Here is a 110,994-nt window from a genome sequence, read left to right on the forward strand (position 1 = left end):
CCGCCAGCGGGCAGGGTCGTTGCGGATCGTAGCTCGGGCCTGAGCCTCGGTCGTGCCGACGAACGGGTTCGGGCCTAACGGCGGGGCGGCCTCGACCGGGGCCCCGTGCAGCTCGCGCAGCAGTCGCTCGTATGCAGCCTCATGGTCGCTGCGAAAGTCGATCCAGGTTCTGCCCACGAGGTATGTGGGCACAACGGGATCGTCTGCGACCGTGCCGGAGTCTGGGACAACCGGTATGACGCGGTTGCCACCCAGATCGCGGTAGACGGTCGGAGAGACGATGGTCGTCTCGGTCCCGACACCGGAAGACTGCTCGGCGCGGCGGTCGGCCTTGGGGCCATAGTCGTCGGAGAGCACGATCATGACACGGGCCGACGGATCGGCGTACCGCTCCATGAACAGGTTCAGGTCGTGGCCGAGGCGCACGTCCCATCGGTCTAGATGGACGTCGACACCGTTCGCGCGCAATCGACGAGCCAGGTTGGCGACCCACGCGACATGCTGGTCGCCGGCCCAGGAGTATGAAACGAAGGCTACGGGCGGCTCGGGCTGCTCGGGAGGCGGTGAGGTCTGCACGCACATACCTTGCCCGACTCGACGCGTCGGCGTGCGCTCTCCATGGCTCGGCGACGTCCGGATCTGTCGCATCTAGTTCGCTTCGAACCCGCGTCCTACCGCCGCGTGTACATCGTCGAGTTGGTCACGCGGCGCCCAGGCGCTGGCCTTGTCGATCTCGATCTACCGCTGGCTTCGCGTGCGCGCGTCCGTCCTCGCGCCACCCCTACGACAAGAGTTGGTCAGGAAGACGCGTTCATAAGTACCCCGCCCCGGGCGCCTCCGGCGAGCGGCTGACAACAATCGCAAGTGCCAGGGCCATGACTCCGGTCGGCTCGAACTCCACACTGAGGGCAAGTTGCTCCCACAAGTCTTCGTCGCCGCTCAGAAGCGCTTCAGCCAGGCCGGCGGCGGCCGCGTTCACTTGCTCGTTGCGGAGTTCCCTGGAGTACCCCGTGTGGGACGGACACCCATCGCCATGTCGCCACATGCGACCAGCCCCAGGACGCGGACTGTCACCACCACCATGCATGACCTCCCCGCAGAGCGAGCACCTCGTTCGACCCGGCACGAACTTGCGAACCCCTTGATTCGGTCGCGAGATGATCGATGGGTTCCCCTTGAGTTGCCTCGCCATTTGCTCCCCTAAGAGTCTCGAGACTCTCCCTAGAGAAGCCGCGCCCGTCAGACCGGTGAATTGGGACGATCGCCGCATGTGCCGCGACGCGTGACCGAACCGTTCCCCGACGACGACCACCTCTTTCCGCCGCGCTCGAGGGCTGCCGGCACGCGAGAGGTGGAACGCCTCATCCGTACGCCAGCGCAAGCGCGCTCCCGGTGCCACCATGACGTCATGAACACTTGTCCTCAGTGCGCGGCGCCGATCCCGACGGACCTCGACCGATCAGCAGCTGCAATTGAGTACTGCCCGAGATGCGACGCTGCCTTGTCACGCGAAGATCGCACCGGTGCATCTGACCAATGGCTTCCCTGAGGGCCTTGGCGCTTGGCCGGTGAGCTAGCCCCTAATGCGTCAAACCGCCGCCTGTCGGGGCCGGTGCGAACGACCGGATCTGCCGATGATCGAGTGCGTAGGTCAGCGGCGTCCCCGCCGGGCAAGGTAGGTGTCGACGGCATCGCGCATGGCACCGGGCGGTAACGCGAACTCTTGGACGCGGACGTGTACAGAAGCGAGCAAGCCCAGAACCGAGTCAACCTGATTGAAGAGGCTGCCGTTGCGACGGGCGACAAGCGCGGAGCCCGCGGATGTCAGAGCGAAGGTCATGTCCGGTGTCACGACCAGAAGTCCACTGCCGAGCAGTCTGCGAACGGCGCCGTCCACCTCATCGTCGAGAAGGATCGCGTGGTTGAGCCCGTCCGCGGCCGCGACCACTTCGGTCAGCGTGCAGGGTGCCTGCGAGACGGCGATGGACGTCAGCACCCAGGCATCGGCGAACTCCCAGTCGCCTTCATCTTTCACGGACGGATCCTTGCACCGAACGGCCGGACATGCCGCGACCCGTGCAGTCGGCTCATGCGAACGAGCGACTGGCGGTTCCGACAATCGCTACCGCATGCGCACGACGACGGCGCGGCACCCGAACCCATCCTGACCCGGTGCTTCCCACTCCAGGTCAACCACGTCGCCCTGGGTCAGCGCCTTGTACTCAAAGACCTCCCCTCTGTGGCGGCTCTCCACGCGACGAGTCTCAATCACCGAGTAGTGGGTCCAACAGCCGCCCGGTGTCTCGGGACTGTTCAGGACACCCCAGCCGAGGTCCTCATGCCACTCACGTACCTCGGCCCGCACCATGACGCGAGGCTACGCCGATCGAACGTCCGGATCTGCCGCTGATGGTGCGCGGATCTGCCGATGTGCGCGTCAGTCAGATCCAGCCGCCGCGCGAGCCGGACCGGACCTGCGAGCCCGGGCCGCGGTCAAAAGGCGCCTTGATGGCGTCCAGGGTGAGGCCCGCGAGAAGCACCACGACCAAGCCGCCGACCAGGACCGCAAGCACGAGGGGCGAGCTGTGCGTCGTGAGGGCGACGACGGCACAAGAAGCGAAGAGGGCAACGGCGGCACTCGCACCGAAGACCTTCCACGACACGTGTCGGGCGGCCGTCCGGATGTCACCGCTGAGGCTCATGACCTGAGTGTGGCGCACGCCGGCCGCAGATGCACGGGTACCGGTGCAGCCACTGCTGACGGCGTCGGGGTCGCCATCTTGGTCAAGATTCACTGTCCGGATCTGCCGCGATCAGCGCGAAGGCCGTCGACGGATCCGTCGGCACTAGCCTGAGTGGGTGTCTGAGAAGGAAGCGCGTCGACAAGCACGCCAGCAAGTGGCCGCCTATCACGAGGCGCAGCTCGCCGAACTCGTTGCACACGTCGCTGGCGAGATCGATCGGTTCCGCATCGGTGATCTCGACCCGTTCGATATGGATCGTGTGCTGTTCCAATACTCCCGAGCGGCGAAAGAGCTCTGGAAGTACTGCACCCTAGGCAACGTCGAGGTAACCGCACGCTTCGTACGCGAGGAACCGGCGATCGACTGGTGGGAGCGCGGAGCGTTCACGGAGCGGTGACGCGCATGCGTCTTTCCTCCGCCTTGGAGGCCCGGATCTGCCGGCGGGCGCTGGCCCTCCGAGGTGGACCGAGCATGCACGTCAGGATGCGGTGACTCGCGACTGAGCCGAAGCGGCCACAACGATGCCTGTTCCGTTGGGAACGCAAAGGCCGGTGCTGTCGGCGAGGACCAGCGGGACATCGACCGACCTGACCCGCTGTGCGCTCGACGTCCAGAATGCCGTGACACAGGGAGGAGTCTGGGTACAACCCGTGACCCGGTACGGCGTGGCCGCGCCAACCGCGGGCTGCCCGGAGAGCCGGACACGGGCAAGCGGGATGGTTGGCTGCGCCTGGCCGGCGTGGGTGCACAGGACAATCGCGCCCTGGGTCAGGACCTCACCCATCAGGTCACCTCCAGGGCGCCATCGTTCACCGACACCGTGGGGCCGGAGAGCTTGACCGATGCGCCCATACCGTTGCTGAATTCGATCCCTCCCGGCTGCATCAACACCGTGCCCCGCTCCAGCCAGCAACCGGACCAGATCGGGTAGTCAGTGTCGCCTCCCTCGAACTCCACCCAGACACCCGAGCCGACGGGTGGCACCCCGAGGTAGCCAAACGGAACGCATGGCATGGCCCAGACAGTTGCCTGATCGAGCACTGCCGGAACCGTCACCTGGATGCGCATGAGTCCCATCGGGTCGACGACGTTCTCGACCCTTCCGCGGTACTTGCCGTAGTTCGCCATGACACCCACTCTGGCAGCGGAGCGCGCTGCGTGAGACGCGGTCGTCACGTTCGGGCTCACGAAGCCGCACACCCCGGGCGCTGCCAGTACAACGCTCGTTCCCCCGCCGGCCGGCCGCGAGCCCGTCGTCATCGACCGACGACGACGGGCCGCGGGGCGATCAATCTGCGAGGGCCTTCCAGAACACGACCTTGTGGTCGCCCGGTCCGTAGAACTCTCGGATCTGCGCCTCTCGGTCAAAGCCACGGGCCTCGTAGAACCGACGAGTGGCTTCGTACTGGCCGGTGCTCGAGGTCTCAACGATGAGAACCCGTGCCGCAGCCTCACCTCTGTCGCGCAGCAGCTCCTCCAGGTGTGCAAGGAGGGCTGTACCGATCCCTGCTCCGTGCCGGGACGGGTGGACGGCGATGAAGTAAATGTTCCACAGCCGGTCTGCGAATGGCTCAGGAGCCAGGTAGGCCGCTGCGATGACCTCATCATCCTGAGCCGTCACCACGAACCACTGATGGCTGTCGAGCTCTCCGTTGACCGCGCTGATGAACGCGTCAGTGAGCCCGTCGAGCTCATTGACCGCGAACATGTTGTTGATGACAGCCAGGTCGGCGACTGCCGCCTGATCGCGGCTCCCGGCGCGTCGAACTCGTGTCGGGTTCTGCAAGGTACCTCTCCAAGTCGTCGTGGCCGCCTCCAAGGGCGCGTCGATGAGCCGCAGGGCGGCAGATTGACTTGCCTGACGGGGCCGGTCGGCACAGCCAGGCTTACGACCCGAGGGCCGTGACTCACGAGGTACGCACAAAGCTCCTGACGATGAGGTCCTGCGAGGACCATACGGCCGAGTCCGGCTGCCCGATACTGGTTATCGCCTCGCTGTGCTCCGACGCTGGCGCGCCATGGCCTCACACGCCGCTGTCGTAGTCGAGAAGCAGCTCAGGGAGAGGCACTCCGGGGAGCGAAACTCCGTGCACGGCATGGACGAGGTCGCGGAACCACTGGTCGAACGGTGCCGGCGAACCGCCGAGGACGCCGAACGCCGCGTCGAGGTCGTCGGCCTCGAGGTGGACCACGGCGAGGTCGCCCGTCGCGGTGGCCTGGATCCATACGGCCTCGCGAGTGATGCCGGCACGCCGGCGCGCGTCCTCGTACGCCGCGCGCCGGTCACCGCGCCAGCAGGACGCCAGTGCGTCGCGGTCGAGGCCGGTCCGGCCCGGTAGCACCGGGAGCGCGAATCCCACCTGGGGCATGCGCGGATCCTTCCTGAGGGTCGTGCGGGCCGGAGGTCACGACATGCGCGCCACGATCGCCGGTGTCACACGGGCTGGACGAGGGTGGCCTTGAAGGGCGCGGCCAGCAGCTCGAACACCGGTGCCATCGCCTCAGCGGTCGAGGGGTCGTTGATGACGGCCTCCCGGGCGGCTGCCGTCTCCCACTCCGCGATCTCGACCAGGGCGTCGGGGTCGTCGATGACCTCGTAGAAGTCGCTGCCCAGGCAGCCCATCTCGCTGAGGGCCGGCCCCATGCCGGCCAGCATCTCGTGGAGCACCACTGCGAGCTCGTCGCGCCGACCGGGCGCGGCCTTCAGCTCGACGATCACCTTGATGGACATGCGGTTCCTCCTCCGACGGGGTGGACTACTGCTCGACGTAGACGGTGAGTGGTGGCACCACGCCGTGGGACTCCATCTGGGCCAGCACCTCCGGGGGAGGCGCGTCGATCAGTGCCTGCAGGGCAGCCCTGTCGTGGATGGTCGCGCTCACGGCGATGCGACTGCTGCCGTCGGCTGCGACGAAGTCGGTGACGTCGCTGCCGACCGCGCCCAGCGCTGCGGCGCGCTCGTCCTTGCCCTTGAGCCAGCGCTCGATCTCGACGACGTCGTGGGTGATGACCATGCGTGGCATTGCGTGCTCCTTGCGGCAGAGGTGGGTGGGACCGTCCGGGCCGCGAGTGGTGGGCGACGGACGACTGGTGCGACCTCGATGGTGATCCCGGCCGTCGGGGGAGACATCACTCGGTCGCGCGATGTCAGGTCCTCCCACACCTGGGGCACGTGGGTGCGTGGCTCTGGACCGCGACGTCGGCGGGGAGGAGACTCGGTGGGTGGCGGAGTCGGTCGTGGTGCCGTCTGCGGACGGGCTGATCGGGCGCGCGGCCGAGCTCGACCTCGCCCTGGGCGAGCTGGACCGGCTCGGCCAGGGTCCTTCCTCGGTCCTCGTGGTCGAGGGCGAGGCCGGCATCGGGAAGACCCGACTGGTGCAGAGCCTGGTCGGCGAGGCGCGCTCCCGCGACCTGCGGGTGCTCTCGGGTGGCGGCCACCCGTTCGAGCGCACGCGTCCCTTCGGCTTGGCTGCATCCGCGCTGGGCCTGAGCGCCCGGTCGACCGACCCGCGTGCCGCGGCGATCGGCCGACTGCTCGCGGGGCGTGGAGGGGAGGCGTCCGCGACCCCCGGCGACATCCAGTGGCGCGTCGTCGAGGAGATCGTCGACCTGGTGGAGACGCTGTGCGCGGAGCGGCCGGTGCTGCTCGTCACCGAGGACGTGCACTGGGCGGACCCCGCCAGCCTCCTGGCCGTCCTGTCGCTCACGCGACAGCTCTCCCTCGCCCCGCTGCTGACCGTCGTGACCACGCGGTCCTCGCCGCTCCCCGGCAGCGTGGTCCGGCTGCTGGACGACCTCGCAGCCGTCGGGGGACGCAGCCTGTGCCTGGCCCCACTCACCGCAGACGAGGTCACGGCGCTCGCGACCCACGAGCTCGGCGCCCGGCCCGGGCCGCGCCTGACCGCCCTGCTGGCCAAGGCCGGGGGCAACCCGCTGTGGGCCACCGCCATGCTGCGCTCGCTGGCCGCCGACAGCGGGCTCAGCTGGTCCGCCACCGAGGTCGAAGCGACCGTCTCCGAGCTCCCCGCCTCACTGGGCGACCTGGTGGACCGGCGGCTCCGTGACCTCCCCAGCCCGACGCTGGAGCTGCTCCGGATCGCGGCCGTGCTCGGCGACGCGGTGTCGCTGCGCGACGTGGCCGCCGTCGCCCGCCGTTCTGCGGCGGAGGCCGCGGGGCAGCTGGGCGAGGCGTACGACGCCCAGCTTCTCGACCGGGTCGACGAGCGGGTCGTCTTTCGCCACCAGCTCGTGCACGACGCGATCTACCAGCAGGTGCCGGCCCCGGCCCGGCGCGTCCTGCACCGCGAGGCCGCGGTCACGCTGATGGCCGCAGGCGCAGACCCGTTGGCCGTGGCCGACCACCTCGTACGCGGCTCCGAGCGCGGTGACGAGGAGGCGGCCACCTGGCTACGACGCGCCGCCCGCGGAGCGGCGGGGCAGGCGCCGCCGGTCACCCTGGAGCTGGTCAGGCGCGCCGAGGCGTTGCTGCCCGGCGGTCACCGCGACGCCGACGCCGTGTCGGCCGAGGTGGTGCAGGCGCTCCTGCGTGCCGGGGACGTGACCGAGGCGTCGGCCAGGGCCGAGGCGGTCCTGGGGCGGCCGCACGCCGCCGAGGTCGACACCCCCTCCGGGTCGCCCTCGTCTCAGCGCTGGCCCTGCAGAACCGTGCCGACGAGCTCGTCGCCGTGGTGGAGGACAGCCTCGCCTCTCCCGAGCGGGTGGGGCCGGTCGAGCAGGTGGTGATGCTGGCCCAGCAGAGCTGGGCACTCACCTACAGCGGCGCCCCAGCCAAGGGCGAGGCCGTCGCGGCTCGCGCCCTCGCGGTCGCCGACGCGACCGAGGACCCGGCGTCGTCGGTGTGGGCGCTGACGGCTCTGCAGGTGGCGGAGGGACGGCAGGGCCGCTTCGACGCCGCGCTGTCCCACGCCCGGCGGGCAGCGGCCCTCGCTGAGGGGTCGGCCGGGCCACGGGCGTTGCCCTTGCAGCCGCAGCTGATGCTCGGCATGGCGCTGTTCGACTGCGACCTCGTCGGGGAGGCGAGGACGGCGTTCCGGGCGGCGCTGGACGACGAGTTCGGTTCCGCGTGGTGGCTCTCGGCCACACTGATGGCCGACGCCCAGGCGTCGTACGCCCTCGGCGACTGGGACGACGCCGTCCCCGGCCTCGTGGCGGGGGAGCAGGCCGCCCGGGAGAAGGCCAACCCGCTCCTGGAGTGGCAGTCGCTCGCCTATCGCACCGTCATCGCGACAGGCAGGGGCGAGCTCGGGGTCGCTCGTGAGCTGGCCGACCGGTTCTCCGGGACGGTGCAGGGAGAGGAGCTGCCCTACAACGCGGGCATCCTGGCCTTCGCGGCCGCTGCGCTGGAGGCGGCCGAGGGCAACCGGCACGGGGCCTTCGACCTCCTGCTGCGCTGCTGGTGCGTCGACGCCGCTCGGGAGAGCCGCTTCTACCACCGCAGCCTGGCCCCCGATCTCGTGCGACTGGCCGTGGCGCTGGGCCGGCGGGAGGTGGCGGGCGAGGTGGCCGACGCGGTGGAGGCTGGAGCGGATCTGGCACCCGAGGTGCCGACAGTGCGGAGCCTGGCGCTGCGCTGCCGCGGGTTGGTCGACGATGACGCAGCATCGTTGGTGGCTGCGGCCGCGCTCGCCCGCCGCTCGCCGCTCCTGGTGGAACACGCCGGGGCCTGCGAGGACGCGGCGAGCGCGCTCGCGAAGGATGGTCGGCGGGAGGAGGCGGCGACGCTGCTCCGCGAGGCGCTCGCCCGCTACGAGGCCGCCGGCGCCAACGCCTGGGCCGGGCGCGTCCGGGCGGGGTTGAGGTTGGTCGGCGCGCCTCCCGGCGTCAAGGGGAGCCGGCAGCGGCCAGCGACGGGCTGGGAGAGCCTCACCTCCACGGAGCGGACGGTGTCCGTGCTGGTGGCCGAGGGCCTGACGAACGGCGCCGTGGCCCGGCGGATGTACGTCTCGCCGCACACGGTCAACACCCACCTCCGGCACGTCTACGCCAAGCTCGGCGTCTCCAACCGGGTGGGGCTAGCAGCCGTCGTGCATCGCTCGATCGAGTGATGTCGTCCTCCACCGGCTTCGCCAGAGTCGGGTGGTGCGGCCACGAGGACCGCCACAACCAGAGAGGAGATCGCCATGGACCATGGCGCGACGATGCGCAGGACCTATGAGCTGATCAGCGCCGGCGACATCGCAGGGTTCGGCGACCTCGTCGCGGACGGCTTCGTCGAGCACGAGGACACACCGGGCTTCGCGCCCGACAAGGAGGGGACGCTCGACTGGTTCCGAGCCTTGCTGCAGGCCTTCCCGGACCTCAGCATGACCGTCGAGGACCTGATCGCCGAGGGCGACAAGGTCGTGGCCCGGGTCCGGGTCACCGGGACCCACCGAGGCGATTTCCTGGGGATCCCGCCGACCGGAGCCACCGGTGACGTCCAGCTCATCGACATCATGCGGTTCGACTCGGACGGCCGGGTGTGCGAGCACTGGGGTGTCGCGGACATGTTGTCGCTGTTGGAGCAGCTCGGCGTCGTTCCCACGGGGGCGCCGGCCTGACGGCCGGACCCAGCAAGAGACGTGCCGCGTCCTTGCGCCGCGAGCGGGTGCATGTCTGCCGCCAGGAGCTAAGTGCCGTGGCTTCCCCATGGCAGTTCGCTGTCCGTGTCTACGGACGTGAAGGGTTCGGCCAGCCGCCGTACGGAACGGTGAGGATCTCCAGGATGTGACCGTTGGGGTCCAGCCAGTACAGCCCGCGGCCGCCGTCGTTGGTGTTGATCTGCTGCGGTCGCCTCAGCCCGGGATCTGCCCAGTACCTGATGCCGCCGGCGAGGATCCGGCCGTGGATTTGGTCGAAGTCGTCCTCGTCGACCAGGAAGGCGTAGTGCTGCGGGTGCACCGTGCCCTCCTCGAGGAAGTCCAGCGAGACGTCGTTCGCCACCTGGACAACCGAGAACGGTCCGAAGCCCGTCGGGGCGGGCAGCCCCAGGATCTCGGACACGAACAATGCCGAGGCCTGCTTGTCACGGCAATACACAATCGTGTGGTTCAGCCTCACCGGCATCCGAAGCTCCTCACTCGCCGCTGGTTGGCCCTAGCCATTCTTCGGGTGCGAACTCGCTGCCGAAGTCAGCGCATGCCTCGTTCTCGCAGCGCCCCTGTGTCTCGAAGGTGATGCCGGCGTTGCCCGAGGCCACCACCAGGGCGGCGTTGCCAGGTTGAAGGTGATCGCCGTGCCGGAGGGGCTGGCCGCAGGTCGGACAGTGCGGGTCACTCAACTCGGCCGGGTCGGTCATTCAGTAACGCTAGAACTGACCCCGCACCCTCGTCCACGTCCACGTCCACGCGACCAGCGTCGCGGACCGTGCCGCCACCCTGGCCGAGCGAGTGATCCTCGAGGGCGCCGATCACATCGACCCCGTGATGTTCGGGTCCCGAGTGGCCGCGGCGGTCAGCCGGCTGGCACGCGGCTCCACCTAGAGCTCGGCCCACCACCGTGGCAGGTCGGACACCGAGTCGAGGACCGCGTCGGGGCTCACGCCGTCGGTGAGGTCGGACGGTGAGTACTTGCCGGTGCGCACGAGCACGCCGGCCAGGCCCGCCCGCTGGGCACCCTCGATGTCGGTGTGGATGTCGTCCCCGATCATGACGACCCGGTCGGCCGGCACCTGCAGGGCATCGATCGCGGCGCCGTAGAACGCCGGATCGGGCTTCCCGACGACGATCGCAGTCCGGCCCGCGGCGTACTCCAACGCGCGCACGAAGGCGCCCGCGTCGAGGCGAAGGCCGTCCTCGGCGCGCCAGTACCGGGTCATCCCCAGGGCGACCAGAGGTACGGCGGCGTCGCTCATGAGCAGACGAAGGGCGCGGTTGAGGATCGGGAAGGTCCAGCCCTCGCCCAGATCGCCGATGACCACCGCCACAGCGCCGCGCTCGACGCCGTCCGGGACGGGATCCAGCTCGGCAAACTCCGCGGCCGTGGCCTCAGGGACGAACACCGCCGGTCGGTGATGCCGTGTTGCCGGCTCAGCGTGGCTTCGTCGACGGAGGCGCCTCCACGACCCCCACGACAGGCTCGCCATACGTACCGCGGACGCGCGACACTGGTGACCAGACGTGTGGCATCGGAGGGTCGATGGAACCGAACCCGTCCGCACCAGACCAGGCCTTCCTGGAGGAGCTGCGGCAGCGCCGTGCGGAGCTGCGCGAGTCGGTGAGCGCGCTGGAGGGCGCCTTGGCCGCGCCGGCCACCACCGACCTGACGCGTTGGGCCGAACGCGTCCACGTGGCGCTGGTGGAGCTGTCTGGTGACTTTCGTCAGCACATCGAGATCACGGAGGGTCCTGATGGGCTCTATCGCGACCTCCTCGAGACCTCGCCCCGGTTGTCCGAAGCCGTGGCGGGCCTCACTCGCGAACACGTGCTGATCTCTGCCCAGATCGACAGGCTGCTGGCCCGAGTGTCACCACCGGACGTCATCGACGAGGTGGACGGGGCCCGCGACCTGGGCACGGCGCTCCTGGGCCGGCTCGTCCGGCACCGGCAGCGAGGCTCCGACCTGGTGTTCGAGGCCTATGAGTTCGACATCGGCGGCGAGACCTGAGCACTCACCGACGGCGTCACTCCGCTGCCTGTCGGCGCAACCGGAACGCCGGGACAAGGCGGCCACCCGGCGCCTGTGGCTCTGCTCAGGGGCGATGAGGCGTCGCGGGCGTCAAGCATCTCTTTCGACTGCTCCGGCTGCGTCGGGGTCGTAGGTCCCCAGTCCGGCCGTGCATCCGGTGGTGATCGAGCTACCCGCAGTCCGGTTCGACGGCATGGTCCAACCGACATCCCACGCGGTAGCGCCGAGTCAGTGACTGTGAGGGGCCACCACCCGTCCCTCGCTCGCCTGGACGACGACGAACCCCTGACCACTGAACCCGAGCTGGAATGCCTCTCCCGAGCCACGACCGATGAGTGCTCCGGCCCCGGCGGTCCGTCGTACGGCTGTGGTGAGCGACGACGACCACGCGATCGCGGCCTGGATGTCGGCGTACGTGGGCGCGTCGACGTTCAGGACGACGGGACTGCCGTGCGAGGTGATGGCGACGGTGCCCGTGCCGGTGAAGGTGGTGTTGAAGACCCCGCCCGCCATCATCGACGCCCCCTCGACCCGCTTGATGTCCCACGCGAGGGTCGAGTCGAAGGCGAGCACGTTGCTGCCGTTGACCGTCAGGGCGTCGTCCTCGAGGTTGACGAGGTGGACTTCCATGGCGTCGTCAGCGAGGAAGACGTCACCGCGTCCCGAGACCTTCATCAGCGGCATGCCCTCGCCGGTGAACGTCTTCTTCAGGAACTTCCCCATCCCGCCCGCGCCTTGGTAGGCGAAGTCGACCTGGCCCTGGTAGGCGACCATCGAACCCTGGCGCGCCATCACCTCCCCGTCGAGCGCGACCCGGAGCATGCGCGGGTTCTGCAGCGCGAACCGATCGGTGCCGGCGGACTCGAGGCTCGTCCCGAACAGTTCGCTGCGCATGGGTCTCCTTGAGGTGTGATGGGCGTCGGTGTGCCGAAGGCTAGGCACCTGCCTCGACGGTGGCAACGGGCCTCGCGTTCCGGACGGGTCAGCCCTTGACGTACGAGAGCTTCTCGCAGACCAGCCCATCCCGGAATCGGATGACGTCGACTCCTCGGACGTGGCCCGAGTCCGGGCCGTCCCAGGCGTAGCGCCAGCGGACGACCGCGCGGTCGCCCGACACGAAGGACTCCTCCTCGGTGAAGCTCATCCCGGGCGTGCGCATGACCTGGGTCCAGGCCGCCCGGACGGCGTCACGTCCCTGGATGCGCTGCCCGTCGGGCGCCGGTGACGTGGATTCGAAGACGATGTCATCGGTGACCAGGGCGAGCGCGGCGTCGACGTCCCCGTCGCCGAAAGCCGCGTTGAACAGCGCGAGGGTCCGGTGGTGGGGACCCCATCCAGGGTCGCGACCGAAGCGGGCCAGCAGGTCGTGCTGAGCGGCGCCAGCGAGAGGCCGCGGCGCGGCGACGGCACCCGCATGTCGGTAGGCATCCTCGTTGGCGTCGAACCACTGGGCGACCGCGTGCACCAGGTGGGGATCCATGCGTGTGTCGCCCTGGGTGGCCGCGGCCAGGTCCCAGCCGTGGATCAGGTGGTCGGCGGCCAGCTGCATGGCGTACTCCTGCTTCGGCGTCTGTCCGAACGAGAGGTGCACGGTGCCACCGAGGGGGAGCTGGGTCGCCACCGAGGAGATCGCTTTCCGGGCAGCCGCCAAGGCAGCGCCGATCTTGTCCTCGCCGAGCACGTCACCGTCGAACCGGTCTCCGACCTCCTCGATCGTCGCGCCCTCCATGAGCGGCACGGTCCAGAGGTTCTCGTAGGTGACGTGGTTGACGAGGTCACGCACCGTCCACTCGGTGCACGGCGTGGGATCTCCCCACTGGTCGTCCCTCACACCGTTGACCCGGTCGGCGAAGAACTCGACGGTCCGGTGGTAGAGCGTGTTCGTGTCCATCCTCTTGTCCTCTCACATGAGGCCGGTCGCGAGGGCCAGCTCGGCCTGGCGCAGCCACCACGGCAGTCCCGCGTCGTACGCCGGGCCCGCGACCTCACGACCGTCGCCGCTGAGCGGTGAGCGGTCGAGAATGCCCTGCAGAACCTCACGGTCCATGGCCCCATGGTCCTCGCCCGCTCCACGTTCGCCCAGCCCTCAATCTGAGGACCAAGCATCGAGAGCGACGCGCCCGGCCCGGCCGCCCCTCACCAGGGGGAGGGTCGGTAGTCCTTCACGAAGCAGCCGTAGAGGTCCTCGCCGGCCTCGCCGAGCACGACGGGGTCGTAGACCCGCGCGGCGCCGTCGACGAGATCGAGCGGCGCGTGCCAGCCCTCGGCGGCGATGCGGAGCTTGTCGGCGTGCGGGCGCTCGTCGGTGATCCAGCCGGTGTCCACGGCGGTCATCAGGATGCGGTCGGTCTCGAACATCTCGCCCGCCGACGTGCGGGTCAGCATGTTGAGCGCTGCCTTGGCCATGTTGGTGTGCGGGTGTCCGGCGCCCTTGTAGCGGCGGGAGAACTGCCCCTCCATCGCCGAGACGTTGACGACGTACGCCCGACCGGACCGGGCCGCGGAGGCCGCGGCCGCCAGGGCGGGGCGTAGCCGCGAGACCAGCAGGAACGGCGCGATCGAGTTGCACAGCTGCACCTCGAGGAGCTCCAGCGGGTCGACCTCGCCGACGGTCTGGGTCCAGGAGTTGTTGAGCTGGACGTCGGGCAGCAGGCCGCCCGCGTCGACGGCCGTGCCGGCCAGGTGCGCGTCGAGCGAGGCGTGCCCCGCCGAGAGCGCCAGGGCCGTCATGGTCGCGGCGTTGTGAGCGGCCAGTGCCGAGGCGGCCGACTCGCCCTCGTGGTGGGCGACCGCGGTGTCGGTGAGCGCGCCGGCGATCATCGCCGGGTGCGCCTCGCTGATCCGGTCGAAGGTCACCATCTCGGGCAGCACGCGGTCGTCGGGGAGCGGCGCGGACTCGGCGTCGACGAGCGGCGCGTAGGCCCCCGGCGTACGACGCACGGTCTGGCACGCGTTGTTGATCAGGATGTCGAGGGGTCCCGCCGCCGCCACGTCGTCGGCCAGCGAGACGACCTGGGTGGGGTCGCGCAGGTCGATGCCGACGACCTTGAGCCGGTGGATCCACTCGTCGCTGTCGGGCAGGGAGGAGAAGCGGCGGACGGCGTCCTTGGGGAAGCGGGTGGTGATCGTGGTGTGCGCGCCGTCGCGGAGCAGCCGCAGGGCGATGTACATGCCGATCTTGGCGCGGCCGCCGGTGAGCAGCGCGCGCCGGCCGGTGAGGTCGGTGCGCTGGTCGCGCTTGGCGTGGCTCTGGGCGGCGCAGGCGGGGCACAGCCAGTGGTAGAACGCGTCGACGAGCGTGTAGTCCTGCTTGCAGATGTAGCAGCCGCGCGGGTTGAGGAGCTCGCCGGCGAACGCGCCGGGTGCCGTCGAGACGAGCGGGATGCCCGCGGTCTCGTCGTCGATGCGCACCGGCGACCCGGTGGCGGTCAGCTCGGTGACCGCGCGGTCGTGGGCCAGCTCCTCGGCCCGCTTGCGGAGCTTGCGCTCGGCCTTGATCGCCTTGTACATGTGCGAGGCCGCCCGCTTGACCTGCACGTGGTCCGGGTGGTCGCCGGGCAGGTGGTGCAGCTGCTGCAGCACGCGGAGCGTGGTGGCCAGGTCGTCCGGATCGATCCCGCCCTCGGGACCCGGGGTCCCGGGCTCGACGGAGACGGGGTCGGCCTGCTCGATCACCGGGAGATGGTACGGCGGTGCCGACGGCGCCGGCGATTCGCGGACGTCAGGCGGTGCGCTCGGTCTCGTTGTCCTGCGCGGGCGAGCCGGCGACCCGCACGCGGTCGGCCCGCAGGCCGTGCGCCACGCCCCACAGGACCGCCTTGGAGCGGCTGTCGACGTCGATCTTGCGATAGCAGGACCGGATGTAGGACTTGATGGAGTTGACCGACAGCGAGGTGCGGTCGGCGATCTCGAGGTTGCTCAGACCCATGGTGATGAGCGAAAGGACCTCCGCCTCGCGGGCGGTGAGGCCCTCCTCGCGGCCCGGCCAGTCGCCGCCGATCAGCCGGTTGCCCTTGGGGGCCGGCGAGACGATGACCCGGCCGGTGGCGACGGCCTGGAGCGCCTCGACGAGCTGGGAGGCGGTGAGGCTCTTGGAGAGGTAGCCGGAGACGCCCTTCTCCATCGTCTCGCGGGCCAGCCACGGCTGGAAGTTCCAGGTGTAGACGACGACCTTGCCGATGCGCGGGTTGTTGAGCAGCCGTGCGACGCCGGGTCCGTTGCCCTGCCCCATGCCGAAGGTGTCGTAGAGGGCGATGTCGACGTCGGTGACGATGTTGCGCCCGGCGGCCAGCTCGACGACCTCGACCCGGTCGCCGTAGTTGCGCAGCATCGCGTCGAGACCGCGGACGACCACCTCGTCGTCGTTCACGAGGGCAACGCTGATGACCATGGCTGCACTGTACGTCCGCCCCCGGGGGGTATGTTCCAATCCGTCCAAGATCGACCGGGGTCGCTTCCCCGCAGACTCAGCCGCCGACGCAGGGGGAGACCAGGTGCAGGAGCACGCGCTCGCGACGCCGCCGATGGGCGTCGCGTCGCCGCCGGCCGGCGGGCTCGGCGTCCGCTGCGAGGGGGTCGTCCACCTCTACCGCACCTTCGGCGGGCACGACGTGGTCGCACTTCGCGGCGTGGACCTGACCATCGCCCCCGGCGAGCGCGTCGCCTTCCTCGGCCCCAGCGGCTCCGGCAAGTCGACGCTGCTGACCCTGCTCGGCGGCATCCAGAAGCCCAGCGCCGGGCGGATCTTCCTCGGCGACGAGGAGATCTCCCGGATGGGGGAGCGCTACCTCGCGCGCATCCGCTCGCGCAGCGTCAGCACCATGCTCCAGGGGGCCGCCCGCAACCTGCTTCCCTACGCCACCGCCCGCCAGAACATCGCCTTCGCCCGCCTCTCGCTCAGCGGGTCCGAGCGCCGCGACGCCATGATGGACACCGAGCTGCTCGGCCGGGTGGGCCTCGAGCAGCAGGCCGACCAGGTGGTCAACACCATGTCCGGCGGCCAGCGGCAGCGGCTCGCGCTCGCCTGCTCGGTGGCCACCTCGCCGCGGCTGCTGCTCGCCGACGAGCCGACCAGCCAGCTCAGCCACGAGGACCGCGACCACGTCCTGCACCTCATCCACTCCCTCGGCGACGACTTCGGCACCACGATCGTTGTGGTGACCCACCAGCCCGAGGTCGCCGCGACCTTCCCGCGCACGGTCACGATGAAGGGCGGCCGGGTCGGCGCCGAAGGTCGCGAGGGCTCGGAGTACGCCGTCGTCGGCGAGGACGGGGTCCTCCACCTCCCGGCCCACGTGGCCGCCGAGTGGCCCCCCGGCACCCTGGTCCGCTTCGAGGAGGACGAGCAGGGCCGCCTGGTCGTCACCCGCTCCAGCGGCGAAGGAGCAGGCGCGTGACCGACCTCGTCCTCGACGGCGTGACCTTTGTGGCCGGGCGCACCCTGCTCGACGACGTCTCGCTCACCTTCCCCGCCGGCCGCGTCACCGCGCTGTCGGGTCCCAGCGGCTCCGGCAAGACCACGCTGCTCTCCATCGCCGGCGGGCTGCTCGCGCCCACGTCGGGGACGGCGTCGTACGACGGCTCGGCGACGTGGACGGGCACCGGCGACCCGCGTCCCGAGGTCGCCTTCGTCCTGCAGGTCTACGGCCTGGTCCCGATCCTCTCGGCCCGGGAGAACGTCTCGATCGCTCTGCGCGCCCGCGGCGTCGCGCCTGCCGACGCCGACGAGCACGCCGAGGCCGCGCTGGCCCGCTTCGGCATCGCCGACCTCGGCGAGCGCCAGGTCGAGGAGCTCTCGGGCGGCCAGATGCAGCGCGTCGCCTGCGCCCGCGGCTTCGTCGTGGGCGCCGGGATCCTGCTCGCCGACGAGCCGACCTCCGAGCTCGACGAGGGCAACCGGGGCGTCGTCCTGGCCGAGCTGCGCGAGGAGGCCGCCCGCGGCGCCGTCGTCGTGGTCGCCACGCACGACCCCGCCGTCGTCGAGGCCTGTGACCTGCACGTCGCCCTCGACGAGGGTCGCCTGGTGCAGACGGACCTGGTGTGAGCGTTCTGCAGGTGGAGGCGTGACGCGCGCGCTCCGGGGTGCCTGGAGCCGGCGCGGCGCGCTGGCGACCCTCGTGCTGATGACGGCCGTGGTCGTCGGCGGGGCGGTGGGCGTGCTCGGCTTCGCGGCCGCCGCCGGTACGTCGCGCCTGCTCGCGGCGCCGCTGCTGCTCCTCGGGGCCGTCGCGGTGCCCAGCATCGGGGCGGAGCTCGCGGCGGGCCGGCGCGAGGAGATCGGCCTCGCCCGGCTGCGCGGCATCCACGGGATCCGGCTGTGGCGCTTCGTGCTCGTGGAGCCGCTGGGCGCGATCGTCCTCGGCACGGTGGTCGGGCTGGTGTTCGGCGCGGTGACGACCGTGGCCTCGACCTCGGCGTGGCTCGGCGAGGCCGCCGCCCCCCTCGGCCGGGCGGCGGTGCTGACCGCGCTCGGCACGGCGCTGGGCGGCCTGGTGATCGTGGTCGTCTCCTCGCTCGCCGCCCTCCGGGAGCCGTTGGCCGTCCAGGTCGCCTCCCGACGCAGGCCGCGACGCGCCACGACCCTGGTGGTCTTCCTCAGCGTCCTGGTCATCGTCGGCGCTGCCGTGGCGGCGTACCGCTCCCGCACCGCGACCACCGACGCCCCGGACGCCCTCGTCCTCCTCGGTCCCGCCCTCGTCGGGCTGGCGCTGGGGCAGGTCGCCATCTGGCTGCTCCGCCTCGGGGCCCGGGCGGCGACCGGGACGACGAGCGGCGGCGGCATCGCGTCCTTCCTCGCCACCCGCCGCCTGGCCCGCGCCGACGACCTGGTCACTCCCGTCCGGCTCGTGGTGGCGGCGGCGGTCGTCGCGACGCTCGCCGGGACGGGCGCCCTGGCCGTCGGCGACTGGACCGACACCGAGTCGCGCATCGTCGCCGCCGGCCCCACGGTCGTGCCCGTCGAGGGCGGCGCGCGGGCCGCGCTGGCGCTGACCCGCGAGCTCGACCCCGAGGGCGAGCACCTGATGGCCACCGCCGTGGTGCCCAACCTGGACCGGCTCGCCGAGCGGCGCGCCTACGTCGACGCGTCCCGCTTCGAGGCGGTGGTGGGCGACTTCTACGACGGCACCACGGTCGAGGACGCGGCGGACGCCGTCCCCGGGCTGGTCGGCGACCTGCCCGACCTGACCCTGCGCGGCGACCGGCTCACCGTGGCGGCCCGGGTGCTGGAGAAGGGCGCCGGAGCCAGCCGCGGCGTGAGCCTCGAGGTCGTCTACGTCGGCAACGACGACTCGCGGCAGTCCGCGATCCTCGACCTGCCGCTGACCAGCGCGGGTGCCGAGGCGACGCGCACCGTCCGGCTCCGCGGCTGCGCCGACGGGTGCCAGCTCGCGGGGATGTCCCTGCGCAGGCTCTACGGCGAGGGCACCAACGTCTTCAACTTCGGTCCCGAGGACTTCGTGGTGCTCCTCGAGCGGGTCGTCGTCGGGGACCGCGACCTCACCGACCTCACGTGGAAGCCCGACGAGGGATCCATCAGCGCCAACGAGAACAACCGCTTCTTCGACGACCTCGTCGACCCGCTGCGACGGGTCACCGCCAACCGACCCGACGGCCTCGAGGTGTCGCCGCTGCCGGAGGGGCCGACGGGCCTGGTGCTCACCGCGTCAGAGGTCCCGGTGCGCCTGCTGTCGGCGGACGTGGCGGACCCGGTGCCGCTCGACCTGGGCAGCGCGGGGCGCGCAGCCGACCCGCTGGGGGAGCACGCCGCCCTGCCGCTGGTCGGCGGGGTGGGCGTGCTGACCGACATCACGGCGGCGTCGGTCGCCTCGGGCCCCACCGTCCCAAGCGCCGAGGTGCAGGTCGTGGCCGCCGCCGACACCCCCGCCGAGATGCTCGACCGGCTCGAGGACGCCACGGGGTCGACCGCCGTGTCCCTCGACGACCTGCGGGCGGAGATCGGCACCGCCGCGGGGGCCGACCAGGCCCGCGCCCACGCCCTGATGGCGGTCGCCTGCGTGCTCGTCGCACTGCTCGCCCTCGCGGCCGGGGTCGCCCGCCACCTGCGCGGCTACCGGCGCGACGTCGCCGCCCTGCGCGTGATGGGCGTCGGCGTCGACACCGCCCGCCGCGCCGGCCGCACCGAGCTGGCCTCGCTGGCCGCCCTCGTCGTGCTCACCGCGGGGGTCGGTGGGTGGCTGGCCGTCCGCCTCCTGCTCGGCGGGCTCCCGCTGGTCACCCCCAGCGCGGCCGCCCAGGCGCTCGACACCGGTCCGCGGCTGCTGGCGACCCTGGTCCCGGCCCTGCTGGCCGCGGGCGCCGTGCTGGTCGTCGGCGGCCGAGCGCGCGTCGTACGCGAGAGCGCGACGCGACCGGCCCTGCTGCGTGAGGAGGAACGGCGATGATCCAGCTCGTCGGCACCGTCCTGCGCGGGCTCCGCGCCCGCGCGCTGCTCAGCGTCGGCTCGATCGTGCTCACCGCGCTGGCGGTGGGCTCGGCCGTCCTCGGCCCGATCTTCGCCGAGGCCGTCACCAGCTCCTACGTCGTGACGCGACTGCGGGAGGCGCCCGCCGCGGCCACCGGGCTCACCCGCGTGCTGGAGCTCCAGGCGCAGCTCGCCCCCCAGGCCGCCCGCGACCTCGCGGTCGAGGAGTCCCGCAGGCTCGACGCGGGGCCGTGGGGCGAGCCGACGACCACGCTCGTGTCCGAGCGATACAGCGCCCTGCGCGGCGTCGTGACCTTCTGGGCCCGCGAGGACGTGTGCGCGGGCCTCGAGGTGACGGGCCGCTGCCCCAGCGCCCCTGGCGAGGTGCTGCTGCTCAACACCGACGCCGAGAAGACCGGCGCCGTGGTCGGCGAGCCGCTCGAGCTGTCGATCTTCGAGCCCGCCGAGATCGAGGGGCAGTACCCCCGGGCTCCCATCGACGAGGTGGAGGTGGTGGGCACCTACACCACCCCGCAGTCCGACGACGTCTGGCAGCGGCCCACGCTGCTGACCAGCACCAACGAGCAGTCGAGCCTCTCGGGCGGCTACCAGCCCTACCAGGCGGCACCGCTCATCACCACGTCCGACACCGTGTCCGCGCTCGGTGCCGGCGCCTGGTCCGTGCGCGTCGACACGCCCCTGGACGTGCCCGCCGACCTCACCCGCGCCGACCTCGACGAGGCGGCCGCGACGGCCGCGCGACTCGAGGGCAGCACCGAGGTCGAGGGCGGCACCCTGGTCGGGGTGCCGGACGTCAACGACCTCGGCGCCGTGCGCGACGAGGTCCGCGAGCAGCAGGCCACCGCCCGTGCGTCGATCGCGCCGGCCGTCCTCTCGCTGGTGCTGGTGGCCCTCGCCCTCCTCATGCGCCTGCTCATGGCCGCCAGCGAGATCCGGGTGCCCGAGCTGGCCCTCGCCTCGCTGCGCGGCGTCTCCTCGCGCCGGCTGTGGGTGCTGGGGCTCTCCGAGCCACTCGTGGTGCTCGCCCTCTCCGCGCCCGTCGGGGTCGCGCTCGGGCTCGGCATGGGCTGGGGCCTCACCCGCGCGTGGCTGGTCGACGGTCTCCCGATGCCCGTGCCGTGGCTGAGCTGGGCCGCGGCCGCGCTCGTGCTGCTCGCCGCGACCGCCGTCGCGTGCGTGGCGGTGGGACTCGTCGTCCGCGACACGCTCGCCTCCCAGCTCTCCGGCGTACGCCGCCCGCAGGCCTCGCGCCGCTGGGCCGTCGTCGCCCAGCTCGCGCTGGTGGCCCTCGCGCTCGCCGTGCTCGTCTCCAAGCTCGCCTCGGGCACCCAGGGCGACCCGGACGCAACCGACCTGGTGCTGCCGGTGCTGCTCGCGATCGTGGCCGGCCTCGCCGCCACCCGGGCCACGGCGTGGCTGGCGACCTGGTGGACCCGGCGCCGCCAGCACACCCGCTCGCTCGGCAGCTTCGTCTCCGCGCGGGCGATCTCGCGCCGGCAGGAGGGGACGCTGGTGATCCTGCCGGTGACCGCGGCAATCGCGGTCGCGGTCTTCGGGGCCGGCGTCTACGACTCGGCGGCGACGTGGCGGGCCAGTGTGGCCGCGACCGTCTCGCCGGCCGACGTCACCTGGACCTCCCCGCTCTCCCTCCGCGACACCCGCGACCTCACCCGTCGCGTCGATCCCGACGGCGAGTGGGTGATGACCGCGGCCGAGGTGCAGAACCCCGGCGCCAACTTCGCCATCGTCGACGCCGACCGGCTCGCCTCCATCGCCGTCTGGCCGCCCACCTGGACCCCCGACGCCACGGTCGAGGACGTCGCCGCCGACATCGCCACGGCGGGCCGGGTGCCGTCGCTGGTCGGCCGCCGGCTCTCGGTCACCATCGACAACCGGGCCCGTACGTCGCGCCCGCTGGCCGTGGAGGCCCGCTTCGGCTCCGTGGGCGGGACGCCGGAGCGCGTCTACCTCGGACCCTTCCCCCGCGGTGAGCACACGCTCTCGGCGCGGCTGCCCCGGACCTGCGAGACGGCCTGCCCGCTCGAGGGCCTCACCCTCGGCGGCGGCGCCGGCACCACGATGGAGATGGACGGCCGCGCCCGGGTCCTGGAGATCGCCGTCGACGGCCAGCGGGTCGACGAGGCCGTCGAGGGCGCCGGCTGGGTGCCGGCCCCCGACTCGCAGGCTCCGAGCGCCATCGCCGACATCCGCACCGACGACGGCACCATCGACCTCACCCTCGACTCGGGCGGGGGATCGGCGATGGCCCGCCTCACCTCGGGCGACATCGCCCTCGACCGGCCCGCGATCCGCGGGGTCGACGTGTCCGACGAGGCGATCGAGTCGCTCGACGGCTCCGGGGTGATCGGCGTGGAGCCGCAGGGCACGGCCGAGGGCCTGCCCTTCGTCGGCCCGCGCGGGCTGCTGGTCGACTTCGCGTCCTTCATCACCGACCGGCCGGTCTACGACAACCTCTTCGAGACCCGGGTGCTGATGCGCGGCGGGGCGCCGGCGGAGGTCCGCGACGCCCTCGAGCAGGCCGGGCTCACGGTCGAGACCACCCTGGCCACCGAGCAGCGGGTGCTGGACCAGAGCGCCTACGCCCTCGCGCTGCGGCTCTACGCGGTGGTCGCGGTGCTCGTGCTGCTCATGGCGCTGGCCGGCCTGTTCGTCTCCACGGCGGTCCAGCTCCCGGCCCGGCGCCGCGACGCGGCGGCGCTGCGCGTGGTCGGCGTACCGCGGGGCTCGGTCATGTCGGCCGTGGCGCGGGAGTTCCTCGTCGTCCTCGGCGGGGCGGCGGTCGCCGGCATCCTGGCGGGCTCGCTGGCGCAGTACGTCGTGCTGCGGACGATCACGCTCGGCTACGTCGAGGACCTCTCCACGCCCCAGCTCGTCGCCGAGGTCTCGCCGCTGCGGCTCGTCGCGCTGGCGGCCGTCGCCGCGGTGGTGCTGGGTGCGGCGGCCTTCGCGAGCGCCTCCCTCACCGTGCGCGGGGCGCGCGGCTCGACGCTGCGCGAGACCGCCCGCTGACCTGCCGACCGGGCGGTTTCGTGCCGCTGGATCGCGCCGACCGGGCGGTTTCGTGCCGCTGGATCGTGCCGACCGGGCGGTTTCGTGCCGCTGGATCGCGCCGACCGGGCACTTCCTGGCCGCTGGATCGTGCCGACCGGGCGCTTCCGTGCGCAGGGAGGTGCCGACCGGGCAGTTCCTGGCTGGGGGTGCCGACCGGGCACTTACGTTGCGCTGGCGAGCTGATGCCCTGGTCTAGACGCTTGGGTGTGGCTTTGGTGCCACCAGGTGACACCAAAGCCACACCCAACGTGTCGGACCGCCGGGTCAGGCGGTCCCGGCGACCTCCGCCGTCGGAGGCGACCTCGGTCCGCGCCTCGTGGGGCTCGCGATGACCCAGATGGCGGCCGAGCCGGTTCACCGGATGGATCACCGAGACCGCCATCGTGTCCGTGCGTCCGGTCTGGCAGCCCACCGTCGCCCAGCGGCCAAGATGCAGGTCACCGGGTCCCAGCGCGACGGAAGTGCCCGGTCACCGGGTCCGAGCGGCACCGAAGTGCCCGGTCAGCACCACCCAGCGGTCAGGAAGTGCCCGGTCACCGGGTCCCAGCGCGACGGAAGTGCCCGGTCACCGCTGCGTCAGGCGGCGTCGAAGCGGAACCCGACGCCCCGCACGGTGCGGATCCAGCGGGCCTCGCCGTGCATGCGCAGCTTGCGGCGCACGTTGGCGACGTGCACGTCGACGAGGTGGGTGTCGATGGCGTCCTCGGTCTCCCAGACCTCGCGCAGCAGGTCCTGGCGGCGTACGACGACACCCGGCCGGGTCGCGAGTGCCGTGAGCAGGTCGAACTCGGTGCGGGTGAGCTCGACGGGCGTGCCGTTGACCTCCACGTCGCGGGCGTGACGGTCCAGGACGAGGCCACCGCCGCCCTCGATGCGACCCTCGCGGCTGACGTCCGCCGGCCTGGGCGCGCTCGACGAGGAGCGCGGACGCCGGAAGAGCGCGGCCACGCGGGCCTGCAGCTCGCGCGGGGAGAACGGCTTGCCGAGGAAGTCGTCGGCTCCCGCCTCGAGGCCGAGCAGCAGGTCGATCTCGTCCTGCCGCTCGCTGACGAAGACGACGTAGCAGTCGCTCGAGCTGCGGATGCGCCGGCAGACCTCGAGGCCGTCGATGTCGGGGAGGGAGAGGTCGAGGACGACGAGGTCGGGCTGGATCTCGTCGAGGTGCGAGAGCGCCGTGTGTCCGCGCGAGGCGGTCCTGACCTCGAACCCGACCCGGCCGAGGACGCCGCTGACGGTGGCCTTGCTGTCCTCGTCGCCGTCGATGACGAGCGCAGAGCGGTGTTGCATGCTGACTTCCCCCCGGAAGGTGTTCCCGCACCGTGGTCGTGCTGACTGCACCAAGGGTCGGGCGGGTCCGGCTCCCTCACAGGTGAATGACGAACTGGTGGCGGCGTTGTTACGGCGCGGAGCCAGATATGGAGAAACTGTCACCATGGTGACGATTCGTTGACATAGTTCCCCGGATCAGTCAGACGACCAGGTGGGAGCAGCCCATGTCGGCACCTGTCAGCGACGTCCGACCCGCGGGGACCCGGCGTACGCGCGCGGGGAGAACGGGCGTTCCGCGGCGCGCGAGCACGCGGGTGCTGCTCGCCGTGTCGGTGGCGCTCGTCCTGCTCCCCACGCTCTTCACGTGGACCGCGGCCGACGCGGCGCGGGCGCGCGAGCCGCTGCACCGACAGGTGCGCTTCGGAGCCTGGGTGGAGGGGATGACCCTCGACCCGGGCCGGCTCGACGCGCTGGGCCGCAGGTTGCGCACCGACGTCGCGGTCGCGTCGTACTACTGGGGGTACGGCGACGTGTTCCCCGCGGGCCCGGAGCTGGCGCACAGCCGGGGAGGCACCCGCGACGTGCTCCTCTCCTGGGACATGGGCGAGACCCGCTTCGAGGAGTGGGCCCGCGGCGACCACGACGCCTACCTCGACCAGATCGCCGACGCCGCCCTTTCCTACCCGTACGACGTCCACGTCCGCCCGTGGCCGGAGATGAACGGCGACTGGCAGTCCTTCCAGCCGACCCGCGACGGCGGCAAGGCGCACGGCGGCACCCCGGCGGAGTTCGTGAGCGCCTGGCGGCACGTGGTCGACCACCTGCGGGCGGCCGGCGTCGACAACGTCAAGTGGGTGTTCAACCCCACCGTCGACACCTATGCCCAGACCACGCCGGTGGCCGACATCTGGCCGGGCGCCGACTACGTCGACGTGCTCGGGCTGGACGGCTTCAACTGGGGCAATGACGCGTCGTGGGGCAGGTGGCAGCCCTTCACGTCGGTCTTCAAGAAGCAGTACCAGCGCCTCACGCGGTTGCACCCGACCGCCCCGGTGTGGATCTGCGAGGTGGGGTCCAAGGAGCCGCGTCGTCACGACGGCGCGCCCCGGGACCGCGGTCGCAGCAAGGCCCGGTGGATCACCGCGATGATGAAGGCGCGGGCGTTCCCGCGCGTCGACACCGTCGTGTGGTTCAACGAGGCCAAGGAGCGCGATTGGCGTCTCGAGTCGTCCCCCGCGTCGCTGCGGGCGATGCGCCGGGCGCTGCGCTAGCCGCCTGCCCGCGGCCGACCGCGACCGTCGAGCGGCCGTCGACCACGACGTCCTCGAGCTCGGCGACGGCCACGAGCCGCTTGGACGAGCCGTAGCGGGGCCAGCAGGTCGTGAGGGTGAGCTTGCGACCCGGCAGCGGGTCGAGCACGTGGTGGGCGTCTGCGGCGACGATCCACGGCTCCTCGACCACGGTGTAGACCCAGGTCGTGTCGTCCTGGGTGATCTCGACGGCGTCGCCCTCCTGCAACCTGTCGAAGTCGATGAAGGGGTCGCCGTGGCCGGCCCGGTGGGCCGCGATGGCCGCGTTGCCCCGCTCGCCCGGCATGGGGGTCCCCGGGTAGTGCCCCGGCCCGAGGTCGAGGGCGGCCTCGTCGGTGCCCTCCACCACGGCCCACTCCCAGTCGTCGCCGAAGCGCGGGATGCGCATCTCGGCGAAGGGCTCGCCGTACGACGACCGGCTCGCCACCGGCGGTGCGTCCCGGTCGACGACCGGACGTGGTGCCGTGCCCAGGGAGAGCTCCTCGCGGAGCACCGCCTGGGCACGGGCGGTCTGCCACTCGTCGTGGCCGAGGCGCACGGCGACCGTCCCCGCCACCAGGGCGACGAGGACGACCACCGCCAGCAGGGCGCGTCTCATCAGCCGTGGCGCCGGGGCACGATCCGTCCCACGGCCATGGTGGCTGCGATGAGGGCAAAGCCCGCCAGGAACATCCACAGCGCGTCGAACCAGATGGACGCGCCCATCCCCGTCACGGCGAGGGACCCGCCGCCGGCAGCTCCGTTGTTGTACATCTCGATCACCACTTTCTCTCGGTGCCCAGGAGAGCCTGGGCGAATGCGCGGGCCTGGACGGCCTGCAGGAACATGTCGAAGACGAACTCGACGAGGACGGGAGCGGCCAGCGCCATCTGGCGCCAGCCCCGGGACCGCACCGTGACGACCCGTTCGACCGCGAAGACGCCGGTGACGGCGATCCAGAGCGGGTGGAGCGTGAACCCGACGCCCAGCGCGACCGCCAGGCTGGCGAGGTAGAGCAGCGTGGCGAGCACGCCGAGGAGGCTGAGCGCCTGGCGACCCCAGTAGCGCAGGGTGACCCGGGTCCAGCCGTAGTCGACGAGGTTCTCGATGGCGCCGCGCTTCCAGCGCAGGCGTTGCTCGGCGAGGTCGCGCCAGGTCGGCATCACCTCGGTCTCGAGGGTGCAGGCCGCCGGCGCGAGGATGCCGTAGCCGAGGTGGAGCAGCGCGAGCGACAGCTCGTTGTCCTCGGTCAGGACGCGCAGGTCGTAGACAGACCCGGCGCCCGAGCGGTCGGGCAGGCGGCCGTCGCGCCGGGCGGCGACGACGTCACGCAGCACGCTCACCGGGAAGACCGACGCCGTGCCGGTGAGCACGAGCGCCCTGCCCCGGAGCCGTCGTACGTCGCGCTCGTAGCGCGCGTACTCGTTGCGCTGGAAGGTGCCGACGAGCCCACCTCCCGGGCCGCCCCGGAAGGTCCCGCCGACGCCGCCGAGGGCTCCTTCGCGCAGGTTGGCGCGGGCGACGGCCAGGAACTCGGGGTCCAGGGTGCAGTCGGCGTCCATCACCAGGACCTGGGCGTGGTCGCCCAGCGTGGGCAGGAGCAGGTCGAGGACCTGGTTGAGCGCCCCGGCCTTCTTGTGGGCGTTGCCGACGGTCTCGTGGACCTCGACGCCCCGCTCGCGGGCGATCGCCACGGTGCGGTCCGTGCAGTTGTCGGCGACCACGACGATGCGGTCCGGTGGTCGGGTCTGCGCTCGCAGCGAGTCGAGCGCCGCGCCCAGCGTGGCCTCCTCGTCGTGGGCCGGCAGCAGCGCCACCAGTGGGCCCACGGGCCGCACGGTGCGTCGGCAGTCGTGGCTGCTGACGTCGCCGCGGCGCGCGGGCATGCTCGACGTCGTTCCCCCGGTCTTCACATAGGTAGATCGATCCAGAGCGCCTCGATGAAGGCGTTTTGGCCCAATCCGATTGAAGAATTGATCTTGTTGCTGTGGGCTTGAGGGAACGTTGAGGCTGGGGGCCCTGACGGACCTCCGTAGGGGTGGGGGCGGGGACTCAGCCCAGCCGCACCGCCCGGTTGACCCACGTCGCCGTGGGCCGCATCCCGACCTTCTCGTAGAGCCCGAGCGCCCCGGTGCGCGAGTCGGTGCTGAGCTCGGAGACGCCTGCCCCGTGCTCGCGGGCGAGGCGGAAGCTGTCCACGAGCAGCACCTGGGCCAGGCCGCGGCCCCGCTGGTCGCGGCGTACGGCGAGGCGCGCGACGTAGGCGACCCCGGTGTCCGTCAGGTGCACCAGCGCGACGCCGACCACCGCGCCGGTGTGGTCGGTGACGACGCGCAGGTTCCAGGGCTCGAAGCCGGGCCGTCCCTCGAGCGAGGCGCGGAAGTCGTCGAACGGCTCGCGGTCGCGCACCGACCACTCCAGGAACGCGTCCTCGAGGACGTCGTGCGCGGCCCGCAGGTCGGCCTCGGTGGCCGTGCGCACGGCGTACCCCTCCGGCAGCTCGCGCGGGGCGATCTCGGCGCCGGGCGGCAGCTGGAGCACCCAGCTGGTCCAGCGCACCTCGTAGCCGAGCGCGGCCAGCAGCCGGTCGCCCGGGCTGCCCTCGGGCACCGGCATGCCGACGACCGGGGAGCCGAGACGGCGGCCGAGGTCGCGCAACCACCACGCCAGCCAGGTGCCGATGCCCCGGTCGCGATGGGACGGAAGGACGGCCGCGTCGGCGCGGTCGACTCCCGAGAGCTCGGCGTACCCGACCAGGACGTCGCCGTCGAGAACCGCGACCGAGCGGGCCCCCAGGTCGTGGCTGGGCTTGGCCCAGTCGCCCACCAGGTCGGCCTCCTCGATCTCGACCGAGCCGATGTCCGCCTGCTCCTGCGCCGCGATCAGCTCGAAGACGATGCGGGAGTCGCCGCGCTCGAGCGGGCGGGTGGTGAGGCCGGCCGGGAGGGCGGGGGCGGGGTCCAGGGTGGTGTCGGTCGTGCTCGTCATGCGGCTCATCATGGATCGGCCACCCGCCCCGCGTCGCGCCAATATCACGTCGGACGGGCGACGTGACGGACGTCGCCGCGACGACGAATCCCGCGCCCGTTGCGCGAGCCACTACCGTTGACGGGTGGTTGACGACACTTCCCCCGCCCCTGCCGACGTCGAGCAGCAGTCCTTCGCCGACCTCGGCCTCGCGCCCGCGGTGCTCAAGGCGCTGTCGGACGTGGGGTACGAGACGCCGTCGGCCATCCAGGCCCAGACCATCCCGCCGCTCCTCCAGGGCCGCCACGTGGTCGGCCTCGCCCAGACCGGCACCGGCAAGACCGCCGCCTTCGCGCTGCCGATCCTCTCCCAGCTCGAGATGTCCCAGAAGACGCCGCAGGCGCTGGTCCTCGCGCCGACCCGCGAGCTCGCGCTCCAGGTCTCCGAGGCGTTCGAGAAGTACGCCGCCCACATGAAGGGCGTCCACGTGCTGCCGATCTACGGCGGCCAGGGGTACGGCGTGCAGCTCTCGGCCCTGCGGCGCGGCGTGCACGTCGTCGTCGGCACGCCCGGCCGGATCATGGACCACCTCGAGAAGGGCACCCTCGACCTCTCCGAGCTGCGGTTCCTCGTCCTCGACGAGGCCGACGAGATGCTCAAGATGGGCTTCGCCGAGGACGTCGAGACGATCCTGGCCGACACCCCCGAGGACAAGCACGTCGCGCTGTTCTCGGCCACGATGCCGGCCCAGATCCGCCGGATCTCCAAGAAGTACCTCGAGGACCCCGTCGAGATCACGGTCAAGAACAAGACCACGACCTCGGCCAACATCACCCAGCGCTACCTCATCTGCTCCTACCCGCAGAAGGTCGACGCGCTCACCCGCATCCTCGAGGTCGAGAACTTCGAGGGGATGATCGTCTTCGTCCGCACCAAGAACGAGACCGAGCTGCTCGCCGAGAAGCTGCGGGCCCGCGGCTTCTCCGCGATGGCCATCAACGGCGACGTGCCGCAGGTGCAGCGCGAGCGCACGGTCAACCAGCTCAAGGCGGGCAAGCTCGACATCCTGGTCGCCACCGACGTCGCCGCCCGCGGCCTCGACGTCGAGCGGATCAGCCACGTCGTCAACTACGACATCCCCACCGACACCGAGTCCTACGTCCACCGCATCGGCCGCACCGGCCGGGCCGGGCGCAAGGGCGACTCCATCGCCTTCGTGACGCCCCGCGAGCGGCACCTGCTCCGCGCCATCGAGAAGGCCACCCGCCAGCCGCTGACGCAGATGCAGATCCCCACGATCGAGGACATCAACTCGACCCGGCTCTCGCGCTTCGACGACTCGATCACCGAGGCGCTCGGCAGCGACCGGCTCGACTTCTTCCGCGACGTGGTGGCGCACTACGTCAACGAGCACGACGTGCCCGAGGCCGACGTCGCCGCCGCCCTGGCCGCGGTGATGCACAGCGACCAGCCGCTCGTGCTCGACGCCGAGCCGGAGCCGGTGCAGCGCTCCTTCAACTCCCGCGACCAGCGCCCCGAGCGTGGCGGCGGGCGCAAGCCGGAGCGACGGCCGCGCGGGCGCACCGACGTCGACATGGCGTCGTACCGGATCGCGGTGGGCAAGCGGCACAAGGTGGAGCCCCGCCAGATCGTCGGCGCGCTGGCCAACGAGGGCGGCCTCTCCCGTGGGGACTTCGGGCACATCGACATCCGCCCGGACTTCTCGCTGGTCGAGCTGCCGCGCGAGCTGCCCGCCGGCACGCTCGACAAGCTCGCCGGCACCCGGATCTCCGGCAAGCTGATCGAGATCCGGCCCGACTCCGGTCCGCCCTCGCGCCGCGCCGACGCCCGCGGCCCGCGCTCCGCCGACGCCCCCGAGCGCGCGAAGAAGCCCCGCCACAAGAAGTAGCGGGGCGTCCCCGTCGGAGTCACCGCTTCAGCGGTGAATCTGGCGCATGCTGGCCGTTGCATCGGCCAGCAAGCGCAAGGATCGGCCAGCAAGTCAGGCGTCGTACGCCGGGTGGCCGGCGCGCTCGCAATTGACGTCGAGCCGGCGCGTCCGCACGAGGGGGAGGTGCGGATGCGCCGGCTCGAGGAGTCGTGCCGTGTGCCGGGGGTCAGGCGGACTTGATCGCCGAGATGTCGAACTCGAGCTTGATCTTCTCCGAGACGAGGACGCCGCCGGTCTCCAGCGCAGCGTTCCAGGTGAGGCCCCAGTCCTTGCGGTTGATGGTGGTCGCACCCTCGAAGCCCACGCGCACGTTGCCGAAGGGGTCCTGGGCGGAGCCGGTCTGCTCGAAGTCGATGGTGACCGGCTTGGTGACGTCCTTGATGGTCAGGTCGCCGGTGATGGTCCAGTCGTCGCCGTCGCGCTTCACGTCGGTGGAGACGAAGCGGATGGTCGGGTAGGTCTCGGCGTCGAAGAAGTCGCCGGACTTGAGGTGGCCGTCGCGGTCGGCGCTGCGGGTGTCGACGGTGGTGACGTCGATGGTCAGGTCGACCTTCGAGGCGGCCGGGTCGGCGGCGTCGACGTGGGCGGTGCCCTCGAAGCCGGTGAACTGCCCGCGGACCTTGGTCACCATCGCGTGCCGGGCCACGAAGCCGAGGCTGCTGTGCGAGGGGTCGATGGTGTAGTCGCCGGTGATGTCGTCGAGGGCGGTGGTCGAGGCGTCGAACGTGCTGGTCATGGGGGGATCTCCCTGGTCGGTGGTAGTTGATAGATCTTTCAACTACCTAAAGCGTACCGCAGTCCGGTTCATTCCCCAGCGGCCGAAAAATCTCGGGACCTCCCGAAATGACGAGGAGCCACCCACCCCTGGACGGGGTGAGTGGCTCCGCTGCGTCGTTGCGGGGTCAGGCGGCGTGGGTCGCGTGGGTCGCGACCTGGGGGGCGCTCCAGCGCGCCTCCATGTGCCTGCGGCCGGTCTCGTCGGTGACCGCCACCCAGTGGCAGACGAGCCCCGGCTGCGCGCCGGTGGCCTGTGTGGAGACCCCCGTGGTCATCGCGTTGTCCCTCATGTGACACCTCCCGTTCACCTTCTGTTCACCAAGAGTAGACGATCCCCACGGGGACGCCAACGGAACGGCGAAATCGTTCGGTCCGCTCCACCGGGTCGGCGCGTCGACGGGTCGGGGGCCGGTTCGCCCTCCACCGGGCCCGGACGCAGGCGAGCCCCTTGCTGCATGGGGTCAGCAAGGGGCTCGCGGGGAGACTTTCCCACCCCGCGGGGCGGGCTGTCCCGGAGATCGGCGACAAGGGCCGACTGGTCAGGACCGGTGGGACGAGGAAGGGCCTCCCGAGGCGCGGCTGCCCTGTCGGCGCTGTCTGGCACGATGATTTCATGAGCGATCAGCCGGAGTTGTTGTTCATCGACGGGGAGTGGCGAGAGGCCAACGACGGGCGCCGGTTCGAGGTGGAGGACCCGGCCGACGGGTCGGTCCTGGCGCGGGTGGCCGACGCGTCCGAGGTGGACGCCGCCGACGCGCTCGACGCCGCCGTGGCGGCCCAGGCGGGGTGGGCCCGGACGGCACCGCGCGAGCGCGGCGAGCTGCTGCGGGCGGCGTACGAGCTGATCGTGGAGCGCACCGACGACCTGGCGATGACCATGAGCCTCGAGATGGGCAAGCCGCTGGCCGAGGCGGCCGGTGAGGTGGCCTACGGCGCGGAGTTCTTCCGCTGGTTCGCCGAGGAGGCCGTGCGGATCCACGGCCGCTTCATGAGCGCCCCCGACGGGAAGAGCCGGCTGCTCACCGCCAAGCGGCCGGTGGGTCCGTGCCTGTTCGTGACGCCGTGGAACTTCCCGCTGGCGATGGGCAGCCGCAAGATCGGGCCGGCCATCGCCGCCGGCTGCACGATGGTCGTCAAGCCCGCCGAGCAGACCCCGCTGACCATGCTCAAGCTCGCGGCCCTGCTCGACGAGGTGGGGGTCCCCCAGGGCGTGGTCAACGTGGTGCCGACCAGCGACGCGTCGGGGGTGGTGGGCTCCCTGATGGCCGACGACCGGCTGCGCAAGGTGAGCTTCACCGGGTCGACCGAGGTCGGCAAGATCTTGGTCCGGCAGTCCGCCGACCACCTCCAGCGCGTCTCGATGGAGCTGGGCGGCAACGCGCCGTTCGTCGTCTTCGAGGACGCCGACGTCGACGCCGCGGTCGAGGGCGCGATGGTCGCCAAGATGCGCAACATGGGCGAGGCCTGCACGGCTGCCAACCGGTTCCTGGTGCACGCCGACGTCGCCGACCGGTTCGCGGGGGCGCTCGCCGAGCGGATGGGTGCGATGACGGTGGGCCGCGGCCAGGACGACGGCGTGCAGGTGGGCCCGCTCATCGACGCCGACGCCGTCGAGTCGGTCAGCCAGCTCGTGACCGACGCCGTGCACGACGGGGCGCGGGTCGTCACCGGCGGCACCGCCCCCGACGGCCCGGGCCACTTCTATCCGCCAACTGTGCTGCTCGACGTGCCCAGCGGATCGCAGATCAACGAGGTGGAGGTCTTCGGGCCCGTCGCGCCGATCACCACGTTCACCAGCGAGGACGAGGCGATCGCGGCGGCCAACGCCACGCCCTACGGGCTCGTCGCCTATGCCTGGACCCGCGACCTGGCCCGCACCATGCGGCTCCAGGAGTCGCTCGAGGCCGGGATGATCGGGATCAACACCGGCCTCGTCTCCAACCCCGCGGCGCCGTTCGGCGGTGTCAAGGAGAGCGGCTTCGGTCGCGAGGGCGGCTTCGAGGGCATCGAGGAGTACCTCGACACGACGTACGTCGCGCTGCCGCCGGGCTGAGGCAGGACGGGCTACACCGGCAGGCGGGTCGCCAGCTCCAGCGCGCGGCGGGCCAGCGGCTCCGCGACCGCCCGGTCGGCAGGGACCAGCCCGACGCGGGTACGCCGCTCGAGGAGGTCGTCGACGTCGGTCGCGCCCTCGTGGGTCACCCCGAAGAGGAGCTCGGCCAGCGTGACCGGCACCCGGCCCGAGACGGGCGCCAGCAGCTCGTCGTCAGCGAGCCCGGTTCGCCGTGCGGCGTCGAGCACGAGCGCGGCCTCGGTGCCGTAGCGGCGCACGAGTCGTGACGGCAGCTCGAGGCGGGCCAGCTCGTCGCGCGGTGCGGCACCCAGCAGCGCGGTGCTGGCGGTGGTGCACGGACCTGCGGTGAGGCCGCCGTGGGCGACGGCGGCGTCGATCGCGTCCTGCGCCATCCGCCGGTAGGTCGTGAGCTTGCCGCCGACGACCGTCACGAGGCCGTCGGTCCCGGTGAGCACGGCGTGCTCGCGCGACAGGTCGGAGGTGCGGCCCGGGCCGGCGTCCAGCAGCGGCCGCAGCCCCGCGAACGCGCCGACCACGTCGGTGCGGCGGAGCGGCCGGGTGAACGCCGCCCCGACGACGTCGAGCAGGAACCCGATCTCGGCCTCGTTCGGCACCGGCACGTCGGGCAGCGCGCCCTCGACCGGCTCGTCGGTGAGGCCGACGTAGACCGTGCCGTCGGGCTGGGGCAGGACGAGGACGAAGCGGTTGGTCTCGCCCGGCACCGGCGCGGTCACCGCCACCGTCAGCCCGGGCAGCGTCTCCGCGCGCAGCACCAGGTGGGTGCCGCGGCTGGGTCGCAGCGCCAGGTCGGTGGCCAGCTCGCCGGCCCACACGCCGGTGGCGTTGACGACGGCGCCGGCGGTGACCGTCCGGGTCGCGCCGGTCAGCTCGTCGCGCAGCTCGACGCGGGTGCCGGTGGCGGCCGTGACCCGGGCGCGGGTGCGGACGTGGGCGCCGTACGACGCGGCGGTGCGCGCCACGGTGACCACCAGGCGGGCGTCGTCCTCGAGCTGTCCGTCCCACGACAGCAGTCCGCCGCGCAGCCCGTCGCGGCGCAGCGCCGGCGCCAGCCGCAGCGCCTCGGTGGCGGACACCCGGCGTGGCCGGGGCAGGGTCGCCGTGGGGGTGTGCGCGGAGACGCGCAGGGCGTCCCCGGCGCGGAGGCCGAGACCGGTGACGGCGGCCTGGAGGCGGGAGACGCTCGACATCAGGGGGACGAGCATGGGCAGCGGACGGGTCAGGTGCGGCGCGGTGACGTCCATCAGGATGCCGCGCTCGACGGCGCTCTCGCGGGCGACGCCGACCTGTCCGTGGGCGAGGTAGCGCAGGCCACCGTGGACCAGCTTGGAGGACCAGCGGGACGTGCCGAAGGCGAGGTCGTGCGCGTCGACGGCCAGCGTGCTCAGGCCGCGGGTGGCGGCGTCGAGGGCGACCCCGGCGCCGGTGATGCCCAGCCCGACGACGACCACGTCGACGTGGTCGGGGAGCTCGTCGAGGCCCGGGCGGATGCGGGTCACGGGGACAGCACCCTCGCGACGACCTCGCGCGCCTCGTCGTACAGGTCCTCCTCGCTCACCTCGTCGTCGACCATGGTGTGGCCGCTGAGCACGAAGCCGTGGGCGGCGAGCACCAGCGAGCGGGCCATCACCGTCGGGTTGCCCTCGCGGATGCTGCCGTCGCCCTGGCCCTCCCGGATCGCGTCCTCGATGAGCCCGAGGATCAGGTCCTGGGAGCGGCCCCGCCGGTGGAGCAGGTAGGGCAGCAGCAGCTCGGGGTCGAGCTCGACGATCCGCACGAAGAGCTCGTTGTCCCGCAGGGCGCGGACGGTGGCGAGCATCCGGTCGGCGATGTCGGTGTGCGGGTCGCTCGCAGTGACGATCCCCGCCCACTCGCGCGTCATCAGGTCGCCGAGCAGCCGCCCCATGTCGGGCCACGCGCGGTAGATCGTCATCCGCGAGACCCCGGCGCGACGGGCGACCTCGGTGAGCGTCGTACGACGCCAGCCCACGTCGAGGATGCACGCCCGGGCGGCGTCGAGGTAGGCGTCCTGCGCGGCCGTGCCTTCTCGTGAACCGTTGTGACGAAGTGACGTCATATGTCACAGTGTAACGTATGACGACCGAGATGCACCCGCAGCGCTGGGGCGACCCGGCCGCCGCCGTGGCCCTGCCGGAGTCCGCCCGCGGGTTGGTCGAGCTGGCCTTCGGGGACGTGCGGGAGACGCCCGCGACGGATCGCGAGCTGCCCGAGCTGCCGGCGCTGGACGAGTCCCTGCTCGACGCGTTGCGCACGGTCGTCGGCGCGGAGCACGTGCTGACCGACGCCGCGACCCGCGCCCTGCGCACGCGCGGCAAGTCGACGCCCGACCTGCTGCGTGCGCGGGCCGGCGACCTCACCGACGCGCCCGACGTCGTCGTCCGGCCCGCGACGCAGGCGGAGGTCGAGGCGCTGGTGGCGCTCGCGGTCGAGCACCACCTCGCGCTGGTCCCCTTCGGCGGCGGCACGTCGGTCACCGGCGGCCTGGTGGCCCGTCGCGAGGGCTTCGCGGGCGTGGTCAGCCTGGACCTGGTGCGGCTCGACCGCCTCGTGGCCGTCGACACCGAGTCCATGACCGCCACCCTGGAGCCGGGGCTGCGCGGCCCGCAGGCCGAGGCACTGCTCGCCGCGCACGGGCTGACGCTCGGCCACTTCCCGCAGTCCTACCAGCACGCGTCCATCGGCGGGTTCGCCGCCACCCGCTCGAGCGGCCAGTCCAGCGCGGGCTACGGGCGGTTCGACTCGCTGGTCGTCGGGCTCACCGTGGTGACGCCGTCGGGAGTGCTGACCCTCGGGTCGGCCCCCGCGACCGCGGCCGGCCCCGACCTGCGCCAGCTCGTGCTCGGCTCCGAGGGCACGCTCGGGGTCATCACCTCGGTCACCGTGCGGGTGCGCCCCGTGCCCGTCACGCGCGTGTACGACGGGTGGCGCTGGCCGTCGTTCGCCGCCGGGTCCGACGCGATGCGCACCCTCGCCCAGGCCGGCCTGCTGCCCACCGTCATCCGGCTGTCCGACGAGACCGAGACCGCGATCAACCTGGCCGACCCCGAGTCGATCGGTGCGGGCGGCGACGCCGGCTGCCTCATGGTCGTCGGCCACGAGGGGGAGCCGGACGTCGTCGCCGCTCGCCGGGCGGCCGTGGCCGCGGTGCTCACCCGGCTCGGCGGGACCGACCTGGGGGAGGAGCCGGGCCGTGCGTGGGAGCAGGGCCGCTTCCACGCGCCGTACCTCCGCGATGCCCTGCTCGACGTCGGCGTGCTCGTCGAGACCCTCGAGACCGCGACCTTCTGGTCCAACCGGCAGCGCCTCTACGACGCGGTGCGGGCGGCGCTGACGGGCGCGCTGGGCGAGGGTGCGCTGGTGCTCTGCCACGTGTCGCACGTCTACGAGACGGGCTGCTCGCTCTACTTCACCGTCGCCGCCCGGCAGGCCGAGGACCCGCTGGAGCAGTGGGCCGCCGCCAAGGCCGCGGCCAGCGACGCGATCATCGCCGCCGGCGCGACGATCACCCACCACCACGCGATCGGGACCGACCACAAGCCGTGGTTCGCCCGCGAGATCGGTCCCGTCGGCGTGCAGGTGCTGCGCGCGGTCAAGAACTCGCTAGACCCCACCGGCGTGCTCAACCCGGGGGTGCTGGTGCCGTGACGTCGCCGCGTCCCGAGCCCGGTGCCGTCGCTCGGCCCGGAGGGCGTTCCTTCGCCTTCCTGGTCAACCCGGCGTCGGGTGGCGGCGCCGCACCCGGCGCAGTGGTGCCCGTGGCGCGCCGGCTGCGGGACGCGGGCGCGGAGGTCGAGGTGACCTACTCGCCCGGCCCTCGCGCCATGCACGACCTGGTCGCGGCCGCGGTCGCGCGCGGCGACGTCGTCGTCTCGGTGGGCGGCGACGGCATGCTGTCGTCGCTGGCCGGCGAGGTCGCCCGGCTCGGCGGCACGCTCGGGGTGGTCCCCGCCGGGCGGGGCAACGACTTCGCCCGCATGCTCGGCCTGCCGTCGGACCCGCTCGCCCAGGCGGACCTCCTGCTCGGCGGCTCCACCCGGCGCGTCGACCTCCTTTCGTGGGCCTGTCTCGGGCTCTCGCGGGTGGTGGCCGGATCGGTGTACGCCGGCGTGGACGCGCGCGCCGCGGAGATCGTCGACCGCGTGCGGCGCCTCCCCGGCCCGCTGCAGTACCCCTTCGCCGCCGTCCGCGCCCTCGCGACCTACCGACCCGCCCGCTACCGGGTCGTCGTCGACGGCGTGGCCACGGAGCACGACGCCGCCACCGTCGTCGTGGCCAACTCGCGCTACTACGGCCAGGGGATGGCGATCGCGCCGGACGCGCGCCCGGACGACGGGCTGCTCGACGTCGTGGTCGTCGAGGCCGCCACCAAGCGGGCGCTGATCCGCTCGCTGCCGAAGGTGTACGACGGCCGGCACGTCGCGCTGCCCGAGGTCACCGTCCTGCGCGGCGCGCGGGTCGAGATCTCGGCCGACGCGCGGGTGCCCGTGCCGGTCGGGGGTGACGGCGAGCCGCTCGGCGTGCTGCCGGGCCTCTCCTCGCCTCCGGCGGAGGTCGCCGTGCTGCCGGGGGCGTTGACGGTCCTCGCCTGACCTCCCCCGTTCCGTACCGCTGGAACGTGCCGACCGGGCAGTTCCGTGCCGCTGGAACCCGCCGACCGGGCAGTTCCGTGCCGCTGGATCGCACCGACCTCCCCCGTTCCGTGCGCTTCAGTCGTTGGCGCGGAGCCGTTGCGCGGTGCTCTCGAGCGCGTGCCGTTCACCGGGGCGCGGCGTCCACGGCCGGACCAGGTCGTCCCCGTCCCAGCGCGGTACGACGTGCACGTGCAGGTGGAACACGTCCTGCCAACCGGCAGTGCGGTTGGCCTGGAAGGCGGTCATGCCATCCGGAGAGAGCCGCCGGTCGAGGAGCAGCGCAACGGCCCGCGCGGCACGCATCACCGCGGCGGCGGAGTCCGCGTCCGCGTCCAGGAGGTCGTCCGCGTGCACCTTCGGGACCACGAGCGTGTGACCCTCGGTCGCCGGGTTGATGTCGAGGAAGGCCAGGGTCATGTCGTCCTCATGGACGACGTACGCCGGGACCGTCCCGTCCACGATCCCGCAGAACAGACAGGTCTCGGGCCGAGCAGAGGTCATGACTCCTTCGTACGACGCGCGGCGGTCGCGGAGCGAGCGACGCGCCCATCCCGGTCCCAGGCGCACGGAATCGCCCGGTCGGTGGGTTCCAGCGGTACGAAACCGCCCGGTCGGTGGGTTCCAGCGGTACGAAAGTGCCCGGTCGGCCGGGTTCCAGCGGTACGAAACTGCCCGCTCAGGTGAAGGACCAGACGAGCAGGTCGGTGGGCTCGTCCGCCACGGCGACGCCGCCCTCGTCGACCAGCCGCAGCGCGTCGCCCGCCCCGAGTCGCTCGTCACCCGCGCCGAGGCGGTGGTCGCCGACGGACACCGACCCGGTGGCCGCGAAGACGTGCAGCCGGTGCGCGTCCGGAAGCTCGACCGACTCCCCGGGAGCGAGCCGGGCCACGTGCAGGGACGCGCCCGTCGTACCGATCGGCAGGCCGCTGTCTCCGGCCACCGGCACGAGACCGGCACCCGCCAGGTCGACCGCGAGCTCGCGGTGCACGGGCGTGCCGCCCGGCTCGTCGGGCCGCACCCACGCCTGCACGAAGCGCGTCGGCCCGGACGCGGGGGCGGCGATCTCGGCGTGCCGGATGCCCGAGCCGGCGCTCATCGCCTGGACGCTGCCGGCGCCGATCGGCGAGGTGTGGCCGGTCGAGTCGGTGTGCAGCAGCACCCCGGACAGCACCCACGTGACGATCTCGAGGTCACGGTGCGGGTGGTCGGGATAGCCGCCGCCGGGCTGGAGGATCTCGTCGTTGTGGCAGACCAGGGGGCCGAAGCCCAGGTTGGCCGGGTCGTAGTGGGGCCCGAAGGAGAACGAGTGGCGGGTCACCCGGTCCGGCTCGTGGGTGGTGAACCTCGCCGATCCGGCGTACAGCGTTGCTGCCATGCCGATATCTTCACTCACGTGACCACTGAGCCGCCCGGGTCCTTTCCCCAGCTGCCCCCGGGATTCCGGTTCGGGACCAGCACGGCGGCCTACCAGATCGAGGGTGCGGCCACAGAGGACGGCCGCGGACCCAGCATCTGGGACACCTTCTGCGCCGAGCCCGGACGCATCGCCGACGGCTCGAGCGGGGCGGTCGCGTGCGACCACTACCACCGGTACGCCGAGGACGTGGCGCTGATGGAGGCCCTCGGGACCCAGGGCTACCGGCTCTCGATGTCGTGGTCGCGGATCATGCCCGACGGCCGCACCGTCAACGAGGCGGGGCTGGCCTTCTACGACCGGCTCCTCGACGCCCTCGTCGAGCACGGCATCGCCCCGATGGTCACGCTCTACCACTGGGACCTCCCGCAGGCGCTCGAGGACGAGGGCGGGTGGCTCAACCGGGAGACCGTCGACCGCTTCGCGGAGTACGCCGCCCTCGTCGGCGAGCGCTTCGTCGACCGGGTCGAGCACTGGATCCCCGTCAACGAGCCCAACGTGGCGTCGCTGCTGGGCTACGGGCTGGGCCGGCACGCGCCCGGCCGGACCCTGATGTTCGACTCCCTGTGGGCCTCCCACCACCTGCTCCTCGCCCACGGCCGCGCCGCCATCGAGCTGCGCTGGGCCGGGGCGACGAGCATCGGCTGCGCCAACAACCACGCACCGGTGTGGCCGGCCTCCGACGCCGACGCCGACGTGGGCGCGAGCAAGATCTTCGACGGGGTGTGGAACGGCATGTTCCTCGAGCCGATGCTGCTGGGCCGCTACCCCGTGGACCTCGCGCCGCTGCTCGACGGGTTGGCCGAGCCGGGCGACATGGCCACGATCCGCCAGCCGCTCGACTTCTACGGGGTCAACTACTACCACCCGATGAAGGTCGCCGCCGCCCCCGAGGACGCGGACATGCCCTTCGAGATGCGCGACGTCGTGGGCTACCCGACCACGGACTTCGGCTGGCCCGTCGTCCCGGACGCCCTGCGCGAGTGGCTGATCATGTTCCGGGCGCGCTACCGCGCCGCCCTGCCGCCGATCGTGATCACCGAGTCGGGCTGCTCCTACGACATGGGCCCCGACGAGCACGGCGTCGTCGACGACCAGCCCCGGATCGACTACCTCCACGGTCACCTGACCGCGGTCGCCGAGGCGATCGGGCGCGGCGTCGACGTCCGCGGCTACTACTGCTGGTCGCTGCTCGACAACTTCGAGTGGGCCGAGGGCTACACCCAGCGGTTCGGCCTCGTGCACGTCGACTACGAGACCCAGAAGCGCACGCCCAAGCGGTCCTTCCAGTGGTACGCCGACCTGATCGCCGCCCAGCCCGGGAGCGGGTCCGCGCCCCGATAGGGTGCGGGGCATGTCGAGTCGCCGGGTCGTGTTCGTGGTCGGGTCGGGCCGCAGCGGCACCAGCACGATGGCCGGCACCCTCCGGACGCTGGGCCTGCACGTGCCCCAGCCCGAGGTCGCCGCCGACTCCACCAACCCCAAGGGCTTCGGCGAGCCGCAGTGGGTCGTCGACCTGCACACCGAGCTCCTCGCCCGCAGCAACGTCCAGGTCTCCGACGCCCGCCCGCGCGCCTGGCTCGACGCCGGCCGCCTCAGCGGTGACCACGCGACGCGCGAGCGGGTGACCGCCTGGCTGGAGTCGCAGCTCGGCGAGGCCGACGAGCTGGTGGTCAAGGACCCGCGCGCCGCCTGGTTCCTCGGGCTGTGGCGCGCGTGCGCCGACCGCTGCGACGCGACGTCGTCGTACATCACCATGCTGCGTCCGGTCACCGAGGTGGTCGGCAGCAAGAAGAAGTACTACGACCAGCGCCAGGGCGACGTCACCCGCACGGCCGCCTGGGTCAACATGATGCTGCACACCGAGCGCGCCACCCGGGGCGAGCAGCGTCGCTTCGTCCGGTACGCCGACCTGCTCGCCGACTGGACGCAGCCCGTGTTCGCGATCGGCGAGGCCTTCGACCTGCACGCGGTCAAGACGGCGATGGCCAACGACATCGCGCAGGTCCACAAGTTCATCGACCCCTCGCTGCGCCGGGTCACCCTCACCTGGGACGACGTGCAGGTGCCGACCGTCCTCCGCGAGCTCGCGCAGGAGACCTGGACGATGCTCGACGGCCTGGCCGACGAGGGCGGCGACACCGCGCAGGCGCAGCAGGTCAGCGACCAGCTGCGGGTGGCCTACGGCGAGATGTACGCCGACGCCGAGGCCTTCGCGCACTCCACCACCGTCGCGCAGCGCCGGACGGCCGCGGCCGAGGCCCGCCGGCAGGCGGAGGCGGGAGCCGCCGACGCCACCGCACGCCGCGCGGCCGACCGGGTGCCGCACTCCGTCCGCGCCATGGTCCCCGAGAGCGCCCGCCGCGGCCTGCGCAAGGCCCTGCGCCGGGAGCGCTGAGGACGCCCGTGCCGCCCACCACCCCGGACATCCCCTCCCTGGAGGGGCTCGCCGACTACGACGTCACGTGGCCGTGGACCCGCGGGGAGCACTCCACCCCCGGGATCACCTGCGTCTTCCGGGTGCGCAACGAGGCCCGCAACCTGCCCTGGGTGCTGCCGCCGATCCTCTCCGCGGTCCAGCACGTGCTGCTGGTCGACAACGGCTCGACCGACGGCACGCTCGAGGTCGCCGAGCAGATCGCCGCCGACCTCGGCGCACGCGACCGCTTCACGGGCATGACCTACCCGCACGCCGTGGCCCGCGCGGGCGGCGAGCACCTCGCCACCCCGGCCACGTCCGTGCACTCGCTGACGCACTTCTACAACTGGTGCTTCAGCCACGTGCGCACGGCGTACTCCATGAAGTGGGACGGCGACATGGTGCTCACGCCCGAGGGCGCGGGCATCCTGCGCGACCTCTCCTGGCAGCTCGAGACCACCCGGACGATCGTGTCCATGCCGCGCCACCCGCTCACCGTGGTCGACGAGCGGACCGGCTGGCTGGACCTGTCGCTGCGCTTCCTCGAGCCGTGGGTCTATCCCATGGGTCCGGACTTCACGTTCGTGAAGGCCTTCGACTGGGAGCTGCGCGAGTATCCCGCGGACGTCGAGCGCCTCGTCCTCCAGCAGGGCCTGTGCGTGGAGGTCAAGTGGCTCGACGCCGACGAGTACGCCCACTGGCGCACGGACGGCATCGACTTCACCAACACCCGCCTCTACCGCAAGCTGCGCGAGTTCGAGGTCGACGAGGCGATCCGCTCGGGCCGCGCCGAGGAGCTCGGCGGGCTCGTGCGCGTCGACGCACCCGCGGGTGTCCACATCATCGACCACGTCACGCGCACCTGGCTGCGCCAGCAGCCGCGACCGCTGGTCAAGCACAGCCTCCCCGCGTCGCTGCGGGAGCGGACGGTGCGTGACCGACCCGCCGGCGAGCAGGAGGCCCAGCGATGAGCATGTCGTTCTCCGGTCATCCCCTCGATGGCTTCACCTCCCCCGAACCCCTCCTGGTCATCGGTGACGACGCGTCCGCCGCCGACCTGGCACCGGCCGGTGCCACGTTCACGACCCTGGCAGGCACCACCGACATCGGCCGCGGCTGGAAGTCGGTCCTGTGGACGACCGCCGACCGTGCGTCGCTCCGCCGGAACGCGTCCCGGATCAGCCGGGTCGGCCAGACCCGCGTCGTCGCCCTCTGGCTCACCGACGCCACCGAGCCGCTCGTCGTCGTGCCGCGCCCCGAGTGGCCCGCCCTCACCTCGCTCATGGCCCGTGAGGCGGGCCGCGGCGTGCTCACCGTGCTCCGCTTCGCCCAGCCGGTCGGCGCCCACGTGGTCCTCACCGAGCTGGCCCGCCAGGCCGTTCCCGGCGTCGACACCGCCCACGGCGGTGTCGTCGTCGCGTACGCCGGGCGCGAGCCCGCCGCGGGCCTCGACGTGCGCACGCAGCTCCTCTCCGACCCCGCGGAGGCGGCCGACGAGGAGGTCGTGGTGCCGGCCGACGTGGTCGTGACCGACGGAGCCCTGCAGGAGATACCCGTCCACCACGTCATCGACCGCGCACCGACCCTGGTCACCGACCCCGGCCTCGAGCCGGTCGACGAGATGGTGGTCAACCCGCGCGGCTGGCGCAAGGAGTGGACCGAGCCGGTCCGCGACCTCGCACCGGACCAGGCCGTCACCGAGGCCGCGATCGCCGCCCTGCGCGACGTGCAGGGCCTTCGCGTCGACCTCACCACCGCCGACCCGTGCGTCGTCGCCCGGCTCGCCGCGGCCGGCGTACCCCTCCTCACCTCCGGCGCCAGCCCGGTCCTGGGCACGACCCTGCAGCACGCGCTCGAGGCACAGCCGGACCTCGACGACGCCCTCGCCCGCGAGGAGCACAGCGTCACCGTGCGGCGGGCCGCGCTCCTCGAGCACTCCACCGTCGCCTGGCGCGGACGCCTGGCCGCGCGCGCCGGGGTCCGGCACGTCGCCCGCCCTCAGGTCAGCGTCCTGCTCACCACGATGCGTCCCCACCAGCTCGACTTCGCGCTGCGCCAGCTCGCCCGCCAGCGCGACGCCGACTTCGAGCTCGTGCTGGCCACCCACGGCTGGGAGGCCGACGAGGCCCAGGTGCGTGCGGCCCTCCCCGGCCGCGAGGTCGTGCTGGTCCCGCGCGGCACGGACACCTTCTTCGGTTACGTCCTCAACGACGCCTTCGAGGCGGCGTCCGGCGACGTGCTCCTCAAGGTCGACGACGACGACTGGTACGGCCCGCACGCGGTGGTCGACCTGCTCCTCGCCCGTCGCTACAGCGGCGCCGACGTGGTCGGGATGCCGAGCGAGTTCGTGCACCTCGCCGAGCTCGGGATCACCACCCGCCGCAACCACCCGACCGAGATCTTCAACCGGTTCGTCGCCGGCGGCACGATCATGGCCGACCGGGAGGTCGTGCGCAGCGTTGGCGGCTTCCGGCCCGTCCGCAGGTTCGTCGACGCCCAGCTGTTGAGCGGGATCGAGGCCGCGGGCGGCCGCATCTACCGCACCCACGGCCTCGGCTACGTCCTCCGACGCCTCGCGTCCGGCCACCACACGTGGCAGGTCGAGGCCGACTCCTTCCGCAAGGAGGGCATCGTGGACCGCGAGTGGACCGGGTTCCACGCGAGCCGCGAGCTCGAGGCCGACGAGCGGGACCTGCCGTGACCCAGCCCGTGTCCCGGCGCCGCGACCAGCCCGTCGTACGACGCAACGAGTGGGGCGTCCTGTCCCCTCCGGCCGTCGGAGCGTGGACCCCGACCCGGACCGTCACGGTCGTGGTGCCGGCGTACAACTCCGGCCGCACCCTCCCGCACGTGCTCGCCGGCCTGGCCGCGCAGACCTATCCCGCGCACCTGACCGAGGTGGTGGTCTCCGACGACGGCAGCACCCCGCCGGTCGTGCTGCCCGAGGTCGTGCCCGACAACACCCGGGTCGTGCGCGTCGAGCAGGGCTGGGGCTGCGCCGGCGCGTGCGAGGTCGCCGGGCGCGCGAGCGAGGGCGAGCTCCTCTACTTCGTCGACGCCGACATGCTGCTGTGGCCCGACCACCTCGAGGCCCAGCTGCGCTGGCTCCACGAGGTCGACTACGCCGTGGTGGCGGGGACCAAGCGGTTCGTCGACCCCGAGCGGGTGCTCGCCCAGGACCCCGCGACCACCCGCGACCAGGTCGCCACTGGCGAGGTCGGCACCCTGTGGGACTGGGACGAGGCCGAGCCGCACCGGTGGGTCGAGGGCATGTGGCGGCGTACCGACGACCTCACCCAGGCCGGCCCGCGCGCCTTCCGCTCCTTCGTCGGCGCGACGTTCGCGCTCTCCCGCGACCTCCTCGACGCGGCCGGCGGCTGGGACACCTCGCTGCGCCTCGGCGAGGACATGGAGCTCGGTCACCGGCTCGGCGAGGCCGGCGGCCTGCTGATCCCCGAGCACGGGGCGCGGTCCTGGCACCTCGGTCGCTCCCACGTGATGGAGCGGCGCGAGCAGGTCAACCGCTACAACGACGCCTACCTCGCCAACCTCGTCCCGGGCATGCGGCCCAAGCGCAACGCCCACGGCCGCCGCTACGAGGTCCCCTACCTCGAGGTCGTGCTCGCGATGACCGGGGACGCCGACGAGGTCATGGGCTGCGTCGACGCCGTCCTCGACTCCACCCTCGACGACCTGCGCGTCGTGCTGACCGGCGACTGGGCGGACCTCCACGAGGAGCGCATCCACCCGCTCGCCGACCCGCTGCTCGAGACCCGCATCGTGCACCGGACCTACCGCGACGACCAGCGCGTCGCCCTGCTGACCTCCCTGCCCGAGCGTCGTACCCGCTCCAGCCTGCGCCTCACCCTGGACTCGCCCGCCATGGCACCCACGCCCGGCGCGCTCCTCGCGCTGGCCGAGGACCTCGAGCGAACGCACGACGGCGCGCTGGTCATCGACGGCGTCGGTCGCCTCGAGCGCGTCGCCGCGCTCAGCCGGGCGACGTGGCTGGGGCTGGGCACCTCCGACGAGGCGCTGGACCGGGTCTACGGCGTACGCCGCCTCGCCGCCGCCGACGCCGGCTTCGTCCCGACCGCCGAGCGCGAGGTCCCGCGCTACGACGGCAAGCTCAAGAAGCCGGTGCCCTCCGAGCTCGGCGGGTCGGCCGACCAGCAGCCCGAGCACCGCGAGCGCCGCGGGATCTGGGGCCGGCTTCGCTGATCGCGGCCGTCCGGACGCTTGAGGACCTTCAGCACTGACGCACCCGCGAGGCACCTCCTAGCGTGGACGCGATGCCGTCCGGCCGGGACGGCGCTGACGACCTGGGGGTGTCGCCATGGCCAGGGTGCTGGTGGCGTACGGGACGAGCGAGGGCCAGACCGAGCGGATCGCCGAGGTGATCGGGGACGTGCTCCGCGACGCGGGGCACGAGGCGGCGGTCCTGGACGTCAACGACCTGGGTGGCGTGGTGCCCGAGGGGTACGACGCCGTGGTCCTCGGCGCGTCCATCCACATGGGCAAGCACGACAAGCACGTGGTGGCGCTCGCGCGCGACAACCTCGGCACCCTCGAGCGTCTCCCGTCGGCGTTCTTCTCCGTCAGCCTGGCGGCCCAGGGTGACCAGGCGGAGGCCGAGGGCTACGTCCGGCAGTTCGAGGAGGAGACCGGCTGGCACCCCGACCAGCGCGCCCTGTTCGGTGGCGCGCTGCTCTACACCCACTACGGGTTCCTCAAGCGGCGCATGATGCGCAGGATCGTCGCCGGCAAGCCCGGCGACCTCGGGGTCGACACCTCCCGCGACTACGTCTACACCGAGTGGGACGCGGTGCGGGCGTTCGCCGAGCACGTCGCGGCCGGGCTCGAGCCGGGGGCGGGCTGACCTCGACCGCCCGTCGCCTCACGACGGCGGGTTCGAGCCCTGGTGCCGGGCGACCCAGACGGCAGCCCCGACCAGCGCGCCGCCGGTCGCGAGCAGCGTGAGGGCGGCCGAGAGGCGGCCGGGGAACCACGCGTCGGCGGCGCGCGGCATCGTCCAGAGCAGGGTGATCGCGGCGACACCGAGCCAGGGCAGGCTGCGCTCCCACAGCGCCAGGACCGCCGCGGCGACCGCGGTCGCCAGCGCGAGCGCGATGCCCACGTCGGACGCCATCGTGATCGCACCCAGCACGCCACCCAGCACGCCGAAGGCGACCCCGGTGGTGCGCGGCTCGATCCTGCCGGCCCAGGAGAGCGCGGCCCAGCAGACGGCCACGAACCACACGAGGGCGCCGGGCCACGACGAGTCGGTCGAGGTGAGCTCCATGCCGACGCCCATGGCCGAGACCAGCAACGGCGCGAGCAGCGCCAGCTGCTGGAGCCACGTGTGGCGCACCCACCACAGGACGCCCGCGACGACCGCGGTCAGCGGGCCGACGACGACGAGGGCGTGCTCGTCGTACCGGTCCAGCACCTCGGTGGTGAAGACGGCGAAGAACCCGGCGCTGGCCCCCACGCCGAGGGCCCACAGCACCGAGCGCAACCGGCCCGCCGCCTCGCCGAGGCGGTCGGGCACGGCGAAGCCGGCACCGATGAGGGCCGCTGCCGTGGCGCCGATCAGGGCGAGCCGGAGCGGCACAGACAGGTCGGGCCAGAGCATCCCGGCCAGGATCCCCGCGCCGACCAGCATGACGACACCGCCGAGGTAGCCGAGCGCCTCGACGACCAGGGACGGACCGGCCTCCGGCGACCGCTGCACCGCCACCGCGGCGTGCGGTCGGCGCTGCTCCGCCTCGTGCTGCCGGATCGCGCGCGACTGCTCGGGCGTCACGAGTCCCGCCTCCACCCACTCCTCGAGGGCGTCGAGCACCGACGGCGACGGCTGACGTGTGTTCCTCATCGCTGCCTCCCAGGACGTGCGGCACGACGGGTCGTCCCGCACCTCCATGCTCGTCGCGCCGGTCGCCGTACACCATGTCCGAAAGCACCGTCCTCGGAGGACGTTGTCCCCGCATCGACCGCGGCCGTAGGCTCCGTCGCCATGGATCGGGTACGCCGCGGCGCCGCGGCACTGGCCGCGCTGGCGGCCCTGACGACGACGTTCGCGGCGTGCTCCGACGGCGGCGGGGAGGGGTCGGAGGAGACCCCCGAGGACGTGCTCGCCGCGGCCAAGGAGGCGCTCGACGAGACCAGCGGCGTGACCCTGTCGCTGACCACCCAGGAGCTCCCCGACGGCGTCGACGGCGTCCTGGACGCGACCGGGGTCGCCACCCGCGCACCGGCCTTCGAGGGGGACCTGGTCGTCCTGGTCAACGGGCTGGAGGTGGACGTGCCGGTGGTCTCGGTCGACTCCACGGTCTGGGCCAAGCTGCCGTTCACCCGCTCGTTCAGCAAGGTCAACCCGGCGGACTACGGCGCCCCGGACCCGGCGCGGCTGATGGACCCGGACAGCGGCCTGTCGTCCTGGCTCACCGCCGCGACCGGCGTCGAGGAGGGCGACCGGGTCCGCGACGGCGAGGTCGTGCTGAGCTCCTACACCGGGACGCTGCCCGGCCGCGTGGTCGACGCGTCGATCCCGAGCGCGGACGAGGACGCCACGTTCCCCGCCACGTTCCGGATCGACGAGGACGGCCGGCTCCGCGCCGTGGACGTCTCCGGCCCGTTCTACGGCCCGGAGGGCACGGTCGACTACACCGTCGGCGTGGACGACTACGGGACCGACCAGGACATCAGCGCCCCGTGACCGGGCCCGACGCCCCGGACCACGAGGTCGACCGGCGCAGCCGCGTCCTGCTCGGCCTGGCCGCCGTCGCGGTGGGCTTCGCCGCGGCCGACAACTACGTCGTCGTGCTCGCCCTGCCCGACATGATGGGGTCCGCAGGGCTGTCGGCGGAGGACCTGCAGCGGGCCGCCCCGATCATCTCCGGCTTCCTGCTCGGGTACGTCGCGATGCTGCCGCTCATCGGGCGCATCGCCGACGTCCGTGGCCGGTTGCCGGTGCTCGTCGGGTCGCTCGTGGTCTTCGCGCTCGGCTCGCTGGTGACGGCCACGGCCTACGACCTCACCACCGTGGTGGCCGGACGCCTCCTCCAGGGCGTCGGCGCCGGTGGCCTGCTGCCCCCGACCCTCGCGCTGGTGGCCGACCTCTACCCGCCCCGTCGCCGGGGCGTGCCGCTCGGCGTGGTCGGCGCCGTGCAGGAGCTGGGGAACGTGGTGGGGCCGGTGTACGGCGCCGTGGTGCTGGCGTTCGGGAGCTGGCGCACCATCTTCTGGATCAACCTGGCCGTCGGCCTCGTCCTGGCCGCCGCCCTCCGGCAACGAGCCGCCGGCACGACCCTCGAGCCCGTCGAGCGGCGCCGGGTCGACGTGCCGGGCCTGGTCCTGGCCGCCGCGGCCCTCGCCTGCCTGGTGCTGGTGATGGTCCAGCCCGCACGACTGCTGGCGGACGTGACGGCCGGGCTCGCCTTCCTCCCGGTGGCCGGGGACAGCCGGTGGCTCTCGCCCCTCGCGCTGGGTTGCTTCGCGCTGACCCTGCTGCTGGTGATCCGCTGCCTGACGGCCCGCGAGCCGTTGGTCGACGTCCGCTCCTGGCGAGGCACCCTGGCCGAGGTCGACCTCCCGGGTGCGTTCCTGCTCTCGACGGTGCTCGCGACGATCATCCTGGCCTTCGCCACCGCCGACCCCGAGGTGCAGGTGCTCTCGCCGGCCGGCCCGTGGCTGCTGGTGGTGGGCGCGGTGGCCGCCGTGCTCTTCTGGCTGCGCAACCGGTCCGTCCCCAACCCGCTGGTGCCGCCTCGCGCGGTGACCGCGACGCCGGCGTGGGGGGCGCTGGTGGTCAGCTTCTTCATCGGTGCGGCGGTGATCGCCGCCCTGGTGGACATCCCGATCTTCGCCCGCATCACGGTCCACAACGACTCGCAGCTGATGGCCGCGCTGGTGCTGCTGCGGTTCCTCGTCGGGCTCCCGGTGGGCGCGTTCCTGGGTGGGTGGCTGACCCATCGGATGGGCGCCGGGGTGGTGACCGCCCTCGGGATGGCGGTCTCCGCGGCCGGGTTCGGGTGGATGTCGCAGTGGCAGTTCGAGGCTCTGGAGAGCCCGGTGACGACGGTGCCGCTGGTCGCCGCCGGCCTGGGCATCGGCCTGGCGATGGCTCCGGTGAACGCCGCGCTGCTCTCGGCCACCGACCCCGGGGTCCACGGCCTGGCCAGCGCCCTGCTCATCGTGGCGCGCACGGTCGGCAAGCTGGTCGGCATCAGCGTGCTGACCACGATCGGGCTGCGACGCTACTTCGCCGCGCAGGCCGACCTGCCCGAGCCGATGGACGTCTGCGGGCCGGGTGACAGCCGGTGCGCGGAGTTCAGCCGGATCCTCCAGGACGCCGGGCTCGTCCAGCTGCAGACGATCTTCCTGGGTGCCGCCGCCTGCTGCGTCGCGGCCGGGCTGGTCGCGCTCGTCGTGTTCCGGCACGCCGACACCCGCGAGGTGCGGACGTCCCCCGTCGGTTCCGGCATCTGAGAGCGGGAGCCGACGGCGGCTCAGCCGACCCGCTCGGCCTTGCGGTCGCCGGGATCGTGGACGACCAGCACGCTCATCGGGGCGTGCACGGCGACGCGGGAGGAGACGCTGCCCCGCAGGAACCGTCGTACGCCGCCGAGACCGCGGCTGCCCACGACGACGAGGTCGGCGCCCTCCCGCTCGGCCACGTCGATGATCGCCGTGGCGGGGTCGTCACCCACCACGTGCCCCTCGCAGTCCACGCCGCGTCCCTGCAGCCGCAGCAGCGCCACCTGTTGCCGGGCCCTCGCGGCGGCGTCCGGGGCGTAGACGTCGCGGAACTCCTCCGGGAGCTGACGGAGGTGGTCGACGATCTCGGCGGTCGACACGGGGTGGACGGCCGTCACCACGTGGACCCTGCCGTCCGGGCCGACCTGGTCGGCCGCGGCGTCCACGGCGCGCTCGGCATTGCTCGAGCCGTCGTACCCGACGACCACGGTGCGGTATCCCATCAGGGGCTCCTCTCGAACACCCCACACCTACCACGCCCGGAGCAACGTGACCCGGGACGAAGGTCCCGGCCGTCGCCGCCGTCGCGGTCAGCGCCCGCCGGGGTCGGGACCATCTCCTCTGCTCCTCGAGGCGCCCGGCTCCCTAGCGTCGTACACGCAGGGCCGTCCACCCGAGAAGGAAGTGAGAGCAGACATGGCCACCCTGACGCGCAGCATCACCATCGACGCCCCGGTCGACACCGTGTTCGACGTCGCCCTGGACATCAGCCAGCTGTGGCGGGCGAAGGACGTCGCGCTGAGCGAGGTCGAGATCGTGCCCGGAGGCGTCGGCACGTCCGCGCGCCTCTACTCGCACCTGCTGGGGTTCCACCTCGAGGGCGGGGTCGAGTACATCGAGGTCGTCCCGGGCCAGCGCATCGTGGCCCAGGCCCACTGGTTCGCCGAGAAGCCGACGTGGACGTTCGAGTTCGAGCCCGCGGGCGACGGCACCATGGTCACGGCGCAGGGCGAGTGGGAGCTGAAGGTCCCGGTCGTGGGCAAGCCCATCGAGCGGATGATGGTCAAGGAGCACGAGCCCTTCGTCGAGGAGATGCTCGCCAACTTCAAGACGCTGGTCGAGGCTCGGAGCGCCGCCTGACGCCGCTCGGGGGTCGGGGCTCAGTCCGAGCCGAAGAGGTCGCGGGTGTAGACCCGCTCGGCGACGTCCTTGAGCTCCGGCACCATCCGGTTGGCGACGATCACGTCGGCCTGCTCCTTGAAGGCGTCGAGGTCGTCGACGACCTCCGAGCCGAAGAAGCGGCCGTCGGCGTCGAGGTGCTCGGCCCCGATCTCCGGCTCGTAGACGACGACCGGGATGCCCTTGGCCTTGATCCGCTTCATGATCCCCTGCACCGAGGACTCCCTGAAGTTGTCCGAGCCGGCCTTCATCAGCAGCCGGTGCACGCCGACGACCCGGGGCTTGCGGTCGATGATGTCGAAGGCGATGAAGTCCTTGCGCGTCGTGTTGGCGTCGACGATCGCGGAGATGAGGGTCTGCGGGACGTCGGAGTAGTTGGCGAGGAGCTGGCGGGTGTCCTTGGGCAGGCAGTAGCCGCCGTAGCCGAAGGACGGGTTGTTGTAGTGCGTGCCGATCCGCGGGTCGAGCCCGACGCCGTCGATGATCTGCCGCGTCGACAGCCCGTGCGAGAGCGCGAAGGAGTCGAGCTCGTTGAAGAACGCCACCCGCATCGCGAGGTAGGTGTTGGCGAAGAGCTTGATCGCCTCCGCCTCGGTCGGCTCGGTGAAGAGCGTGGGCACGTCGTCCTCGTCGGAGCCCTCGACGAGCAGCGCGGCGAAGCGGCGGGCCCGGTCGCTGTCCTCGCCGACGACGATGCGGGCGGGGTGCAGGTTGTCGTGCAGCGCCCGCCCCTCGCGCAGGAACTCGGGGCTGAAGAGCACGTTGTCGGTGCCCAGCCGGGCGCGGACGTCCTCGACGTAGCCGACCGGGATGGTCGACTTGATGACCATCGTCGCGTCCGGCGCCAGCCGCAGGACGTCGGCGACGACCGCCTCGACCGTGCCGGTGTTGAAGTAGTTGGTGACCGGGTCGTAGTTGGTCGGCGTCGAGATGATCACGAACTCGACGTCGGCGTAGGCCTCGGCGGCGTCCGTCGTGAAGGTCAGCGACAGGTCCTCCTCGGCGAGGAACCGGGAGATGTCCTCGTCGTGGATCGGGCTACGGCCCTCGCGGAGGACGTCGACCCGCTCCTTGTCGAGGTCGAGGCCGACGACGTCGTGGTGCCGGGCGAGGAGCACGGCCATCGACAGGCCGACGTACCCGAGTCCGGCGACGGCGATCCTGGTGCGGGGTTCGGTGGTCACGCGGCGAATCATGCCCGAGTCACGCTCCGAGTGCGGCGGCGATGCGGTGAACGATCTCGGTCAACCGCTCCGGGGACGTGGCGATGTTGAGCCGCACGTGCCCGCCCAGCCCCGGGTGGTAGTCGTGCCCGGGGGCGACCCTGACCCGGCCCTTCTCGAGCAGCACCTCCGCCGGGTCCCACCCCGCCGGGCCCGTGGGCGCATAGGCGCGCAGGTCGAGCCAGGCGAGGTACGTCGCCTCCAGCGGCCGCATCCCGGCCTCCGGCAGGTGGGTGGCCAGCAGCTCGCCGAGCAGCGTGCGCTGCCGGTCGAGCCGCTCGCGCAGCGCCGCCAGCCAGGGGTCGCCGTGCGTGTACGCCGCCACGGCGGCGACGACGCCGAGCGACGACCACGAGTCGTTGCGCGCCATCGGCGCGGCCACCAGCCGGTCGCGGGTCGCGTCGTCGCCGGCGACCACCTGCGCGCACTTGAGCCCGGCAGTGTTGAACGCCTTGGACGAGGCGACCACCGCCACCGCGTGGTCGGCGGCCCCGGGCAGGGACAGGTAGGGGACGTGCTCCCGGCCGGGCAGCACCAGGGGTGCGTGGATCTCATCGCTGATCACCCGCGCCCCGTGGGCCGTCACGACGTCACGGATGCCCTCGAGCTCGGCGCGACCGAAGACCCGACCCCACGGGTTGTGCGGCTGGGTGAGCAACAGCGTCCGGGCGCCGTCGGCGAGCAGCCGGTCGAGCCGGTCGAGGTCGATGACGCAGTGGTCGGCGTCCGGGTCGACGACCAGGTCCCACCGCTCGCGACCGGTGATCTGGGCGATCTCCAGCTGGGGGCTGTAGGCCGGGACCGGCATCACCATCGGGGCCGGGTCTGAGAGCACGTCGAGGGCGAGCCGGACCCCGGCGGTGACGTCGACGACCGGCATCACGTGGTCCGGGTCGACGCGGTGGCCGAAGTGCCGCAACGCCCACCCGGCGTACGCCTCGCCGAGCTCGCCGCCTGCCCCGACGGGCGGGTAGCCGGTCTGGCCGGCGTCGATCGCGGCGTGCAGCGCGTCGGTGACGACGTCCGCCGTGGCGTAGTCCATCTCCGCGACCCAGGCCGGGATCACGTCGGGGTCGACGACGCCCCACTTGAGGATCAGGGCGCGGCGGGCTTCGGCGTCGGTGAGGTCGCGGATCACCCTCCCGACCCTAGGCGCAGCCGGGTCCCGCGAGTCCTTGTGCGCGCGGGACCCACCGCCCTACGGTCGGCGCAGGACTTCGAGCGCAGGGGAGTGGTCGCCATGGACGAGGACGTCATCACCGAGCTGTCGCCCGAGGAGTGCTGGGAGATGCTGCGCGGCGAGGAGTTCGGGCGCCTCGCCTTCCGCATCGTCGACGAGGTCCACATCACCCCGGTCAACTACGCCGTGGACGGCGAGACGCTGCTCTTCCGCACCGCCGAGGGAACCAAGCTGCTCGCCGTCGTCATGGGGTCGCAGGTCGCGCTCGAGATCGACCGGTACGACGAGGAGTCGGCGCGCAGCGTCGTCGTCCGGGGGTCGGCGCGCCTGCTCCCCGAGGACGAGGCGCACCGCTCCGAGAACGTCCCGCTGCGGCCCTGGGTGCCGACGCTGAAGTACAACGTCGTCGAGATCACCCCGCAGGTCGTCTCCGGCCGGGCGTTCTCGCTCGCCCGCCCCTGGCTGCACCTGCGGCCGCACGACTGAGGCGCTTGGCGGGCCCGTTAGGTTCGAGCCATGGGAATGATGAAGAAGGTCGCCGCGCTCGGCATCGCCAAGAAGGTCTACGACGAGGCCCGCAAGCCGCACAACCAGGCCAAGATCAAGCAGGCCGTCCAGCAGCTCCAGGACCGCCGCAGCCAGTCCCGCCCCCGCTGACGCACCCGAGGTCCGTCGCTCAGCAGGCGTCGTCGGGGTCGTAGCAGGCCAGCAGCAGCGCCAGGTCGTCGTCGAGCGCGTGCCCGGCGGCCTCCTGGAGGGAGGACAGCAGGCCGTCCAGCGCGGTCGCGAACTCCGCCTGCCCCACCGTGGCCAGGAACGCCGTGGGGTCGACGAAGGCACCACTGGGTGAGCGCGCCTCGATCATCCCGTCGGTGAAGAGCAGCAGCCGGTCGCAGGGTGCGAGCTTGCCGCGACCGACCACCGGGTCCACGCCGAGCCCGAGCGGCGGCGAGTGGTCGAGCTCGACCGCCTCGACGTGACCCTGCGGGGTCATCAGGAACGGCGCGGGATGGCCGCACGAGACGACCGAGAAGGACCCGTCGTGCTCGATGTCGACGAGCAGGGCGGTGACGAAGTCCTCGGCGTCGAGCAGGTACGGCGGCAGCCGGTGGTCGATCTCGCGAGCCACGTGGGCGACGTCGCCGGGACCGGCGGCCGCTGCGCGGAACTCGCCGAGCACGACGGTCGCCGTACGGACCGCGGAGAGGCCCTTGCCCCGCACGTCGCCGACCAGCAGCCGCACCGTCGACGGACCGCGGACCACCTCGTAGAGGTCGCCGCCGACCTGCGCCTCGACGGCGGCGGAGCGGTAGCGCGCCGACAGCGCGACCGGGCCGGTGCGGGCCGGCGGCGTCGCGAGGATCGCGCGCTGCGCGGCCTCGGCGACCAGGGTGACGTCGGCCAGCCGCTCGGACTGCTGCTCGAACGCCGCCGCCGTGCTCAGCGCGACCGCCACCCGGTCGGCGACGGCCTCGAGGAAGGCGAAGTCCTCCTCGCTGTAGCGGCGGCCGGACTCGGCGTGGATCAGCGACAGCGCGCCGACGACACCCTCGTGCCCGACCAGGGGCACGACGATCGCGCTGGTGAGGCCCAGGCGCCGCAGGATCTCGAGGTGGTCCTCGTTGACGGCCGCGGCCTCGAGGAGCTCCGCGGGGATGAAGGGGAAGATCTCGCTCTGGCCGGTGGCGACGACGTGCGCCGCCCCGTTGGGGGAGTCCATGCGCGTGGGGAAGGCGCCGATGAGGCCGCGCGCCCACTCGGTGGTCGCCTCGTCGCGGTGCTGGACGCCGATGGTCTCGAGCCGGCCGTCACGCACCAGCTGGAGCACGCACCAGTCGGCGAACCGGGGCACGAGCAGCCGGCCCACCTCTGCGACGGTGGTGGCCATGTCGAGGCTGCGCGAGAGGCTCATCGACGCCTCGGCGAGCAGCACGGTGCGCTGCGTCGCGGCGTCGTAGTCCTGCAGCTCGGCGGCCCGCAGGACCGCGCTGGTCAGCGCGCCGGCCAGCGAGTGGAGGAAGCCGTCCTCGTGGACGGTGAAGAGGTCGGCGGGGAAGGTGATGGCCAGCAGCCCGTAGGTCGTGCCGTCCCGGTGCAGCGGGAGCAGGTGCAGGCTGCGGTCGGCCTCGTAGTAGCCGGCCAGGTCGGGGAAGGCGTCCTCGATCTCGCGGGTCGACCGGTAGTGCAGGTCCCTGTTCTCCCGCACCGCCTCCGAGCCCGGCGTGTCCGCCGAGAGCGGCACCTCCTGGTAGTGGTCGGCGGCGTCGCCGCTGCGGCCGTGCCACGTGACGGTCCGCAGCACGTCGTCGGCGTCGAGGGTGAGGACCATCGCCGAGGTGGCGCCCAGATTGCCGATCGCGTGCCCGAGGAAGCCGTCGGCGACCTCCTTGACGGTGCGGGCGCCGGTGAGCTCCACGGCCAGCGCGTCGAGCACGCGCTGCGCGAGGGTCGTCGTACGGGCCAGGCGCTCGCGCCGGCGGGTGTTGGCGGTGGCCGCCAGGAGCGCCAGGCCGCAGATGAGCACGCAGGTGGCGAAGCGGACCGCCCACTCGCGCTCGCCGAGGTTGTCGTTCCACACCCCGGACGCGACTGACGCGGTCAGGGCCAGGCCGGTCACGACCGCCGTACGACGCGGGTCGGCGTTGATCGCGGTGAGGACGGCGGCGCCCGCGTAGACCCCGTTGATCTGTCGGCCGAGCACGACGTCGACCGCGATCATGACGCCGAGCAGCAGCACGCCCGCGAGCAACCACAGGTTCTCGGGGTCGGTTCGCGCTCGGGTCGGTGTGGTCACGGGTCCTCGGCTCTGGGGGGTGCGCCCCCACCGAGGACGGTCGAGGGCGCGAGAGGGTGATGACCGTCAGGGAAAACGATAAGTCGCCGCGACCCCGGCTCGCTGGGCTTCTGCACAACCTGCTAGTGCGGGGTATCCCACAGCCCCGCGGGCGACTCCTCAGGCGCGCCCCGCAGGGGTGGGCGGGCATTGCCATCGCCCCGGACCGGGGGTAGGGCTGGAGGATGACCAGCACCCCGATCGAGCCCGAGTCCGACCCGCAGATCGTGCCGTCAGGCGACCCCGGCATGGACCCGGTCCAGCCGGACGAGCAGCCGGACGCGCCCATCCCGGAGGCCAACCCCTCCGACGGCAGCGCCTGAGCCACGTGTCGCCACGGGTGTCGGAGTCACCGCTTCAGCGGGGAATCTGGCGCATGCAGGCCGATACTTCGGCCAGCAACCGTCGAGGTCCCCGCTTCAGCGGTGATCGCGACAGGTCCGCTCGCGCAGCCACGCGGTGGTGCCGGCCGCCATGCCTCGGGACTTCGGGGTGTGCTCGACCGGACTGACGATCAGCGCGGCGTCGTCGGGCAGCGACCACTTCAGCGCGTGGAAGACGACCGAGAGGGTCTCGTCGCTCTCGAGGAGGAGCAGCCCCGGCGCGATCGCGCGCGCCTCGTGCCACGGCCCGTCGAGGTCCTCCGGCGGCTCGGTGGTCCAGGCGAGGAAGACGCTCACGAGGCGGTCGGCGGGAACACGCAGAACTCGTTGCCCTCCGGGTCGGCCAGCACCGTCCAGTGCGGCTGGTCCCACAGGTGCGTCGCGCCGCGTGCGAGGAGCTCGGGGACCAAGCCCTTGACGTCCCAGTGCACCCGGTTGGGCTCGGTGCGCGGCTCGGGGACCGGCGCGAAGTCGAGCGTCATCCGGTCGTCCACCGCGACGCCGGTGAGCGTCCAGACGTCGTGCTCGGGCTGGTACGCCGGCTCGGCACCGAAGGCCTCGCCCCACCAGCGGGCCTGCGCCTCGGGGTCCCGGCAGTCGATGCCGATCCCGTGGAGGCGGTAGTCGGGCAGCTCGCCGGGGCGGCGTACGAACGCGCAGAACTCGTTGCCCTCCGGGTCGGCCATCACCGTCCACCCGCGGCCGGTCTCCGACGAGGGGGCGAGCACGGTGGCGCCGAGGGCGACCAGGGCCTCCACGGAGGAGCAGTAGACGTCGAGGTGGACGCGGTTCTTGACGCGGTGCGGGCGGTCGACGGGGTTGACCCACAGCGTGTGCCGGGGCGTCGGCCCGTGCAGGCGGGCGGGGGACTCGACGTCCGCGAGCTCCAGGCCGCTGACCGAGGACCAGAATTGCGACTGGGTCTCGACGTCGACCGCATCGATGCACAGGTCCTGCCAGGTCACGAGGCTCACAGGGGCAGTCAATCAGGATGGTGCCGTCGGTCAAGGGGGAGACGACAGCCCGTGACCTCTGGCCCTGTCGGCGGCCGTCGCGGACATCCACGCTGGGGGCATGACGGCTCCGAGCGCGCAGCGGCGGAAGGCGAGGCTCCCGCCCCGGTGGTTCGTCGTGGGCTTCTGGCACGGCCACCGGGCGCTGCTGCGCCTGACCGGCGGCCGGTTCGGGCTCTGGCGGCCCAAGCCCGGCAAGTGGGGGACCCTCAGGCTCACCACGACGGGCCGGCGCAGCGGCGAGCCGAGGCAGGTCGTCGTCGGCTACTACGAGGACGGTCCGAACCTGGTCACGATGGCGATGAACGGCTGGGCGCCCGCCGAGCCGGCCTGGTGGCTCAACCTGCAAGCGCACCCGGACGCCGTCGTCGAGACCCGCGAGGGTCGGCGCGAGGTCCGCGCCCACGCGGCGCAGGGCGAGGAGCGGGCACGGCTCTGGTCGCGGTGGGCCGAGATCGACGAGAACCTCGAGGAGTACGCCGCCCGCAGGCCGACCGAGACCGCCGTCGTCGTCCTCGCGCCGCGGGAGCCCGGAGGCCCGGCTGCGCCGATGGGCTGAGGTACGGCGACCGGCCTATGCTCGAACGATGACCATCCAGCAGACCAACGAGCTCACCCACGCGGCGATGCTGGGCCTCGGCGTCCACCGCCCCGAGCGGGTCGTCACCAACGACGAGATCTGCGAGGTGCTCGACTCCTCCGACGAGTGGATCCAGACCCGCTCGGGCATCCGGACCCGGCGCTTCGCCGGTCCCGACGAGAGCCTCATCGACATGGCGACCGCCGCGGCCGAGCGCGCCCTCGCCGCGGCGGGCGTGAGCGCCGACCAGCTCGGCTGCGTCATCGTGGCCACCTCGACGCACCCGGAGCACACCCCCGCCTCGGCGCCGCAGGTCGCGACGAGGTTGGGCGTGACCACGGCGGCGTTCGACGTCTCGGCCGGGTGTGCGGGCTTCTGCCACGCGCTCAACCTGGCGTCCTCGCTGGTCCGCTCCGGCGCGGAGAGCCACGTGCTGGTCATCGGGGTCGAGCAGCTGAGCCGGTTCATGGACCCGACCGACCGGGGCACGGCGTTCATCTTCGCCGACGGCGCCGGCGCCGTCGTGGTGGGACCGGCGGAGGCGGCCGGCATCGGACCCACGGCCTGGGGGTCGGACGGGTCGCAGGCCAACGTCATCACGCAGACCCCGAGCTGCCTCGGCGGGCACGGCTCGGGTGCCGACCACCCGGTCGTGCAGATGGAGGGCACGGCGGTCTTCCGCTGGGCGCCGTTCGCGATGGCGGAGGTGGCGCACGAGGCGCTCAAGGGCGCGGGGATCTCGGTGGAGGACCTCGACGCCTTCATCCCCCACCAGGCCAACCTGCGCATCACCCAGACGCTGTGCCGCAACATCAAGCTGCCCGAGTCCGTGGCCGTCGCGACCGACGTCGTCGACTCGGGCAACACCTCGGCCGCGTCCGTGCCGCTGGCGATGGACGCGATGCTGCGGTCCGGCGAGGCCAAGGCCGGGGACACCGCGCTGCTCATCGCCTTCGGGGCGGGCCTGTCCTACGCCGGACAGGTCGTCACGCTGCCCCCGCACGAGTAGCCGGACGGGGCCGGTGCGGCCACGCGACCGCGGCCACGCCGAACAGCACGGGCCACAGCGCCAGCCGCTCGAGTGCGCCCGCCGCGACCCCGTCCTCCCCGGAGAGCACGAAGCCGACGGCCGCCGCGGCCGTGACGACGCCGGTGGCTCGCAGGACCCGGGCCAGCCGGGGCCGGTCCTCCCGGACCCGGGCCGAGAGCACGAGCAGCGCGAGCGGCTGGGCGACGAACAGCGGCGTCGCCGCGGCGGCGTGCAGCGCGGCGTCCTGGTCCAGGGGCGCGAGGCCGGTGGCCACCGAGCTCAGCCCGGACACCACGAGCAGGCCCGTCGCCCACGTCCCCAGCGGCCGCGCGAGCAGCAGCGCACCCCCGGCGAGCAGCAGCCCGAAGCCCACGAAGGACCCGTTCATCACCTCGTGCCGCGGGGAGCAGTACGCCGCCGAGCAGCCGACCTCGCCGAGCCTGCTCACCGAGTCCGCGACGAAGCTGTAGCCGCCCGTCGTCGCGGCGGCCGCGACGTACTCCGTCGCGATGTACGCCGGTCGCACGACCAGGGCGAGGGCACCCAGGCCCATGACGGTCCGGGCGCGGGACCCGCCGGCGGTCGGTCGCGTCGTGGCTCGGTGCACCGGGTCACCGTAGGCGGTGGCGCCGCACGACCGCCCGTGGCGCCGGACACAACCCGCCGAACCACCCACGAGGGTGCGTGTTCCGCCGTAGCATTCGGCGCGGGCTGGGGGGTCCACCCGAGACGTCTGACGAGCCGGAACGCGCTGGGCGCCCCGGCTGGAGGAGGAGCACCATGCGCAAGATCCTGGTCCTGATGGCGGGCCTGATGATGGCCGCGACCGTGACCGCACCCCCGGCGGCGGCGATCACCGGCGACTTCGTCGAGGACTTCGAGCACCCCTACGTCGGCCTGGTCGCCCTCTACGACGAGGACGGCGCCTACCTCCAGCGCTGCTCCGGCACCCTGCTGTCCTCCACCGTGTTCCTCACCGCGGGGCACTGCACGTCCGAGGAGACCGGCGCGGCGTCCGCCCGGGTCTACTTCCAGCAGGACGCGGGCGCCAACTACGACCCCGCGCTCGACCTCGACCCGGTGTCGGGCTACCCGGAGTACTGCGCCGAGGGGACGGAAGACGTCTGCGCCACCTCCTCGGGCGAGCTCCACAACCTCGGATGGAGCCGATCCGCGGCCCTCCCGGACAGCGGCGACGCCGGCCTCGTCATCCTGGAGGAGCCGATCCGGCTGGAGGAGTACGGCGCCCTCGCCGCGGCCGGCACGCTCGACGCCCTCTCCACCCGTCGCGGCCAGCAGGACCTGACCTTCACGGTCAGCGGCTACGGCCTGTCCGACAGCAACGCCGTCTCGTCCGTCTCCTACCGGGAGCGGCTGATGGCCGAGTCGCGGCTGACCAACCTGCGCAGCCACATCACCGACGGCTACAACCTCCAGACCAACGGCAACGGGTCCGGCCGCGGCGGCACCTGCTCGGGCGACTCGGGCGGCCCCGTGTTCCAGGGCGGCTTCGAGAGCAACCTGGTCGTCGCCATCACCTCCTTCGGCCAGAACCCCTACTGCGGCGGCGCCGACTTCGGCTACCGCACCGACCGCCAGGAGGTGCTCGACTGGATCCGCGCTACGGTCGGCGAGGACCTCTGGGCGGAGATCGAGGTCATCGGCTGACGACCTGAGGAGGTGCCCGTGCCGCGGTCACGCACCACCACGCAGGCACCCCGGATCGACCCGATCGCCTTCGGCGCCCTCGCCGAGGGCGACCCCGACCGGCTGGAGCGCGACGCCGACCTCGAGTCGGTCCAGTACGCCGACCTGTCGCTCGGCAGCCTCGACCTGCCGGGGGCGCTCGTGTCCTCGTCCCGGTTCGACAACGTCTCCGCGCACGAGACCGACCTCAAGGGCGCCCGTCTGGTCGAGGTCGAGCTCGACCGGGTCAACCTCCCGGTCGTCCGGGCCGCCCGCGGCCAGTGGCGCGACGTCCGGGTCACCGGCCGGCTCGGGTCCCTGGAGGCCTACGAGTCCCAGTGGCGCGGGGTGCACTTCGTCGGCTGCAAGCTCAGCTTCGTCAACCTGCGGGGGGCCGAGCTGCTCGACGTCGCGTTCACCGACTGCCTCATCGAGGAGCTCGACCTCGTCAGCGCCTCCGCCCGGCGGATCCGCGTGGAGGGCTGCCGGGTGGCGCGCCTCAACGTCCAGCACGCCCGGCTGGTCGACGTCGACCTGCGCGGCGCGACGCTCGAGTCGATCGACGGGGTCACGGGCCTCCAGGGGGCGACGATCAGCCCCGAGCAGCTCATGACGGTCGCTCCGCTACTGGCGGAGGGCGTCGGCATCCGGGTGGAGTAGCGCCCACGCGCCGTCCATTGCCCCGGAGGCACCGGGGCGTCACACTCCGGACATGACCACCGCGGGCGCGGACGACCCGGTCATGGACCGGCTGCTCGACGTGGCCGCGGCCTGCGGCCCCCGGTTCCGCCTCGACGTCGTCGCGGAGGTCGTCGCGGACCTCCTCGGGACGGACCAGCGCGAGGGTCTCGCCGCGGTGGACCGTGCGGTCCGGGCCGGCCTCGTGGTGGTCGCCCCCGGCACCGGCGAGGCCTGGTTCGCCGACGAGCGCGCCCACCGGGCGGTCGAGGAGCGGATCACGGTGTCGGGGCGGGCCGACCTCCACCGGCGGATCGCCGCGGCGCTGGGGTCCGACCCCGACGCCGACCACGGCGAGGTCGCACGCCACCTGGCGGCCGCCGTCGCGGCGACCGTGGACCCGGAGGAGCGGGCCCGCCTCCAGGTCCGCCTCGCCTCCGCGGCCCTGCGCGGCGGCGACCTCGCCACCGCCCGGGCCGCAGCGCGGGCGGGGATCGCGGCCGCGCGGCGTACGTCCGCGACCGACCTGCTCGCAGAGGCCGCGACGACCCTGTGGCCGGTGGGCGAGGCCACCTGGGACGGCGACCTCCACCAGTGGTGCACCGAGGCGCTCGCCGTCCCGGGACTCTCGCAGGAGACCCGGGTGCGGCTGCTCGCGCGCCGGACCCAGGCGGCGGCCTACTGCGGACGCTGGGCCGAGGCGCTCGCCGCGAGCGCGGACTGCGTACGCCGCGCCGAGGCGCTCGGGCAGGTCGACCTGCTCGTCGAGGCGCTCACCGCCCGGCAGCTGGCGACGAGCGGTCCCGACGACGTCGAGGAGCTGGGTCGGCTGGCCGACCGGATGATCGACCTCGGCGAGTCCACCGGGCGCGCGGAGGTCGAGATGTGGGGGCGCCTGTGGCGCATCGACGCCCTGTGGTTCGGCGGTGACGTCGCGGGGGTCGCGGCCGAGACCAGCCGGCTCGCGAGCTGCGTCGGTCGGGTCGGCGGGCCCTACGCGGAGTGGCACCTGCTGCTGGCGCGGGCGTCGCTGGCGGCGGCGCGGGCCGAGTACGACGCGGCCGAACGCCTGGCCGAGGAGGCGGTGACGCACTTCGAGGGGATCGGCCATCCGGCGGCACACGGCGCTGCTGTGTCGATGGGGTTGTGGCTGGGCCACTACCGCGGGCCCTCCGACGTCCTCCTCGAGCCCGAGGCGTGGGACTTCGGCCCCGACGTGCGCTGGGCCCTCTTCGCCGTCCTCGCCCGGGCGTTCGTGCTCGTCGACAGCGGCCGGGTCGACGAGGCGGCCGCGCTCTACCAGCGCTGCGGCGCGCCACAGCAGTGGGAGGTGCCTCCGATGGCCCGGCTGCTGGTGCCCGCCCTCAGCGCCCGGGTCGCCGCCGCCGTCGGCGCCACGGACGACGTCCGCTGGCTGCGCGACCGGCTCGAGCCCTACCGAGGCCGGTACGTCGTCGGCGGCGCCGGCGCGTCGAGCTTCTTCGGACCGGTCGAGCTGGCGCTCGGTGCCTGCGCGAGCGCCCTCGGGGACTGGGAGGCGGCCCGCGCGGACCTGGGCCGGGCGAGCGCCCTGTGCCGCGAGATCGGGGCGCCCGGCCTCCGGGTGGAGGCCGACTGCCTGCTCGCCGAGGCCCTGGACCGGTCGGGCGACCCGGCCGCCGCGAGCACCCTCGCCGCGGAGACGGTGGCGCTCGCCCGCACGCTGGGGATGCCGCCGTGGGTGGAGCGGCTCGAGCGCCTGGCCGGCGCCGGCGACCCGCTGAGCCCCCGCGAGCGCGAGATCGCCGGCCTGGTCGCGGACGGGCTGAGCAACCGGGAGATCGCGGCGAGGCTGGTCATCTCCGAGCGCACCGCGGAGAACCACGTCCAGCACGTCCTGCGCAAGCTCGGCCTCGCCAACCGGGCCCAGGTCGCGGCCTGGGTGACGCGGAGCCGGGGCCGTTGAGCAGCCGATGAGTACCGCGATGAGTGGTTCGCACGATGCGGGCGCCGCCCCGCGTCGCGAGGCTGGACGACATGGACACCCACGACACGGACATGAGCGGCCGGGGATCCGACCTGGCGCTGTGGGAGCGCGCGACCACGTCGTACTGGAGGACGGTCAGGGGCACGGCACCGCCGCCGGGCTCGAACCAGCGCACCGAGGCCGCCCGCGCCCGGAACCGGGTCGCGGCGGGCGCCGGCGCGGCCACGGTCGACCTCTTCGTCGACCCGGTCTGCCCCTACACCTGGATCGTCGCGTGCTGGCTGCGCGAGGTCGCCCGGCACCGGGAGGTGGACGTGCGCCACCACCCGATGAGCCTGCACCTCCTCAACGAGGGCGGCGTGCTCGACGGGCGCTACGCCTCGGTGATCGGGCCCTCGCGGGTGGCGACAGCGGTGGCGGTGCAGCACGGCTCCGACGCCCTCCGTGCCTGGCACGAGGCGTTCGGGAGCAGCATCTTCGACCGCTGGCGCCACCCGGAGCCGCGGGAGTACCGAGTCGCCTCGCTCGACGCACTCGTCGCGGCCGGACTGTCGACCGACCTGGTGGAGGCGGCGGAGGGCGACGACCACGACGAGGAGCTGCGCCGCCGGACCGAGGAGGCCGTCCGCCCGGTCGGGTACGACGTCGGCACCCCGATCGTCCACCTCGACGGGGTCGCCTTCTTCGGCCCGATCCTCAACGCCGTACCCCTCGGCAACGCGGCGCTCCGGCTCTTCGACGGGATGCGGCTGGTGGTCGGGAGCCCTGAGTTCTTCGAGCTGAAGCGCACCCGCACGTCACCCCCGGACGTGGTGTACCGACCGGACGGCAAGGAGCGGTCATGAACGACGACGAGTTGTGGGCCGCGATCGACGTCCAGCGGCTGCGCACGGTCGACGTGCTCGAGGCGCTGACGCCACGAGAGTGGGAGCGGCCCTCGTTGTGCGCCGGCTGGACGGTCCGCGACGTGGCCGCCCACCTGACCCTCCAGCAGCTGACGCTCGGCTCGGCCCTCCGCGGCGCCCTGCGGCACCCGGGCAGCGTCAACCACGTCATCAACGCGACCGCCCGCGACCGTGCGAGCCTCCCGACCGACAGGATCGTCGCGGAGATCCGCGGCACGGTGGGCTCGCGCCGGCACAACGTCGGGCTCACGCCCCACGAGACGCTCATCGACATCGTCGTCCACGGGCAGGACATCGCCGTCCCGACGGGCCACCCGCTCGAGGTCCCGCCCGAGGTCGCCGCGACCGCTGCCTCCCGGGTCTGGGCCGACCGCGGCACCCGCAAGGCGAAGGTCTTCACGGCCCTGCCGTCCGATGGGCTCCGGCTCGCCGCGACCGACACCGACTGGTCCGTGGGGGAGGGGCCGGAGGTGCGCGGGCCCGTGCTGGCGCTGCTCCTCCTGCTCACCGGCCGGACGGTCGTGCTGCCGCAGCTCGAGGGCGAGGGGGCGGCCGCGCTCGGCGAGCGGCTCGCGGCCGCCCGGCACTAGCCGGCTCAGACCGGCACGCCGTACGGGTCCCTGCCCACGCTCGAGACCGGCACGATCTCGCGCCCGAGGGGCACGAGCGACAGCGGGATCATCTTCCAACAGGCGACGCCGAACGGGATGCCGATGATCGTGACCATCAGCAGCGCGCCGGTGACCAGGTGCAGGAGGGCCAGCTCCCACCCGAAGAAGATGATCCACACGACGTTGCCGATCACCGACCAGATGCCCGCGTCGCGCCGCCACGTCGTCGTACGACCGAAGGGCCACAGGACGTAGTTCGCCAGCCGGAAGGACGCGATGCCGAAGGGGATCGTGACGATCAGGACGAAGGCGAGCAGGCCGGCCAGGACGTAGCCGATGGCGAGCCACACACCGGCCAGCACGAGCCACAGGATGTTGCCGATCGTCCGCACAGGACCACTCCAGCAGATCGCCCCCGTCTGTCAAGGCACCCGCCGTTGGGCCGAGGCGGGTCGGCGGTCACAGCCCGTCGAGGAAGTCCAGGATCGCGCGGTTGACCTGGGTCGGCTTCTCGCGGATCACCATGTGTCCCGCGCCGGGCACGATGCAGAGCTGCGCGTGGGGGAGGGCGCGTGCGATGTCGACGGTGTGAGGGGTCGGGATGGAGTCGCGGTCCCCGGCCAGCACCAGGGTCGGGGTGCCGACCCGAGCCAGCGCGGCCGGGTCGATCCGCGGCTCCATCGCCCACAGGTCGGTGAGCTTCTGCCGCACGACCCGCCCGTGGGCCGGTCCGTCCGGAGAGAGCCGGGCGTAGGCCAGGTCCTCGTCGTCCGGCGCTGCGTCCTCCTGCGCGGAGGAGTCGTCGAGGTCCAGCACCGAGGGGTCGAGGTTGGCGCTGATGGAGACCAGCGAGCGGAGGCGGGACGGGTGCTGCAGGGCGAGGAGCAGGCCGGTGATCGCGCCGTCGCTGAAGCCCACGACATGCGCGTCGTGGATCCCCGTCGCGTCGAGGTAGGCCACCGTGTGGTCGACCATCGCCTGGAACGTGAACGGGCCCGGGACGTCGGCCGTCCTGCCCTGCCCGGGCCGCTCCGGCGCGTGGACGCGGTAGTGCATCGCCAGCGCCTCGACCTGCGGCCTCCACGTCTCGATCGAGCAGTAGCCGCCGTGGAGCAGCAGCACCGGCTCGCCGCTGCCGTGCTGCTCGTAGTAGGTGGCGCTGCCCGCCAGGTCGACGTACGGCACGACGTCATCCTCACTGCTGGTGGTCTGGTGGTCGGGGCGGCCACGAGCTGTTGGCCACGTCGCGCGTTCGATGTGTGGTGCGGATCGGGTGCAGGCATCCTGCGGGTCCACGCGGACGGCGGAGGTGGGTCGTGGAGGTGAAGCCGTGGCTGTCGGCGCCCTCATGCTGGTCGTGATCGGTCAGTGCGGCAACCAGCTGGTGAGCGCGTCCGACGTCCCTGCCGCGACCGAGTCGGATGCTGTCCACCCACGTCCGTCGCCCAGCGCTCACCGCCCGGACGCTCCCGGGGGCGACGCGGGGTACGGCGAGCACCTGGACGGGGACCGCGACGGCGTCGCGTGCGAGTAGCGCTGACCCCGGATGGGAACGGTGGCCGTCGAGCCGTCGCGGATCTAGAGTGACCAGATGAGCACGGGGTCCGTCGGCCTGCCCGACAGCGGGTGGCTGGACGTCGTGCGGCCGGTCCTGACCATGGCCGGGCCGGGCCACGAGCGCCCGAGGCGGTGGGCATGACGACGGCCACGCACAGCACCCTGTTCTACGACGGCGCCGAGCAGTACGCCGCCGAGGCCGGCGACTTCCTCCGTGACGGGCTCGGGCGCGGGCACCGCGGCCTCGTCATGGCGCCCCCGCGGCGGGTCGACCAGCTGCGCTCGGCGCTCGGCGGGGACGCCGACGAGGTGACCTTCGTCGAGGACACCGTCGCCTACGCGCCGCAGTGGAATGTCTACCGCGTCCTGCTCGACTTCGCGGCCGCGGCGCCGGGCGTCCGGTCGTGCGTGGTCGCGGAGCAGACGCTCGCCGGGCGGGTCCCCGCCGAGGTGGTCGACTACCGCCGCCTCGAGGCGGCCGTCAACGTCGTCTTCGCGTCCGCCGACGTGGACCTGCTCTGCCCCTACGACGCGGGTTCCCTGCCGCCGCACCTGCTCGACATCGGCCGCCGCACCCACGCGGCCGTGCGCGCTGACGGCGACCGGTCCCCCAACGCGCGCTACGACGACCCGTTCGACGTGCTCGCCGGCCTGGCCGCCGTGAGGCACCCGCCCGAGCGTGCCACCACCATCGACTGCTCGTCCCCGGTCGACGTCGCCGAGGCGCGTCGTCTGGTGCGCGCCCGCGGCGCCGATGCCGGGCTCGCGCCCGACGTGGTCGCCGACCTCGCGCTGGCGGTCACCGAGGTGCTGACCAACGCCCTCCTGCATGGCGACTCGTTCGCGCTGCTCCACGTGTACGACGAGGGGGCGACGTGGGTCTGCCACGTGCACGACGGCGGACGCGCACCCCTCGACCCGGTCGCGGGCCTCCTCCCGCCGGCCCAGCCGTCGGACCACGGCTACGGGCTGTGGCTCGCCCGGCAGCTCTGCGCCGCCGTGGACGTCGGCCACGACCGGTCCGGCACCCACGTGCGGCTCCACACCCGCACGGCGCCCCGCTCCGCCTGAGGTCGAGCCCTACCGCCGGCAGCTCAGTCGGTGCACTCGTCGTCCACGGCGGACAACGTCAGCCCGGTGACGCGGCCTCCCTCGAGCGCGAGCCGGTAGTCGGCCGTGGGGGAGGCGCGGACCTGCAGCACGTCCCCGACCCGCGCGCCGTGGTAGTACAGCCTGATGACGTCCTGATGGCTGGACCCCAGGCCGATGCCGTCGGGAGTCGTGACCCCCGCCGGGACGGTGATGCTCACCAGGCCACCGGATGCGGAGAGCAGACCCTGGCCCGCTCCGAGGTCGACGAAGGTGCACTCCCCGTCGTCGTCGACGTCAGCGAGGCCTGTTCCCTCGAGCTCCTCCCGGGACATGCCCAGTCGTAGCGGTCCCCACCCGTCGGGCCGCAGGACGTCGGGGTCGGACCGCCAGGCGCAGCCCTCGTCGGTCATCAGGCACAGCTGGCGGTGCATGAGCCACCCGACCTGCATGCTCGTCCCTCGGGGGAGGGAGTCGGGGGTCACGCCGTGGATCTCACGCTGTCGGAGGACCAGCAGGGCCTCCCCGACGCGGGCGACCTGGATGCCTTCGGCGGGGCTCACGTTGGGGCCGACCGTCTCCACGAACCGTGTCACGACCCAGCCCCGGTCCCCGTGGTCCGTCGGCCGGACCTCGGTGGTCCAGTCACGCCCCGCGTCGTCGGTGAAGCGCGGGCAGCTCTCGAACCGGCCGACGAGCCCCCGAGTCACGGCGGCCGCGGTGTCCGTGTCCGGGTAGACGTACAGGTCGCGGACGTTGAAGTCACCTTGACTGACGTCACCCGCCTTGTCGGTCGCGACCGCGAGCCGCTCCAGCGACGGATCCTCGCCGCAGACCAGCAGCGCCTCCACTGACCCGCTCATGTCCGCGCTCGTGCGCCGGAGCCCGTCGGCCAGGTCGAGCTCCGGCGGGATCACCGACTCGGGAGCCGGCGTCTCGGCCGGGCGCGGTGCCGAGTCGGACGCCCGGTCCCCGAGCACCAGTGCAGTGCCCGCCACGACGAGCGCCGCGGCGACGCCGGCCCCCAGCACGGCGCGACCGGCGCGCCGACGACGCAGCCGGTCGCCCCGACGTCGTACCTCCTCGGCCGGGGGAGGGGACACCGGCTCCGGCTCGCGCAACGGGGCGAACAGATCAGACATGTCCGGCACCCTCCTCCGACAGCAGGGACTGCAGCGTCGCCCGCCCCCTGGAGAGGCGGGCCTTGACGGTGCCGACGGGCGCGCCGACCACGGCGGCGACCTCGGTCACCGGGATGTCGCAGAGGTGGTGCAGCACGAGCGCCCGCCGCTGGTCCGGTGGCAGCCGGTCCAGCGCCCGCATCAGCTCGACCCTCGCCTCGTCGGGAGGCGGCTGGTCGCCGAGTGGCTGCAGCGCCCGATCCGGGTTGCGGCGCGAGCGCACCGCGCGCCGCCAGCGACTCACCGCGAGGCGGTAGGCGGTCGTCCGGACCCAGGCCTCGGGACGGCGGGTGACGTCCAGCCTTCCCCGGTGTGACCAGGCACGCGCGAACGCCTCCTGGACGCAGTCCTGCGCCTCGTCGCGATCCCCGATCAGGGCGTGGACCTGGTTGACGATCCTGCTGAACGAGGTCGTGTAGAAGGCGTCGAACTCCTCGGCGTCCATGAGGGCTCCTCCATTCACCATGTCTACGCCCGGGGAGGCCACTCGGGTTGCAGCCGGCAGCAACTTCCTCGACTCTGGCGCTCCGTCCCGTGCCGGGCCAGAGGCTCTTGTCACAGCCGGACCCCGGCCGGCGTCTTGATGTCGTACCGACTACCCCAGGAGGACGACATGACCGGAACCACCCGCATCCCCGCCGCCGAGATCACCGGCTTCAAGGGCGTGCTGATCAAGCGCTTCGCCCGCATGACCCTGGGCCGGGTGCCCACCTCGATCGGCGTCTACTGGCACAACCAGAAGGTGCTGATGGACCTGGCCTCCGTGGGGGGCAAGGTCAGGAAGTGGGACGCCTGCGACGAGCAGCTCAAGTCCTTCGCGCACATGGCGGTCGCCTCGAGGGTCGGCTGCACATGGTGCCTGGACTTCAACTACTTCGAGGCGCACAACCGGGAGCTCGACCTGGCCAAGGCCCGCGAGATTCCACGCTGGCGGGACTCCGACGTGTTCACGCCGCTGGAACGTGAGGTGCTCGGCTACGCCGAGGCGATGACCGAGACCGAGCCGACGGTCACCGACGAGATGGTCGCCTCGCTCCGCGCGCAGCTCGGCGACGCCGCCCTGGTCGAGCTGACCGCGGTGGTCGCGTTCGCCAACTTCACGACCCGGGGCAACGTCGCCCTGGGCATCGAGTCCGACGGCTTCGCCGCGGCGTGCGGCCTGGAGCCCATGGCCCCACGCGCCGCCGTAGGGTCCTGACCGTGGACGAGGACCCGTTCGTCACCCACCGCGGCCTGCTCTTCACCGTCGCCTACGAGATGCTCGGCTCGGCTGCCGAGGCCGAGGACGTCGTGCAGGAGACGTGGATCCGTTGGGACGCCATCGGCCCGACGGCCCGGTCCGAGGTCAGGGACCCCCGCGCGTTCCTGGTCCGGATGGTGACGCGCAAGGCGCTGGACCGGCTGCGGGCCAACGCGCGGCGGCGCGAGGAGTACGTCGGCGAGTGGCTGCCCGAGCCGCTGCTGACGGCACCGGACGTCGCGGAGGACGTCGAGCTGGCGGAGAGCGTCTCGTTCGCGATGCTCACCGTCCTCGAGACCCTCACCCCGACCGAGCGCGCGGTCTTCGTGCTGCGTGAGGTCTTCGACGTGCCGTACGCCGAGATCGCCCAGGCGGTCGACAAGTCCGCCGGCGCCGTACGCCAGATCGGGCACCGGGCCCGGGAGCACGTCGCCGCCCGGCGACCCCGGGTGCAGGTCAGCCGCGGCGAGCAGGAGGAGGTCGTCGAGCGGTTCCTCGCCGCGGTGGCCGGCGGCGACCTCCAGGGCCTGCTGGACGCGCTCGCCCCGGACGTCATTCTCGTCGCGGACGGCGGCGGGATCGCCCAGGCGATCGTCCACCCCGTCACCGGCGCCAAGAAGGTGGCCAACCTGCTCCGCGCGTTCCCGAAGTTCGGGGCCGGCGCCAGGATCGTGCCGGTGCTGCTCAACGGCGCCCCGGGCGCCAGGATCGTGGGGCTGGAGGACGGCCACGACACCGCCATCGCGTTCGTCGTGGACCACGGGCGGATCAGCAGGATCTACGCCGTCCGCAACCCCGCCAAGCTCGGCATGATCGACGTCGAGACGGCCCTCAGCCGATAGCCGTGGCCCTGGTCCCGATCCGCCCGGACGGGGTGAGGTGGCCGACCGGGTTCGGGGCTAGCCTGCGAGCACGGCTGGCTCGGCAGCGTCTCGTCACCGCTGATCCGGAGGTCCCGTCGTGGCGATCAGAGTCATCATCGAGTTCCAGGCCAAGCCGGGCACGCGGGCGGAGCTGGCCGGTCGCCTCGAGAGCATCATGGAGAGGCTGGGGCCGAACATCCCCGGCTTCCGGGGGAGCGTCCTCCACGAGGCGCTCGACAGCCCGGACGTCCTCGTCGAGATCGCCGACTGGGACTCGGCGGACGCGCAGGCGGCCGCCGTCGAGCAGGCGGTGGACTCGGGGGTGTACGCCCCGGTCTTCGAGCTGGTGGCCGCCCCGCCCCGGGCGGTCCGCGTCCGTCAGCTCGACGACCGCGTGTGACCCCCCTCGGGGAGCACGTGGGTGACCAGGAAGGCCACGGCCACGGCCACCACGACCTGGGGGGTCACCGAGACGCCGTCGGCGCCGAGGAGCAGGGTCGCCAGGAGCGTCGAGGTGAGCGGCAGGCGCAGCATGGCCGCGCACATGGCCCCGATCCCCATGCCGATCGCCGGCGCCAGGTCCATGCCGGGCAACCCCGAGGCGGCGATCCCCAGCACCGCACCGATGAACATCGCCGGGAACACCGGTCCACCCCGGAACGCGCTCAGTGACAGCCCGTAGGCCACGGTCTTGCCGAGGGCGAGCAGGAGCAGGGTGCTGGTCGAGTAGCTCGCGGCGTTGGCCACCAGCTCGGGCAGGTCGTCCTGGCCGGAGAAGAGGACCTGCGTGAAGGAGTTGTCGGTGGCCAGCTGGTAGGCCGTCGCGGACGATCCGACCAGCAGGCCGAGTGCCGAGGTCACCAGCACCCGGCTGCGGTGCACCAGAGGCCGCAGGGCCAGGCTCGCCCAGCGGATCAGCCACCCGAGCAGGGCGGCGCCCACGCCGACCGGCACGGCCCACGCCATCGTGGCCAGGGTCGGACTCTCGGCCGGCGGGACCGAGGTCAGGGCCAGGGAGAAGCTCCCGAGGCCGGTCCAGCTGTCCAGGCCGACGAACACCAGGGCGCCGATGCCGGATGCCAGCAGTCCCGGCAGTGCCACCAGGCTGAGCGTGGCACCCCCGATGCCGGCAGCCTCCATGATGAGGAAGGCGGCCAGCACCGGGGAGCCGAGCAGGGTGCTGATCGCCGCGAAGCTGCCGGCCGACGCCATGATCGTCAGGGCCATCGGCGGCGCGTCCTTGCGGGCCAGGTGCACCGTCAGCGCCGCGAGGCCGCCACCGATGGCGATGAGCGGTGCCTCGGGCCCCAGGACGGCGCCGAGGCTCAGCGTCGTCAGGGCCGCGAGGACGACCCCGGGGAGCTCCCGGCCGCTCGGCGCGCCCCCGCCTGCGTGGAACCCGAGCGCGGGCGAGTGGCCGCCGTTGCCGGGCAGGTACCGGATGGTCAGGCCGGTCAGCAGCCCGGACAGGACCAGCCAGGGGATCGGCCACCACGCGGGCGGTCCCGCGTCGAACACGTCGCCCGGGAGGTCGACGAACAGGAGCTGCTGGACCTCGGTGACGAGCGCCAGGAACCCGTAGGCCACCGCCGAGATGGGGATCCCCAGGACCGCCGCGAGCAGCAGTGCCGTCAGGTAGGGCTTCGAACGAAGGGTCGCCACCACGTCCAGCGCCGGTGGTGCCCCCGACTCCGGAGGGACGGCCTGCTCGTCGGCGTACGACGCGCGCTCGGGGGGTCCGCTCTCGTCGGTCATCGGACGGTCCCTCCTCGGGCATCGCCGGGTCGGTGCTGCTCGCGGCCCGAGGTGGTCAGTACCCGGTGCCGACCTTGGTCTGCAGGCGCTCGGCCGGAGCCGTCCCGCCCTTACCGTCGAGGGTGGTGCAGGCGTCCGCGATGTCCTGGGTGAGCCGCTCGACCTGCTCCCGGCTCATGGTCTCCTTCACCAGCGCCCGCATGATCTTCACGTCCTGCGCGTCGGGCGGGAGCGTGTACGCCGGCACCATCCACCCGCGCTCGGCCGCCAGCTGCCACGCGATGTCGGACTCGTCGTACGGCATGTCACCCGACAGCCGGAAGGCCACCAGCGGCAGCTGCTCGAGGCCCTCGCCGATGACCTCGAACCGGCCGGTCTCGCGCAGGTTGGCGGCCAGGGCGTGGGCGTTCTGCTGCATCTGCCTCATCACGTAGGTGTAGCCGTCGCGCCCGAGGCGCACGAAGTTGTAGTACTGCGCGAGGACCATCGCCGCGCCCGTGGAGAAGTTGAGCGTGAACGTGGCGTCGGTCTTGCCCAGGTAGTTCTCGTAGAAGACCAGGTCCTGGGCGAGGTCGGACGCCTCCCGGAAGACCAGCCACCCGATCCCTGGGTAGACCAGGCCGTACTTGTGTCCCGAGACGTTGATCGACCGGACCTGCTCCAGCCTGAAGTCCCACTCCGAGTCGGGGTGCAGGAAGGGCCAGACGAACGCGCCGCTGGCGCCGTCCACGTGCAACGGGATGTCCAGGCCGCGACGGCTCTTGACGTCGAGGAGCAGCTGGTTGATCCCGGTGATGTCGTCCATGTGCCCGGTGAACGTGGTGCCGAGGACGGCGGCGACCCCGATCGTGTTCTCGTCGAGGTGCGGCTCGACGTCCGCCGGCCCGATCGTGTACTTGTCCCGCGCCAGCGGGACGATGCGTGGCTCGACGTCGAAGTAGCGGCAGAACTTCTCCCACACCACATGGACGTCCCCGCCGAACACCAGGTTCGGCCTGTCCGTCGACCTGTTCTCGCCCTCCCGGCGTTGCCTCCACTTCCACTTCAGGGACAGTGCGCCGAGCATGATGGCCTCCGACGAGCCCTGGGTCCGGCAGCCCGTCGTCTCGCCCGGTGCGTGGAAGAGGTCGGCCAGCATGCGCACGCAGCGCTGCTCGATCTCGGCGGAGATGGGGTACTCCGCGTGGTCGATGAAGTTGCGGTGCAGGTTCTCGGCGATGATCCGTTGCGCCTCGGGCTCCATCCACGTGGTGACGAACGTCGCCAGGTTGCGCTGCGGGTCGCCCTCGAGGTTGAGGTCCTCGGCGACGAGGCGCAGGGCGTCCGTCGGACGCATCCCGTGCTCGGGGAACGACGTCGACGGGACTCGCTCGGTGAGGAACCGGTTGCCGAAGAGGGCCTCTGCTTCACGTGGTGTCGTCATGTGCTGGGTCCACCGTTCTCGGGAGTAGTAGCGGGCGTGTCGAAGGCCTGGATCAGTCCGCCTGCCGCGAAGCAGACCGCCCCGGTGAAGGTCCCCCAGTTGACGAGGCCGGCGTCGACCGCCTGGGAGGTGGTCGGGCGGGTGAACGCGGCGAGACCGGCGAGGAAGAACAGGACCGACCCGAGCTGGTTGACGGCCACCACCCACCACCCCACGACGTCGGGCCGGACCCTGACGCGCCCCCCTCCCACGGCGACCATGGCGAGGTGCCCCGAGACGAGGAAGCAGATGCAGCCGGAGATGTCGGGGAGCCAGATCCACCCGTTGGACTGTCGCGGTGTGAGGCCCGCGGCGAACGCCGCCACGAGGCTGACCGCGAACAGCAGGGTCCCGACGAACAGGATGACCGCGCTTCGCCACTCGAGACGGAGCGGGCGAGCGAGCAGGATCGAGACGTACCCACCGAGGCTGAAGAAGAAGCCCCCGACCAGGTAGGTCACGTTGACCGCGACCAGGCTGGTGACGTCGAGCTGGGCGAGGACGGCGCCCACGGCGAAGAGCGACCCACCGATCACGAACGACACGGCGGCCACCAGGTTCCCACCGCGGGCGCTGACCCGAGGGCGTGCGACGTCGTCGGACGCTGCGGTCGGACGGCTCATGGTGCTCCTCTCGACGTTCCCGCTCACGGTGTCCGAGAACTGCCGCGGGGAACTCACCCGGTCCGGATGAGTTCGTCGTCCAGCGCTCAGAGGACGTGCGGCAGGGGCCAGGTCTGACCGGTGGTGCTGTCGACGATGGCGGCCCGGTCGACCCGGACGGTCATCGGCAGGACGTCGGAGACCATCTTCACGACCGGGGCCAGCCGCGGGCCCGGCGCCCGGGTGGCCACGGAGACGTGCGGCACCCAGTGGCCTGCCTGGTAGTGGCGGTGCAGGTCCGCGCCCGTCGCCTCCAGGGCCGCGACGGTGGCGAGCTGGCGGCGTCCCACGTCGGGGGTGATCGCGGGCGCGAGCGCGGCCCGGCCGCGCGGGAAGGCCAGCGTGCCGTGGAAGGACATCGTGAACGGCTCGGCGGCCGGGAGCGCACAGAGCGCCTCCTGCACCCGCTCGAGGTCCCACTCGCGGAGCACGGCGTACGACAGGTGCGGGTGGTGGCGACGGTGCGTGTGGGTGGCCAGCGTGGGGACCCCCGCGTCCTCCACGCGCGCCCACAGCTCCCGCACCCGGAGGTCCGAGCGGGCGTCGAAGAGCAGGCAGACGGCGAGCGCCACGTACCAAGCATCCTCGTCCGCCGCCTCGGACGGTGAATTTGCATCTAGGCGTGCGCCGACTGGGCGTACTCGTCCAGTGCGGAGGTCCACAGCCGGCAGACGAGCCGTCCCATCGGACCGCTGTGGACCACGTGCAGCAACAGCTTCTGCCAGGACCGGGCGGCGGTGTTGTCCCACTCGACGCGGAGCCTGCTGCCCCCGACCGCGGTGGGCGTGATCCGCAGCGAGCCCTCGCCACCGCCGCCGTAGCTGCTCTCGAGGATCGTCATGCGGATGACGGCGGGGTCCGACCAGTCGTAGCGGGCGACCACCCAGAACGGCGACCCGGGAGTTGCCTCCCGAGCCACCGCCCAGGTGCCCCCGTGCTCGCGGAGCTCGTACCGCTTCGGGTCGAGCGTGCGGTGCCAGGTCTCGAGGCGACGGTCGCTGAAGTCGGTCAACGCCTCCCGGACCTGCTCGGGTGACGCGAGCGTGGTGACCTCGAACTGCACGGGACTCACGCCCCGGCGACCTGGACGCCGTGCCGTCGGGTGACGGCCAGGATCGCCTCCAGGGACTCCTCGACGGGGCGGTCGCGAGGCACCGAGTCCGCCATCTCTGCGAAGAACGGGCCTGCGCCCGTGCCGGACGTGATGCCGATCATCCGGGCCGTCCCCGTCACGACCTCGAAGGTGCCGGGGGTCCCCGCGGGGAACACCACGAGCCCGCCGGGCTCCACGTCGTACGTCGTGCCGTCGAGCATCACCGTGACGCGTCCTTCGACCAGGTACAGCACGGCGGTCCACGGCGAGACGTGTGGAGGCGTCATCGGCGCGGCGGGCGCGACCACCTCGAAGACCTCGAAGGCCCCTTGGCTGTCGTCGACCGCGGCCTTCATGACGTGGTCCCCGTTCATCATCGGGTAGTGGTGGCCCGCTCCCGGCGGGACGTAGGTGGTGGTCATCGCTCTTCCTCTTCCTGGGTTCTCGGGATGTTCATTGACGTGGCTCCTGCCGGTGGTCTGCGGACGAGGCCGACGAGTCCGGCGGCGACCAGCCAGACCCCCGCGAGCCCGGCGACGGGGAACAGCGGGTCGAAGGTGTCGACGAAGGCGATCGTGGCCGTGGCGAGGGCGAACGCGAGTCCGCCGAGCAGGCCGAGCGGCAGGACGATCCGGTTGCCGAGAGCGTGGGTGCGGCCGCCGGTGACCGCAAGGGTGGCGATCATCAGCCCCCATGCGGGGTTGACGATCGTCTCGACCCCCATGAAGGCGGCCACGAGCGGTGTCGTACCGCCGTCCTCGATCTCGGCGGCCTGCGTGGCGGCGAAGAGGTGGACCACGGCACCGAGCGTCGCGACGACCGCGACCGCTGCGCTGACCGGCAACACCCTGCCGAGGTGACGTCGGATCGCGGGGTCCCGCCCGAGCGCGAGGAGCCCGGCGGCGACGCACGCGAAGCCCAGCAGCGCGACGAGGTGGGCGGGGTACCACGCGTGGTCCACGAGCATCGAGTGCAGCTGCTCGGTCTTGTCGCCCTCGTCGCTCCCCGTGGGGTGCATCGGGCCGCCGGCGAAGAACGCGACACCGCCGGCGATCAGGAGCAGCAGGCCGGCCCGGTCCCGGCGCGGTGCGACCGAGGCGGCGGTGCGGGACTGGTTCAGCGTGGTCATGCCCCCACGTTCCACCGGGACGGCGTCGAGCACATGCGGGCGGACCCGGGATTCGGTGCGAGGGTCAACCCTGGTACGACGACTCGCCGGTCGTGCCACCATGGCGAGATGAGCCGGGCGCTCGCCGCCGACGACGCGGGCTACGACGACCCACGCTCGCTCACGTCCGAGGTGGTCGTCGGCAGCCTGGGCGTGCTCGTGCTCGGGCTGGTCGCCTACGGCGCGACGCTGGACTTCCACGTCGGCAACCTCCACAACGGGCTGCTCGGCCTCACGTTCGCCGGCGTCGGCCTCTACGTCATCCGGGCGCGGCCGGGACACCGGCTGGGCCGGCTCTTCGTCGTGCTCGGGCTGGTGTCCGCCCTCATGTACTTCGGACGCCAGGCCGGCCTGCACAGTCCGGCGCTGCCCGGCGGTGCCTGGCTCGCCTGGGTGTCGATCTGGCTGGTGCCGCTCTCGATGGCGGGCGGCGGCGTCGCCATCATGCTCTTCCCGACCGGCGAGCACCTGTCGGGGCGGTGGCGTGCCGCGTCCCGGGTGATGGTCGGGCTCGCGGCGCTGGTCGCGCTGGTGTCAGCGCTGTGGCCGATCGAGGACGACTGGAGCCGCAGCCACCTCGTGTTCCCCTTCGAGCTCGGGGGAGAGGAGACCGTGCGCGCCGTCGCCGTGCCGGCGATGCTCGGCTGCTACTTCGGCTTCCAGGTCCTGTGGGCCGTGGCAGTGGTCACCCGGCTGCGCCGGGCGGGCAGCGACGAGGTGCGGCAGCTGCGGTGGTTCGTGTTCGCCGTGTCGGTCTCGCTGCTGCTCATGCTCACCGGCCAGCTCGTCTGGGACACGCCACTCCCCGGCCTGCTCGCCCTCCCCCTCATCCCGCTCGCGGCGGGGGTCGCGATCGTGCGGTACCGGCTCTACGACATCGACCCGATCATCAACAAGGCCCTCGTCGGTGGCGTGATGGTGCTGCTCGTCTTCGCCGGCTATGTCGGCCTGGTCGTCGGGGCCGGGGCCCTGCTCCCGGTGTCGGACCGGGTGATGGCCCTCGCCGCGACGGCCGCGGTGGCGGTGGTCTTCGAGCCGGTACGACGGCGCGCGCAGGAGCTGGCGGACCGGCTCGTCTACGGCCGTCGCGCGACGCCGTACGAGACCCTGTCGCGCCTCTCCGCCCAGCTGTCCCGCAACGACGACGACCTGCTGGAGGGCCTCGCCGCGACGGTCGCCGGCGGCATCGGTGCCTCCGAGGTCGTGGTCTGGCTCGGTGACGCGGAGCGCATGGAGGCGGTCGCCGCGTGGCCGGACCGACCCCCTGCGGGTCCTCGCCCGCTCGCCGAGCTCGCGAGCCGCCGGGAGCTGGTGCGGCCGGTGACCCGCGACGGCACCGTGCAGGGGGCGCTGGTGCTGACCACGCCACCCGGGGAGCCGCTGACGCCGGAGGCGGACCAGCTCCTCGACGACCTGGTCGCGCAGACCGGCCTGGTCATCGACCACCGTGCCCGCCTCGAGCAGGTGGCCCGCCAGGCGGCCGAGCTGCAGGCGGCCGCGCGACGGATCGTCACCGCCGAGGACTCCGCCCGGCGCCGGATCGAGCGAGACCTCCACGACGGTGCCCAGCAGCGATTGGTGTCGCTCGGCATGGAGCTCGGCGCCCTGGTCGAGCGTGCAGCGGCCACGGGTGACCCCGACCTGGTGCGCACGGCCGAGCACGCCCGGAAGCAGCTTCTGGAGGCGACCGCCGAGCTGCGTGAGATGGCCCGGGGAGTGCACCCGGCCGTGCTCACCCAGGACGGGCTCGAGGCCGCGCTGGCCAACCTCGCCGACCGCTCACCCGTCCCGGTGCGGCTGCGCCTCGCGCTCGACAGCAGGCCGCCGACCGAGGTCGAGGCCACCGCCTACTTCCTGGTCAGCGAGGCGCTCACCAACACCGCACGCCACGCGGGCGCGAGCGTCGTCGAGGTCTGCGTGTCGTCGGACGCGGACAGGCTCACCGTCGAGGTGAGCGACGACGGGACCGGCGGCGCGGAGCTCGAGCCCGGCGGCGGCCTGCAGGGCCTCACCGACCGGTTGTCCATGCTGGGCGCGCGGCTGGAGGTGGACAGCCCGCCGGGCGGAGGGACCACGGTGAGGACGGTGCTGCCGTGCGCGTGATCCTCGCCGACGACGCCGTGCTCCTGCGCGAGGGGCTGGCCCGGATCCTCACCGACTCCGGCTTCGAGGTGGTCGGGCAGGCGGGTGACGCACCGTCGCTCGTCGACCTCGTGCGGCGTGAGACGCCCGACGTCGCCGTGGTCGACCTGCGGATGCCGCCGGGGTTCGCCAGCGAGGGCATCGACGCGGCCGCCGAGATCCGCGCCTTCGCGCCGGCTGTCGGGCTGATGCTGCTCTCCCAGCACGTGGAGGTCCACCACGCGCTGCGCCTGATGACCGACTTCGACGGCGGCGTCGGCTACCTCCTCAAGGACCGGGTCTTCGACCTCACGGCGTTCGCCAACGACGTACGACGCGTGGCCGACGGCGCCGTCGTCCTCGACTCCGAGCTCGTGGCCCGGCTGGTCGCCAGGCGCCGCCGCGACGACCCCCTCGACCGGCTCACGGGACGCGAGCGCGAGGTGCTCGCGCTGATGGCCCAGGGGCTGACCAACGCGGGCCTCTGCGCGGAGCTGCACCTCAGCGCCAAGACCGTGGAGGGGCACGTGCGCAGCATCTTCACCAAGCTCGACCTCGACGCCGACGAGCGCTCGCACCGCCGTGTGCTCGCGGTGCTGAGGTTCCTGCGCGCCTGAGCCGAGACAGTGACAGCGCGCCGGACACGACCGACGCGTTCTCCGGCCGCCACAGGCGAGCGCATGATGGAGAAGTGCGCGGGGCGTTGCTGGACCTCGATGGTGTCGTCTACGTGGGCGACCGGCCGGTGGCGGGCGCTGCGGAGACAGTCGAGTGGCTCGTACGGGAGGGCATTCCGCACTGCTTCCTGACCAACACCACGTCGCGTCCGCGGCAGGCGATCGTCGCCAAGCTGGCCGGCATGGGAATCCCTGCCAGGACGGACGAGATCCTGACGCCGGCCGTGGCGGCGGTGGCATGGCTGCGGCGGCATGGCATCACCCGGCCGGCGCTGTTCGTCCCGGACGCCACCGCTGCGGAGCTCGCCGAGCTGGATCCCCTCCCGCGCGACGTGGAGAGCGGCGCCGGGGCGGTGGTCGTCGGCGACCTGGGCGAGGGCTGGACCTTCTCCACGCTCAACCGCGCCCTTCGCCTGCTCATGAGCGACCCCGCAGCCCCCCTGGTCGCCCTGGGGATGACCCGTTACTGGCGCGCCGAGGACGGCCTCCGGCTCGACGCGGGCGCCTTCGTACGCGCGCTGGAGTACGCCGCGGGCCGGACCGCGATCGTCGTCGGGAAGCCCGACCCGGCGTTCTACGCCTCCGCGGTCGAGGCACTCCACGTGCCGGCCGACGAGGTCGTCATGATCGGGGACGACATCCACACCGACATCGAGGGCGCCCGGCGGGCGGGCCTGACCGGCGTACTCGTGCGCACCGGCAAGTACCAGGCGTCCGACCTCACCGGTGGCGTGCGTCCCGACGCGGTGCTCGACTCGGTGGCCGACCTGCCGCGGTGGTGGTCCGAGCTCTGATCCGCGTGGGTGCGCTCGTCACGCCGTCCGCTCGGCCCGTTCGGCGATGCCGAGAAGCATGCGGCGCATCATCGGGAAGTCCCCGACCTCCATGAGCAGCACGGTCACGGGCAGGAGCGGCCCCGGGTCGTAGCGTGCCTTCAAGCGGGTGACGAGGCGCGTCCCGTCGGCTCCCTCGGCGGTCAGCCGCCACGCCCAGGTCGAGTCCGGCTTGCTCCACACAAGTGAGTGAGGCTCGTCGAGGCTCGCGACCCGAAACGCCGTTCGGTCGTCCGCCTCGGCGGCCATGGGGGCCGCCACGTCACCGATCGACAGGCGTTGGAACTCCTGGAGGAGCTCGTCGGAGCTGTGTCGGCCGAGGTTGTCCAGCAGGTCGTAGGAGTAGAAGCCCGCGCGTCCGTAGCCGACCTGCACGATCCAGGGCCACACCCTGTCCGGAGGAGCGGCGATCGAGATCGCCCGCGTGGCGACGAACCCCGCTCCTTGCAGGAGGTCGTCGCCCGGCATGGGGCCGGCGGCTTCCTCGCTGGTAGCGCCCCACGTCAGGTGCCACGCGCGGTAGCGCGCCACGAGCATGGCCGCACCCCCGAGCGCAGCAAGCGCAAGCAGCGTCGGCGCCGACGCGCCTGGTCTCAGCGTGAACGCCACTGGGCCGTCTGTCGGACGAACTGCTGGAGGATCAGCACATCGAAGCTGTGCCAGAGAAGCCGGTATCCCTTCTCCACCTGGCCGAAGCCGGCTTGCGGTTCGCCGGATCTCAGACGTTCCTTGATGTCAGGCATGGCGCCTCCTCGACTCCGACAGATTCATGCTGGCAGTCGGTACCGAGGTCGGTCCATAGCCTTCGGGGGGTCACAGCCAGCGCCGCACTCGCCGCATGTAGTCGTCGTACTGCCTGCCGAACTGCTGGTGCAGGAACCTCTCCTCGGGACGGATCGCGCCCCAGCGGACGAGCAGGACCGCGGCCGGGAACAGCATCAGGCCCCAGAACGTGGGAGCCAGCAACGCCAGCGCGAGGTAGAGCGCGAGGAGGCCGACGTACAACGGGTTCCGGGAGAACCGGTACGGACCTTGCTCGATCAACGCGTGCGTCGCCTGCCCCGGTAGCAGCCCGGTCCCGTGCCGGCCGAACAGCCACAGCGACCAGCCGTTCCACCCGATGAACACCACCAGCAGTGCCAGGCCCAGCGGAACCCGCCACCCGCCGAGCGCGAGCGGGTCGCCCCAGATCAGCGTGATCAGCCATGAGACGAGCAGGGGCCCGCCGATCGCGATCGGCGGCCAGAGCCGAAACGCGACCGTGTCCTGCGAGCCGTGGGCCACGCGGTCATTGTCCCGGGAGCACCTGACCGTGCACCTGGTGGGCCAGCCGCCCGACCTGTCTGCGGACCGCGGTGAGCACGGCATCGAGCGCCGGGCCAGGCGGCCTGTCCCGGGTGAGCATCAGCAGCTGCCTCGTGACCAGCGGGGAGTCGATGACCTCCCGAACGGCGAGCGCCGGGTTGTTCGCGAGGAGAGTCAGTGCGGGCAGCAGCCCGACGGCACCGGTGGACCTGATCAGCGCCAGCTGCACGTCCGCGTCGTTCGAACGGTGTCGTACGTCGGGATCGAAACCTCCCCGGGACCGGCACGCGGCCACGACGAGCTCGTGGTGACCCGTGCCCGACGCAGACGCCACCCACACCTCGTCCCGCAGGGCTGCGATCGACACCGGCTGGTCGTCAGCAGCGAGCGGATGCTCTGCGGGCAGGACGATCTTGAGCGTCTCGTCCATCAGCACCTCGTGGCGCAGACCCGGCGGGCGCGGTCGAGGGTGCCCGCTGTACTCGTCGCTGATCACCAGGTCGAGCGAACCCAGCTTCAGCTCCGGCAGTGCCTGCTCGAGCTCCAGCTCGCTGATCTCGAACCGCACGGCAGGACGCTCGACCTGGATGTCGGCCAGTACCGGGATCAGGACGCGTCGGGTCGCCGACTGGAGGCCTCCTGCCCGCACGGTGCCACGCACGTCTCCGCTCAGTGAATCCAGGTCAGCCTGGGCGGCTTCGGTCGCGGCGATCAGCACCCCGGCGTGATGGGCGAGGAGTCGACCAGCGTCGGTGAGTCGCACCCCCCGCCCCGCCTTTTCCAGAAGGGGGACCCCTGCCTCCTTCTCGAGGACGGCGAGCTGCTGGGAGATCGCGGAGGGGCTGTACCCGAGAGCCGTCGCGACGGCGGCGAGCGTGACGCGCTGCTCCAGCTCGTGCAGGATGCGCAGCCGGCGCAGGTCCCAGCTGTTCATGCAGATCATCTAATCATTGAGGTCCACGATTCATCGCTGGACCTGACGGGTGCGAGATCGCACCCTTGGCATGTGGGTCCCCTCCTCGTGCTCCTCTCCGCGACGTGCTTCGGCGCCATGGCTGTGTTCGGCAAGCTGGCGTACGACGAAGGCGTGTCGCCGCAGTCGTTGGTGCTGATGCGGTTCGTCATGGCTGCGGCACTGCTCATCGCCCTCACAGCCGCGCGATCGATCCGAGCGGGGGAGCGACCGCTCCCGGGGACCCTCGACGGTCGACGTGCCCGACTGGTCATCACGGGCCTGGCGCTCGGTGGCGTCGGCTACGCGGCACAGGCCACCTTCTTCTTCTCGGCCCTCGGCCGCCTCGACGCAGCCCTGGTGGCCCTCGTCCTCTACACGTATCCGGTCCTGGTGACTCTCGCGGCAGTGCTGCTGGGTCGGGACCACCTGACCCTGGGCAAGGTGGTGGCACTCGTGGCCGCGACGCTCGGAACGCTGTTCGTCCTCGTCGGCGCCGGGGCGACCGGCTTCGACGGGACGGGCGTCGCCCTGGCATTCGGCGCCGCTCTCGTCTACACGGTCTACATCCTGGTGTCGGACTCCGCGGTCCGGCAGGTGCCGCCCATGGCGCTCACCACCCTGGTCATGACCGGTGCGGCCGCGACGCTGACGGTGCGCGCGGTGGTCGTCGGCGACACCGACCTCGACCTGACCGCCGGCGGATGGTTCTGGGTCGCCTGCATCGCCGTCGTGTCGACCGTGGTCGCGGCGAGCACCTTCTTCGCCGGCCTCCGTCGGACCGGCCCGTCCACCGCCTCGATCCTCTCCACGTTCGAGCCGGTCGCCACCGCGGCGCTGGCCGCGATCATGCTCGAGGAGCTCCTCACGCCCGTCCAGCTCTTCGGTGGAGGGCTCGTGCTCGCCTCGGTGGTCCTCGTCCAGCTCCGTCGACGGACACCGCGCGAAGCAGTGCTCGCAGCGGTCGTTCCACCCGACAGGTCTCGCGTCGTCGCACGCTGACGGCGAGCTGTGCCACGCATGGTGAGAAACCCCCTCGTGCCACGGCCCGCCCGGGTTGCGTGCGAGCCGGGACAGGCGGAGCCTGCTGGTATGGAGGCTTGGCGAGTCATCCTGCTGCCGGGGATCGTGATGCCTGCCGCCGCCGCCTTCGGCAATCTGCTCACCGAGCTCGACGCTGACGTGGACGCGGTCGCGAAGGACCTGGAGGTGTACGCCACCAGCACTCCGCCGGACGACTACTCCCTCGACATCGAGGTGGCAGGGGTCCTGGAGGCTGCCCAAAAGCGAGGTTGGGATCGGTTCCACCTGGTCGGGTACTCCGGCGGCGCCTCCGTGGCACTGGCTTTCGCCGCCCTGCACGCCGAGCGCCTCAGCAGTCTCGCGCTGCTCGAGCCAGCATGGGCCGGCAACTGGGACGACGCCAACCAGGCCCATCAGGCGCTGTGGCCCGAGTACCGTCGCATCGCGGCCCTGCCGCCGGAGGAGTCGATGCCCGCATTCGTCCGGATACAGGTGCGCCCCGGAGTGGAGCCGACTGCTCCGCCACCGGGACCTCCGCCTCCATGGATGGCCCAACGCCCTCAAGGCATACGAGCGCTCATCGACGCCTTCCGGACCTACGACCTCGATCGAGATGCGCTACGACGATTCGACCGGCCCGTGTACTTCGCTCTCGGAGGGCTGAGCAACCCCGACCAGTTCCGTGAGGAGGCGGAGCGCCTGGCCCGCGTCTTCGACGACTTCTGGCTCGAGGTCTTCCCCCGCCGTCATCACTTCGACCCGCCTCACCGAGCCGAGGCACCGGCGCTGGCCGCGTCGCTCCGCAGCCTGTGGCTGCGTTCTGAGGAGAAGCTCAGCCGTTCGCGCAGCACGTGACGCAACCGAGGGCACGAGAGGGGTCGACAGGATGAGCAATCAAGTCTCACTGCTGATTCTCGGCTTCTTGCTGACCACCGTCCTGGGAGGACTCCTCGGCTATGTGTTCCAGCGCCGGGCATGGTCCCATCAATTCGACATGCAACGCCGGAGCACGGAGCGTGAAGCCGCATCCACGGCGCTGCACGAACTGGCGAACGTGCTGGACAAACGGCGGTACAGGATGCTGTTGGTCTACTGGCGCCTTGATTGGACCAACTCGCGCGAGTTCGAAGATGCGGTAGCGGACTACCGCGCCGTCCTCGAAGAATGGAATGACGGACTCAATCGCCGCCTCGCGCTGGTTGCCACGCACTTCGGAGCCGAATTGAAGCGCGAGCTCGACAATATCTACGAGGATTACCGCGAGGCCGGAAGACTCATCGACCTGGCGATCAGGGACCGACGAGCGGGCAGGAATGTGGAGACGAGAACAGCGCTTGCCGAGCTGCTGGAAGTACTGAACGTCCGCAACTACAACTTCGCAGCGGCGGGCTTGGCCGCGGTCCTTGCCGGACGTGTTGGGAGCAATCTGCCGGTTGATGAGCGGCAGCCGACGCCGGCTCGGCCAGTGCTTGATCTCTAGACCGCGCTCAACCGCGTTCTGCCTCCGACTTGCCTCTGTCATCGAACAAACCTGAGTCGCTCGCGCTCGCTCGAGGGGTCAAAAGACACTGGACGTGCCTGACCGGTCGGCGCCTAATGGCAGTGATCGCAACTAGCCAAAGGGGGACATAGATGTCCAAGGAAAAACCTGTCAAGTGGCCAGGCAAGGCGTATGACCCGGATGGGCCCGATCTCGGCGGCCCATTGCAGCAACTCCTACTTGACCTGCACGTGATCGAAAAGGAAGGAGACGAAGATCACCTCGGTCCCCTGAAGGGGACTCCCTACAGCATTCAAGTCATCACGGCGGGTGCCACGTCCCTCGGAAAGGCGTGGTCCGCCCTCATCGCGCTCCTCGGAGGTGGCGGCGCCATCGCCGCCGGATTACGCGGTCTCGGCTATGCGAACGACGATCCGCTCATGGCCTCGGTGTTCACCGGCTCTGCGGCGGTCCTGCTGGCTGCAGTGTCGATATCCATCGCCGTCATGGTGAAGGCAGATGTGACCGCGCGCGCGGAGGCGTCGGCTGCCCAGTACCGGGCTCGAGCGGAGATCTCGTCCGCACTTCTCGGTAGCGCGCACTACAACGTTCCTCCTCCCGCGACGCCTCAGCGCCCCACTTCCCACTACGTGGTCGAGGCGGGAGGCAAGTGGTTCCCGGTGAAGGAGTTCAGGCAGACGGCGAACGGCGTGGTCGCCGACCTCGTCGGTCGGGACGACCCGATCAGAGTCCAGGATGTGACGGGGATCAGCGCGACGAGCGTGTGGGACGGAGCCTAGGTTCCGAACCTTCCAAGTCAGGCGCCGTCCTCGGTCAGGGTCGCGATCGGCAGCCAGTCGGCCCCGAGGAGCTGGGCGAGGTCGGCGAGGCCGGTGGTGTCGCCGCCGACGGTGTCGGAGGCGGCGGCGATGCGCTCGACCATCACCTTGCCGACCTGCTCCTCGACGGTGCCCTCGGCGTACGCGATGTGCCACGGCGAGACCTGGTGGTCGCGGTGGGTGCGGCCGGTCACCTGCCGTCCGGCGATGCCCGAGAAGCGCGCCTGGTGGAAGACGCCGACCCGGGGCTCCGTGCTCGCGCGGCGGCCGTCGGCGAGGGTCTCGCCGGCGTGCAGGCTGATCGAGGCGACCGTCGTGAAGACGCAGACCTTCGCCTGCCCGGTCTGGAACCGGAGTCGCTCGGCCTCCGGGTCGAACCGGTCGCGGCCGTAGATCGAGGCGACCTCGATGCCCGAGTAACGCAGCCGGTCGGCGATCGGGTCGGCGGCGGTCGCGACGAACTCGACCGAGCACGCGACCTGTCGCTCGGCGTCGACCTGCTGGGCGATCCAGGCGACCGTCGAGTCGACACGGAGGAGCCCGGCCTTCTGCCGGAAGCGCAGGAGCGCGGCCCGACCCTTGGCGACATTGCGGCCGCGCCGGGCGATGTCCATCTCGCGACAGAACTCTCCCCATTCGGCCTCGTACGCCGCCCGCTCCGCCGGCGTGAGCGCCACTGGCATCCCGGAGATCGGCACCGGCCCCCACGGCGCGGCGCGGTGCAGCATCGCCGGAGGCCGCTCTTCGGCGAGCCAGCCGCGCACGAGCTTGAGGTCTGCAGCGCGCCGTGCCGGATCGGCGGTCCACGTCGCGCCGTAGCGTCCCCGTTCCACCCCGACGCCGTGGCGCTCGAGCGCGGTGGCGAACGCGTCCCCGGGTTGCGTCGCCGAGGTCCACTCCCGCATCGACTCGCCGTGCACCTGCGCATAGGCAGGAGCGAGGTAGGGCAGCTCGAGCGGCGTGTGTCCGGGCGTCGCGGTTGTCGCGATGACGAACGGCGCCTGGTCGTGCGGCTTGCCGTGCCCCGAGATCCGCGCCCAAAGCTTCCACCGCTTCGTCGTCGTACGCCGCAGGGCGTGCGCCTCGTCCGCGATGATCACGTCCCACGTGTGGTCCTTGACCTTCTCCAGCCGGTCCCAGGTGATCACGACCCACTCCAGGCCGCCGTCGCCGAGCGCCGTGATCGTGCGGCACCAGTGGCCGATCGTGATCGCGGCGGGCCGGTCGGCCACGACCAGCACCCGTCGCGCACCGCGGAGGTCGCCCACCGCCGTCGCCCCGAGGACCGCGGCGATCGTCTTGCCGACACCGGGCTCGTCGGCGAGCAGGAACTGTCGTCCGCCCGCCGCGGAGCGCGCCGCGATCGCATCGGCTGCCTCGAACTGGATCCTCCGGGGCTCGAGCGCATCGGTCGGCTCGGGGCTGGGCGTCGGATCGTCAGGATTGAGGGTGTTCTCGAGGAACCGACCGAGCGTGTGAGGCCCTGGAGCGTACGCCGCGAGGTGCGCGGGCAGGGCGCACCCGACGTACAGGTGGGTCTTGACGGCCGGGTGCCAGATGGCGCCGTCGACCTGCGTCCCGTACGGGACGTCGAGCACCCACAGCCGCTCGCCGGGCCCGGCGACCGGCAACGGCCGCTGTGGCTTGCGCGCGCTGCTCCGGCGCGGGGACCCGCCGCGTCGACGTACGCCGGATCGTCGGGAGCTGGCCACCCCGGGACGTTAGCCGGGTCTCGCCCGCGACCGGCCCCGGCTCGCCCGTAGGGTGGCGACGCTCGTGGACGTCACCGCGACACATCCTCCGTCAGTGAAGGACACCTATGTGCCGAGTGCTCGCCTACATCGGGCCCGAAGTTCCCCTCGAGAGCCTGCTGCTCCGGCCGGCGAACAGCCTGGTCAACCAGGCGCTCGACCCTGAGCTCTACCCGGACCTCCACCTGGCCGGGTGGGGTTTCGGGGTCTGGAGCGAGCACCTGCTCAAGCCGGAGGACCCCTTCCTGTACCGCCGGCCCATGGCCGCCTTCTACGACGACAACGCCGAGCACATCATCCCGAGCCTGCAGGCGAGCACGATGCTCGGTCACGTTCGAGCCGCCAGCTATGACTCGAAGGCGGTCCTGGTCGACGAGAACTGCCATCCCTTCTCCTTCGACGAGACCCCGTGGATCATCGCCCAGAACGGCTACGTCCCGAACTGGCTGCTGCTGCAGCGAGAGCTGCTGCCGCACTGCAAGGACACCTACCTGAAGCAGATGCGAGGCACGACGGACACGGAGTTCCTCTACGTGCTCCTGCTCTCCCTGCTCGAGGGCGACAGCGACGAGGACGTGCAGCGGGCGGTCGAGGAGGTGCTCCGGCTCGTCGCCCAGGCGATGAAGGACCTCGACCTCCCCGGCCTGACCAAGCTGAAGATGGCCCTGGTGTCGCCGAACCGGATCATCGGGGTCAACGTCGGTCTCGGACACCGGGGCGAGACCAACCCGGCCGGGGACTGGAAGAAGCTGCGCGAGTCCGGCCCGGGCACGGACGACTTCGCCCTCTCGATGCTTCTCGAGCCGATGCACCTGTTCCTGGGTTGCCACGTCCAGGACGGCGACGAGGGCTACGACTTCGAGGCGTGTGACGAGGCGGACGCGACGGTCGCCGTCTTCGCCTCCGAGGCCCTGACGGAGGGCGCCGACGGCTGGTCCTCCCTCGAGTTCGGCGAGATCGCGTTCCTCGAGAGGAAGGGCGGGCGCGTCACCAGGACCGTCAACAGGTTGGCGGTCTAGGCGGGCCGCTCGCGCGCCTCTGGCCCTTGCCCTTGCCCTTGCCCTTGGCCGCCGAGCGGCGCCGTGGCGTTCGATCGCTGGTGGGATCCAGAGCGGCCATGGCGAACAGCATCAGGTAGATGCCGGTGGGGAAACCGAGGACGAGAACGAGGGCTTGCAGCATCGGGGACCTTCCGGCGAGGGAGTTGGTCCTCGCGGTACCCGGGGTGCGGGTGTGCATCCATTTCCGGCTCGCCCGTGACAGTCTGCTCGTCCCCGACGCTGTCATGGGTCGACTTGCCGATCTGGCGGGGGCGCGACGCGCCTCCGCGGCCGGTCGGTCTGTGGGAACGTTCCGGTCATGATCTGGTCGAGAGGTGGTGGGTCCGTCTCGGGTCCGCTGCTGGTCCTGGTGCCGGGGCTCGGTGCCACCGCCGACGTCTTCGCTGGAGTCGAGCGGGTGCTCGCCGACGTGTGGCCCGGCGGCTGGCTCGCGGTCGACCTGCCTGGCCATGGCCGCAGCGCGTGGGACCCGCCGTACACCTTCGGTCGTCATGCCGAGGCGGTCCGATCGTTGCTTCCCGAGGGCCGTGACCTGATCGTCCTCGGCCACTCCATGGGCGGCGTGGTGGCCCTGGAGCTGGCCGGCCGCGCGAGTCCGACGCCGGCTGCGGTGGTGGCGTTCGGGGTGAAGGTCAGCTGGCCCGCGGAGCACGTCTCGGGCGCCGCACGGATGGCGGCGCGTCCGGCGACCCACTACGCCTCGCGTACGGAGGCCGTCGACCGGTACGTGAGGCTGGCCGGGTTGACCGGGCTCGTGGAGGCGTCCGACCCGCTGACGGAGTCGGGGGTGGTCGAGACGCCGCAGGGTTGGCGGGTGTGCCAGGACCCTGCGACGTTCGGGGTCGGCGTGCCCGACATGGTCGGACTGCTTGCTCGGGCCGGGTGTCCCGTGGTCCTGGCGCGCGGAGAGAACGACCCGATGGTGTCGGACGCCGACCTGCGGGCTCTCGTGAGCGAGCCGGTCACGTTGCGCGGGCTCGGCCACAACGCGCACGTGGAGGATCCGGCGGCGGTGGTCGAGCTGGTCCTTCCCTTCGTCTGAGGCAGCGATGGGCTCAGGGGATCCGGACCCACGTGCCGACGCTCGGCGTTCCGTGCTGGTCGAGCGCGAACAGCAGCCACGGCCCGGGAACGGTCGTGCCGCGATCGGCCGGGATGGTCACCCGGTAGGCGTTCTCGCCCGCCGGGACCGACTCCAGGGCCACGCGGCGCTGGTCGGAGTTGATCGAGTGCGTCGCGGTCCCCACCCGGACCAGCGCGAACGAGGCGACCGGCGCGTCCGTGGTGACGGTGAGGGTGGCACCGGCTGACACCTCGGCGGGGACGCCGCCGGTGATCGAGGGCCGGGGGCGGAGGGTGCCGTCGGGCCGGAGGAGGTACGGCGGCGTGAAGATCTCGACGTCGGGATGATTCGTCTGGCAGGTCCAGCACAGGCCCCCGCCACCCGCCAGCACGCGGCCGTCGGCGAGCAGCAGCGAGAACGAGTGGTACGTCCGCGGGATGGACTCCGTGGCCAGCTCGGTGAACAGCCCGGTCTCCGGGTTCCACAGCTCCGCCGCCCGGACCGCGCCGGTGTCCAGGAACAGCTCCGCTCGTTGCATCCCCCCGGTGACGACGACCGAGCCGTCGGGCAGCACGACGCTGTTGGCGAAGGTCCGCGGCGCCGCCATGTCACCGACCCGGCGCACCTGGACCGGTTGGCCGAACCCGGCCGTGATGTCGATCGTGTACGCACGCGAGGTGGCGAGGCGCGCGGTGCCGTCGTAGTGCTCCTGGTAGTTGGGCCCACCGCCGAGGGTGAGGATCTTGCCCGCGTCGTACATCACGGCGTTGCCGCCCATCATCACGGGCGCGTCCGCCCGGTCGCCCGCAGGGACGGTGGTGCCGTCCCCCGAGGTCCCGAACCAGTTCATCCGGGTGCTCGGGCCGGCATGGAAGACGCGGCCGTCCGACACCGGGAAGAGCCAGGGGAGGTTGTCCCGGTGCGACGCCTCCCAGTCGGGAGTGAGGATGGAGTCGACCGGCACCCCGTCGAGTCGGCGCCACGCGGTCCCGGCCGCGTCCATCACCTCTCCGTCCTTGTCGCTCGGGCCGCCGCTCCACGAACCCCCGACGGTGAAGAGCCGACCGTCCGAGAGGGTCACGGAGGTCTGGTAGCCCCGCGGGATCGCCATCTGCGGCCCGGCGCTGAACGTGTCTGTCCGGGGGTCGTAGATGGTCGTGTTGGACGCGCCGGACCCACCGGTGATCACGACCCGGCCGTCGGCCAGGACCGACAGCCCCGTGCAGAACATCTCGTGGCCCGTGTCGGCGACCTCTCGCCGACCGGCGTTGACGCCGCTGCCGACGTCGAGGATCGAGACCTGCGTCTTGCCGCCGTTGGTGGTGTCGAGCGTGAACCCGTCCGCGGCCACCCCCGCGAGCGTGAGCACCTTGTCGTTCGGGAGCAGGATGGCCGTCGTCGGGACGATCGGCAGTCCGATCGGGTCGCTCCACCGTCCCAGCGGTGTCGGCGGCGGCGTCGGTGTCGGCGTCGGAGACGACGACGGTGACGAGGACGGGGACGCCGACGCGGGCGGGGGAGACGGTGGTGGAGGGGGCGGCGGCTCCACCGGCGGCGCCCCGAGCAGGTCGATCTCTGCTGCACCGACGACCACGTCTCGCCTGCTCGCCCCCGACCTGACGCTGAGCCGGATGCGTCGCGCCGGGACGGGCGAGAAGGTCGCGGTCTTGGCGTGCGCCGTGTCCGCCCAGCGGCCGTGGGTCACCCGTTGCCACGTCCGCCCCTCCAGCCGTACGTGGATGGCGTAGCGCCCGATGCGCCCCAGGGGCTTCGGCGCCGGGGTGTAGCGCAACGCCGACACCACGGTCGCGCCGTGGAGGTCGATCGTGAGCTGCTGCAGACGGAGGATCCCGGCCCGGTCAGTGCCGGGGCGCGGCGCTGCAGGGCGCCAGGCCGTCCGCGCACGGCCGTCGAGGGCCTTCATGGCCCGTTTCCGGGCGGCGGCCCTGGCACGCCGGCCCGGCCGGCCCGGCGGCGACATGGCCGTCCACCGCGAGCTGTCGAGGGTCGGCGCGGGGGGCACGGACGCGGCCGCCGGCACCGCCACGAGCGGCATCGACCCGTGACCCTCAGGATGCGTCCCGTCGTGCACGCCCGGGCCGGGGCCACCGGGTGGCGCGTCGTCGCGCTGCACCGCGACCGCGCCGATGCCGGAGACCCCCAGGGCGACCACGACGACGAGGCCTCCCGGCCCCGCAGCCCACCGTCTGAGCGCACTCCACATCGCGGCCCCCCGCCCTGTGTGTGGTTCGAACGATAGACGTGGCGCCGACCGGGGGCATGCCCCATTCACGGGAGATCCGGGTGGTGCTGGCTGCCTCCGCCCGAGCCCTCACCGGCGCAGCAGCAGGTGGCCGTCGGGGTCGAGGTCGATCCGCGACCCGAAGCGCCTGCTGGCGTTGCGAAGTACCCGCTGGAGCCACTCCGCGTCCTGTCGCGTGGCCGGTTGCAGCCGCATCCGGCGCGACTGCAACGGCACCATCCGCAGCTGGTTGAGACCTCCGGCGGGGTCCAGCGATGCGACGTACAGGAGCCTCAGGTCCCCACGGAACCGCTCGTGGCCCCCGATTCCCTCGTAGTCGTTGATCAGGTCGCCGCAGCCGTAGAGGACCAGCCGGTCGTGATAGACCTCGGCCGGACGTGGGTGGTGTGAGGAGTGCCCGTGGACGACGTCGACGCCGTTGTCGACGAGCTGATGGGCTAGACGGACCTGCTCGCGCGGGACCTCGTACCCCCAGTTGGATCCCCAGTGGACAGACACGACCGCGATGTCGCCGGGCCGCTTCGTCCGGCGCACGAGCTCGCTGAGCGCGTCGCCGTCGGCCCGGGAGTCCTCGCTGAGGACGGCGACTCCCGGGTGTCCCGGCGCTGCCGCCCAGCTGCGCGGGACACCGCTGGAGGGCGATCCCACCGACCAGACCAGGACCCGACGGTCCCCGGCGCTGAGCGCGACCGGGCGCCATGCCTGCTGCTCGTCGCGTCCCGCGCCGACGGGTCCCAGACCCGCCTGTGTCAGTACGGCGAGGGTGTCCTCCAGGCCGCGGACGCCGAAGTCCAGCACGTGGTTGTTAGCGAGCGTGCAAGCGTCGAGCCGGGCGGCGGTGAGGCAGGAGACGTTGCCCGGGTGCATCCGGTAGAGCACGGCCTTGTCGGGCTGGATGTCGTCACTCGTGGTGATGCTGGTCTCCAGGTTGGCGATGCGGAGGTCCGGGGCGAGGTCGTCGAGGACCTGCAGCGCATCACCCCATGGCCATGAGAAGTCAGCCGGCCGCGGGATGGGACCGGACGCTGCCTCGGCCAGCGCGACGTACTCCCCGGCACCGGCGACGTAGCGCTCCCACAGGCGGGGATCACCCGCCGCTGGCAAGACCTGATCCACACCCCGCCCGGTCATCACGTCACCGGTCAGGCACAGCACGACCACGCTCCCCATCGTGGCACTCACCGGCCGCGCAAGGGTGGTCACGTGTCGGGCTATCTGCGTCGGTGGAACCTGATGTCGCCGTTGGGGAGGCGGTCGTGGAGGTATCGGTCGTCGTGTGCCCGGTGGTGATGGTGGTTGCAGACGAGCACGGCGTTGTCGAGGTCGGTGCGGCCGCCGGTGGACCAGGGGTCGAGGTGGTGGGCGTCGGACCAGGTGCCGGGATGTCGCATCCGTCGCGCGGCAGGTGGTGTCGCGGATCAGGAGGGCCTTGCGCTGGCCGGGGGAGAACAGCCGGCGCGGTGGATGGCGTGGGCCAGCGCCGCCGCGCCGCCGCGCCGTCGCGCATCGCTGCAGCGAGGACCGGGTGGTCGCGGTCCAGGACGGTGGCCAGGGCCAGGTCGGCCCGGGCGTCGGCGAACCGCGTGCGCGTGGTCTTGGTCAGCCATCCCGCGGCGTCCTTGGTCGCGGTCGCCACGGCGAGGTCGCCTTGCGGCTACTGACGCGCTCATCGCGGCCGACGAGGACGTTCGATCTTGTCTGGCCGCGTTTGATGGACGGAGGGTCACCGGTGGGTGGCGGTGCGGGCGGTCTCGAGGACGAAGCGGTCCCAGGGGCGTCTCGGGTCGCGCCCGGTGAGGGTGACGATTCGTCGCAGCCGGTAGCGCATGGTCTGCGGGTGGAGGTGCAGAGTGGCTGCCCCTTCGGCTGCTGACCCGGTTCGCAGATAGGCGTCGAGCCCCTCGATGAGATGCTCCGAGCCTGGTCTTGTCACCGAGCCGAGCACCGTGGCAGTGACTCTTGCCGGGTCGGCCGTGGGACGTGCGGCGAGCAGCGCGAGGACCTGGGCGTCCCCTTCGAGGAGAACCGCTCGGTCGGTGAAGGCGCGGTCGGGGGCGAGTGCGAGTGCATCGGTCGCGAGGCGGTGTGCCGCCGGAGTCTGGGTGAGGTCTGTCAGCTCAATGAGGCACCCGCGCAACCGCCGCTGCTCCAGCTCCCCATGGACGCGGGCAGTGAGCTCGTGCGGCAGGAGGGCGACGCCGCGGGATCCTCGTAGCGCGGTGAGCACCCTGGGTCTCTCCGCGTCGCAGCCGGGGCCGCCGGGTTCGACCAGCGACATGATGAGGTCCTCGAGGGCGGGCTGGGTGATGGTGCTCATGGGGGCGCCGGCTTCGACGACGAGGATCGCCGGCGGTGAGGGGAGGGTGACTCCGAGGGCCATGGACCGGTCGCCGAGGGCGGCCGCGGTGGCCTGTCGGCCGTCCAGGAGGTCGTCGAGGAAGTCGGCGAGGGCGCGTTGGTGGTCGCCGGTCATGCGTTGAGCGGCTGCGGTGTAACCGGTGTAGAGGGCTTCGGACAGGGCGTCGACGCTGGCCAGCCAGAGACGGGTCAAGGCCATCACGTCGTCGACGGCGAGCTGGTTCTCGCCGCGCTCGACGACCAGGTCGATCGCGCGAGCCGCGGCAACCCGGTATGCGCGCAGCACGACGGGGAGGGGGCGTCCGTCCATGGCCCGGGCGGCTCCGATGCCCTTGAAGCGGTTCAGGTCGGCGGCGTCCAGAGCGGTGCCGCGGACCCAGAGGTCGAGGATGCGGGCGGTGGCCCACCCTGCGATGGCACCGACTTCGTCGAGCTGCTCGGGCGCCAGGGCTCGGTAGGCGGGTATCTCGTCGGTGACCGCTGCGACGAGGGTGTCCACGGTGGTGGGCAGGTCGGCCATGATCCGTTGCTGCACTTGCTGCCGCACGCTCACCCGGGACTCCTTCGGTCCTCGGCATTGTAAGGCGATGACAACAGGCGTGCGCGGTGCCTGCGCAGGCTGCTTGCCCGAGTAGTCAGCGCCGGTGAGGCTGGAGTCACCCATCAACTGGGGCGGTACGTCGTCCCGAGTCAGGAGTGTCATGGACAACGACGCCATCGTCGTAGGAGCCGGTCTCGCGGGACTGGTCGCAGCCGCCGAGCTCGCCGATGCCGGCAAGCACGTCCTGCTCCTGGACCAGGAATCCGAGCAGTCGCTGGGAGGGCAGGCGTTCTGGTCCCTCGGTGGGCTGTTCCTGATCGACAGCCCCGAACAGCGCCGGATGGGCGTCAAGGACTCCCTCGAGCTCGCCACCCAGGACTGGTTCGGTTCCGCGCAGTTCGACCGCCCCGAAGACCACTGGCCCCGCCGGTGGGCCGAGGCATACCTCGACTTCGCCGCCGGGGAGAAGCGGTCCTGGCTGCGGCAGATGGGCCACCGGTTCTTCCCCGTCGTCGGGTGGGCCGAGCGCGGCGATGGTCGCGCCGACGGTCACGGCAACTCCGTGCCGCGCTTCCACCTCACGTGGGGCACCGGCCCCGGGGTCGTCGCGCCGTTCGAGCGGCGCGTCCGCGAGCACGCCGAGGCCGGCCGCATCGTGTTCCGGTTCCGGCACAGGGTCGACGCCCTGGTCACCCAGGACGGGGCGGTCACTGGCGTGCGCGGCGCGGTCCTGGAACCGTCGTCGGTGGACCGCGGAGTGGCCTCGTCCCGCGTCGAGGTCGGTGAATTCGAGTACGCCGCGCAGGCGGTGCTGGTGACCTCCGGCGGGATCGGCGGCAACCACGACCTGGTCCGCAAGGCCTGGCCCGCCCGCCTCGGGGAGCCGCCGAAGCGGATGGTGGCCGGCGTCCCCGCACACGTCGACGGCCGGATGCTGGAGATCACCACCGCCGCGGGCGGCACGATCATCAACCCGGACCGGATGTGGCACTACACCGAGGGCCTGAGGAACTGGGACCCGATCTGGGACAACCACGGCATCCGCATCCTTCCCGGCCCCTCGTCGCTGTGGCTCGACGCGGAAGGGAACCGGCTGCCCGCACCGTACTTTCCCGGCTTCGACACGCTCGGCACCCTCAGGCACCTGATGGGCACGGGCTACGACTACTCCTGGTTCGTGCTGACCCAGAAGATCATCGAGAAGGAGTTCGCCCTGTCGGGCTCCGAGCAGAACCCCGACCTCACCGGCAAGGACCTCAAGCTCCTGCTGTCACGGGTCAAGGCCGGCGCTCCCGGCCCGGTCGAGGCGTTCAAGCAGCACGGTGAAGACTTCGTCGTGGCCGACACCCTCCCCGAACTGGTGGCCGGGATGAACAAGCTCACCGACCAACCCCTCGTCGACGCCGACCGGCTGCAGCGCCTGATGGAGGCCCGGGACCGGGAGATGGACAACGACTTCACCAAGGACGCCCAGGTCACCGCGATCCGGGGGGCACGCAGCTACCGCGGTGACAAGCTCATCCGGGTCGCCACACCCCACAAGCTGCTCGACCCGGCCGCCGGCCCACTGATCGCGGTGCGGCTCAACATCCTGACCCGGAAGACCCTCGGCGGGCTGCACACCGACCTCGACGGCCGGGTGCTGGATGCCGCTGGGGAACCCGTCCCCGGGCTGTACGCCGCGGGAGAGGTCAGCGGCTTCGGCGGCGGGGGGATGCACGGCTACAACGCCCTGGAAGGCACCTTCCTCGGCGGCTGCCTGTTCTCCGGCCGCACCGCAGGGCGCGCCGCCGCCACCCAGGTCGGCTAGCGTCCGCACCATGCGTCTGAGACTCGGCCGCCCCGACCTGGCCCAGTACGCCGACCGGTTCGACGTACCTGCCGCGGACGGCGACTTCTCGGTCACCTTCCTCGGCGTCTCAACACTGCTGATCGACGACGGGGAGTCGGCGGTGATGACCGACGGCTACTTCTCCCGCCCGTCCCTGTTCAAGGTCGGGCTCGGCAGGGTCACCCCGGACCCTGACCGCATCAACGCCGCCCTGGCGCGTACCTCGGTCACCCGGCTCGAGGGCGTGCTGCCGGTCCACACCCACGTCGACCACGCCCTCGACTCCGCCGTCGTGGCCGAGCAGACCGGCGCACTGCTCGTCGGCGGGGAGTCAGCCGCAAACATCGGGCGCGGCGCAGGGCTGACCGAGCAGCGGATCCGCGTCGTGGCCTCCGGCCAGTCGCTGAGGGTCGGCGGGTTCGACCTCACCTGGGTCGAGTCCGACCACTGCCCGCCCGACCGGTTCCCGGGCCACATCACCGAGCCAGTCGTGCCACCGACCAAGGCGAAGAACTACCGGTGCGGCGAGGCCTGGTCGCTGCTGCTCCGCCACAACAGTGGCCGGACCGCACTGATCCAAGGCAGCGCTGGTTACGTCCCGGGTGCTCTCACCGGTCACCGAGCTGACGTGGCCTACCTCGGCGTGGGTCAGCTCGGGTTGCAGGGCGAGGACTACATCCGCGCCTACTGGGCCGAGACCGTGCAGACGGTCGGAGCGAGGAGCGCGGTGCTCATCCACTGGGACGACTTCTTCCGACCGCTCGACGAGCCACTCCGAGCCCTGCCCTACGCCGGCGACGACCTGGACGTGACGATGCGGGTCTTGGGGCGGCTCGCCGCCGACCAAGCCGTCGAACTGCACTTCCCGACCGTCTGGCAGCGGGAAGACCCCTGGGCGTCGCTGCGCTGACCCCACCGCCCCCGTCATCGACAGGGGGACCAGCCAGCGCAACGCGCTAGGTCTCGCCCCTTCGAGACGCCTCGCGCCAGTTCAACCGGAGCAGATGGTGCGGAAGGCCGCGACCACGAGGTCGATGTCGTCCTCGGAGGCGACCAGAGGCGGGGCCAGACGGAGGGTCTGTCCGTGCGCCTCCTTGGCGAGGATGCCGTGCTCGAGCAGCTGCTCGCAGGCGTGCCGGCCGGTGCTCAGCTCGGGGCTGACGTCGACGCCCGCCCAGAGTCCGCGAGCCCGCACCTTGTCGACGCCGTGGCCGACGAGTTCTCCCAGGCCGGCCGCCAGCCGGTCGCCGAGGGTCTCGGCGCGTGTCTGGAACTCACCGGTCTGCAGCATCGCGATCACCTCTCGGCCGATCGCCGCGGCCAGCGGATTTCCGCCGAAGGTCGATCCGTGGGAGCCCGGAGTGATCACCTCGAGCACGTCACCGTCGGCTGCGATCGCGGACACCGGGTAGAGGCCCCCTCCCAGCGCCTTGCCGAGGACGTACACGTCAGGCACGACCTCGTCGTGGTCGCAGGCGAAGGTCCGCCCTGTCCGGGCCAGGCCGGACTGGATCTCGTCGGCCACCATCAGCACGCCGGCCGAGTTGCACAGCGTGCGCACCTGCTGGAGGTAGCCCTCCGGCGGGATGATCACGCCGCTCTCGCCCTGGATGGGCTCGAGCAGGACGGCGACCGTGGAGTCGTCGATGGCGGCCTCGAGGGCGGTGGGATCGCCGTACGGCACGAGTCGGAAACCCGGGGTGTACGGCGCGTAGTGGGCGGTGGCCACCGGGTCCGTCGAGAACGACACGATGGTCGTGGTGCGTCCGTGGAAGTTCCCCTCCATCGCGACGATCGTCGCCTGGTTCTCCGGTACGCCCTTGATCAGGTAGCCCCACTTGCGGGCGACCTTGATCGCGGTCTCGACAGCCTCGGCGCCGGAGTTCATCGGCAGGACCATCTCCTTGCCGGTCAGTTGCGCGAGATCTCGGGCGAACGGGCCCAGCTGGTCGTTGTAGAACGCCCTCGAGGTCAGCGTCAGCCGACCCAGCTGATCCCGCGCCCGAGCCACGAGGCGGGGGTGCGAGTGGCCGAAGTTCAGAGCGCTGTAACCAGCCAGGCAGTCGAGGTACCGACGCCCCTCGACGTCGGTGACCCACGCGCCCTCACCGGTTGACAGCACCACACGCAGAGGGTGGTAGTTGTGCGCGCCGTAGGCCTCGTTGAGCTCGATATGGGCCTCGGTATCGCTCAGTGAAAGCCTGCTGGACCCTGGAGTGCCGGTAGTGCCCGTCATGCCCGTCATCGTCCCACCCCGACCATCGCTGGACCCTCCGCCTGCGATCCTCATGAGTCGCCGCGACGCGGCGCTTGGACGCAGGCACTCTCAGCGTGACCGATCAGGGGCGGACCCGCCTAGCCTGTTGGCATGCCTCTGGCGCCCGCGCACCCCGCGGTGGTGCTGCCCCTCCGAGGGCTCGGTCTTCCGCTGAGCGCCCTGGTGGTCGGCGCGGTGGCGCCGGACCTGCCGGTCTACCTGCCGGTCGGCGTGAGCTACGCGACGACGCACAGCGGGTGGGGGATCCCGGCAGTTGTCGTCATCGGCATGGTCCTGCTGGTCCTGTGGGTCGCCCTGGTGCGCGACGCGGTGGTGGACCTGACGCCGTACCTCCGACGAAGGCTGCCGGCGACGGCGAGACTCGGCCACCGGGCCTGGCTGGTGGCTCCGCTGGCGGTCGCGGTCGGCGCGGGGACGCACGTCCTGTGGGACTCGGCCACCCACGACTGGGGCTTCCTGGTGGAGGAGCTCGCCTTCCTGCGCGAGGAGTACGGCCCGGTCCCGCTGTACCGCTGGCTCCAGCACGTCTCGACCATCGTCGGCACGATCATCGTGGCGTCGTACGGGATGGTGCGGCTCAGGCGGATGCCGGTGCTCGATCGGCCGCCCGCCGTGGGGCGGAGCGGGCTGTGGCTCGTCCCGGTTCCCCTGGCGGCGCTGGCGGTCGGCATCGTCCTCCGGGACCCTGAGGCCGGCGTCGGTGCGGCCCTGGTCGTGCTCCTCGTCGTCGCGGCCGCGTGGCGGTCGGTCCGCTCGCCGCTGCCCACGTCCAGCGCGACCTGAGCCCCGTGCGCACGCGTCGTACGGCGTTCGGCACGTGCCGAGGCCCGGGTGCGGGCATCCTTGGGCCCCAGGCAAGCCGGTCGAGGAGGGTCGTGAAGCTCAAGCACGTGGCGGTCGGCGTCCTCATGCTGGTCCTGGTCGGACAGTGCGACGACAGCGTCGAGGTGGCGCCCGACGTACGAGGCGGGACCGGACAGGCTGCCGTCACCGAAGGGACTGCGTCACCCGAGGGACCGAGGACGAAGCCTCGTCGCTCGCAGGAGCCATCGGCCCCCACGAGCGCTCGGCCAGCGGCCCCCGGGACGGCGCTCGCGGCGCTGGGCCTGCTGGCGGTCAAGGGACGTGCGCCCATGACCGGCTACGACCGTGACCGGTTCGGTCCCGCCTGGCTGGACGCGGACCGGAACGGTTGCGACACCCGGAACGACGTCCTCGGCCAGCACCTGACCGACGTGACGCTCGAGAGCAACGGCTGCGTCGTGGCTGCCGGCGCCTACGTCGACCCCTACACGGGCTCGAGGATCGACTACCGGCAGGGCCACGGGGCCCTCATCGACATCGACCACGTCGTCGCCATGGGCAACGGCTGGGCCACCGGCGCCTTCGCCTGGCCCATCACGAAGCGCGCCGCCTTCGCCAACGATCCCCTCAACCTCCTGCCGGCGGACGCCGGTGCCAACCGGCAGAAGGGGGACGGGGACGCCGCGACGTGGCTGCCGGCGAACAAGTCCTTCCGTTGCAGCTACGTCTCGCGCCAGGTCGCGGTGAAGGGCAAGTACGACCTGTGGGTGACGGCGCCGGAGAAGGCGGCGATCGAGCGCGTGCTGGGCTCCTGTCCGGACGAGCCCCTGCCGGGCGACGTCTGGGGTGCCTCGACGGAGGTGGACCACAACATCTCGGATCCCGGCGACGGGACGGGCAGGGCGAGCTCGCCTGCCGTGCCGGTGCCGTCCTCGCGCGGAGAGTCGACGCCCTTCGCCAACTGTGACGCTGCGCGAGCGGCCGGCGCCGTTCCGGTGCGGTCCGGCGACCCGGGATACGGCGCGCACCTGGATGGAGACGGTGACGGCATCGCGTGCGAGTGAGGAGGGGTGCGTCCCTTTCCCAGAACGCCGGACAGGGCCCGGCGTCCCCGCCTAGCGTCGGACCGCTTGCGTCCCACCGCGGGACACCGTCACCAGGAAGAGTCACCATGCACGCCATCAAGACGTCTGTCTCCGTCGCTGCCGCCGCTGTTGCCGCGGCGACCCTCGCGCTGATCGCGCCGGCCTCGGCCCACACCACCGGCCTCCACGACAACTGCACCAACCTCAACAAGACGTGGCCCCACGGCGTCGGCCTGGCGAAGGCCAAGGACCGCACGAGCGGCACCCCGGTCACCACCTTCTACCGCAACACCAAGGCCTACCGAGCCGCCGAGGGACACAACGGCACCCTCGACGCCGACAACGACGGCATCGCCTGCGAGAAGCGCTGACCCGTCGCGCTAGAGGTCGTCGGGCCAGACCCGGTCGTCCCACTCGAGCCAGGAGATGGGGCCCTGGGCATGGGCGGCCTGGGTGATGATCTGGTGCGCCATCCACGAGCGCAGCGTCCGGACCTCCGGGGGAGACGCCAGGGCGAGGAGGTGGCCGTCCTCGCAGAGCTGGTCGGCACGTCGTACGGCGTCGCGCAGCTGGGGGATCAGGGCGCTGAACGCGCGCGGCATGGCCATCTCGACGTCGACGTGTGCCTGACCCTCGGCTCGGGCCTGCTCGGCGGCCCGGCGGCCGGTCACCCGCGCGGGCGCGGGGGTGGCGAGCAGGTCACGTAGCTGGTCGGCGACCTCCTGGGACTGCGGGTTGCCGTGGTCCACGGCCATGAGCTGGAGCTCGCGGATCAGTTCGTCGAGGTGCCGGTCCTGGCGCAGGCTCAGCTCCACCGGGCAGTCGGCCAGCCGGACGAGCGCCCAGTCCGGCGGCAGGTCGCTCGCGGGTCCGGCACCAGCCGGGGTGCCGACCCGGGTCGGGTCGCGCACGGCGTGGACGGCGTCGGGGTCCACCAGGTCGGCCCACACGCGCTTGCCCAGCGCGGTGGCCTCCACGCCCCACTCCTTGGAGAGCATCGCGACGATCGCCAGGCCGCGGCCCGTGGCCGCCTGGTCCGACCAGTCGAGGAATCCCTCGGTGGCCGCCATCGTCAGCGGCTGGACCGCCTCGACGCCGACCGCTCCGTCGTCCTCGACCCCGACGCGGATCATCGGCCCGCCGTCGGCGTCGAGGGTGAGGTACATGAAGCGGGCGTCCGCGTGCAGGGCGGCGTTGCTGGTGAGCTCACTGGCGACGAGCTCGGCCTGGTCCGCCAGGTCGACCCGACCCCACGACGTCAGGCCGTCGACCACGAAGCGGCGCGCGCCGGGGACGCTCGCTGCGTCGGCCGCGAACCGCACCGACAACCTCTCGGTCGCCCCACCCATGAAGGCACGCTAGCCGACGCCGGCCCCGACGCGCCCGGGACGGGGCGCCTCCGGGGCCGGCATCGCAGGGCGAGCCGTCACACCGTCGTCGCGAACCGCTCCCACACGCGGTGGGTGCTCATCAGCTCCTGCACTTGGGCGAACACCTCGGCGGGGTCCGCCCCGACGACCACGCCGGCGCCGGCGCAGGCGCTCGCCTCGAGCACGCCGCGGCCGTCGCCCCAGGCGCCGACGGCCTTGGAGTGGCGGAAGCACTCCTGCACCAGGAGCGTCACCCGCGGGTCGGTCGCGCCGGACGGCGTGCCGGCCTTGGTGTCGCGCGCGACGACCGCGTCGGGGGCCGGCGGGGCGGCGCCCGCCACGAGCAGGGCGTCGAACTCCACGGACCGGGCCGTGCCGAAGGTGCGCTGGGCGATCAGCCCGCCGCCCAGGTCGCCGCCGTGCGGGCCGATGACGAGCGGGACCATCCCGGCGGCCAGGACCGCGCGGCGTACGTCGTCGGCCCCTCCGGTGTCACCGTCCGGGTCGACCACGATGCCGACCATCCGGCCGTCGGCGGGCCACTCCTCGCCCACCTGGGAGAGGGCGGGGCTGGCGTCGGGCTCGGCGTACTCCACGGTCCGCTCCGGCGCGGGCAGTCCCAGCCCCTGCGCGACCTTGGCGCACAGCTCGGCGTCGACGTTGGCCAGCGCGAGCAGCTGCCGCTCCTTGACCGCCTGCTCGTAGCACTTGCCGAGCTCGAAGGTGTAGGCGAGCACGATGTGCTCCTGCTCCACCGGCGTCATCGACTTCCAGAACAGGCGCGCCTGGCTGAAGTGGTCGTCGTACGACGCGGGGTTCTCCCGCACCTTGGCCGCCTCGGGCACCCTGACCGGCACGTCGACGAACGCGCCGTCGCCCGCGCCCGCGTGGAAGGGGCAGCCGCCGTCGAGGCTGTTGGGCCTGTACGGCGCGACGCCGGCGTGGTCGCCGTGCTGGTGGAGGCCGTCGCGCAGCATGTCGTTGACCGGGGCGTGCGGCCGGTTGATCGGGATCTGGGAGAAGTTGGGCCCGCCGAGCCGGGTCAGCTGCGTGTCGACGTAGGAGAACAGCCGCGTCTGGAGCAGCGGGTCGTCGGTCACGTCGATGCCGGGCACGAGGTTGCCGACGTGGAAGGCCACCTGCTCGGTCTCGGCGAAGTAGTTGCGGGGGTTGCGGTTGAGGGTCAGCAGCCCGATCGGCTGCACCGGTGCGAGCTCCTCCGGCACGAGCTTGGTCGGGTCGAGCAGGTCGATGCCCTCGAAGACCTGCTCGGGGACGTCGGGGAAGACCTGCACGCCGAGCTCCCACGACGGGTACGCGCCGGACTCGATGGCGTCGGCGAGGTCGCGTCGGTGGAAGTCGGGGTCGAGGCCGCCGAGCAGCTGCGCCTCCTCCCACACCAGGGAGTGCACGCCGAGCCGGGGCTTCCAGTGGAACTTGACCAGCGAGGTGTCGCCCTCGGCGTTGAGGCAGCGGAAGGTGTGGACGCCGAAGCCCTCCATGGTGCGGTAGGACCGGGGGATGCCGCGGTCGGACATGTTCCACATCGTGTGGTGCTGGGCCTCGGTGTGCAGCGACACGAAGTCCCAGAAGGTGTCGTGGGCGCTCTGCGCCTGCGGGATCTCGCGGTCGGGGTGCGGCTTGGCGGCGTGGACCACGTCGGGGAACTTGATGCCGTCCTGGATGAAGAAGACCGGCATGTTGTTGCCGACGAGGTCGAAGGTGCCCTCGTCGGTGTAGAACTTCGTCGCGAAACCGCGGGTGTCGCGGACGGTGTCGGCCGAGCCGCGCGAGCCCAGCACGGTGGAGAAGCGCACGAAGACCGGCGTCTCCTTGCCCTCGGCGAGGAACCCGGCCGTGGTCACGGTGTCGGCGTTGCCGTAGCCGACGAAGACGCCGTGGGCGCCGGCGCCGCGCGCGTGCACCACCCGCTCGGGGATCCGCTCGTGGTCGAAGTGCGTGATCTTCTCGCGCAGGTGGTGGTCCTGCAGCAGGGTGGGGCCACGCGGGCCGGCCTTGAGCGAGTGGTCGGTGTCGCGCAGCCGCGCGCCCTGCGACGTCGTGAGGAACGCGCCCTGCTGGGCACGTGCCGTCGGGTCGGAGGCGACCTTCTCGCCGGTGGCCGTGCGGACCTCGGGGCCGGTCTGGTCGGGTTTGGGGGCCAGCGGCTCGCGCGGCTCGGTGGGCTCCTCCAGGCTGGGCGGCTCGCTCCCGGGCGCACCGGGCGCGGGCTTCTCGAGCGCCGCGGCCGCGCTGTCGGCGATGGCCTCGGCCGCCTCGGCGGTCTTCCGAGCGGCCTTCTTGACGGCGTCGGTCGGCTTCTTCAGGTCCATGTGCAGTCCTCCGGTCGTCGGGTGTCCCGACTCGGGTGCCCCGATGGACCGCATGCATGCGCCCGCCGCGCGCCGTCCCGGCAGCCGGACGGCGCGTCGTACGACGGGTGCCCCTGGCAGCTCGCCAGGCCCGTGCGGAAATAGAAGAACCGCCCACGGTCTCGGGTCCGTGGGCGGTTCTGAGGACGAAGTTACCCGGCGCTCCTCCTCAGGACAACCACGGGGGATCCACGGCCGATCAACAGGACGCCGTCCGCGACCTCACGGGAGGGAACGACCGGGACCTTCGGCCGGGTCGGGTTTGACGGGCCGGCAGTACCCTTGGGAGCACATCCCCGACGGGTTGGTCTCATGGATTCGTACGTCTGGCTGGCAGCCGCAGTGCTCCTCGGCGTGGTGGAGTTCCTCACGCTGACGCTGGCGTTCGGCCTCCTCGCGGGCGCGGCCCTCGTCGCCGCCGTGGCCGCCGGGCTCGGCGCCCCGGTCGTCGTCCAGCTCCTCGCCTTCGCCGTCACCGGTGGCATCGGCCTCGTCGCCGTACGTCCGATCGCCAAGCGCCACCTGGCGCTGCCGCCGGCGTCCCGCGACGGCTGCGACGCCCTCATCGGCCGGTCGGCCGTGGTCACCCGCGAGGTCAGCGCCACCGGCGGCCTGGTGCACCTGTCCGGGGAGGACTGGTCGGCCCGTTCCTACGACGAGGCCCTGGTGATCCCGCCGGGCGTGCGCGTCGATGTCTACGAGATCGAGGGTGCCACCGCCCTGGTGCACCCGTCCGAGCCCCTGCCCGACCCCCGACCCAGAGAGGTGTGAGTGCCATGGAGCTGTGGGTGCCGATCGTCATCCTGGCCGCCCTGGTCGCCTTCGTGGTGGCCTCGTCCATCCGGATCGTGCCGCAGGCCAGGCGGTACAACATCGAGCGGTTCGGCCGCTACCAGCGGACGCTGGAGCCCGGGCTCAACCTGATCATCCCGCTGGTCGACCGGGTCAACACCAAGCTCGACGTCCGCGAGCACGTCTACTCCTCCGAGCCCAAGCCGGTCATCACCGAGGACAACCTGGTGGTCGCGATCGACACCGTCCTCTACTACCAGATCACCGACCCGCGGCTGGCGGCGTACGGCGTCACCAACTACCTCCAGGCCATCGACCAGCTCACCGTCACCACCCTGCGCAACCTGATCGGGTCGATGGACCTCGAGAGCACGCTCACCTCGCGCGAGACCATCAACCTCCGGCTGCGCGACGTGCTCGACGAGGCCACCGGCAAGTGGGGGATCCGGGTCAACCGGGTGGAGATCAAGGCCATCGACCCGCCGCACAGCATCAAGGAGGCGATGGAGAAGCAGATGCGCGCCGAGCGCGACAAGCGCGCGGTGATCCTCCAGGCCGAGGGGCAGCGGCAGTCGCTGATCCTCACCGCGGAGGGCACCCGCAACAAGCTGATCCTCGAGGCGGAGGGCAAGCAGCAGGCGATGGTGCTCGAGGCCGACGGCGAGGCCCGAGCGCTCGAGCGGGTCTTCCAGGCGGTCCACGACAACGACGCCGACCCCAAGGTGCTGGCCTACAAGTACCTCGAGATGCTGCCCCGCCTCGGCGAGCACGGCAACGGGTTCTTCGTGATCCCCGGCGAGCTCAGCGAGGCGCTGCGGACGGTGACCAAGGCGTTCGCGGGCGAGGCCGAGGCGGCGAGCGGGGGTGCGGCGGAGGGTACGACGGCGGGCTCGGCCGCGCCGCCGAAGGCTCCGGCCGCCCCGCCCGTCGTCGCGCCCTCGCCCCCGCCGGCCATCGAGCAGATCCTCGGGCCGTCGCTCGACGCCTCAGTCGACTCCGTGCCGGACACCTCGCTGGACACCTCGCTGGACACCTCGCTGGACGCCGAGCAGGTGAAGCCCCACGGGCTGGGGGCGTGACGCACGGACCTCACCGATCCGCCACGCGGGCTGCCCGCGGATCCCTAGGCTGCCCGCGTGCCCCCGCCCCGAGCGTTGCCCGCTGACGACGTGGCCGGGCTGCTGCGCCAGTGGAGCGATGCGCAGCTGGACGCCTTGGACGCCCTGGACCTCCCGGTCGAGCCAGCCGCTCGCGCCGGCACGGTGCTGCGTCCCCCGGCCGCCGAGGCGCAGGTGGCTGCCGCCGAGCAGCGGCTGGGCGTCCGGTTGCCGCCGTCGTACCGGGACTTCCTGCTGCTCTCCGACGGCGCGTACGCAGACACGATCGGCGCCGTGGTGGCCGCCGGGGTCCGCGAGGGGGACCCGGACGACGCGTGGGGGTTCCTCCCGGTGTCGGAGGTCAGGTGGTTCGTCGACGTCGAGCCCGCGACGGTCGACATCTGGCTGCAGGTGCAGCGCGAGGTCGACGAGATGGGCCTCGACCAGGACCCGGCGCCGCTCTTCGAGGGAGATGAGGTGCGGGACCACCGTCCGCTGCGGGACGCACTACTCATCGCGCGGGGTATCGACGCGAACTGCTCGTTGCTGGTGCCGGTGGGCAGTCCCGCCGCGGGCGACGAGTGGGAGGTCTGGGACCACCACAAGGAAGGCAGCACGCGCTGGTCGTCGTTCCGCGCCTACCTGGCCGACACCGTGGAGCACCACCTGGGCGTGGACGTCGACGAGGCCGACGTGCTGCTGCTCCTCGCCGACGCCGAGCGCGGCGACGCCCGGGCGGCCCGGCGGCTGGCGCGGGTCCGCTCGCCCGGGGCGACGCCGCTGCTGCTGGACGCCGCGCGGCGCGGCGCGGTCCTGCTCGCCGTCACGTCGGCGCTCGCGCGCATCGGTGGCCACGACGTCGTCGCAGCGCTCATCGACCTGCCGCCGGCAGGGCGGCAGCAGGCGTTCGTCAATCGCGCGCTGGCGCTGATCGGCACGCCGGCGGCTCTCGACCACCTCGCCGACGTGGGCGACTTCCACCAGCTGTCCCGGGTCGGGGACCCTCGCGCGGCCGAGATCGCGCTGGCCCACCTGAGGGAGGACGACTCGACGACGAGCGCTGCACGCCTGCTCGCCCGGCTGCCCGACCCGAGGTGGGTGCCTGACCTCCTCGATGCCTACGACCGGCAGTCCGGCGACGAGACCCGGGTCTCGATCCTGGGCGCGATGGCGGAGTGCGGCGCGTTCGAGGAGGTACGACGCCGGGCGCCCGACCTGCTCGACGGGCCGTACGGCTACGTGGCTCGCTCGCTCCTGACCAGGACGGACGGTACGACGGACGGCGCTGCCCCACTCTGATGTGCAGGTCGCCGTGGGCTACAGCCCCGGCACCCTGAGCAGGGCGAGCTGGCCGCCCTCGCGCTTGTAGGTGAAGTCGGGCTGGCCGTCTCCGTTGTTGTCCTCGCCAGGTGCCTGCTCGACCCACAGTGAGTGCGCCTGGACGGTGATGAGGAACGCGCCGGGTCCGAACGCCGCTGACGCGTCGACGATCCCCGACGACTCCCAGGCGCCCCAGTTGCCGGGCGACCGGCCGTCGACGTCGGTCGCGCCGCCGTCGGCGGACTGGTCGACCTTGGCGATGACGTCCGGCGTGCCGGAGAAGGGCGTGAACCACAACCGAGCCGTCGTCGCGCTCGGGTCGGTCGAACCGGCCGGGAACTGCTGGCTGGACCCGGGGTCCTCGGTGATCAGCAAGCCCGTCGGCGTGGACTCGAGGTTGTCGGGCTGGTGCACCTCCGTCGGCGTCTTGACCGGGTTGTCGTCGCCCTCCACCTGCACCGTCAGCGAGGTGACCTTGGTCGGGTCCTCCTTGTCCAGCTCCATGCGCCAGATCCGGCCGTTGGTCGAGCGGAAGGGCGTGTCGAGGGCCTGGTCGGCCCGCCGCCCTCGACCCGAGTCGGCGAGGTAGACGACGTTGTGCATCCCGGGACGCTTGTCGTAGGCGATGTCCTCGATGCGGACGAACTGGAACACGTTGTTGATGTCGCTCCAGTACTCCAGCACCCACTGGGGACCGTCGATCCCGGTCGGCGTCGTGAGCCGCAGGTCCGTCTGCCACGTGCCGTCGTTGGGCGGGGCGGGGTAGCCGAGGTCGGCGGCCGTGATCTCGGTGCCGTCGGGGTTCTTGCCGGTGGCGATGTTCCTGGGGACCTTGATGAAGTGGCCCTGGACGTCGGTCCCCGATCCGGGGAGCACGTCGTAGTAGTCGTTGACGCCGGGGGTGTCGGACACGAACGCCCACAGGTCGCCCCTGTCCTTCATCAGGGACCGCGAGCTCTTCGCGATGTAGGAGTAGACCTGCGACTGTGCGGGCGCGGAACCCACACCGGGGACGGTGAGGGGCCCACTGGTGAACGTGTCGTCGCCCGAGAGCACGACCGGCTTGCCGTAGCCCGGCACGGGAACGGCGTTCTCGTGGTTGTGGCGGCCCATGCCGTAGATCGGCACGCTCCTGCCGCTCTTCACGTCCAGCGCCACGACGAGTCCGCCCTCCTCCTCGTCGGGACTTCCGGGAACCGGCGGCCACGAGTCTTCCTGGCGGTAGACGTAGTCCGGAGTCTCCTCGTTGGTGAGCAGGACGGGCCGGCGGAAGCCCTCGCGCTCGGTGGCGAGGTAGTTGGAGCAGAACCTCTGGTAGCCCTCGCTGCTGTCGATGACCATCTCCCCGCTCAGCGTGGCCGCGCCGCGCCTGCTCACCACCAGGTGGCTCACCTGCGCGTTGTCGAAGTCGTTCTCGCCGTTGGCGGCGGTGGGAGCGGCCGGCACGTAGGGGAAGGGGACCTTGCTCGTCTCGTGGTTGACGTAGACGTCCACCAGGCCGTGGCGGCGGGGCAGGAGCGAGATCCCGTCCGGGATCGCCTCGAAGCGGTACCCGCTGGCGAGCTCGTCACCGACCGTCAGCAGGGGCGTCACCGTGACGCCGGGCCGGACCGCGGTGAGCATGGCCGGCTGCGCCGTGCGGAAGCCATGCCGGTCGTGATGGTGGTGATGGTCGTCGCCCGCGGTCGCGGGGCTGACCCCGCTGAACGCCAGCGCGGCGGCCGCGGCCGCTGCGACGACCGTCGTGGGCCGTCCCGCGCGGCCCACCCGCGTGCGCCGGCGCGTGGCTCCCGATGGCTGTCGGCTGATCCGTGACATGTCTGTCCACCTCTCGGTCCGGGGCGCTCGACCACGCCTGGCTCAGCTGGTCGTCAACAGCATCTCGTCGGGCGGCGGAGCAGCGCATCGTCACAAGTGCCTAACCGTGCGAGCCGGACGCTGCCTACGGTCGGCGACGCACACTGACCGGACCGTGCCGGACGAACCGTCCGAGGCCCGCGGCGACCGAGCGCGGCCGCAGCACCGGCGAGCGGTCGGCTGCCGCGTCGCGCATGCCGGCCAGCGTCTCCTGCAGGACGGACACGGCATCCCGGGTGGGGGACCAGCCGAGCTCGGAGGCGGCCCGGCTCGTGTCCATGAGCGGTACGCCGTAGCCCAGGTCGATCCAGCCGGCGTCCAGCTGCTGGAGCCGCGCGTGCCAGCTCAGGGACACCGCTGCCCTCACGACCGCTGCCGGGACGTGCACGAGG

117 protein-coding genes (2 of these 117 cut by a window edge) are annotated in these 110,994 nt (G+C 72.3%); 56 read left to right on the plus strand and 61 right to left on the minus strand.

What is annotated here, in order from left to right; genetic code table 11:
- The 4 genes from DAI17_RS14350 to DAI17_RS14365 all read right to left on the minus strand — a co-directional run.
- Positions 1-576: the 5' portion of a toll/interleukin-1 receptor domain-containing protein gene (locus DAI17_RS14350; protein ID WP_159081550.1), read on the minus strand. 453 nt of this gene lie to the left of the window's left edge; 576 of the gene's 1,029 nt are visible here — the first part of the coding sequence; the start codon lies at positions 574-576; its stop codon lies off the left edge, out of view.
- 1,075 nt (positions 577-1,651) lie between these two features.
- Positions 1,652-2,035: a hypothetical protein gene (locus DAI17_RS14355; protein ID WP_107773898.1), complete on the minus strand. Its 384-nt coding sequence runs from the start codon at positions 2,033-2,035 to the stop codon at positions 1,652-1,654.
- An 87-nt stretch (positions 2,036-2,122) separates the two neighbouring features.
- The gene (locus DAI17_RS14360) at positions 2,123-2,368 is read right to left on the minus strand and encodes a hypothetical protein (protein ID WP_107773899.1); all 246 of its coding nucleotides are present in this window, start codon (positions 2,366-2,368) and stop codon (positions 2,123-2,125) included.
- Positions 2,369-2,441: 73 nt separating this feature from the next.
- Positions 2,442-2,702, minus strand: coding sequence for a hypothetical protein (locus DAI17_RS14365; RefSeq protein ID WP_107773900.1), 261 nt, complete (start codon positions 2,700-2,702; stop codon positions 2,442-2,444).
- Positions 2,703-2,859: 157 nt separating this feature from the next.
- On the opposite strand from DAI17_RS14365, the gene DAI17_RS14370 reads away from it, so the two are divergent.
- A complete protein-coding gene (locus DAI17_RS14370) occupies positions 2,860-3,141 on the plus strand; it encodes a hypothetical protein (protein WP_107773901.1) in 282 nt (93 codons plus the stop codon).
- A 386-nt stretch (positions 3,142-3,527) separates the two neighbouring features.
- Here DAI17_RS14370 and DAI17_RS14380 read toward each other — a convergent pair whose 3' ends face one another.
- The 5 genes from DAI17_RS14380 to DAI17_RS14400 all read right to left on the minus strand — a co-directional run bounded on the left by DAI17_RS14380 (position 3,528) and on the right by DAI17_RS14400 (position 5,767).
- Positions 3,528-3,872 (minus strand): phage baseplate assembly protein V, encoded by a 345-nt coding sequence (locus DAI17_RS14380; protein WP_107774128.1) that lies wholly within the window; start codon positions 3,870-3,872, stop codon positions 3,528-3,530.
- Positions 3,873-4,032: 160 nt separating this feature from the next.
- Entirely contained in the window at positions 4,033-4,530 is a 498-nt protein-coding gene (locus DAI17_RS14385; RefSeq protein ID WP_159081551.1) for a GNAT family N-acetyltransferase, read from the minus strand.
- A gap of 238 nt (positions 4,531-4,768) precedes the next feature.
- Entirely contained in the window at positions 4,769-5,113 is a 345-nt protein-coding gene (locus DAI17_RS14390; protein WP_107773903.1) for a hypothetical protein, read from the minus strand.
- A gap of 65 nt (positions 5,114-5,178) precedes the next feature.
- On the minus strand, positions 5,179-5,475 hold the full coding sequence (locus DAI17_RS14395) for a putative quinol monooxygenase (RefSeq protein ID WP_107773904.1): 297 nt from the start codon (positions 5,473-5,475) through the stop codon (positions 5,179-5,181).
- 25 nt (positions 5,476-5,500) lie between these two features.
- Positions 5,501-5,767, minus strand: coding sequence for a hypothetical protein (locus DAI17_RS14400; RefSeq protein ID WP_159081552.1), 267 nt, complete (start codon positions 5,765-5,767; stop codon positions 5,501-5,503).
- A gap of 157 nt (positions 5,768-5,924) precedes the next feature.
- On the opposite strand from DAI17_RS14400, the gene DAI17_RS14405 reads away from it, so the two are divergent.
- From DAI17_RS14405 to DAI17_RS14415, 3 genes are all read left to right on the plus strand, one after another.
- Positions 5,925-7,487 carry an ATP-binding protein gene (locus tag DAI17_RS14405; protein ID WP_159081553.1) on the plus strand — a complete coding sequence of 521 codons (1,563 nt, stop codon included), beginning with the start codon at positions 5,925-5,927 and terminating at the stop codon, positions 7,485-7,487.
- Entirely contained in the window at positions 7,430-8,809 is a 1,380-nt protein-coding gene (locus DAI17_RS14410; RefSeq protein ID WP_107773907.1) for a helix-turn-helix transcriptional regulator, read from the plus strand. Before DAI17_RS14405 ends, DAI17_RS14410 begins: the two co-directional genes overlap by 58 nt.
- Positions 8,810-8,884: 75 nt before the next feature.
- On the plus strand, positions 8,885-9,304 hold the full coding sequence (locus DAI17_RS14415; protein WP_107773908.1) for an ester cyclase: 420 nt from the start codon (positions 8,885-8,887) through the stop codon (positions 9,302-9,304).
- Positions 9,305-9,413: 109 nt separating this feature from the next.
- Here the strand turns inward: DAI17_RS14415 and DAI17_RS14420 are convergent, their stop codons facing one another.
- The 3 genes from DAI17_RS14420 to DAI17_RS14430 form a co-directional block, all read right to left on the minus strand.
- Positions 9,414-9,809 (minus strand): VOC family protein, encoded by a 396-nt coding sequence (locus DAI17_RS14420; RefSeq protein WP_107773909.1) that lies wholly within the window; start codon positions 9,807-9,809, stop codon positions 9,414-9,416.
- A 10-nt stretch (positions 9,810-9,819) separates the two neighbouring features.
- Positions 9,820-10,041 carry a hypothetical protein gene (locus DAI17_RS14425; RefSeq protein ID WP_107773910.1) on the minus strand — a complete coding sequence of 74 codons (222 nt, stop codon included), beginning with the start codon at positions 10,039-10,041 and terminating at the stop codon, positions 9,820-9,822.
- Between the two features lie 180 nt (positions 10,042-10,221).
- The gene (locus tag DAI17_RS14430; RefSeq protein ID WP_159081554.1) at positions 10,222-10,743 is read right to left on the minus strand and encodes an HAD-IA family hydrolase; all 522 of its coding nucleotides are present in this window, start codon (positions 10,741-10,743) and stop codon (positions 10,222-10,224) included.
- 137 nt (positions 10,744-10,880) lie between these two features.
- Here DAI17_RS14430 and DAI17_RS14435 point away from each other — a divergent pair, with 137 nt between their 5' ends.
- Positions 10,881-11,348, plus strand: coding sequence for a hypothetical protein (locus DAI17_RS14435; RefSeq protein ID WP_107773912.1), 468 nt, complete (start codon positions 10,881-10,883; stop codon positions 11,346-11,348).
- Positions 11,349-11,597: 249 nt separating this feature from the next.
- Here the strand turns inward: DAI17_RS14435 and DAI17_RS14440 are convergent, their stop codons facing one another.
- The 5 genes from DAI17_RS14440 to DAI17_RS14455 form a co-directional block, all read right to left on the minus strand.
- A complete protein-coding gene (locus tag DAI17_RS14440; RefSeq protein WP_107773913.1) occupies positions 11,598-12,263 on the minus strand; it encodes an AIM24 family protein in 666 nt (221 codons plus the stop codon).
- Positions 12,264-12,351: 88 nt separating this feature from the next.
- Positions 12,352-13,260 (minus strand): TIGR03086 family metal-binding protein, encoded by a 909-nt coding sequence (locus DAI17_RS14445; RefSeq protein WP_107773914.1) that lies wholly within the window; start codon positions 13,258-13,260, stop codon positions 12,352-12,354.
- Positions 13,261-13,272: 12 nt separating this feature from the next.
- Positions 13,273-13,416, minus strand: coding sequence for a hypothetical protein (locus tag DAI17_RS21020; RefSeq protein ID WP_159081555.1), 144 nt, complete (start codon positions 13,414-13,416; stop codon positions 13,273-13,275).
- An 89-nt stretch (positions 13,417-13,505) separates the two neighbouring features.
- Entirely contained in the window at positions 13,506-15,044 is a 1,539-nt protein-coding gene (locus DAI17_RS14450; protein ID WP_234412509.1) for an SDR family NAD(P)-dependent oxidoreductase, read from the minus strand.
- Positions 15,045-15,090: 46 nt separating this feature from the next.
- Complete coding sequence (locus DAI17_RS14455; RefSeq protein WP_107773915.1) at positions 15,091-15,759, minus strand: response regulator transcription factor; 669 nt, start codon at positions 15,757-15,759, stop codon at positions 15,091-15,093.
- Positions 15,760-15,862: 103 nt separating this feature from the next.
- Between DAI17_RS14455 and DAI17_RS14460 the strand changes: the two genes are divergently transcribed.
- From DAI17_RS14460 to DAI17_RS14475, 4 genes are read left to right on the plus strand one after another with little or no spacing between them, the layout of a single operon-like run.
- Positions 15,863-16,765, plus strand: coding sequence for an ABC transporter ATP-binding protein (locus DAI17_RS14460; RefSeq protein WP_234412510.1), 903 nt, complete (start codon positions 15,863-15,865; stop codon positions 16,763-16,765).
- Entirely contained in the window at positions 16,762-17,412 is a 651-nt protein-coding gene (locus DAI17_RS14465; RefSeq protein ID WP_159081556.1) for an ABC transporter ATP-binding protein, read from the plus strand. The genes DAI17_RS14460 and DAI17_RS14465 overlap by 4 nt, the downstream gene beginning before the upstream one ends.
- A gap of 19 nt (positions 17,413-17,431) precedes the next feature.
- On the plus strand, positions 17,432-19,771 hold the full coding sequence (locus DAI17_RS14470) for a hypothetical protein (protein ID WP_107773917.1): 2,340 nt from the start codon (positions 17,432-17,434) through the stop codon (positions 19,769-19,771).
- Positions 19,768-22,842, plus strand: a complete 3,075-nt coding sequence (locus DAI17_RS14475; RefSeq protein WP_107773918.1) for an FtsX-like permease family protein — start codon at positions 19,768-19,770, stop codon at positions 22,840-22,842. The genes DAI17_RS14470 and DAI17_RS14475 overlap by 4 nt, the downstream gene beginning before the upstream one ends.
- A gap of 618 nt (positions 22,843-23,460) precedes the next feature.
- Here DAI17_RS14475 and DAI17_RS14480 read toward each other — a convergent pair.
- Positions 23,461-24,171 (minus strand): response regulator transcription factor, encoded by a 711-nt coding sequence (locus DAI17_RS14480; protein WP_107773919.1) that lies wholly within the window; start codon positions 24,169-24,171, stop codon positions 23,461-23,463.
- Between the two features lie 296 nt (positions 24,172-24,467).
- On the opposite strand from DAI17_RS14480, the gene DAI17_RS14485 reads away from it, so the two are divergent.
- Positions 24,468-25,424 carry a glycoside hydrolase family 26 protein gene (locus tag DAI17_RS14485; protein ID WP_159081557.1) on the plus strand — a complete coding sequence of 319 codons (957 nt, stop codon included), beginning with the start codon at positions 24,468-24,470 and terminating at the stop codon, positions 25,422-25,424.
- Here DAI17_RS14485 and DAI17_RS14490 read toward each other — a convergent pair.
- The 4 genes from DAI17_RS14490 to DAI17_RS14500 all read right to left on the minus strand — a co-directional run bounded on the left by DAI17_RS14490 (position 25,345) and on the right by DAI17_RS14500 (position 28,430).
- The gene (locus DAI17_RS14490) at positions 25,345-26,061 is read right to left on the minus strand and encodes a sortase (protein ID WP_107773921.1); all 717 of its coding nucleotides are present in this window, start codon (positions 26,059-26,061) and stop codon (positions 25,345-25,347) included. The genes DAI17_RS14485 and DAI17_RS14490 overlap by 80 nt on opposite strands.
- Positions 26,061-26,228 carry a hypothetical protein gene (locus DAI17_RS21025; protein WP_159081558.1) on the minus strand — a complete coding sequence of 56 codons (168 nt, stop codon included), beginning with the start codon at positions 26,226-26,228 and terminating at the stop codon, positions 26,061-26,063. The genes DAI17_RS14490 and DAI17_RS21025 overlap by 1 nt, the downstream gene beginning before the upstream one ends.
- Entirely contained in the window at positions 26,222-27,328 is a 1,107-nt protein-coding gene (locus DAI17_RS14495; RefSeq protein WP_107773922.1) for a glycosyltransferase, read from the minus strand. Before DAI17_RS14495 ends, DAI17_RS21025 begins: the two co-directional genes overlap by 7 nt.
- A gap of 166 nt (positions 27,329-27,494) precedes the next feature.
- Positions 27,495-28,430, minus strand: a complete 936-nt coding sequence (locus DAI17_RS14500; RefSeq protein WP_107773923.1) for a GNAT family N-acetyltransferase — start codon at positions 28,428-28,430, stop codon at positions 27,495-27,497.
- Positions 28,431-28,554: 124 nt separating this feature from the next.
- Here DAI17_RS14500 and DAI17_RS14505 point away from each other — a divergent pair, with 124 nt between their 5' ends.
- The gene (locus DAI17_RS14505; RefSeq protein WP_107773924.1) at positions 28,555-30,318 is read left to right on the plus strand and encodes a DEAD/DEAH box helicase; all 1,764 of its coding nucleotides are present in this window, start codon (positions 28,555-28,557) and stop codon (positions 30,316-30,318) included.
- 208 nt (positions 30,319-30,526) lie between these two features.
- Here the strand turns inward: DAI17_RS14505 and DAI17_RS14510 are convergent, their stop codons facing one another.
- Entirely contained in the window at positions 30,527-31,096 is a 570-nt protein-coding gene (locus DAI17_RS14510; protein WP_107773925.1) for a YceI family protein, read from the minus strand.
- Between the two features lie 166 nt (positions 31,097-31,262).
- Positions 31,263-31,427 carry a hypothetical protein gene (locus tag DAI17_RS21030; RefSeq protein ID WP_159081559.1) on the minus strand — a complete coding sequence of 55 codons (165 nt, stop codon included), beginning with the start codon at positions 31,425-31,427 and terminating at the stop codon, positions 31,263-31,265.
- A 323-nt stretch (positions 31,428-31,750) separates the two neighbouring features.
- Between DAI17_RS21030 and DAI17_RS14515 the strand changes: the two genes are divergently transcribed.
- Positions 31,751-33,190 (plus strand): NAD-dependent succinate-semialdehyde dehydrogenase, encoded by a 1,440-nt coding sequence (locus tag DAI17_RS14515; protein ID WP_107773926.1) that lies wholly within the window; start codon positions 31,751-31,753, stop codon positions 33,188-33,190.
- A gap of 11 nt (positions 33,191-33,201) precedes the next feature.
- On the opposite strand, the gene DAI17_RS14520 is transcribed toward DAI17_RS14515, so the two are convergent.
- Together DAI17_RS14520 and DAI17_RS14525 are read right to left on the minus strand one after the other, a co-directional pair.
- Positions 33,202-34,728, minus strand: coding sequence for a glycerol-3-phosphate dehydrogenase/oxidase (locus DAI17_RS14520; protein ID WP_107773927.1), 1,527 nt, complete (start codon positions 34,726-34,728; stop codon positions 33,202-33,204).
- Complete coding sequence (locus tag DAI17_RS14525; protein WP_107773928.1) at positions 34,725-35,306, minus strand: TetR/AcrR family transcriptional regulator; 582 nt, start codon at positions 35,304-35,306, stop codon at positions 34,725-34,727. Before DAI17_RS14525 ends, DAI17_RS14520 begins: the two co-directional genes overlap by 4 nt.
- Before the next feature lie 17 nt (positions 35,307-35,323).
- On the opposite strand from DAI17_RS14525, the gene DAI17_RS14530 reads away from it, so the two are divergent.
- Positions 35,324-36,895, plus strand: a complete 1,572-nt coding sequence (locus DAI17_RS14530) for an FAD-binding oxidoreductase (RefSeq protein ID WP_234412511.1) — start codon at positions 35,324-35,326, stop codon at positions 36,893-36,895.
- Positions 36,892-37,839, plus strand: a complete 948-nt coding sequence (locus DAI17_RS14535) for a diacylglycerol/lipid kinase family protein (RefSeq protein WP_107773929.1) — start codon at positions 36,892-36,894, stop codon at positions 37,837-37,839. Before DAI17_RS14530 ends, DAI17_RS14535 begins: the two co-directional genes overlap by 4 nt.
- 117 nt (positions 37,840-37,956) lie before the next feature.
- Here DAI17_RS14535 and DAI17_RS14540 read toward each other — a convergent pair whose 3' ends face one another.
- The gene (locus DAI17_RS14540) at positions 37,957-38,382 is read right to left on the minus strand and encodes an HIT family protein (protein WP_107773930.1); all 426 of its coding nucleotides are present in this window, start codon (positions 38,380-38,382) and stop codon (positions 37,957-37,959) included.
- Between the two features lie 175 nt (positions 38,383-38,557).
- On the minus strand, positions 38,558-39,256 hold the full coding sequence (locus DAI17_RS14545; protein ID WP_107773931.1) for a pirin family protein: 699 nt from the start codon (positions 39,254-39,256) through the stop codon (positions 38,558-38,560).
- A gap of 18 nt (positions 39,257-39,274) precedes the next feature.
- Here DAI17_RS14545 and DAI17_RS14550 point away from each other — a divergent pair, with 18 nt between their 5' ends.
- From DAI17_RS14550 to DAI17_RS14575, 6 genes are all read left to right on the plus strand, one after another.
- Positions 39,275-40,639, plus strand: coding sequence for a GH1 family beta-glucosidase (locus tag DAI17_RS14550; RefSeq protein ID WP_199905140.1), 1,365 nt, complete (start codon positions 39,275-39,277; stop codon positions 40,637-40,639).
- A 10-nt stretch (positions 40,640-40,649) separates the two neighbouring features.
- Complete coding sequence (locus DAI17_RS14555) at positions 40,650-41,693, plus strand: sulfotransferase family protein (protein WP_107773932.1); 1,044 nt, start codon at positions 40,650-40,652, stop codon at positions 41,691-41,693.
- 8 nt (positions 41,694-41,701) lie between these two features.
- Positions 41,702-42,685 carry a glycosyltransferase family 2 protein gene (locus DAI17_RS14560; RefSeq protein ID WP_199905141.1) on the plus strand — a complete coding sequence of 328 codons (984 nt, stop codon included), beginning with the start codon at positions 41,702-41,704 and terminating at the stop codon, positions 42,683-42,685.
- On the plus strand, positions 42,682-44,415 hold the full coding sequence (locus DAI17_RS14565; protein WP_159081560.1) for a glycosyltransferase: 1,734 nt from the start codon (positions 42,682-42,684) through the stop codon (positions 44,413-44,415). The genes DAI17_RS14560 and DAI17_RS14565 overlap by 4 nt, the downstream gene beginning before the upstream one ends.
- Entirely contained in the window at positions 44,412-45,935 is a 1,524-nt protein-coding gene (locus DAI17_RS14570; RefSeq protein ID WP_159081561.1) for a glycosyltransferase, read from the plus strand. Before DAI17_RS14565 ends, DAI17_RS14570 begins: the two co-directional genes overlap by 4 nt.
- A 115-nt stretch (positions 45,936-46,050) precedes the next feature.
- A complete protein-coding gene (locus DAI17_RS14575) occupies positions 46,051-46,593 on the plus strand; it encodes a flavodoxin domain-containing protein (protein ID WP_107773935.1) in 543 nt (180 codons plus the stop codon).
- A gap of 18 nt (positions 46,594-46,611) precedes the next feature.
- Here the strand turns inward: DAI17_RS14575 and DAI17_RS14580 are convergent, their stop codons facing one another.
- Complete coding sequence (locus tag DAI17_RS14580; RefSeq protein WP_159081562.1) at positions 46,612-47,589, minus strand: DUF2157 domain-containing protein; 978 nt, start codon at positions 47,587-47,589, stop codon at positions 46,612-46,614.
- A 141-nt stretch (positions 47,590-47,730) separates the two neighbouring features.
- Between DAI17_RS14580 and DAI17_RS14585 the strand changes: the two genes are divergently transcribed.
- Positions 47,731-48,432: an LppX_LprAFG lipoprotein gene (locus DAI17_RS14585; RefSeq protein WP_107773937.1), complete on the plus strand. Its 702-nt coding sequence runs from the start codon at positions 47,731-47,733 to the stop codon at positions 48,430-48,432.
- Complete coding sequence (locus DAI17_RS14590; protein ID WP_107773938.1) at positions 48,429-50,204, plus strand: MFS transporter; 1,776 nt, start codon at positions 48,429-48,431, stop codon at positions 50,202-50,204. Before DAI17_RS14585 ends, DAI17_RS14590 begins: the two co-directional genes overlap by 4 nt.
- 20 nt (positions 50,205-50,224) lie before the next feature.
- On the opposite strand, the gene DAI17_RS14595 is transcribed toward DAI17_RS14590, so the two are convergent.
- Entirely contained in the window at positions 50,225-50,695 is a 471-nt protein-coding gene (locus tag DAI17_RS14595) for a universal stress protein (RefSeq protein WP_107773939.1), read from the minus strand.
- Positions 50,696-50,888: 193 nt separating this feature from the next.
- Between DAI17_RS14595 and DAI17_RS14600 the strand changes: the two genes are divergently transcribed.
- Positions 50,889-51,332: an SRPBCC family protein gene (locus tag DAI17_RS14600; protein ID WP_107773940.1), complete on the plus strand. Its 444-nt coding sequence runs from the start codon at positions 50,889-50,891 to the stop codon at positions 51,330-51,332.
- A 20-nt stretch (positions 51,333-51,352) separates the two neighbouring features.
- Here DAI17_RS14600 and DAI17_RS14605 read toward each other — a convergent pair whose 3' ends face one another.
- Entirely contained in the window at positions 51,353-52,555 is a 1,203-nt protein-coding gene (locus DAI17_RS14605; protein ID WP_267894730.1) for a nucleotide sugar dehydrogenase, read from the minus strand.
- A 19-nt stretch (positions 52,556-52,574) separates the two neighbouring features.
- Positions 52,575-53,732 carry a MalY/PatB family protein gene (locus DAI17_RS14610; protein WP_107773942.1) on the minus strand — a complete coding sequence of 386 codons (1,158 nt, stop codon included), beginning with the start codon at positions 53,730-53,732 and terminating at the stop codon, positions 52,575-52,577.
- A gap of 102 nt (positions 53,733-53,834) precedes the next feature.
- Between DAI17_RS14610 and DAI17_RS14615 the strand changes: the two genes are divergently transcribed.
- Both DAI17_RS14615 and DAI17_RS21310 read left to right on the plus strand, forming a co-directional pair.
- Complete coding sequence (locus DAI17_RS14615) at positions 53,835-54,260, plus strand: pyridoxamine 5'-phosphate oxidase family protein (protein ID WP_107774133.1); 426 nt, start codon at positions 53,835-53,837, stop codon at positions 54,258-54,260.
- A 30-nt stretch (positions 54,261-54,290) separates the two neighbouring features.
- Positions 54,291-54,431, plus strand: a complete 141-nt coding sequence (locus tag DAI17_RS21310; protein ID WP_199905142.1) for a hypothetical protein — start codon at positions 54,291-54,293, stop codon at positions 54,429-54,431.
- Positions 54,432-54,450: 19 nt separating this feature from the next.
- Here the strand turns inward: DAI17_RS21310 and DAI17_RS14620 are convergent, their stop codons facing one another.
- Positions 54,451-56,568, minus strand: coding sequence for a PP2C family protein-serine/threonine phosphatase (locus tag DAI17_RS14620; RefSeq protein WP_107773943.1), 2,118 nt, complete (start codon positions 56,566-56,568; stop codon positions 54,451-54,453).
- A 224-nt stretch (positions 56,569-56,792) separates the two neighbouring features.
- Between DAI17_RS14620 and DAI17_RS21035 the strand changes: the two genes are divergently transcribed.
- A complete protein-coding gene (locus tag DAI17_RS21035; protein WP_159081563.1) occupies positions 56,793-56,930 on the plus strand; it encodes a hypothetical protein in 138 nt (45 codons plus the stop codon).
- Positions 56,931-57,026: 96 nt separating this feature from the next.
- On the opposite strand, the gene DAI17_RS14625 is transcribed toward DAI17_RS21035, so the two are convergent.
- Both DAI17_RS14625 and DAI17_RS14630 read right to left on the minus strand, forming a co-directional pair.
- Positions 57,027-57,287 (minus strand): hypothetical protein, encoded by a 261-nt coding sequence (locus DAI17_RS14625; RefSeq protein ID WP_107773944.1) that lies wholly within the window; start codon positions 57,285-57,287, stop codon positions 57,027-57,029.
- Positions 57,284-57,964, minus strand: a complete 681-nt coding sequence (locus tag DAI17_RS14630) for a VOC family protein (protein ID WP_107773945.1) — start codon at positions 57,962-57,964, stop codon at positions 57,284-57,286. Before DAI17_RS14630 ends, DAI17_RS14625 begins: the two co-directional genes overlap by 4 nt.
- Before the next feature lie 100 nt (positions 57,965-58,064).
- Here DAI17_RS14630 and DAI17_RS14635 point away from each other — a divergent pair, with 100 nt between their 5' ends.
- Both DAI17_RS14635 and DAI17_RS14640 read left to right on the plus strand, forming a co-directional pair.
- On the plus strand, positions 58,065-58,562 hold the full coding sequence (locus DAI17_RS14635; RefSeq protein ID WP_107773946.1) for a nitroreductase/quinone reductase family protein: 498 nt from the start codon (positions 58,065-58,067) through the stop codon (positions 58,560-58,562).
- A gap of 28 nt (positions 58,563-58,590) precedes the next feature.
- Positions 58,591-59,592, plus strand: coding sequence for a beta-ketoacyl-ACP synthase III (locus DAI17_RS14640; protein WP_107773947.1), 1,002 nt, complete (start codon positions 58,591-58,593; stop codon positions 59,590-59,592).
- Here the strand turns inward: DAI17_RS14640 and DAI17_RS14645 are convergent.
- Positions 59,570-60,220 (minus strand): DUF998 domain-containing protein, encoded by a 651-nt coding sequence (locus tag DAI17_RS14645; RefSeq protein ID WP_107773948.1) that lies wholly within the window; start codon positions 60,218-60,220, stop codon positions 59,570-59,572. The two genes, DAI17_RS14640 and DAI17_RS14645, sit on opposite strands and share 23 nt — an antisense overlap.
- Before the next feature lie 173 nt (positions 60,221-60,393).
- On the opposite strand from DAI17_RS14645, the gene DAI17_RS14650 reads away from it, so the two are divergent.
- The 5 genes from DAI17_RS14650 to DAI17_RS14670 all read left to right on the plus strand — a co-directional run bounded on the left by DAI17_RS14650 (position 60,394) and on the right by DAI17_RS14670 (position 65,438).
- Complete coding sequence (locus tag DAI17_RS14650) at positions 60,394-61,281, plus strand: trypsin-like serine protease (RefSeq protein ID WP_107773949.1); 888 nt, start codon at positions 60,394-60,396, stop codon at positions 61,279-61,281.
- Between the two features lie 18 nt (positions 61,282-61,299).
- Positions 61,300-61,959 (plus strand): pentapeptide repeat-containing protein, encoded by a 660-nt coding sequence (locus DAI17_RS14655; RefSeq protein ID WP_159081564.1) that lies wholly within the window; start codon positions 61,300-61,302, stop codon positions 61,957-61,959.
- 52 nt (positions 61,960-62,011) lie between these two features.
- Positions 62,012-63,922: a helix-turn-helix domain-containing protein gene (locus DAI17_RS21570; protein WP_107773951.1), complete on the plus strand. Its 1,911-nt coding sequence runs from the start codon at positions 62,012-62,014 to the stop codon at positions 63,920-63,922.
- A gap of 71 nt (positions 63,923-63,993) precedes the next feature.
- Positions 63,994-64,788 (plus strand): mycothiol-dependent nitroreductase Rv2466c family protein, encoded by a 795-nt coding sequence (locus tag DAI17_RS14665; protein WP_199905143.1) that lies wholly within the window; start codon positions 63,994-63,996, stop codon positions 64,786-64,788.
- Positions 64,785-65,438 carry a maleylpyruvate isomerase family mycothiol-dependent enzyme gene (locus DAI17_RS14670; RefSeq protein ID WP_107773952.1) on the plus strand — a complete coding sequence of 218 codons (654 nt, stop codon included), beginning with the start codon at positions 64,785-64,787 and terminating at the stop codon, positions 65,436-65,438. Before DAI17_RS14665 ends, DAI17_RS14670 begins: the two co-directional genes overlap by 4 nt.
- A gap of 5 nt (positions 65,439-65,443) precedes the next feature.
- Here DAI17_RS14670 and DAI17_RS14675 read toward each other — a convergent pair whose 3' ends face one another.
- Together DAI17_RS14675 and DAI17_RS14680 are read right to left on the minus strand one after the other, a co-directional pair.
- Positions 65,444-65,851, minus strand: a complete 408-nt coding sequence (locus tag DAI17_RS14675) for a YccF domain-containing protein (RefSeq protein WP_107773953.1) — start codon at positions 65,849-65,851, stop codon at positions 65,444-65,446.
- A gap of 67 nt (positions 65,852-65,918) precedes the next feature.
- Positions 65,919-66,644, minus strand: a complete 726-nt coding sequence (locus tag DAI17_RS14680; RefSeq protein ID WP_199905144.1) for an alpha/beta fold hydrolase — start codon at positions 66,642-66,644, stop codon at positions 65,919-65,921.
- A 145-nt stretch (positions 66,645-66,789) separates the two neighbouring features.
- Here DAI17_RS14680 and DAI17_RS14685 point away from each other — a divergent pair, with 145 nt between their 5' ends.
- Positions 66,790-66,993 carry an excalibur calcium-binding domain-containing protein gene (locus DAI17_RS14685; RefSeq protein WP_159081565.1) on the plus strand — a complete coding sequence of 68 codons (204 nt, stop codon included), beginning with the start codon at positions 66,790-66,792 and terminating at the stop codon, positions 66,991-66,993.
- A 161-nt stretch (positions 66,994-67,154) separates the two neighbouring features.
- On the plus strand, positions 67,155-68,087 hold the full coding sequence (locus DAI17_RS14690) for a sensor histidine kinase (RefSeq protein WP_159081566.1): 933 nt from the start codon (positions 67,155-67,157) through the stop codon (positions 68,085-68,087).
- Positions 68,088-68,110: 23 nt separating this feature from the next.
- On the opposite strand, the gene DAI17_RS14695 is transcribed toward DAI17_RS14690, so the two are convergent.
- Together DAI17_RS14695 and DAI17_RS14700 are read right to left on the minus strand one after the other, a co-directional pair.
- Complete coding sequence (locus DAI17_RS14695) at positions 68,111-69,247, minus strand: hypothetical protein (RefSeq protein ID WP_159081567.1); 1,137 nt, start codon at positions 69,245-69,247, stop codon at positions 68,111-68,113.
- Positions 69,240-69,731, minus strand: coding sequence for a SigE family RNA polymerase sigma factor (locus DAI17_RS14700; protein WP_107773957.1), 492 nt, complete (start codon positions 69,729-69,731; stop codon positions 69,240-69,242). Before DAI17_RS14700 ends, DAI17_RS14695 begins: the two co-directional genes overlap by 8 nt.
- A 168-nt stretch (positions 69,732-69,899) precedes the next feature.
- On the opposite strand from DAI17_RS14700, the gene DAI17_RS14705 reads away from it, so the two are divergent.
- The 3 genes from DAI17_RS14705 (at position 69,900) to DAI17_RS14715 (ending at position 71,789) form a co-directional block, all read left to right on the plus strand.
- On the plus strand, positions 69,900-70,484 hold the full coding sequence (locus DAI17_RS14705) for a carboxymuconolactone decarboxylase family protein (RefSeq protein WP_107773958.1): 585 nt from the start codon (positions 69,900-69,902) through the stop codon (positions 70,482-70,484).
- 2 nt (positions 70,485-70,486) lie between these two features.
- On the plus strand, positions 70,487-71,368 hold the full coding sequence (locus DAI17_RS14710) for an RNA polymerase sigma-70 factor (RefSeq protein ID WP_107773959.1): 882 nt from the start codon (positions 70,487-70,489) through the stop codon (positions 71,366-71,368).
- A gap of 118 nt (positions 71,369-71,486) precedes the next feature.
- Entirely contained in the window at positions 71,487-71,789 is a 303-nt protein-coding gene (locus DAI17_RS14715; protein WP_107773960.1) for an antibiotic biosynthesis monooxygenase, read from the plus strand.
- Here DAI17_RS14715 and DAI17_RS14720 read toward each other — a convergent pair.
- The 7 genes from DAI17_RS14720 to DAI17_RS14750 all read right to left on the minus strand — a co-directional run bounded on the left by DAI17_RS14720 (position 71,768) and on the right by DAI17_RS14750 (position 77,490).
- Complete coding sequence (locus DAI17_RS14720; protein WP_107773961.1) at positions 71,768-73,144, minus strand: chloride channel protein; 1,377 nt, start codon at positions 73,142-73,144, stop codon at positions 71,768-71,770. The two genes, DAI17_RS14715 and DAI17_RS14720, sit on opposite strands and share 22 nt — an antisense overlap.
- Positions 73,145-73,199: 55 nt before the next feature.
- Positions 73,200-74,567, minus strand: coding sequence for a glutamate decarboxylase (locus DAI17_RS14725; protein WP_107773962.1), 1,368 nt, complete (start codon positions 74,565-74,567; stop codon positions 73,200-73,202).
- Positions 74,564-75,229, minus strand: a complete 666-nt coding sequence (locus DAI17_RS14730) for a hypothetical protein (RefSeq protein WP_107773963.1) — start codon at positions 75,227-75,229, stop codon at positions 74,564-74,566. The genes DAI17_RS14725 and DAI17_RS14730 overlap by 4 nt, the downstream gene beginning before the upstream one ends.
- Before the next feature lie 86 nt (positions 75,230-75,315).
- Complete coding sequence (locus tag DAI17_RS14735; protein WP_107773964.1) at positions 75,316-75,840, minus strand: 2'-5' RNA ligase family protein; 525 nt, start codon at positions 75,838-75,840, stop codon at positions 75,316-75,318.
- A gap of 44 nt (positions 75,841-75,884) precedes the next feature.
- On the minus strand, positions 75,885-76,340 hold the full coding sequence (locus tag DAI17_RS14740; RefSeq protein ID WP_159081568.1) for an SRPBCC family protein: 456 nt from the start codon (positions 76,338-76,340) through the stop codon (positions 75,885-75,887).
- The gene (locus tag DAI17_RS14745) at positions 76,337-76,783 is read right to left on the minus strand and encodes a cupin domain-containing protein (RefSeq protein WP_107773966.1); all 447 of its coding nucleotides are present in this window, start codon (positions 76,781-76,783) and stop codon (positions 76,337-76,339) included. Before DAI17_RS14745 ends, DAI17_RS14740 begins: the two co-directional genes overlap by 4 nt.
- Positions 76,780-77,490, minus strand: a complete 711-nt coding sequence (locus DAI17_RS14750; protein ID WP_159081569.1) for a hypothetical protein — start codon at positions 77,488-77,490, stop codon at positions 76,780-76,782. Before DAI17_RS14750 ends, DAI17_RS14745 begins: the two co-directional genes overlap by 4 nt.
- Before the next feature lie 108 nt (positions 77,491-77,598).
- On the opposite strand from DAI17_RS14750, the gene DAI17_RS14755 reads away from it, so the two are divergent.
- The 3 genes from DAI17_RS14755 (at position 77,599) to DAI17_RS14765 (ending at position 81,121) form a co-directional block, all read left to right on the plus strand.
- Positions 77,599-79,632, plus strand: a complete 2,034-nt coding sequence (locus tag DAI17_RS14755) for a sensor histidine kinase (RefSeq protein ID WP_159081570.1) — start codon at positions 77,599-77,601, stop codon at positions 79,630-79,632.
- Positions 79,623-80,267, plus strand: a complete 645-nt coding sequence (locus tag DAI17_RS14760; protein ID WP_107773969.1) for a response regulator transcription factor — start codon at positions 79,623-79,625, stop codon at positions 80,265-80,267. Before DAI17_RS14755 ends, DAI17_RS14760 begins: the two co-directional genes overlap by 10 nt.
- A gap of 74 nt (positions 80,268-80,341) precedes the next feature.
- Positions 80,342-81,121 carry a TIGR01458 family HAD-type hydrolase gene (locus tag DAI17_RS14765; RefSeq protein WP_107773970.1) on the plus strand — a complete coding sequence of 260 codons (780 nt, stop codon included), beginning with the start codon at positions 80,342-80,344 and terminating at the stop codon, positions 81,119-81,121.
- An 18-nt stretch (positions 81,122-81,139) separates the two neighbouring features.
- Here DAI17_RS14765 and DAI17_RS14770 read toward each other — a convergent pair whose 3' ends face one another.
- The 4 genes from DAI17_RS14770 to DAI17_RS14780 all read right to left on the minus strand — a co-directional run bounded on the left by DAI17_RS14770 (position 81,140) and on the right by DAI17_RS14780 (position 83,399).
- Complete coding sequence (locus DAI17_RS14770; RefSeq protein ID WP_107773971.1) at positions 81,140-81,697, minus strand: SRPBCC family protein; 558 nt, start codon at positions 81,695-81,697, stop codon at positions 81,140-81,142.
- A 56-nt stretch (positions 81,698-81,753) separates the two neighbouring features.
- Positions 81,754-81,903, minus strand: a complete 150-nt coding sequence (locus tag DAI17_RS21040) for a hypothetical protein (RefSeq protein ID WP_159081571.1) — start codon at positions 81,901-81,903, stop codon at positions 81,754-81,756.
- Positions 81,904-81,973: 70 nt separating this feature from the next.
- Positions 81,974-82,444: a methyltransferase family protein gene (locus DAI17_RS14775; RefSeq protein ID WP_159081572.1), complete on the minus strand. Its 471-nt coding sequence runs from the start codon at positions 82,442-82,444 to the stop codon at positions 81,974-81,976.
- 4 nt (positions 82,445-82,448) lie between these two features.
- Positions 82,449-83,399 carry a LysR family transcriptional regulator gene (locus DAI17_RS14780; protein ID WP_107774136.1) on the minus strand — a complete coding sequence of 317 codons (951 nt, stop codon included), beginning with the start codon at positions 83,397-83,399 and terminating at the stop codon, positions 82,449-82,451.
- Positions 83,400-83,471: 72 nt separating this feature from the next.
- Here DAI17_RS14780 and DAI17_RS14785 point away from each other — a divergent pair, with 72 nt between their 5' ends.
- The 4 genes from DAI17_RS14785 to DAI17_RS14800 all read left to right on the plus strand — a co-directional run bounded on the left by DAI17_RS14785 (position 83,472) and on the right by DAI17_RS14800 (position 86,720).
- Complete coding sequence (locus DAI17_RS14785; protein ID WP_107773973.1) at positions 83,472-84,419, plus strand: DMT family transporter; 948 nt, start codon at positions 83,472-83,474, stop codon at positions 84,417-84,419.
- 90 nt (positions 84,420-84,509) lie between these two features.
- Complete coding sequence (locus DAI17_RS14790) at positions 84,510-85,295, plus strand: alpha/beta fold hydrolase (protein ID WP_107773974.1); 786 nt, start codon at positions 84,510-84,512, stop codon at positions 85,293-85,295.
- Between the two features lie 31 nt (positions 85,296-85,326).
- Complete coding sequence (locus DAI17_RS14795; RefSeq protein ID WP_107773975.1) at positions 85,327-85,920, plus strand: hypothetical protein; 594 nt, start codon at positions 85,327-85,329, stop codon at positions 85,918-85,920.
- 152 nt (positions 85,921-86,072) lie between these two features.
- The gene (locus DAI17_RS14800) at positions 86,073-86,720 is read left to right on the plus strand and encodes a hypothetical protein (protein ID WP_159081573.1); all 648 of its coding nucleotides are present in this window, start codon (positions 86,073-86,075) and stop codon (positions 86,718-86,720) included.
- Positions 86,721-86,737: 17 nt separating this feature from the next.
- On the opposite strand, the gene DAI17_RS14805 is transcribed toward DAI17_RS14800, so the two are convergent.
- Positions 86,738-88,471, minus strand: a complete 1,734-nt coding sequence (locus DAI17_RS14805) for a DEAD/DEAH box helicase (RefSeq protein ID WP_107773977.1) — start codon at positions 88,469-88,471, stop codon at positions 86,738-86,740.
- Between the two features lie 107 nt (positions 88,472-88,578).
- On the opposite strand from DAI17_RS14805, the gene DAI17_RS14810 reads away from it, so the two are divergent.
- Both DAI17_RS14810 and DAI17_RS14815 read left to right on the plus strand, forming a co-directional pair.
- The gene (locus tag DAI17_RS14810) at positions 88,579-89,529 is read left to right on the plus strand and encodes a class II glutamine amidotransferase (protein ID WP_107773978.1); all 951 of its coding nucleotides are present in this window, start codon (positions 88,579-88,581) and stop codon (positions 89,527-89,529) included.
- Between the two features lie 340 nt (positions 89,530-89,869).
- The gene (locus DAI17_RS14815; RefSeq protein WP_107773979.1) at positions 89,870-90,613 is read left to right on the plus strand and encodes an alpha/beta fold hydrolase; all 744 of its coding nucleotides are present in this window, start codon (positions 89,870-89,872) and stop codon (positions 90,611-90,613) included.
- Between the two features lie 13 nt (positions 90,614-90,626).
- Here the strand turns inward: DAI17_RS14815 and DAI17_RS14820 are convergent, their stop codons facing one another.
- Positions 90,627-92,558, minus strand: coding sequence for a galactose oxidase-like domain-containing protein (locus DAI17_RS14820; RefSeq protein ID WP_159081574.1), 1,932 nt, complete (start codon positions 92,556-92,558; stop codon positions 90,627-90,629).
- Between DAI17_RS14820 and DAI17_RS21045 the strand changes: the two genes are divergently transcribed.
- The gene (locus tag DAI17_RS21045) at positions 92,557-92,700 is read left to right on the plus strand and encodes a hypothetical protein (protein ID WP_159081575.1); all 144 of its coding nucleotides are present in this window, start codon (positions 92,557-92,559) and stop codon (positions 92,698-92,700) included. The two genes, DAI17_RS14820 and DAI17_RS21045, sit on opposite strands and share 2 nt — an antisense overlap.
- A 266-nt stretch (positions 92,701-92,966) precedes the next feature.
- Here the strand turns inward: DAI17_RS21045 and DAI17_RS14825 are convergent, their stop codons facing one another.
- The 3 genes from DAI17_RS14825 to DAI17_RS14835 all read right to left on the minus strand — a co-directional run bounded on the left by DAI17_RS14825 (position 92,967) and on the right by DAI17_RS14835 (position 95,808).
- Entirely contained in the window at positions 92,967-94,079 is a 1,113-nt protein-coding gene (locus DAI17_RS14825; RefSeq protein ID WP_199905145.1) for a CapA family protein, read from the minus strand.
- 29 nt (positions 94,080-94,108) lie between these two features.
- Positions 94,109-94,288: an HNH endonuclease gene (locus DAI17_RS21575; RefSeq protein ID WP_234412512.1), complete on the minus strand. Its 180-nt coding sequence runs from the start codon at positions 94,286-94,288 to the stop codon at positions 94,109-94,111.
- Positions 94,289-94,620: 332 nt separating this feature from the next.
- Positions 94,621-95,808, minus strand: a complete 1,188-nt coding sequence (locus tag DAI17_RS14835) for a PucR family transcriptional regulator (protein ID WP_159081576.1) — start codon at positions 95,806-95,808, stop codon at positions 94,621-94,623.
- 148 nt (positions 95,809-95,956) lie between these two features.
- Here DAI17_RS14835 and DAI17_RS14840 point away from each other — a divergent pair, with 148 nt between their 5' ends.
- Together DAI17_RS14840 and DAI17_RS14845 are read left to right on the plus strand one after the other, a co-directional pair.
- On the plus strand, positions 95,957-97,606 hold the full coding sequence (locus DAI17_RS14840; RefSeq protein WP_107773983.1) for an FAD-binding dehydrogenase: 1,650 nt from the start codon (positions 95,957-95,959) through the stop codon (positions 97,604-97,606).
- A gap of 10 nt (positions 97,607-97,616) precedes the next feature.
- Positions 97,617-98,537 carry an MBL fold metallo-hydrolase gene (locus DAI17_RS14845; RefSeq protein ID WP_107773984.1) on the plus strand — a complete coding sequence of 307 codons (921 nt, stop codon included), beginning with the start codon at positions 97,617-97,619 and terminating at the stop codon, positions 98,535-98,537.
- A gap of 81 nt (positions 98,538-98,618) precedes the next feature.
- On the opposite strand, the gene rocD is transcribed toward DAI17_RS14845, so the two are convergent.
- The gene (gene rocD / locus DAI17_RS14850; RefSeq protein ID WP_107773985.1) at positions 98,619-99,863 is read right to left on the minus strand and encodes an ornithine--oxo-acid transaminase; all 1,245 of its coding nucleotides are present in this window, start codon (positions 99,861-99,863) and stop codon (positions 98,619-98,621) included.
- 132 nt (positions 99,864-99,995) lie between these two features.
- On the opposite strand from rocD, the gene DAI17_RS14855 reads away from it, so the two are divergent.
- The 3 genes from DAI17_RS14855 (at position 99,996) to DAI17_RS14865 (ending at position 102,165) form a co-directional block, all read left to right on the plus strand.
- A complete protein-coding gene (locus tag DAI17_RS14855; protein ID WP_107773986.1) occupies positions 99,996-100,688 on the plus strand; it encodes a DUF4184 family protein in 693 nt (230 codons plus the stop codon).
- 92 nt (positions 100,689-100,780) lie between these two features.
- A complete protein-coding gene (locus DAI17_RS21580) occupies positions 100,781-101,773 on the plus strand; it encodes an excalibur calcium-binding domain-containing protein (protein WP_234412513.1) in 993 nt (330 codons plus the stop codon).
- Between the two features lie 107 nt (positions 101,774-101,880).
- Positions 101,881-102,165: an excalibur calcium-binding domain-containing protein gene (locus DAI17_RS14865; protein WP_107773987.1), complete on the plus strand. Its 285-nt coding sequence runs from the start codon at positions 101,881-101,883 to the stop codon at positions 102,163-102,165.
- 9 nt (positions 102,166-102,174) lie between these two features.
- Here DAI17_RS14865 and DAI17_RS14870 read toward each other — a convergent pair whose 3' ends face one another.
- Both DAI17_RS14870 and DAI17_RS14875 read right to left on the minus strand, forming a co-directional pair.
- The gene (locus DAI17_RS14870) at positions 102,175-103,143 is read right to left on the minus strand and encodes an ATP-binding protein (protein WP_159081577.1); all 969 of its coding nucleotides are present in this window, start codon (positions 103,141-103,143) and stop codon (positions 102,175-102,177) included.
- A 77-nt stretch (positions 103,144-103,220) separates the two neighbouring features.
- Positions 103,221-105,497: a catalase gene (locus DAI17_RS14875; RefSeq protein ID WP_107773989.1), complete on the minus strand. Its 2,277-nt coding sequence runs from the start codon at positions 105,495-105,497 to the stop codon at positions 103,221-103,223.
- Between the two features lie 351 nt (positions 105,498-105,848).
- Here DAI17_RS14875 and DAI17_RS14880 point away from each other — a divergent pair, with 351 nt between their 5' ends.
- From DAI17_RS14880 to DAI17_RS21325, 3 genes are read left to right on the plus strand one after another with little or no spacing between them, the layout of a single operon-like run.
- The gene (locus tag DAI17_RS14880; RefSeq protein ID WP_107773990.1) at positions 105,849-106,307 is read left to right on the plus strand and encodes an NfeD family protein; all 459 of its coding nucleotides are present in this window, start codon (positions 105,849-105,851) and stop codon (positions 106,305-106,307) included.
- Between the two features lie 5 nt (positions 106,308-106,312).
- The gene (locus DAI17_RS14885) at positions 106,313-107,407 is read left to right on the plus strand and encodes an SPFH domain-containing protein (RefSeq protein WP_199905146.1); all 1,095 of its coding nucleotides are present in this window, start codon (positions 106,313-106,315) and stop codon (positions 107,405-107,407) included.
- Positions 107,408-107,464: 57 nt separating this feature from the next.
- Positions 107,465-108,724, plus strand: coding sequence for an SMI1/KNR4 family protein (locus DAI17_RS21325; protein ID WP_199905147.1), 1,260 nt, complete (start codon positions 107,465-107,467; stop codon positions 108,722-108,724).
- A gap of 18 nt (positions 108,725-108,742) precedes the next feature.
- Here the strand turns inward: DAI17_RS21325 and DAI17_RS14895 are convergent, their stop codons facing one another.
- Both DAI17_RS14895 and DAI17_RS14900 read right to left on the minus strand, forming a co-directional pair.
- Positions 108,743-110,563 carry a PhoX family protein gene (locus tag DAI17_RS14895; RefSeq protein WP_159081578.1) on the minus strand — a complete coding sequence of 607 codons (1,821 nt, stop codon included), beginning with the start codon at positions 110,561-110,563 and terminating at the stop codon, positions 108,743-108,745.
- A gap of 124 nt (positions 110,564-110,687) precedes the next feature.
- On the minus strand, positions 110,688-110,994 hold the 3' end of the coding sequence (locus DAI17_RS14900) for an NAD-dependent epimerase/dehydratase family protein (RefSeq protein WP_107773992.1). It continues 761 nt past the right edge of the window; the window shows 307 of its 1,068 coding nt (coding positions 762-1,068); its start codon lies off the right edge, out of view — the gene reads right to left on this strand; it ends in the stop codon at positions 110,688-110,690.

This window comes from Nocardioides sediminis (genome assembly GCF_003047295.1).
Classification (GTDB): domain Bacteria; phylum Actinomycetota; class Actinomycetes; order Propionibacteriales; family Nocardioidaceae; genus Nocardioides; species Nocardioides sediminis.

Coding starts and splice junctions, on each gene's coding strand:
- DAI17_RS14360 (WP_107773899.1), bottom strand. CDS start 2,368: ATGGTGCGGGCCGAGGTACGTGAGTGGCATGAGGACCTCGGCTGGGGT.
- DAI17_RS14365 (WP_107773900.1), bottom strand. CDS start 2,702: ATGAGCCTCAGCGGTGACATCCGGACGGCCGCCCGACACGTGTCGTGG.
- DAI17_RS14380 (WP_107774128.1), bottom strand. CDS start 3,872: ATGGCGAACTACGGCAAGTACCGCGGAAGGGTCGAGAACGTCGTCGAC.
- DAI17_RS14390 (WP_107773903.1), bottom strand. CDS start 5,113: ATGCCCCAGGTGGGATTCGCGCTCCCGGTGCTACCGGGCCGGACCGGC.
- DAI17_RS14395 (WP_107773904.1), bottom strand. CDS start 5,475: ATGTCCATCAAGGTGATCGTCGAGCTGAAGGCCGCGCCCGGTCGGCGC.
- DAI17_RS14400 (WP_159081552.1), bottom strand. CDS start 5,767: ATGCCACGCATGGTCATCACCCACGACGTCGTCGAGATCGAGCGCTGG.
- DAI17_RS14415 (WP_107773908.1), top strand. CDS start 8,885: ATGGACCATGGCGCGACGATGCGCAGGACCTATGAGCTGATCAGCGCC.
- DAI17_RS14420 (WP_107773909.1), bottom strand. CDS start 9,809: ATGCCGGTGAGGCTGAACCACACGATTGTGTATTGCCGTGACAAGCAG.
- DAI17_RS14425 (WP_107773910.1), bottom strand. CDS start 10,041: ATGACCGACCCGGCCGAGTTGAGTGACCCGCACTGTCCGACCTGCGGC.
- DAI17_RS14435 (WP_107773912.1), top strand. CDS start 10,881: ATGGAACCGAACCCGTCCGCACCAGACCAGGCCTTCCTGGAGGAGCTG.
- DAI17_RS14440 (WP_107773913.1), bottom strand. CDS start 12,263: ATGCGCAGCGAACTGTTCGGGACGAGCCTCGAGTCCGCCGGCACCGAT.
- DAI17_RS14445 (WP_107773914.1), bottom strand. CDS start 13,260: ATGGACACGAACACGCTCTACCACCGGACCGTCGAGTTCTTCGCCGAC.
- DAI17_RS21020 (WP_159081555.1), bottom strand. CDS start 13,416: ATGGACCGTGAGGTTCTGCAGGGCATTCTCGACCGCTCACCGCTCAGC.
- DAI17_RS14455 (WP_107773915.1), bottom strand. CDS start 15,759: ATGGTCATCAGCGTTGCCCTCGTGAACGACGACGAGGTGGTCGTCCGC.
- DAI17_RS14475 (WP_107773918.1), top strand. CDS start 19,768: ATGATCCAGCTCGTCGGCACCGTCCTGCGCGGGCTCCGCGCCCGCGCG.
- DAI17_RS14480 (WP_107773919.1), bottom strand. CDS start 24,171: ATGCAACACCGCTCTGCGCTCGTCATCGACGGCGACGAGGACAGCAAG.
- DAI17_RS14490 (WP_107773921.1), bottom strand. CDS start 26,061: ATGAGACGCGCCCTGCTGGCGGTGGTCGTCCTCGTCGCCCTGGTGGCG.
- DAI17_RS14495 (WP_107773922.1), bottom strand. CDS start 27,328: ATGCCCGCGCGCCGCGGCGACGTCAGCAGCCACGACTGCCGACGCACC.
- DAI17_RS14500 (WP_107773923.1), bottom strand. CDS start 28,430: ATGACGAGCACGACCGACACCACCCTGGACCCCGCCCCCGCCCTCCCG.
- DAI17_RS14510 (WP_107773925.1), bottom strand. CDS start 31,096: ATGACCAGCACGTTCGACGCCTCGACCACCGCCCTCGACGACATCACC.
- DAI17_RS21030 (WP_159081559.1), bottom strand. CDS start 31,427: ATGAGGGACAACGCGATGACCACGGGGGTCTCCACACAGGCCACCGGC.
- DAI17_RS14515 (WP_107773926.1), top strand. CDS start 31,751: ATGAGCGATCAGCCGGAGTTGTTGTTCATCGACGGGGAGTGGCGAGAG.
- DAI17_RS14525 (WP_107773928.1), bottom strand. CDS start 35,306: ATGACGTCACTTCGTCACAACGGTTCACGAGAAGGCACGGCCGCGCAG.
- DAI17_RS14530 (WP_234412511.1), top strand. CDS start 35,324: ATGACGACCGAGATGCACCCGCAGCGCTGGGGCGACCCGGCCGCCGCC.
- DAI17_RS14540 (WP_107773930.1), bottom strand. CDS start 38,382: ATGACCTCTGCTCGGCCCGAGACCTGTCTGTTCTGCGGGATCGTGGAC.
- DAI17_RS14545 (WP_107773931.1), bottom strand. CDS start 39,256: ATGGCAGCAACGCTGTACGCCGGATCGGCGAGGTTCACCACCCACGAG.
- DAI17_RS14555 (WP_107773932.1), top strand. CDS start 40,650: ATGTCGAGTCGCCGGGTCGTGTTCGTGGTCGGGTCGGGCCGCAGCGGC.
- DAI17_RS14565 (WP_159081560.1), top strand. CDS start 42,682: ATGAGCATGTCGTTCTCCGGTCATCCCCTCGATGGCTTCACCTCCCCC.
- DAI17_RS14575 (WP_107773935.1), top strand. CDS start 46,051: ATGGCCAGGGTGCTGGTGGCGTACGGGACGAGCGAGGGCCAGACCGAG.
- DAI17_RS14580 (WP_159081562.1), bottom strand. CDS start 47,589: ATGAGGAACACACGTCAGCCGTCGCCGTCGGTGCTCGACGCCCTCGAG.
- DAI17_RS14585 (WP_107773937.1), top strand. CDS start 47,731: ATGGATCGGGTACGCCGCGGCGCCGCGGCACTGGCCGCGCTGGCGGCC.
- DAI17_RS14595 (WP_107773939.1), bottom strand. CDS start 50,695: ATGGGATACCGCACCGTGGTCGTCGGGTACGACGGCTCGAGCAATGCC.
- DAI17_RS14600 (WP_107773940.1), top strand. CDS start 50,889: ATGGCCACCCTGACGCGCAGCATCACCATCGACGCCCCGGTCGACACC.
- DAI17_RS14615 (WP_107774133.1), top strand. CDS start 53,835: ATGGACGAGGACGTCATCACCGAGCTGTCGCCCGAGGAGTGCTGGGAG.
- DAI17_RS21310 (WP_199905142.1), top strand. CDS start 54,291: ATGGGAATGATGAAGAAGGTCGCCGCGCTCGGCATCGCCAAGAAGGTC.
- DAI17_RS21035 (WP_159081563.1), top strand. CDS start 56,793: ATGACCAGCACCCCGATCGAGCCCGAGTCCGACCCGCAGATCGTGCCG.
- DAI17_RS14635 (WP_107773946.1), top strand. CDS start 58,065: ATGACGGCTCCGAGCGCGCAGCGGCGGAAGGCGAGGCTCCCGCCCCGG.
- DAI17_RS14640 (WP_107773947.1), top strand. CDS start 58,591: ATGACCATCCAGCAGACCAACGAGCTCACCCACGCGGCGATGCTGGGC.
- DAI17_RS14650 (WP_107773949.1), top strand. CDS start 60,394: ATGCGCAAGATCCTGGTCCTGATGGCGGGCCTGATGATGGCCGCGACC.
- DAI17_RS21570 (WP_107773951.1), top strand. CDS start 62,012: ATGACCACCGCGGGCGCGGACGACCCGGTCATGGACCGGCTGCTCGAC.
- DAI17_RS14665 (WP_199905143.1), top strand. CDS start 63,994: ATGGACACCCACGACACGGACATGAGCGGCCGGGGATCCGACCTGGCG.
- DAI17_RS14670 (WP_107773952.1), top strand. CDS start 64,785: ATGAACGACGACGAGTTGTGGGCCGCGATCGACGTCCAGCGGCTGCGC.
- DAI17_RS14690 (WP_159081566.1), top strand. CDS start 67,155: ATGACGACGGCCACGCACAGCACCCTGTTCTACGACGGCGCCGAGCAG.
- DAI17_RS14695 (WP_159081567.1), bottom strand. CDS start 69,247: ATGTCTGATCTGTTCGCCCCGTTGCGCGAGCCGGAGCCGGTGTCCCCT.
- DAI17_RS14700 (WP_107773957.1), bottom strand. CDS start 69,731: ATGGACGCCGAGGAGTTCGACGCCTTCTACACGACCTCGTTCAGCAGG.
- DAI17_RS14705 (WP_107773958.1), top strand. CDS start 69,900: ATGACCGGAACCACCCGCATCCCCGCCGCCGAGATCACCGGCTTCAAG.
- DAI17_RS14720 (WP_107773961.1), bottom strand. CDS start 73,144: ATGACCGACGAGAGCGGACCCCCCGAGCGCGCGTCGTACGCCGACGAG.
- DAI17_RS14725 (WP_107773962.1), bottom strand. CDS start 74,567: ATGACGACACCACGTGAAGCAGAGGCCCTCTTCGGCAACCGGTTCCTC.
- DAI17_RS14730 (WP_107773963.1), bottom strand. CDS start 75,229: ATGAGCCGTCCGACCGCAGCGTCCGACGACGTCGCACGCCCTCGGGTC.
- DAI17_RS14745 (WP_107773966.1), bottom strand. CDS start 76,783: ATGACCACCACCTACGTCCCGCCGGGAGCGGGCCACCACTACCCGATG.
- DAI17_RS14750 (WP_159081569.1), bottom strand. CDS start 77,490: ATGACCACGCTGAACCAGTCCCGCACCGCCGCCTCGGTCGCACCGCGC.
- DAI17_RS14755 (WP_159081570.1), top strand. CDS start 77,599: ATGAGCCGGGCGCTCGCCGCCGACGACGCGGGCTACGACGACCCACGC.
- DAI17_RS14770 (WP_107773971.1), bottom strand. CDS start 81,697: ATGCTCGTGGCGCGCTACCGCGCGTGGCACCTGACGTGGGGCGCTACC.
- DAI17_RS21040 (WP_159081571.1), bottom strand. CDS start 81,903: ATGCCTGACATCAAGGAACGTCTGAGATCCGGCGAACCGCAAGCCGGC.
- DAI17_RS14780 (WP_107774136.1), bottom strand. CDS start 83,399: ATGAACAGCTGGGACCTGCGCCGGCTGCGCATCCTGCACGAGCTGGAG.
- DAI17_RS14790 (WP_107773974.1), top strand. CDS start 84,510: ATGGAGGCTTGGCGAGTCATCCTGCTGCCGGGGATCGTGATGCCTGCC.
- DAI17_RS14795 (WP_107773975.1), top strand. CDS start 85,327: ATGAGCAATCAAGTCTCACTGCTGATTCTCGGCTTCTTGCTGACCACC.
- DAI17_RS14800 (WP_159081573.1), top strand. CDS start 86,073: ATGTCCAAGGAAAAACCTGTCAAGTGGCCAGGCAAGGCGTATGACCCG.
- DAI17_RS14810 (WP_107773978.1), top strand. CDS start 88,579: ATGTGCCGAGTGCTCGCCTACATCGGGCCCGAAGTTCCCCTCGAGAGC.
- DAI17_RS14815 (WP_107773979.1), top strand. CDS start 89,870: ATGATCTGGTCGAGAGGTGGTGGGTCCGTCTCGGGTCCGCTGCTGGTC.
- DAI17_RS21045 (WP_159081575.1), top strand. CDS start 92,557: ATGGCCCGTTTCCGGGCGGCGGCCCTGGCACGCCGGCCCGGCCGGCCC.
- DAI17_RS14820 (WP_159081574.1), bottom strand. CDS start 92,558: ATGAAGGCCCTCGACGGCCGTGCGCGGACGGCCTGGCGCCCTGCAGCG.
- DAI17_RS21575 (WP_234412512.1), bottom strand. CDS start 94,288: ATGCGACATCCCGGCACCTGGTCCGACGCCCACCACCTCGACCCCTGG.
- DAI17_RS14840 (WP_107773983.1), top strand. CDS start 95,957: ATGGACAACGACGCCATCGTCGTAGGAGCCGGTCTCGCGGGACTGGTC.
- DAI17_RS14845 (WP_107773984.1), top strand. CDS start 97,617: ATGCGTCTGAGACTCGGCCGCCCCGACCTGGCCCAGTACGCCGACCGG.
- rocD (WP_107773985.1), bottom strand. CDS start 99,863: ATGACGGGCACTACCGGCACTCCAGGGTCCAGCAGGCTTTCACTGAGC.
- DAI17_RS14855 (WP_107773986.1), top strand. CDS start 99,996: ATGCCTCTGGCGCCCGCGCACCCCGCGGTGGTGCTGCCCCTCCGAGGG.
- DAI17_RS14865 (WP_107773987.1), top strand. CDS start 101,881: ATGCACGCCATCAAGACGTCTGTCTCCGTCGCTGCCGCCGCTGTTGCC.
- DAI17_RS14870 (WP_159081577.1), bottom strand. CDS start 103,143: ATGGGTGGGGCGACCGAGAGGTTGTCGGTGCGGTTCGCGGCCGACGCA.
- DAI17_RS14875 (WP_107773989.1), bottom strand. CDS start 105,497: ATGGACCTGAAGAAGCCGACCGACGCCGTCAAGAAGGCCGCTCGGAAG.
- DAI17_RS14880 (WP_107773990.1), top strand. CDS start 105,849: ATGGATTCGTACGTCTGGCTGGCAGCCGCAGTGCTCCTCGGCGTGGTG.
- DAI17_RS14885 (WP_199905146.1), top strand. CDS start 106,313: ATGGAGCTGTGGGTGCCGATCGTCATCCTGGCCGCCCTGGTCGCCTTC.
- DAI17_RS14895 (WP_159081578.1), bottom strand. CDS start 110,563: ATGTCACGGATCAGCCGACAGCCATCGGGAGCCACGCGCCGGCGCACG.